Genomic DNA, 115,343 nt, shown 5'->3' with positions numbered 1-115,343 from the left:
CACGCACCGCCAGGGCGCCGGCCTCATCAACCTTCCTGCGGCCTTGACCGCCGTCACGGAGCCGGGCGCGAATGCCGGCGGAGTTCCCACCGCTATCACTCCCGCGAAGATTTCTCTGGGCGATTCTGACGTGCAGGAAACGACGACGCTCACCGTGCACAACGCCTCCGCAGCGCCTGTCACCTATACCTTCACGGCGGATACCCACGTGCGTGCCACCAGCGGGCCGCATGATCGTTTCACCAGCTACAACGGGACCGATGCCCAGGTGGCGATTAGCCCAGCGCAGGTAACGGTGCAGCCCGGGGCAGAAGCCCAGGTACAGGTTTCCGTGACCGATCCGACGAACGTGCCCGAGGGTGCGATCTACGGCGGCTATGTGGTGGTGCACGGCGATGATAATTCCACCTACCAGGTCCCCTTTGCGGGTCTCAAGGGCGATTACGAAAACGCCTTACAATTCCTGCACACCACGTGGAAGGTCAAGGACATCCGCCCAGATATCGCCCAAAAGCGCCCGGATCTGGCGAATCTGCTCGCCTACGATCCGCCTTCGCTGACGAAGCTCATTGCGTGCCCCAACCCCGCCACCATCTACAAGGGTGAGTGCCTGGATAAGGGTGCGCAGTACTCCAATGCTCCCAATTCCGAACTGTTCGCCTACGCCATGGACTACGCCAACGGCGCGGTTCCGGTAGTGGAATACCATATTGATTCCCCGGTGCAGAAGCTGGAGATCCGGGTCTTCCACGCGAACGAGGATGGCTCGAAGGGCGCCCCGGTTTCGGATAATAACGTGGTGCATAGTGAGGACGGTGTGGGCCGTACCGATCTGGGGCGCTTTGCCTGGGATGGCACCTACCTCGAATCTGCTTCGGCGACGACGCGCACCGCGGCCGCCCCGGGGCGCTATGTCTTCGAGTTGCGGGTCGTCAAAGGTACCGGCGGCGGAACGACTGAGCCGACCGGTGACACCCTTCCCGGCTTCACCCGCAGTGCCAGCGAAGAAACCTTCGTGACGGCGCCCTTCTGCGTCAAGGAATGCACGACGCCGCAGCCGACTCCCACGCCGGACCCGACTCCGAGCGAGAAGCCGGAACCTACCGCGCCCGCGCCGAGCCCGAGCGTCGAGCCGACAACTCCGGCTCCTGCACCGACTCCGAGCGTGGAACCTACGGTCGATCCGACCACGCCAGGCCCGGTGCCGACACCCTCGGAGGAGCCGACTGCGCCGGCACCGAGCCCGAGCGACAAGCCGGAACCCACGCCTGTTCCAGAACCGACCCCGGTTCCTACTCCGAGCACGGAGCCGACGGACGAACCCCCGGCACCCGAGCCGAGCGAAGATCCGGAACCAAGCGTGGAGCCGAGCGAACAGCCGAGCAAACCGGCCACTCCCCCGGCCTCGCACGGCAATACCTTCTTCGTCTCCAATAACTGGACGGCGACCGTTGCTTCCGTAGTGTTCTCTTACGGACGGGCTGGCGACGAAGTCTACGTGGGTGATTTCGACGGGGATGGCAAGGATACTTTCGCGGTGCGCCGCGGAAACACCTTCTACGTCCAGAACTCGCTCGTCGGTGGGAATGCTGAGCAGGTATTCTCCTACGGACGGGCTGGCGACGAAGTCCTCGTGGGTGATTTCGACGGGGATGGTAAGGATACTTTCGCGGTGCGCCGCGGAAATACCTTCCACATTAGCAACCAGCTCACCGGAGGAGATGCTGAAGCAACTCTTGCCTATGGGCGCCACGCTGATGCGGTCTTCCTCGGGGATTGGGACGGCAACGGAACGGATACCCCGGCTGTGCGCCGATAGAAAGAGTGAGATCCCCCTGTATTTTCACCTTTAAAGATTAAATGGACCCCGATGTGTCGCTACTTACGGTGACGACACATCGGGGTCCTTTGTTGCATCGCTTAAAGATAAAGCTGAGAAACATTTTCTTGGTTAGTAGCTCGAAGATCACTAAAATGAAACAACCTCGCATTTGCCAAGGTCAGAGGGATGTTTATTCCGCAAGGGCAGCGTTGAGTGCTCTCGTATTCCTCGAAATCAAATGACTCTAAACAAATACAGTAAGAACTTTGGTATTGTCATCTTGTCACTATAGCTGGTGCAAAATATCAAGTCACAGTGTCAAGAATGTGCGCGTCGAAGTGTGCCCTCGGTGGCGCTGTTGAAAGGATTGCAGATGAAACTACGGGAAGAAAAAATTGGACAGGGGGTGAATCGGCTTCGCACCATCGCCGCGGGCTTGGTTTCCGGAATTATGGTTACCGGCGCTACGCTCGGCACGGCTTGGGCTGCGCCGGATAACACCGCTCCGACCCTGGAAATACAAAACGTCACAATCGCGAGCACATATCCCTTCGATCTGAAACGCATGATCGTGAAAGCCGGGGACGCAGAAGATTCTCAGCTCGGAAGTGATGACGTTGTCGTTACGAATAAGAGTGGGTTCACGGAAGGTAAAGATAAACCTAAGTATTCCGTGTATAACGAGGTTCGGGATTACACCGTCGAATTCTCCCTCACTGATAGTGGAGGGAAGACCACCAAAGCTACAGGAACGGTAACAGTCGTTCCGAAGCGCCACCTGGAGCGCTCCCATTCGTCAGCGAATGTCCTCGGTCGGGATACTAAGTACGGGAATACCCCGACCGAATCAAATGTGGCATTCCCCGCTGATCAGCGTACGCCGTATGAATTCAAGCTGAAATACGTCGATGATGAGACGAAAGAACCCGTTTCCGGGTTGAATCTCTGGTTCGAACGCAATAGCGAGATTATCGACGGAAATAAAGGGAAATTCTTCACCACTGATGCTAATGGTGAAATCGGTTTCTCAATGACTCGTGAGGAACTTGCAGCCTATTCCGTAGCGGACCAGCCCAACAAGCATTATCTGACCGGTTATGATGCCGCGACGCATATGAGGTACCTCCAGATTTTCGAGAAGTTCAATTATTCTCCGCATCTGGTGGCCATTTATGATTCGACACCAGGCCTTCCCATCGAGAAAGCGCACTATATCTATCCGGATGGCTCCACGCAGAATTTCAATATTGGTCTGTGGGGAGAAAAGCAAAATCTGGTCAAGTTCAATGCTATCGATACCGTATACGAGATTGAGGAGGGTAGTGACTTCTATACGGGACCTCAACGGAAACAGGAAGAGGTCGATAAAGCCCAGACTAACCTAAAGAAACTCGTTGATTCGTATAGCTATTTGAAGAATTCGGGTACTAAAGAGAACCCTGATTATCAGTGGACCATCATTCTTAGCGGAAACGATGCGCCTATGTATCGCGTAGCTTCCGGTAGTGTGGATACGTCCACCCCAGGCGAGTACCAGCTCACGTTACAAGCAGGTCCTTTTGCTGATTGGATTTGGCAGGACAATGAGATGGGCCTTCGTTCCTATGCGGAAGATACCGTAAAGGTTCGGGTTGTTCCGAAGCCTGTTGTGAATTTCAAGCAGCTCCTTCCCGATGGTTCTACCAAGGCCGAATCTTCAGTTAAGGTAAGTCGTAATACTGTGGTTTCCCAGCCGGGTTTCCCGACCGTTAACACGGAAGAAAAGGGTCACGTTTTCAAGGGATGGTTCAAAGATGAAAGCTTCACACAGCCTTTCGATTTCACCACCCCGATTACGGCTGACACAACTGTGTATGGACAGTGGGCTGCCGTCGCTAAGTACACGGTTGCTTTCGATACTCGTGGCGGAAACGTCATTCCTTCCCAGCAGGTTAAAGCTGGATCTCCCGCACAAGAACCTGAGAATCCGATTAAGGAAGGTCATGCCTTCATCGCGTGGTATCTCAATGGTCATCAATATGATTTCGCTACCCCGGTTAAATCTGATATTACTTTGACTGCGGAGTGGGATCAGATTCTATACAACGTTACTTACCGTTATGACGATGGGGTAACACCGGATGGTAACCGGCAGGTACTTCATGGCAAACAGGCCGAAAATATCGCACCTCCTGTTCGGGATGGATACAAGTTCATTGGCTGGTTTAAGGACGGTCAGCCTTATGATTTCTCCACTTCAGTTACGGGTGACATTACTCTCACTGGTCAATGGGAGAAAATAACAACCAAGCCTGGTGGTGATCCGGGGGCCAAGCCTGGTGGTGATCCGGGGGCCAAGCCTGGTGGTGATCCGGGAACGAAGCCTGATGACGACCCGGGAACGAAACCGGGGACTCCCAGTCCTAATCCCACAAATTCGGGTACCGACAATGCAATCAGTTCCACTTCCGCCAAAAAGCTCGCGCATACAGGAACGGCAGCAGCTGGTGGTATTGCAGGAGTTGTACTGCTTCTTGCCACCGGCCTTGCCTTCGTTCGGTTGCGCCATTGGGATAGAAAATAACTACGGAAATTAGCCACTACGATTACGGGAAAACAGTAATGTAAACGAAGCCTCTGGAAACGAAGCTATAAAAGCTTCCTCCAGAGGTTTCGTTTACGTGGTAACGGTGCCGGGTTTCTATACTGCTGAGTGACGTTGCTCGCCAGGGTAGGAAATGAGCAAGAGCTACCTGGAGCCTTGATAATAAACGAAACAGGTCCGCTGCACTTCGGCAACGGACCTGGATGGTAAAAGAATTGTGAGTTATGCACCGCGGCGGCGCTTGGCGGCCCGCCGCTGCGCCAATTCATCCACCACTTCTTCTTCAGCGCGTTCGGTGGGAAGCTCGGAAAGCGAACCCTGGATTTCACGCCAAACCCGGCCAACCGCGATGCCGAAAACAGCCTGGCCGCCCTTGACCAGGTCGATCACTTCATCATCGGAGGTGCATTCGTAGACCGAAGCACCGTCAGACATGAGGGTGATACCGGCCAGATCTTCCACCCCGCGATCCTTGAGCTGCGCGATAGCAACCCGAATCTGCTGGAGCGATACCCCGGTATCCAAGAGGCGCTTGACCACCTTGAGCACCAGAATGTCCTTAAAAGAGTAGAGACGCTGGCTGCCGGAACCCGACGCATTCTGCACGGTAGGCGAAACAAGACCGGTGCGATCCCAGTAATCGAGTTGGCGGTAGGTGATGCCTGCTGCCTTGCAGGCAATCGGACCGCGGTAGCCGGTTTCGGCGTCAAGCTCGGGAAGAGGATCGCCGAAGAGCATCGGTTGGGTACGCCGATACGTCGCGTCCTTGGCAGTCGCGTCGCTCATAGTCTCTCCGTTTCGCAGCGTGGATTCTGGCCGGTTGCCAGTGTTAGCTACCACGATATAGCAGCCCGGCCAGCGGGTCAGCGCCCGGCGCGGCGTGTCTAAAGCTCAACTTGAGGTTTAGGGTAAGGCGCCGCGAGAAAGCACTGTTTACTACTCCCCTAGCCTACCGCATCTCCAGCCAAGATTGGCTAGTTCCCGCCACTTAAAGCCCGCGGCGCCGGCACGCTCCCACACGAGAAGCGGCCGGCGCCGTCGTTCCCACCGCGATGTGATAAACGATACACGCGATGTTATTGTGAAAATTGAGGCGATTGGGACTGCCGTCCGCGGTGCCCCGCGCCAGCCCCCAGTGCCAACCTCACCTAGCCTTCATAGGCGGCAATCTCCGCGGCGATGCGTTCCTTGAGGGAGGCCGGCGCCCAGGAAATATCCACCGCATTGCGCGCGAAACGCTTGAGGGTCTCCTTATCGACCCCGGCTTCGTCCGCCACGCGCTGGTAATTCTCCGCGATATAGCCGCCGAAATAGGCCGGGTCATCCGAATTGACGGTGACCTTGACCCCGCGCTTATCCAGCTCGGTGAGCAGCCCCACCTTGGAGCCGTCGGAAACCCAGGTATTGGAAATCGGGCAGGAGGTTAGGCCGATACCGCGGCTGGCCATGTAGTCCACCAGCTCGGGCTTTTCCAGCACATTGGTGCCGTGGTCTACGCGGTCCACCCGCACATCCTCGAGGACCTGGCGGATATGCTCGGCCGAATCGGCAATATCAACATCGCAGTGCATAGTGAGCTGATAGCCCAGCTCGCGGGCCTTGGCGAAGACGGCTGCGAACTTGGCGGGCGGGTTGCCGGTTTCATCCGAATCGAGCCCCACGCCGATAATCCACGGGCGGTACGGCAGCGATTCCAGCAGGGTCGCCATGGCGTATTCCGCCTGGAAATCCCGCAGGAAACACATGATAAGAGCGCTGTCCACCCCCAGCTGCTCGCGCGCCTCAATCTGGGCGCGCCGCAGCCCGGAGATCACGGTATGGAACTCCACCCCGCGCGAGGTATGCGCCTGCGGATCGAAGAACATCTCCACGTAGCGCACGTTCTGGCGCGCCACCTTGCGGAAATACTCCATCGCGAGGTCGTAAAAATCCTCCGCGGTGAGCAGCACACTCATACCTTCGTAATACGCGTCCAGGAAGGAAGCGAGGTCATCGAATTGGTAGGAAGCCCGCACCTCCTCCTCGCTGGCGTAGGGCAGCTCCACGCCATTGCGCGCGGCGAGCTTGAATTTGAGATCGGGTTCCAGGGTTCCTTCAATATGCAGGTGCAGCTCAACTTTGGGCAGGCCCTGCACGAAGGGCGAAATCGCGGTCATATTATTCCTTTCTGCGTGGTAACGTTCGCGCGGTCGCGCACGTTTACCGCGCTGCAATAACGGGGTCGACGACGTTGAATGTGACGCAGTCAATGAGGCCAAGATCGGTGATCGCCCAATCGGGAATCGCGGTGATGGACAGGAAGATGAGCTGGCCGAAGGGCGAATCGAGCTCCGCGCCCAGCACCTCGCGGGCGGCCCGGTCCATTTCCGCTTCGGCGGTGGCCATATCCTCGGCAACCAGGTCGGCAACAATACCGCCCACCGGGAGGGGCAGCGAGGCAATAACCTCACCGTCGCATACCGCAACCTGTCCCCCGCCCAGCCGGGTCACTTCGTTGATTGCCAGGGCGATATCCTCCGGGTTCACCCCCGCGCACACCACATTGTTATCGTCCGGGGCCGCCGAGGTGGCAATCGCCCCGCGCTTGAGGCCGAAGCCCTGAATAAAAGCAACGGGCAGGTTCGTGGTTTTGCCGTAGCGTTCGGCCACGCATACATAAATGGCATCCTGGGCGATATCGGGTTGCACCTTGCCATCCACCACCGGGAGTTCGACCTCCGCGCCGGGGCGCTTGAAAGCAACGTCCTTGGAGAGCACGATGGTGCGCACTCGCGCAGAAGTAGCCGAATCGGCAACCGGAACCGCAATGCGATCCGCGCTCACCGGGGCGAGCTTGAAAGTATCGAGCACCGTGGCGGTGCGCTGCGGGGCCTGCGGGGCCTGCACGGCGGCGCCGTTGTGCGCCACGATCCGCCCACCCTTGAGGACGGTGCGGGGCCGGAAATCTTCGAGAGAATCAACGAAGAGAACATCGGCGAAACGCCCCGGGGCGATGGCGCCAATGCGGTCATCGAGCTGGAACATCCGGGCGGTGTTAATGGTGGCCATCTGGATCGCGGTCACCGGGTCAATCCCCTTCTCAATGGCCAGGCGCACCACGTAATCGAGGTGGCCGCGGCCCAGAATATCGGTGGCGGTCACATCGTCGGTGCAGAAACCAACCCGGTGGGCCGGGGCGCCCATCTCGGTGATGAGCTTAATATTTTCCGCGAGCATGGGGGCGGCGGTGGATTCTCGGATGAGGATATTGATGCCGTTACGCATCTTCTCCAGTTCTTCTTCCGGGGAATACGATTCGTGACACAGCGTCACGCCGGAGGCCGCGTAGCCGGCAACCCGCCGCGCATCCACGAGCGGTGCGCAGCCGAAGGCGTGCAGGCGGTTTTCTTCGGCCAGGTCCATGGCGGTGAGGACTTCTTCATCGCCGTATTCCACCATTTCCTGCACGGTTTCCCACAGGCCCACGCATTCGGGCATGCGCTGCACTTTCCGGTGGTCTTCCACGGCGAAACGGTGCCCCACGGTGGATTCGGGCACCGTGTAGGGCGCCTTGGCGGGCGCGCCCCACCATACCCGCATGGAGGATTCCTCGGCTTCGGCCAGGAATTCCTGCACGCCTTCCAGGCCGGCGGATACCAGGATCTGGTCCAGGCCGGAAATCACGGAGGTGGTTCCGTAGCGGGATACCAGATCCGCGAACATGGTTACGGAAAGTTTGGAGCACTCGATGTGCTGGTGCCCGTCAATGAGTCCGGGAGTCAGGTAGGCGCCGTCGGCATCAATAACGGTGGTATTCGGGCCGCGCTGCGCGTCCACGTTCCCCACCGCGGCCACCCGCCCGTAGGCGATGGCGACGGAGGCCGGGTACGTTTCCCCGGTGAGCACGTTCACCAGGATTCCGTTATCAATAATGGTATCGGCGTGGGCGCGCCCGTAGGCGACGTCGAGAAGCTGACGATGAGGCATGGGTTCTCCTAAAAACTATGAGGGTCGGGGCGGATGTGGCTGTTGCGCGGCCCTTAGGCAGCGGTAATAAAGGCGCGGCGGGCTGCGCGTTCACGTTCACGCACCGGCCGCAGGGCCAGGTAGATGAGGGTGGAGGCGATCACGCCGGCGGGAATAGACAGATCGGGGGCCGCGGCGGGCACGTCCACGAGGAGCCGAGTAAGCGGACCCACCAGGTAACCCGAGTTCGTGAACAGCGCCGAGCAGAGCATCCCGCCCAGCAGCGCGGCCATCCCGGACCAGCGCACCCCACCGCTGCCCCAGTACGGACCGTGGGATTCAATGGCCAGGCCGGACAGGTGGTAGGTACCGCGCCGTGCCACCCAATCGAGCAGATACACGGTCACCCAGGGCGCCAGCCAGATACTCAGCGAGGCCGCGAAAGCGTTGAGGAGGCTGTAAAAAGCTTCTTGCTGGATCGCGAAAATGCAGATGGCCACGCAGATGAGGCTGTCGATGCACACAATCACCATGCGCGGCACGTGGATACCGGCCGTCTGCAAATTCAGGCCCGAGGAATAGAGGTTGGTGCCGTTTTGAAGCAGCAAACCGACCATCACCAGGATGAGGAAGGGCACCGCGAAGGCCGGGCTGAGGATGGCCGGGACGGCCAGCGGATTGGACAGCTCCACCTCCGCGGGAACCGCCACGGTTGCCATCGCTGCTCCGAGAGTCTGGAGTAGTACGTAGGGAATGAACCCGCCCAGCGCCGCCCAGGTTCCCACCGCGAGGGGCGAAGAATCAGCGGGCAGGTAGCGGGAGAAATTCGCACCGCTCGGCGCCCAAGACAGCCCACCCGAGACAATAACGAGCGAGGTTGCGGAAATTAGGGTGAAAAGCGAATCGGTGCCCGCCGAGGCACCCGGTGCAGCTTGCGGAATAATGAGGGCCGCCAGCACGAGAAAAGCCACCGTGAAAATCATGGTTGCGTATTTTTGCGCTGCCATGAGAATCCGGTGGCCAAGAAGGGGAAGAAGAAGCTGAATCCCTGCAAGAAGAACGACGACGGCAATCTGCCCGCCGCCCTCTAGGGCAATGCCCGCGCGGGCGAGGAGTGCCTCACAGGCGTAGTAGACGAGAATGAGTCCCCCGGCTTCGAAGCCGATGAGCATAAGCCAGGACAGCACCCCATTAATACGAGCCCCGCGGGTACCGAGTGATGCCCGCGAAATGGTCATCGTGGTGGTACCGGTGAGCGGCCCTTGAATGGAGGTTAGCGCGAGAAGCGGATAGGCAATAACGTTGCCGATCACAATAACGGCGAGTGCCTGGGTGAATGAAAGTCCGTACAGTAGCACCAGCATGGCGCCGTAGGACACGGTAAAAATATTAGTGGTTGTGCCCGCCCACAGGAAGAAAAGATCGCGGGGGCGACCGTACCTTTCCCGGGGAGAAACAAGGTCAATACCTTGGGTTTCCACAGAACCTGACATTAATTGTCTCCTGCTAGTTGAGGTGCCCAGCATGACCTGGGTTCGGTTCAATCGATATGAAGTTGTACTACCACCCTACTCCTGGGTGGGCGGTGCTGTCTGCCCGGCGTGGCTCACTTTTGCGCAAATAGCGCCGTGAACTGCATTTTCAGGGGAGCGAAGTGGAAGGTTTTACCGGGGATGACCGGCGGCGCGCGATGCGATTTAGCGCAGTTCCACTTCGACGTTTTCCGTGAGGAGAGCGCCGTAAAGCCGGGCGATGGTGGCGCCATCCTCGGCGGCCTGGTTGAGGGCGCGTTCGGAGGCAACCGGGGTTTTCTTTGCCAGCTCGGTAGCCAACTGGGTGGTAATCATCACGGCCTGGGCGTGCGCGGAATTCTTGACGCTGCGGATTTGGCGCAGGTCATAGCCGCCTTCCAGCAGCATCACGCAGTAGCGCACAATATCCGCCGATTGCGCGGATAGGCGCCCGCGCGCATCGGTGGCGAGGATTCCCGCGGTGACCAGCTCTTCAATCGTGCCCAGCGCCGCTCCGGTCATATCGGCCAATTCGGCTTGGGTGATACGTTCGCCCGGTTTCGGGCGGCGCACTTCCGGTGCGGCGACGGCGCGCATCCCCCCGGGGCGGCCCGGTGCCTCAATAATGCCTTCATCGAGCTGGCGCAGCTCTTCCCGGATTTGGTCGAGGGGCAGGAAGCGGTCACGCTGTTCCCTCAGGATGAAACGCAAACGCTCGGTATCCGAGGTGGAAAAAAGCCGCTGATTGGTTGCGGTGCGATAGGGAGAAATAAGGTCGATGGATTCGTAATGCCGGATTTTCGAAACCGAGAGCATGGGGAATTCATCGGTGAGGGCACGGCGAACTTCCCCGATGCGCAGGGTTGGTTCGTGGCTGAGGTCATGAGGCCAGGTGCTCGGGCTGCCATCTGCCCGCATGCGGCGCGGAGCGGAAGCGGGCGAGAAGGAAGAATCCGGGGTGGCCGTAGAAGCGCGAGATATCACCGGTGTATCACGCACCGGCTCGCGAAGCGTAGAAGGTCAAACGGAATTTTCCGATTTGGATTTCATCGCCGGTGCGGAGCACAGCATCATCCACCCGTTCCCGGTTAACGTAAGTGCCGTTGAGGGAGCCGGAATCACGCACGTGGAACGTATCGCCACGGCGGAAGAACTGCACGTGTTTGCGGGAAACCGTAACGTCGTCAAGGAAAATATCAGCGCGTGGGGAACGCCCCGCATTCGTCACTTCCCCATCGAGGAGGAACCGGGCCCCCGAATTCGGGCCGGATAGCGCAATAAGGAGCGCGGAACCTGCGGGGAGGGCATCGATGGCGGTGCATTCTTGAGGGCTGAGATGGCGTTCGGCCACCGGCTGATCGGGCTGCGCGCCAATAGCGGTGAAGCGAGATGTTTCCGTAGGCGCGGGTGCGGCCGACCTCGGATCAAATTGTTCAGCCATATGCCTCTCCTTCACTGCCCTGGAGAACTCCCTCCGGCGCCTCTTTATCGGTAACAATCCTATAACGATTTGGGGCTATAACTCTAGTGAGATCATCCGGCGCGAGGCGTATTGCGGCGCTGTGCCGTACATGTCGCGATGCTGCGCTCTACTTATCGCCACACGGCCCAGGGCATATCGCAGCACCGCGCGAAGAGCGGGCTATGTCACCTTCTGGGATTTGTCTTTTTCTGTTCGTATGAGGTAATCTCATGTGGTCCACGTGGCGATGACCTGATGTTGAAATCCGGTTATTGGGGCGGGGATAGCGCTAAGTTTTCTTATCGCTTCGGGCTATGGCGCAGTTTGGTAGCGCACTTGACTGGGGGTCAAGGGGTCGTGGGTTCAAATCCCGCTAGCCCGACGTTGTGATGTCCCGCGTCATAGGTCCGCCTGTGACGCGGGAATTTTCTTATACCGGGTTGCTGTACTGGCGTGCTGCTGAGTCCATTCCGGGTGGTGAGACACGCAGCGTCGTCGTACTACAACTAAAATTTCGCAAAAATGGCGCGTTTTCAGCGATTTGCGTCACACGGGACTATTGTCCGAAGAAATGCTCCACGCAAGCTGATAAAAGTCTGGGCGATTTAAGTTATGCTTGACACATGGAAAATCATCAAGATTTCAGTGGCATCCCCACTGACCTAGAGGAGCACAAGGTTGCCAGGTGGGCGTCGCTCCTCGCTAAAGCCACCTGGGTTGTCCTCGCGCTTGGACTCGTTATCGGGCTGGTCTTCTGGGCCACGGCAAGCGGAAGTACCGGGCAGGATCTTGGCGTCCTGAGCTGGTGCATCACTTTTGCCGCTTCCATCGCCTTGATGTCCATCCGCCAATTCCTGCTTTCGGAAAGGAGGTAACGGGCCATGCTCATGCAAGGTATTACGTATAACACCACCATGGCGCTCGTTGCCGGTGCGATTATGGTGCTCGTGGTTCTTTTCGCCCGCGTGGCTGCGAACCCGAATCACCGCACCCTGGCCGGGTGGGGCTGGACTTTCGTTGCTACCGGTGCCTTCCTGGGGATTACCGGCATTCATATGACCCTGACCTGGCCGCTGGCCCAGATCGACGGCGCTTTCTGCTGCTCCGTTGATAACATCACCTTCGGTGAGCCGGCCGCTTTCTACGGGATTTTGACCTTCATCGCCGGTATTGCGATTCTGCGTGCTGAAAAGCTTGCGGATAAGGGCGTGCGCCCCCTCGATCTGGTGGCCACGCTGCGTCCGCTTCTCTACGTTGCCGCTATCGGTGGCTTCGGGCTGGTGCTTTTCGGCATCGCGGGTATGCACTTCGGTATGTGGCGTCCTCCGGAAATCGAGCCGGTTGCGCGCCTCATGGCCGGATCGCTCATCGAGCCGCTGCTGGTCATGTTCCTGTACGTGGGTACCGGGGTTTCGGCGATCCTCTCCCCCTTCGTTCCGGATAGCAAGTGGGTGGCGCGTATCGCTGCCATCCTGACCTGGGGCGTGGGCATGCTGTGGATCTTCCTGTCCTTCACGGTGTTCTACAGCCACGTGGGCTTCTTCCCGCAGCCGGACGGTTCCTATATCTAATAACAGTTCCTATATTTCACATTTCATGATGACGCGGTAGCGGAAACGCTAGTGCACATCACGCGATCCGCGGGGTTTGGCGGTGTTCCTGGTGAGCATCTCGGGCCCCGCGGATTGCTATTGAACGGTACTGCACGGAGAATGCGGCGAGGGTGGATAGAGCACAACACCGTTCGTGATGTCGATAATCTTCTGCGGAAAATCCCGATAATCGAGCGAAAGGTATTGGTTGAGACGTCTGGGACCATCGTGAACAATACTCACAATCTCAATCGCAACGACGAAGAATTCATCGTATTGAGGATCATCCATTTCAATCCCAAGCTCGCCGGCATTATCACTTTCGAATGCCGCGAAAAAAATACCTATATATTCCTCACCATCGGCGAAAACGATGCGATACTGGGCATCTGGATGATCCCAGTAGTACGCCTCAAGAACATCTACTTGCTCTCGTTCCTCTGAATGGGTGATGCCGGTCACTTTTTGTCCCTCTTTCTCGGTGTGGCGGGGGCGATGGGGCCTCAGTTTTGGATAGTAGGTATCGTTGCCTGAGTCAGCGAATTTAGCGGATAAACCACGGTGTTGGTCGTGATGTCGATAATCTTCTCCGGAAAATCCCGGTAATCGACCGCGAGGAAGTTGCTATACCGGCGCGGGCCGTCATGGACAATTTCCAAAATCTCGAAAACGATTACAAAGAACTCGTCGTAGAGGGGATCGTCCATTTCGATGTCGAGTTCACCGGCGTTATCACTTTCGAACGAGGTGAAGTAGACCGCCCGGTAACATTCCCCATTAGAAAAGCTGATCTCGTAAAGCGCATCAGGATGCCGGTTGTCGTAATCCCATACGTGGTCAAATTGATATTTTTCTTCGGGATGAAAAACCCAGCCTTGCTCCATTGTTTCCCCTCACGGACGGCTCGGTACGGTATGCGGCATTGTTCTTATTGGCACTATAGCGGAGCAGCGGCCAGGAAGCTCCCGAAAGAGCCTCTGGCCGCCACTTTCTACGCGCCTCTCACCGCGCGGGGATATAACAGAGTACAGATCCTATCCTTTACCGCCGTTTAGCTGTGCAGGAGAGCGAATTCCTCCTTACTGGCGTAGGAGGTTTGGGTGCCGCGTTTCGTTACCGAATCAGCAGCGTAGCGATTAGCCATCCGCAAGGAGTACTCAATATCGCCAGTGGCCACCACATAATGGGAGAAACACCCGATAAAGGCATCGCCCGCACCGGTGGTATCCACCGCTTCCACCGGCGTTGCCGGCAACAGCATATCCACGCCATCGGCCACCCAGAGCACTCCCCTACCGCCGAGCGTCACAATAACGTTGCGCATCCCCGCCTCCAGCAAAGTATGCGCGGCATTGCGAACATCCGGGATAGTTTCTACCGGCATTCCGGTGAGCAGCGATAGCTCACTTTCATTAGGTGTGAAATAGGTGCAGGCTCGTACCCGAGAGAGCAGCAGATCCGGCTGGGCCGGCGCCGGGTTGAGAAGCACATCAATACCGTGTTTCACCCCGAACTCGATAGCGTAATAGACCGTTTCCAGGGGAATTTCCAACTGCAAAACAATCAGTTTGCACCTGGAAATCTCCGCCGCTGCGGCATCAATATCGGCCGGAGTTAGCAAGGAATTAGCGCCCTGCACAATAATGATGGAATTCTGGGAATCCGGATTGACGAAAATAGGAGCCACCCCAGATGTTGCCGCGGTACGCAGCACGTAGGTGGTATCAATCCCGTTTCGCTCGAAATTCGCAACTGTATTATCGGCAAAGAGGTCATTACCCACCCGGGTCACCATCCGCACCGCCGAACCCAGGCGTGCGGCGGCCACCGCTTGATTAGCTCCCTTCCCACCGCAGCCGAGCGCAAAATCGGGCGCCTCCACGGTTTCGCCGTCTCCCGGCATGCGGTTGATATAGGAAATAAGATCGACCATATTCGAGCCGATTACTGCGATATCCATTAGTGTGCCTCTTCTGCTGTATCGTTCTTCGCGCTGCGGGAATGAGAAAGCTCCGCGGCCTGCCCTTCCGGTACCAGGCCAGTATGGACCCGGAAACTCCGGGTTCCGCCAGGTTCCACCCAGATGAGGGTGCCAGCCTCCTTAGCGGCCAGGAAACCTTCAGGCCGGCTGGTTCCCGGAAGAACAAAAGCAGCCACCTGCTGGTCTAAAGTCCAGAGGATCCACCGGGTCGCCACGGGGAATTGCGCCGTCGAAAATTCTGTGAAGAAAGCGTGCCCCTCCGGGGCCGCAAGCTCAAAACGCGCGCTCTGCCCGTAACGGGGCAGATCATCGGCGAAGTACACGATCTCCGGATTGAAGCTCTCCGCACCTTCCAAGGAATCCGCATCAATGTCACCGGCGATAATCCGGTTATTCAACTCAGTCCATTCCGGCGTGGGCGTGACGTGCGCGGGAATGGAGCGGCGCAATTGGAAACTGCCCGCCGGGAGCGACTGGCGCATGGTGCCGCCGGGCACGAAAGCATAATTCATATGGCACATGTACTGGAGCGGCATCGGCTGGCAGGGAGAAAGATTCTCCACGTCCATACCGATGGTGAAATCGGTGGCCCCGGCACCTAGGGAAACCGTGGGCGTGGCACGGTAATGATCGCCAAAACCACGTGCGTATTCGTAGGTGGACGCAAGCCGAATAGCGCCGTCGTTCCCACAACCATCGATCTCAATCCACGCGCGATCCATCGTGGCGCAAGAAAACTCCCCGTGTAGCACGTGAGTATCGTCCGGGCTCGGGCAGCCGGCCGCAAGCAATCCGGAATGGAAAGCGAAACAGCCGTAGGTATCCGAAATCTCGCGGGCGGGGCGCGGCTGGCTGAACATATTTTTCATGCGCAGCGAGATACCGTCAAAATTGGCATCCCAGATGATGCCGCCCATAAACGGAAGAACTTCAATATATCCGCGGGAATTATGCACGGTGAGCGCCGCAACGCCCGAAGGATAGCGCTGCGCAATCACCCGAAACTCTGGGGATTCGGCCAGGCAGCGCGGCGCCTCGGTGAACTGATCCTCACGCAGATTAATAGTGAACGTCATAATGATCTCCTTTGTTCATAACAGTGACGTCTCAAAAACACGATGGTGCGGGGTCAGGCCGCAACGCCAGCGCGATCTTTACGATAAATAGAGAAGAAGTAGATGAGCACCGCCACGAAGCAGCACAGTGACACGATGAAGGATGTTTGCATCGACCCGGTCTTATCCGAGACCAAGCCTTGAATAACGGGGATCACCGCGCCACCGATAATGGACATAACAATAACCGCGCCACCGGTTTCCGTATGCCGCTTGTCCTCGATGGCGTCGAGGGTACGCGAATAAATGGTGGCCCAGCACGGCCCGAAAAGCCCGGAGGTCACGATGGCGGCGTAGACCGCCGTCATATTCGGCACCAGCACCACGTAGCTGAGGGCCGCCACCCCGGCCAGGGAATAGAGCACGAGCACCAGGTTTTCGTTCAGCTTCGTCATGAGAATATTCGCGATGAATTTCCCGGTAAAGAACGCCGCGAAAGCCCACACCATGTAGTTACTGGCGGTGCGTTCATTAATGGAAGTATCGAGGGTGAGGGCGAGGCGAATCGTGAAAGACCACACCGCCGTCTGCATACCCACGTAGAGGAATTGGGTGAGAATCCCGGTGCCGAAGCGCTTATTGTGGAGAAGATAGCGCAGCGTTTCGCCGATAGACGCCCGGGACTGGTGGTGCGCGGCGTTGAGCGGTTTACACGACGGCAATTGCGTGAGCGCCACCAAAATAAGTACGACGGCGAGCACCAGAATAATGAACCTATAAGGCTGCAAAGTGCGCTGGAGCATCTCCTGTGCAAATTGGGTTTTCTCCAGGCCGCTCAGGTCATCAAGCTGCTTGTGCAGTGCCTCCCCTTCCGTGAAAATCAGGTATTTACCGAGCAGAATTCCGAAAATTGAGCCCAGTGGGTAGAAGGTTTGGGAAATATTGAGGCGCAGGGTGGCGGTGCGCCGTGGGCCAATCATCGTGGAGTAGGTATTGCAGGAGGTCTCCAGGAAGGAAAGCCCGGTAGCAATAGCGAAGAGCGCCGCCAGGAACACGGAATAGGTTGCCATATGGGAGGCCGGGAAGAACATCGTGCAGCCGATGATATAGCAGCTCAGGCCCACCAGGATCCCGGTTTTATACGACCACTTCCGGATCACCCGCGAGGCCGGGATGGCCAGCAGGAAATACCCGCCGTAAAAAGCCGATTGCACGAAGGCGGAAGCGAAATCCGAGAGTTCGAAAATTGATTTGAATTGGGTAATGAGCACGTCATTGAGGGATGCCGCGGCTCCCCACAGGGGGAAACAAATAGAAATAAGAATGTATTGGAGCAGCGGGGTGCGGTTGAGATAACCGTCGCGGAGCTGGAGGGAGGGATCTTTAATGAGGCCGAAGGTGGTATTGGGAACTCCGGATTCTTCTTGCAGCGTTATTGCGGGCCGCATAGGGGCTTCATTGCCCGATTGTTGTGACATGAGTAGTCCTTCTTTTTGTCAATATCCGCCCGCGGGTGGTGGGCCGCGGCGTCGCTGCCACCCCACCTCCCGGGAGGAAATATTCGGTTGTTATTGTGTTTGCGCTTAGCGCTGTAGTTCAGCGAGGATCTGGACTCCCGCGGAAGCGCCGATGCGAGTGGCTCCGGCTTCAACCATCGCTCGGAAATCAGCGGCGCTGCGGATCCCGCCCGCGGCTTTCACGCCCATCTGCTCCCCCACTGTTGCGCGCATAAGGGCGACGGCGTGTTCCGTTGCCCCGCCGGAGGAAAAGCCTGTCGAAGTTTTCACGAAATCAGCGCCGGCCCGCTGGGCGGCCTGGCAGGCCCGCACGATCTCATCGTCGCCCAGCAGGCAGATCTCAATAATGACCTTGACTAGCGCGGCCGGCTTCGCTGCCCCCACCACCGCGGCAATATCAGCTTCCACGTCTTCCCAGCGGCCATCGCGCGCGGCCCCAAGATCGATAACCATATCGACTTCGGTAGCGCCGTGCGTGATGGCGTCCTGGGTTTCGAAGGCTTTGGTTGCCGAGCTACTGGCTCCCAAAGGGAAGCCAATAACCGTACATACTTTGACACCGCTACCGGAAAGCAGCTTCGCGCAGGTCTCCACCCACACCGGATTGACGCATACCGAGGCGGTTCCCAGGGTGCGAGCCTGGGCGCACAGTTCTTCAATCTCGGCGCGGCGGGCATCGGCACGCAAAAGAGTGTGGTCGATGAGCTGTGCGGGACGTGAATAATGATCGAGAGCGGGCATCATGACTCCTTTGTATGTTTCCCACCGTGACTCACGCTGATAGCCGGAAACTCCATAACCGTAGTCTCCCCTACCAGCCTCACGCTACTAATACGACACCGTTTTACGGTGTTCACGAGTGAATCTAGGTGAGAGCGCCGCCGAGTGCCACGCGCTGCCCCTTCACCGCCCCACGCACCGGAAGCGTCCATAAGCGCGCCAGCTCGCGGAAAAGTCGCCGCTGCGCGAATGCGCCGTGCCCATATTACCACCGATGTTCGCGAAAGGAACATATGTTCCGCGGGCGCGGGGAGCGCGTTAAACGCCTGCCCCGCGCGCCTTAAACGCCCGCCCCGCATGCCTGAAACCTCAGCCCCACGCGCCTAGCTCATCATCGTCAAAGCCCGCGCGGTTCCCACATCGGTGACCAGGCGTGACACATAATCATTAGCCAGCGCCGCATAAATAGCCTGGAGTTTATCCGGCCCGCCGGCCACCAGGATTTTTTGTTCCTTCTCGCGTAATTCGGGCAGGCTAATCCCGGTGGAACGATTATTGAGATCCGGAAGGCATACCCGGCCCTGCGCGGTAATGAAATGGGTGCAAATATCACCAACCGACGTGGTGAGCAGCCGCGTCATATCCGTATCCTCCAGGCGGAAGCCCGCCAGATAAGCCAGATTCGAGCGGGCATCCCCCACCGTATAGAGAACCACCCGGGTGCTGGCCCGCTGGGTGCGGGTCGCCCGCAAACGTGCCTTAATATCCGGATCTTCACGTTGCTGGGCGCTAAGAAAAGCGGGAAGCTGGAAATATACGGCCTGCCCGCCGCAGGAGGCGGCGATGCGCTCCATCACCATCGTTTCATCAATGGTGCGCACGCACGCCCCAATACAGCACGTGAGCTGAATAATCGCCACGCCTTTGCGCGGAATACGGGGCATATGGCGGGAGACCGCTTCGGTGGTGCGCGAGAGGCAGATGCCAATAGCGTCGCCGTCGCGAATCTGTTCACTGAGCACCTGCGCGCCCACCCGCCCGAGGGCCTCGCGCACATCTTCCGGCGCGGAACTGGGCGGGCTGACCAGGCGCACATCCAATAAATTGAAGCGCTCACTCAACCGCGCGCACAGGAACGCGTCATCTTCGCGCGGATCGTTCACGGTAATCCGCACAAAGCCGCGCTTGCGGGCGTGGCTGAGCAACTTGGAGATCGTGGAACGGGCCAGGTGCATGCGCTGGGCTACCTCGTCCTGGCTGAGTCCGGAGTAATACAGTTTTGCGGCGTCGAGCGCATCAATATCCCGCGCAGAAAGCCCATCCCGCGTCACAACACCAGAGTCCACCAGCACCACCTCGTCGTCGTACCTCATCATCGCAAGTGTAAGCGAGCCTCCGCGCGCACGTAACAACGCAGGTGCTGCGGCGTCGTTCCACCCGGGACCTGTGATTACACCCGGGCGCGGCCTTAGCGTTAGGATGGAAAGCGGCATCGGCATCAGCACGCGCCACAGCTGTGCACCGGCCGATACCGCAACGGTGAGATCCCCAAGGAGAGGCGAGTAGATCTAGTGAGCCACGACCAAGATATTCAGCTCCACGACTCCGTTGACCGCACCACGGCCCGCTCCCCCGAAGATTTCGATGCGCCGCTGCGCGCGGTTGTGCGGCGCCTGAGCACGATGCTCGGTCAGGAAATTGCCCAGCAGCACGGGGAAGAAACCCTCGATCTCATTGAGAAAGTCCGGGCGGCGGCGCGTGATCTCGATTCGGAGACGGCCGCCTCAGAAGTGCAGCGCTCCTTGGATAATATGTCCACGGATACCGCTATTATTCTCACGCGTGCGTTCGCGGAATACTTCCTGCTCGCCAACGCGGCGGAACAAACGTTCCGTATCAAGGTTATTGGCGATAAGGATCCGGCTGAATCCTGGGTTCCGCGCGCGATTGCGCGTATTTATGACGCGGTCGGGCTGGAGGGCCTGCAAAAAACCGTCGATTCGCTGGATATTCGCCTTGTTTTTACCGCTCACCCCACCGAAGCGCAGCGGCGCGCCGTGCTTACCAAGTTGCGCCGCGTCTCCGAAATTGTGGAGACGGAAACGGAAGAAGGCAGCGAGGAACGCGCCCGCCAGGATCGCGAACTCGCCTCGGTGATGGAGAGCATCTGGCTCACCGACGAATTGCGCCGCGTGCAGCCCACTCCCCTGGATGAGGCCCGCAATGTGATGTGGTACCTGCGCAGCCTCTACACGGATACCCTTCCCGATGTCATCACAGATTTCCGCGACGAATTGGAACGTTACGGCGCCCACCTGCCCGAAGACGCCGTCCCGATCCGTTTCGGTTCCTGGATCGGTGGGGATCGCGACGGCAACCCGTACGTCACCGCGGAGGTCACGGCCGATGTGTTGCGGCTCCAGTCCAGCACCGCTATCGATATTGCCGTGTGGTTCGTCAACCGCGCGATGCTCAGCTTGTCGATTTCCTCGCGTCTTTCGGGCGACGACGCCGCACTGCTGGCCTCCCTAGAAGAGGACTTCCGCTTCCCGGACCTCGTGGATGAAGATTCGCGGGCCCTTTACGCGGAAGAACCCTACCGGCTCAAGCTGGGTGCCATTCGCTCCAAACTCAATAATACGAAGGCCCGCATCACCACGGGTGCGGAGCATATTCCCGGCCATGACTACGCCACCGGAACGGAAATTCAAGAAGAATTCCAGTTGCTGCGCGATGCCCTGCGCCGCCACGGCGCGGAACGGGTGGCCGACGGGCTGCTCGCCACCGCCCAGCAGATTATTCACGGGATGGGCCTGGGGCTGGTCATTTTGGATGTGCGCGAGCACTCCGAGAAGCATTTTGAGCTGCTCAGCGAATTATTCAATCGCTTCGGGGGTCTGGAGGCGGATTACGCCACGCTGAGCCGCGAAGAACGCACCGCGCTGCTGGGGCGGGAACTGGCCTCCGCGCGCCCGCTGGCACCCGCACTGATCAACACCGATGATTCGCCGCTGACGGAGAGTTCGCAAAAGACTTTCGAGGTATTCCGGGCGATTCGCCAGGCCCATAAGATTTACGGGACCGATGCCATTACCACGTATCTGGTGTCCATGACCCACGGCCCTGACGACATCCTCTCCGTGGCGCTGCTGGCCCGTGAAGCTGGGATTATTGATCTGGAAAGCTCGGAGAAGCGCGCCGATCTGGGATTTGCGCCGCTGCTGGAAGAAGTGCCGGAGCTGCGCCGGGCCGGGGAGATCCTCGATACCCTGCTCTCCGATCCTTCCTATCGGGAAATTGTGCGGCTGCGGGGTAACCGCCAGGAAGTCATGCTCGGCTACTCGGATTCCAATAAGGATGCGGGTGTGGTGACGTCCCAGTGGGAAATCCACCAGGCGCAGCGCCAGCTGCGCGACGTCGCCGCTCGGCACGGCGTGACCCTGCGGCTCTTCCACGGCCGTGGCGGTTCGGTGGGGCGCGGGGGCGGGCCCACCTACGATGCGATTTTGTCCCAGCCGTACGGCGTTTTGGACGGCGAAATTAAGTTCACCGAACAGGGCGAGGTTATTTCCGATAAGTACACGCTGCCGGCCCTGGCCCGGGAGAACCTCTCCCTCACCCTGGCCGCGGTCATGGAAGCTTCCGCCCTGCATCGCGAACCGCGTAATAGCAATGTGTCGCTCAGCCGCTACGACGAAGTCATGGACTTCCTCAGCGGGGCGGCCTACCAGCGCTATCGCGTGCTTGCCGATGATCCGGATCTGCCCGAATATTTCGTGACCTCCACCCCGGTGGAATTGCTCGGTGATCTCAATATCGGTTCGCGCCCCTCCAAGCGCACCACCTCCGAGAAGGGTCTGGATGGCCTGCGGGCTATTCCCTGGGTCTTCGGCTGGACCCAGTCCCGCCAGATTGTACCCGGCTGGTTCGGTGCCGGTTCCGGGCTGCGGGCCGCGCGCCAAGCCGGGTACGGGGAGGACCTCAAGAAAATGGTGCGCAGCTGGCAGTTCTTCCGCACCACGATGTCCAATATTGAAATGACCCTGGCGAAAACAGATATGGATATTGCCGGGCATTATGTGCGCACCCTGGTGCCCGAGCGGCTCCACCATATCTACGCGGAGATTCGCGAAGAATACGAACTGACGGTACGCGAGCTTGAGGCATTGCTGGCCGAGGATGATCTTCTGGATACCCAGCCGGTTTTGCAGCGGACCTTGCGTATTCGTGACCAATATCTCAAACCGATTCATTACCTCCAGGTGGCGCTGCTGGCGCGGGTGCGAGCGGATGCGGGCAGCGCCGATGGGCTTTCCGGCAAGGCGCAATCGGCCGATGAGCAGCGCGCCCTGCTTACCACGATTAACGGCATTTCCGCTGGAATGAAGAATACGGGATAAACGTTATGGAAACCGTATGAAGCGTGCGGCGATCTCACCGCGCGGACGAGGCTCGGGACCGGCAAAGGCGCCGGTGCTGAGCCTCATTTTTACTTTCTGCGGCTTTTATTAAGAAAAAACCTGTGTTTCGGGCGACACCGGACTTATTTTTACACTAAACTGAAACCGTGGAACGAACATATAGAAGAAGAGTGGGTAGGAAGCAACGCTTCAACGCTGACGATGTTATTCGGGCAGCGAAGGAGGTTGGCGTCTTTACCTTCACTATGAGTGATATTGCAGGCAAGATCGGCGTTGCGACCCCCGCGGTGTACCGCCTTTACGATGGCCGTCAGGATATCGTTGAGGCAGTCATTCGGCGCGCTGCCGATGAAACACCAATTGTGCACGCGGGCACTGATTGGCACGATGCCATCGAGCAGGCAGATGCGAATCTGCGGCGCACCCTGGATGATTACAACGGGCTAGGCGAGGTGCTCCTATGCAACCCGAAGCTGACGGTGCATTTCGCGCGACAGCTCCAGGGGCTCTCCCGGGCACTCGAAGATGGCGGTTTCTCGCATCAGAAGTCGGTGGCTTTCGCTTATGTGGCAATCGGGCAGACGATTCTCCGCCATATTATGGAAAAGGCTTTCCGTTACATGAATCCGGACCGTCTGAACGTCATGGAGAAAACCGGGCCGGATCTGATCCCCTTCCTTGAGAAGGCGGCGGAGGATCCCGAGGGCGCGCTGGACGGATACGAAGCAGTGCTGCTTCGATATCTGGAGGACCGGGAGCGCTAGGCGCGGCTTTCTGCGCGGTAGCGCGATGCCGGAACGACGACGCAGCTTCCGCGCACCAACCCAATCTGTACACGGGCGGGTACCGAGAAACGGTACCCGCCCCTTAGTTTGCTTTCATCAGGAAACTCAGCTAATTTTCCGTAAAATAACGGGCCGGGCCACGTACCTGAATTTCGGTACCTGACCCGGCCCCATGCTTAGCTCTCTTCGGCCGTTAGCCGGCTATAAAACCGAGCTACTACTTCCTGCGTGTAGCATCCGCATCGCGGCGCACCGCACCGGCATCATTGCGGCCAACCACCGCGCGCGAGCCCCATACACCCGCAAAAGCGGTGAGAATCGCGGAGAGCAACAGACCCACGAAAGCCCAGATAGCAACGGTGGAGCCGGTATCGGTGACGTCCTGAGCAACCTCGCGGCCTTCCGCAACCAGATCCTTGGCCTGAGCCTGCACATCTTGGAGAGTCTTTTCCGCGTTATTAAGAGCCTGCTCAGCCTTGACCTGTGCCTGGTTGTACGCTTCCACCGCGTTGTCCACGGCCTTGCGAGCTTCATCCTCATTCAGGTCCGTATTTGCGGCAACGGACTTCGCCACCGCATCACGGTCAATATCCTTCGTCACGGAATCAACCCGCTGCTGGAGTGAATCGCCCAGATCGGAAAGGATCGTTTCGTAATTTTCCGGATTGACCACCAGGTCCTTGGCCGCAGCACTGATATCATCCGTGGCGCCGTCCACCTGGCCGCGCAGGTAATCAGGCTGGAGTGTTTCCTCACCTGTATCCGCAAGAATCTTCTCCGTTTGAGCTTCCACGCTATCCCACTGAACGTCGAGGTTATCGGAAATAGCGCTGGCCGCCTCCGAAACGGCGTTCCCGGAGGCCTGCGCCACCCCACCTACCGCGCTACCCGCGGCGTTGCCCACCGAGCCGATGGCTGAACCAACCGCGCCCAGCGCGGCGGAAATACCCAGCCACACCGCTACGGTGGCCACAATAATCGTGGTGGCCCAGGTGGTCAGGCCGTGCAGCAGCCCGCCTTTAACGGCCAGCGCGCCCGTCACGTAACCGCCCAAACCTAGGGCGATCACAATGGAGCACACCGCCCACAGCCCCATGCCGAAGCCGAAACCTTCACCGGGATTGCTCGAGGCCGGATCGAAAGTGCCCAGGCCGATCGCCGCGCCGAGGAAGCTGAAGACCACCAGGGTGGCAATAGCAACGGCAACACCGGCGAAAACGGAGCCCCAGGACATATTGGTGGCCCGGCCCGGGGTATCAGCGCCTAGGAAAGTGGAGCGCCATCCCGGCTTCGCATCCTCGGCCGAGTACTGCCCGGCCGAAGCCGTCCGGGCATCTACCGGACGTGCGGTAACTCGTTCGCGATCCGCGCGGGTATGCGCCGTCGTTACTTCAGGGTAATCGCGCTCGGGAGTTGCCCCTCCGGGCGTAGTTGTATGTTCTGTCATGAGTTGATCCTTAAAACTTGGCGGAAAGCGCCATGGGTGCCGGCCTGGTGGTGTCAGCCGTGGTGGCAGAGCCGTCGAAGGCGCAGCACAGCACTCTCTAGGCACCACACTAGCCACGCCACCCTTAAGTGATCAAAGCGACAGGACATGTAATGTCATTCACTTCTCAATCAGAATAACTTATAATCTTTGTCTTTATTTCTCTCCACATATCGGCTAATCTTCCACAACCAAGCCGCAAGATCGGCGTGATTCCATAACAGATTCGTGACGAACGGATCCGCAAGGATGACTCGCGTTTCCGCAGCCGCACCTCAGGCCGCACCTCAGCCCAGTATCCTGCACCTACTGCTTAATGCTCTGCTGTACCACCGCGTACCCGTGCAGGGTCACATCCAGGCCTCGGTTCTTAGGCTGATCCGCGGTGTTATGCGGAGCGCGTTCCCGGGCCGCGGCCCAGGCATCGTAAGAATCCTGCGCATCCCAGCCGGTCACCACGTAGTAGTCCTCCACCCCGTTTACCGGGCGCCACAGTTCGAAGAAGGAGAATCCGGGTGCCGCATCCACGGCCGCCTTGCGCGCCGCGAAACGCTGCTCAATAACCTTCTCCATTCCGGGGAGGAAAGATAGGGCCACAATAGAAACAAAGCCCGCTTGCGGGGTCTGCCCGTGCTCGACTTCAGGAAGATTGACCACCTCAAATTCGAGCAGCTGCGCACCCAAGTGTGCATTATCGGGTGCCTGGCGGGCAGCATCCATTTTGCGCGGATGCGCGGCCGGATCGGTACGCCACGCGGTGAAATCCTCTTCGGATTCCCATTCGGTGACCACCAGGTAGCGCTCCCCTTCGTTCAGCGGGCGCAGCAACCGGAAGGACAGAAAACCGGGCCGCTGATCCACGGCACCTTCGCGCGCCGCAAAACGCGCCTCGAAGTGCTCGCCAGCACCTTCCGGAACAGAAATAGCATTGATTTTCACGACGGTCATGGAGGCTCCTTCACCTAGAACAATGGGACGTGCACCATAGTAACTCTCTTGGCACCCGATGCTCCGCATGGTGGAAACTTCACCCTCCGCTCCCCCGCCGGTGCCACAATAGGGCGCATGCCTTCCCACGTCTCAGATGTCCGCTTCGGAGCACAGATGGCCGCGGGCGCCGGCCTGGGGATGATCCCCCTGGGCATGGCCTTCGGACTTCTTGTTATCCAGTACGGCCAACCGTGGTGGCTCGCTCCCGCGCTATCCTTCTTTATTTATTCCGGTTCGGCCGAGCTGCTCGCCGTCGCCCTTATTAGTGCGCACGCACCCGTCCTCACGATTCTCCTCACCATCTTTTTCGTGAACGTGCGTCACGTTTTTTACGCGTTTTCGTACCCCATTGCGCAACTCACCCACCCGCTCGCCCGCATGTATTGCGTCTACTCCCTCACCGACGAAACCTACGCCATCACCACCTCACATCCCGGCGTCTGGAACCAACGCCGGCTGGTCTCCCTCCAAGCCGTGCTCCAAGCGTGCTGGGTCGGCGGCGGGCTCCTGGGAGTGGCGATTGGTGGGTTCCTCCCCGGCCAGATTCGCGGCGTCAATTTCGCGCTCGTCGCCCTTTTCGTCGTCCTCGCCCTGGACGCTTTCCACGCGCGCCGCGATATTCCCGGCGTGCTCGGCGCGGGCCTCGCGTTTTTGCTGGCGCAGCTATGCGCGCCGAGCGCCCTGCTGCCGGTCGCGATGAGTCTTTTTGCGCTGTTCTTAGTGGTGCGTTTCGTGGTGCGCACCCGTTTTAAGAAGAACGACGACGCCGCTCCCTCCCCACGCGGCGCATCAGGCGAGGAAGGTGAGCTGCGATGACCGGCTATCTCCTTGCTGTGCTGCTGGGTTCTCTGGCCCTCATGCTGTGCCTGCGCGGGGTGCCGTTCCTTATTTTGCATCCGCTGCGCCGCTCGCGTTTGGTGCGAGCATTATCGGCCTGGCTCCCGGTGGGGGTACTGGTCATTTTGGCGCTGGCGATGGTTCGCAACGAAGTGCTTCCAATATCTGCGGAATCCGTGCTGCGCGTGGGCGTGGCCAGCGCGGTCACGATTCTGGCCCACGAACTTTCCGGGCGCCGCATGCTCGTTTCCCTGGCCGCCGGCACCCTCACCTATATCGGCCTGCTCGCGATCTAGAATCTGGGGTGACGCTTGCGCCACCGAAGGCGAGCGAAAACTGCTGAGGAGGATCCACATGCCTGAGGCGCGCAAACGAAGTTTCGTGATCCGGCACCCCTACCTCACGCAGATTTTTCTTGCCTATGTGATTGTCTACGCCTGGTTCATTTTACGTGTTATCCACGCTGTGTTCACCAGTTCACGATATTCATCTAGCCCAGAGGAATTCATTTTTTCATTGATCGTCCTCGCTATTTTCCCCTGGGTCACCACCTACCCGATTATCCTCACGTGTTACCAGGTCATCGCGCTGATCATCGCAATACGGGGGAAGTTGCTGCCGGTTCTGGAGGCTGCGCATGATGTCTGGACTATCTTCCTGGCGCTCAGTTTCCATGTAAGCAGCGGTCGAAAAGTAGCCCAATACCTACTACGACGAGCACTATTTATGCACCGTGGCAGCCGGCGGTCACCCGGCGATAGTCAAACCGATCCGGGACGGGGTGCGCGGCGGGCATCGCATTACCGTGAACCGCCAGCTTCTTATCGCGAATGCATTTGAACAGGTCCTGGAAGAAAAGACCCCGAGAGCGCATCGGGCAATCCGAAGCTTCTATAACCGTTATGGCTTCCCACTCTCGCGGCTCATCCGCACCCGCCTCGCGGCGGACGTCGTCTGGATCGCCATGAAACCCCTGGAATGGCTATTCCTGGCAGTTATTTACCTGGTTGATGCCCGCCCGGAGGACCGCATCGCAATCCAGTACACCGGCCGCCGCCGCCAGGACTTCACTGCCGGGTAATATCGGGCGCAAGTTAAAACTGCACGAATAGCGCAAGGGCTCACGAAGTTCAATAGTCACACCAGCCCCTGGGGAGGGGGTATCTGTTTTCAGAGCTGTACTGTGCTTGTCGTACACGAGAAGTACATCCCGGAAAAACATACCTTCCTCGCCAGCGCATTCGTTTCCGGGCATGCTTCATGCGGCTCCTCGAATGCAGTGGGGGAGCAGATCCGGGCATCCGGATCTGCTCCCCCACTAATTGCGCTGTGCGCGGTGAGCGCCCTGCGCCAGCTCACCCGAAGGTAAGCCGCGCGATAGGCGCGTGGCGCACGCTGCGGTTATGCGGCTTTAGCGCTTGACGCGCGCCGAACCGCCGCGGGCCAGGTTCTCCACCTCGGCGCGGGTGGCCATGGTGGTGTCCCCCGGCGTGGTCATGGCGAGAGCGCCGTGGGCGGCCCCGAGTTCCACTGCCTTCTGGACATCACCGTATTCCATGAGCCCGAAGATAAGGCCGGAGGCGAAGGAGTCGCCGCCGCCCACGCGGTCAAAGATCTCCAGGCCATCACGCTGGGTAGCCTGCACGAAGCCCTGATCGCGCTTCCATGCCACCGCACCCCAGTCATTGATGGTTGCCGAACGCACCTGGCGCATCGTGGTACCGATGGCCTTGAAGTTCGGGAAGGTTTCCGCCGCCTTCTCAATCATCTTGTGGAAGGATTCCACCTGGAGGTTATCGAGGTTTTCATTTGCACCTTCGATTTCCAGGCCGAGGCAGGCGGTGAAGTCCTCTTCGTTACCGATCATGACATCCACGAAGGGCGCCAGGGACTTATTCACTTCCTGCGCGCGGGCCTTGCCCCCGTGCAGATTCCACAGCGAAGGACGGTAGTTGAGGTCATAGGATACAACGGTGCCGTATTCCTTAGCCTTCTTAATAACCGCCAGCGCTGTTTCCGAAGCCTGTTCCGAGAGAGCCGCGTAAATTCCACCGGTGTGCAGCCAGCGCACCCCGAGCTCGCCAAAGAGGTAATCGAGATCGATATCCTCCGGGGTGAGCTGCGAAATCGCGGTGTGAGCCCGGTCGGAACACCCGACAGCCCCGCGCACCCCGAAACCGCGTTCGGTGAAATTGAGGCCGTTACGAGCCGACTGGCCGATGCCGTCGTCGTCGACCCAATGAATGAAACGGGTATCCAGGCCGCCGGTGAGGATCAGATCCTCGAGCAGCAGCCCCACTTCATTACGCACCAGGGAGGTGAGGATCGCGCCGCGCTTCTGGAAGGCGCGTCGCAGGCCGCGGGCCACGTTGTACTCCCCGCCGCCTTCAGAGGCGGCGAACTGCCGGGTGGTGCGGATACGGCCGGCACCCGGATCCAGGCGAAGCATCACTTCACCCAGGGAGACAATATCGTAGGTGGTTTCCTCGGCGGATTTAATCGTCAGGGCGTCGCTCACTTGCGAATCTCCTTAGCTAGATCGGATGCTTCTTGGGACAGGCGGGTGATCTCCGCGAAGTTCCCGGAGGAAATCAGATCGCGCTTGATCATCCACGAACCCGAAACGGACAGGATGGCCGGATCGGAGAGCCATTCGGCCATATTCGCGAGCTTCACTCCGCCGGACGGCACGAAGTAGGTATTCGGGAAGGGACCGCGCAGGGCCTTGACCATGGGCAGCCCGCCAGCTTCCCCACCGGGGAAGAACTTCACCGCGGTGGCACCGTATTCCAGAGCCATCATGATTTCCGTGGCGGTCTGCACGCCCGGAAGGTAGGGAATCTGGCGTTCGGCGGCCACATCGGCCACGCCGGCGCTCCAGCCCGGGGAAACAAAGAACTTCGCACCCAGGTCCGCGGCGGTTTCCGCCTGGGCCCGGGTAAGAACCGTTCCAGCACCCACCGTCATACCCTCAACGTCCCGCATGGCCTTAATGGCTTCCCCGCCGGCAGCGGTACGGAAGGTCACTTCGGCGCAGTGGATACCGCCGGCCACCAGGGCGCGGGCAGCCTCGGGCGCCTGCGCGGCGTCGTCGATCACCACAACGGGAACAATGGGGTGGGTTTCCAGGAACGGACGAACGTCTGGAAGTTGCTGAGACACTACTTTGCCGCCTTCTTCATCTTGTCGATGCCGTCCCACAGCCCGAGGAGGTACTGGGTGCCCAGTGCCCGGTCATACAGCGGGTAGCCGGGGCGGCCTTCTTCGCCCCAAATCATGCGGCCGTGATCGGGACGCACGTAAATATCGGGGCAGGTATCGTAAATGGCTTCCACCGCGGCCTGCATATCGAGGTCGCCGTCCGCGGACCAGTGGGCCGCTTCCTTGAAGGTCTTCTCCCCCAGGTACTTGACGTTACGCAGGTGGGAAGCGGCAATACGGCCGCGTTCGCCCACGTAGCGCAGGATCTCCGCGACGTTATTGGACGGGTTGGAGCCAAGCGAGCCAATGCACACGCACAGGGAGTGCATCGGGGAATCATTGAGGGCCAGGATTTCCTTGATGTCATCCAGGCTCTTGTAGGCGCGCGGAATACCGAAGAGATCCCAAGCCGGATCGTCCGGATGGCAGGCCATCTTAATGCCGACCTTTTCACAGGTGGGGATAATGCCGTCCAGGAAGTACTTCCAGTTTTCGCGCAGCTTCTCCACCGTCATGTTCTGGTAGAGCGCCATGACTTCGTCCAGCTTGGCCAGGCGTTCGGGTTCCCAGCCGGGCAGGGTGAGACCACCGGATTCTTCGGCCGTCTTATTGACGATATCCTGCGGGGTCATGCCTTCGATTTCGGAGTGATCGTAGTACAGGCAGGTGGAGCCATCCTCGTTTACGTGGGCGAGTTCGGTACGCAGCCAGTCGAAAACGGGCATGAAGTTGTAGACAACTACCTTGACGCCGAATTCCGCGAGGTTTTCCAGCGTGGTGCAGTAGTTCTTGATGTATTCGTCACGGCTGGGAAGGCCGAGCTTGATATCCTCGTGGACGTTCACGGATTCGATGATCTCGCATTCGAGTCCGGCTTCGTGAACCTGGTCGATGAGGACCTTGATTTCGTCCTTTTCCCAGTTCTCCCCGGCGGCCTTGTAGGACAGGGTGCCCATAATTCCGGACACGCCCGGAATCTGCTTGATGTACTGCAGCGGAATGGGGTCGTGACCTTCGCCGTACCAGCGGAATGTCATTTTCATTAGTTGATCTCCTCGTGAATAGTGGCACGCACAGCGCCGGGACCGGCAATGAGCTTCGTGAACAGGGCTTCGACCTTCTCCGCCAGCGGAGTGGTATACAGGTCGAGGCCGAAAATATTGGCATTGGACAGGATGGGCTTGAGCGCGGCGTGAGCATCAACGCTCTCACCGAGCTTAATTCCCTTGAGGTGCCCCTGGAGTTCTTCCAGCAGCGGATCGGAAGACGGCGTGAATTCTTCGCCGTCGTCCGCGATACCGAGCAGGTACCGTGCCCACACCGCGAAAACGAGCGGGATCACGCGCAGCTTGTCCATATCCAGACCGCGGCGCTGGTATTCCTGCAGCGTGACGCCGAAACGGATCGGAATCTTCTGCGAGGTATCCATAGCGATACGGGCCGGATTGTCCGGCAGCGCGCTATTGGGGAAACGCTCCTCGAGAACTTCGCGCACGAAGTCCTTCGGATCGATAATCCCCGGATCGGTTACTACCGGCATCGCTTCATCATAGGCGAGGATATTGACCATCTTCGCCAAATCGGGATCGCGCATTTCCGAATCAATGGTCGGGAAGCGCATCACCGTACCGGACACTGCCAGTGCGGTGTGGAGCGGGTTGAGGCAGGTGGTGACCTTCATCCGCTCGAACTTATCGCAGGTTTCGCGATCGGTGATGTATACGCCGTAATCCTCGAAAGGCGGGCGTTCGGCCGCGAACTTATCTTCGATAATGAGGTATTCGGTGGGTTCGGCATTGACGAAGCCGGCAATCGGGGTGCGGCCAAGGTGGTCAATACCCATATCGGTGAAGCCGAGCCCGGTGAGGTACTCCGATACTTCTTCCGAGGGGCGCGGGGTGATCTTATCGATCACGGAAATCGGGAAGGCAACCTTGGTGTCATCACTGGCCCAGTCCAGGAATTCCTGGCTGAGCGCGCCGCGCTCCACCCACCCGCGGGCGATCTGCAGCACAGAATCGCGCAGCTTATCGCCGTTGTGGGAGAAGTTATCGGCGGAGATGAAGTTAATGGGTGCCCCGCCCGCCTGGTAGCGATGCGCGAGCAGCCCGGCCAGCAGCGCCATGGTGTTCTCATGGTTGGCGAAGGGATCCGAGGCGATATCCGCGCGGGTAGCTTCGGAAAGCTCACCCTGGGAATCCTGAATCACGTAGCCCTTTTCGGTAATGGTGAGGGTAACCGTGGTCATCTCCGGGTTGGTGAAGATGGAGACGAGCCGATCAAAATCGCCCTCGCGGCGAGTTGCCAGGCCATCGGCCAGGCCGGCAATAACGCGGGTATCGCGCTTATCCCCGGAAAGAATAACGCCCAGGGTCAGCAGGTCAAAAGCTTCGAGCTGCTTTTCCATTTCAGCCGGGTTCATCGGCACCACGCCGGTGATCGGCCAGTACTTGCCGTCCGCCAGCATGTCATCCGCGATGCGCGCCAGGAAGATCCGGAAAATATTACCCGGGCCGATATGCACCCAGCGCGGGTTGGTGCGCACGCGCTCCTGAGTTGCGGCCACATCAAAAGCCGGAACTTGAATACCGGCTGCTTCGTAATCACTCGCTTGGGAGAGCGAGCTGAGATTGAGTTTCATATACATCACCTTTGATAGTTGGATCGGGACGGCTCCACGTGCGATCCACCGGCGGCCGCCCCGCAGGAGCGCCGGCGTGCGCCGTGTTCCTGCCGTGAGGTCACCCGGTGAGTGAACACCGCTCCCGATGCCACCACCCAGTATTCCTTTATACGACGACGAACCGGCCGGGCACCCCCGCACCCGAATGTTTCCTTACGTGAAACGCCCGTTCGTACGTATGAAATGATTGTACCTCATTTTCGTGCCCGGCGGCACCCGGGAGCGGGGTGTGAAGTATTCGGATTCCGGGCCTTTTCTTATTCAACACTGACCGTCCCGCGCCCCCGTTTTTATGTTTCACATATTGAAATCGCGCGGTATAATTTTCCCGGCCTGCAGTTATACCCTCGTAGAGTAAAGGAGCTTGAGGTGTCCGGTACTTCCCCTGAGGAGCGCGCTCCGCTCTCCTCCATCGATCGCGCGTTGCTCGTTGTGGAGTTTTTAGCACGCCGCGGACCGGAAGGTGCCCCGCTCTCCGATATTGCAGCCGCGGTGGATTCCAATAAGGCCACGGTCCACCACACGCTGCGTTCCCTGCGCTACCGGGATTGGGTGGACCAGGATGCCGATACCGGCTACTACTTCCTCGGGGACGGCGTAGACCCCATTATTCGCTACACCACCCGCACCCAATTCGTGGTAGACCAACTCCACCCCGCCCTCGTGGCCATTTGCCACCGCTATAACGAACTCGTGCACCTGGGCAAGCTCTCCGGCCAGGTGGTCACCTACCTCGATAAAGTGGAACCGGATCGCCCCATCCGGGTGGTGTCCTTTATCGGGCGTAATGCCCCGGCGGTCACCACCGCACTCGGGCGCGCTTTGCTGGGCGCCAATAACGTAACCGGTGCGGAAATTGACTGGTACCTGAGTGTTCCCACCGATAATCCCCCCACCCGCGCCACCATCGAGGAGTGCATCGAGCACGTGCACCGCCACGGCTGGGGTATGGAAGTGGAAGAAAACGAAGCGGGTATTGCCTGCGTTGCGGTCCCGGTCGATCTGAAAAACGGCGAGCGGGTGGCCGTGTCCGTCACCGCACCCGCCGAACGTCTGGGAGCGGCAACCCGCGAAGCGGTGGCCTACGGTATTGCCGAAGAAATCAACGCTATTTCCGGTTCCACCGGCGTGAGCGTTCCGGAGGTCCTGCTGCCCCGTTCCGTGCGCTAAGCGAACCGCGGGTAGCCGGCGCCCGGTGGCGGGCTTCCTGCATAGTTCCTGCCACCGATACAAGTACGACGACGCAGGCTAGCTGCGCCGTCGTACCACTTCCGCTACTTCTTACGCCGTTCGCGTACCCGAACCGAAATCTGGAGCGGGGAACCTTCGAAACCAAAGGTGGCCCGCAAGCGGTTTTCCAAGAAACGCCGATAGCCTGCCTCGATGAAACCGGTGGCGAAAAGCACGAAACGCGGCGGGCGCGTCGACGCCTGGGTGCCGTAGAGGATACGCGGCTGTTTGCCCCCGCGCACCGGATGCGGGTGCGCGGCCGCCAATTCGCTGAGGAAAGCATTGAGTTTCCCGGTGGGAATACGCTGATCCCAGGATCGCAGCGCGGTGGTCATGGCATTGGAGAGCCGGTTGGTATGCCAGCCGGTTTTCGCCGAAAGATTGACGCGCGCCGCCCACTGGATCTGCACCAGTTCGCGCTCGAATTCGCGGTCGAGTTCGAAACGGCGTTCCTCATCAACCTCGTCCCATTTATTGCAGACGATAACGAGGGCGCGCCCGGCATCAATAACCTGCTGGATCACCCTAATATCCTGTTCGGTGAGCGGCTCGGAGGCGTCGATAAGGGCGAGGGCCAGTTCCGCTTCCGCCAGCGCGCGCTGGGTGCGCAGATTCGCGTAATAATCCGCCCCGCGGGTTTGGTGCACCCGCCGGCGAATCCCCGCGGTATCCACAAAAGTCCACGGGGTGCCGTCCAGCTCGATAACTTCATCAACCGGGTCGCGGGTGGTTCCGGCAATATCGCTGACCACCGCGCGGGTTTCCCCGGCCAGCTGGTTGAGCAGGGAGGACTTACCCACATTCGGGCGCCCCACAATGGCGACCCGGCGCGGCCCGCGCCGCTTGGGGCGGGCCGGCACCTCGCGTTCTTCCGGGAGCGCACGGATCACCACGTCCAGAAGATCACCCGAGCCGCGCCCGTGCAGAGCCGAAACCGGGTAGGGCTCCCCCAGCCCCAAAGACCACAGGTAGGCGGCATCCGGTTCCTGCTGCGGGGAATCCACCTTATTGGCCGCCACGATCACGGGTTTGCGCGAGCGGCGCAGCACCCGCACCAGGGCTTCATCGGTATCCGTCATCCCGACAGTGGCATCCACCACGAAAATAACGGCATCGGCCTGCTCGATAGCAATTTCGGCCTGCAGGGCCACATCGCGATCCAGGCCCGCCACATCGCGTTCCCAGCCGCCGGTATCCATGAGGAGGAAGCGGCGATCCGCCCATTCTGCCTCGTAGGAGACCCGGTCGCGGGTCACGCCCGGGACGTCCTGCACCACGGCCACCCGCTTGCCAACAATACGATTCACCAGGGAGGATTTGCCAACATTCGGCCGCCCGATAACCGCCACCACGGGCAGCGCGCGGGCGGCGGCTTCCGCATCCTCGGGTTCTTCCCCGGCCAGGAGCGCCAGATCGGCCTCGTCCAGATCGTAGGCTTCCAGACCGGCGCGGAGCACGCGTTCAGCGTCGTCCGGGGTGGTCCCCTCCGCGCTCATATCGCGGTATTCCTCAGTCATTCCTGTTCCTTTCCGAAGCCCTGTGCCAGCGTGCGCACCGCGGCCACCACGTCCGCAATACTCATCTGAGAAGAATCAATTGTAACGACTCCTGCGCGATCTTCCAGGAAAGAAGCGACCGTGGAGTCCTGAGCATCGCGCTCGGTTACTTCCGCGCGGGTGGCGGCCAGGGCATCGGGTGCCGCGCTGCCGCGCACTTCCCGGGCGCGCCGCGCCAAACGTGTTTCTTCCGATGCGGTGAGGAGAATTTTTGTGGGAGCTTCCGGGGCGACGACGCTGGTAATATCGCGCCCCTCCACCACGATGCGCGGGTGCGCCGCGATAATGGCCCGCTGCCGGGCAATGAGTTCAGCGCGCACCTCAAGATTGACGGCTACCTGGGAAACCACCCGGGAGAGCTCCGGAGCGCGGATAGCGGCGGTAATATCCTCCCCTTCGCAGCTAATCTTCTGGTTATCAGGATCGAGGGGCATGTCAAGGTTCATGGCCCGCACCACCGCGGTCACGGCCGGCTGGTCGGTGAGTTCCACGCCGGCATGCTGGGCGGCCCAGGCCGCGGCCCGGTACATGGCACCGGTATCGAGGTAGCTGAGCCCGAGCTCGCGGGCAACCTGGCGGGAGACGGTGGATTTGCCCGAACCGGAGGGCCCGTCAATAGCAATGGGATAGCCCGATGTTTTGAGGCACGGGGTGTCCATGGCTTCGGCGTGCGGGGTGCCGGCTGCCTCGGGGCCTTGCGTGCCCGCCGTGTTCATCTCACTCATGCTCTCCTCCTTCAATAAAAGCCTGCCACTGGCGCGCGGCCAGCGCCGCGCTGAGATCCCGGGCCGCGGCCGGCGCTACCGAGAGCCGTGCCCGCCCCACTTTTTGGGCCACGGAATGCTCGAGCGAAAAATCTTCAATATTCACGCCGATCTCACCCACTTCGGTGAAGAGGCGGCCCAATTCGCCCGGGCGGTCGGGAACCAGAACGGTGACCTCGGTATAGCGCTGGGGTGCTCCCCCGTGTTTGCCGGGAATGCGCGCCACCCCGCGCCCGCCTTCGGCCACCACCGCGGCAACAGCCCGGGCCAGCCCGGGCGCCTGCGCCGCACCCGCGGCCGCTTCGAGGGCGCTCGCCAAGTTCGCGGTACGCTCGGCAACATCGCGAAGCACGGGAGCAACCGCCGCGCAATTGCAGGCAATAATCGCGGTCCATAGCTGCGGATCCGAATGCGCCAGCCGCGTCATATCGCGTAATCCCTGGCCGGCAAGGCTCAGCTCGGTAGCTGCGGCGTCGTTCAACGTACCCGCCAGCAGGGACGACACCAGCTGCGGGACGTGACTAACGAGGGCGACGGCGCGGTCGTGCGCGCTGGCCTCCACGAGGATCGGCATGGCGCCGCAATCCAGGGCGAGGCTGCGCAAACGCGCAATATCTTCCTCGCGGGTTTCCGGACGTGGGCAGATGACCCACGGGCGGCCCTCAAAAAGATCAGCGTCCGCGGCAATCGCCCCGGAACGTTCCCGGCCGGCCATGGGATGGCACCCGAGGTAGCGCTCCCGTTGTGGATGGGTAGCCAGGCGCTCTGCTACTACCGCCTTGACGGATGCCACATCGGTCACGAGCGCGGTGGAGAAACGATCCAGGGCCGCGCTCACCACCTGCGCTGTGACGTCCGGGGGCACCGCAACCACCACGAGGCTCGGCTCCCAGGCGCTTTCCGGGGGTTCCTCCCCCGCACCCAGATCGCGGGCCAGGGCCGCGGCCAGCGGGGAGGAATCCTCCAGGTACACCGGAATATCGCGCAGCCGCAGGCGCAGCCCGAGGGACGCGCCCAGCAGCCCCGAGCCAATAATAAGGACCGGACCTGCGTGCATCACATCCCTACCGAATGCATGAGGGCCGAGAGCTCGCTACCAGCGATCACCCGGCTTTTTCCGGGGCGCAGCCGCCCGGCATCGATCGTGGCGAAACGGGTGCGCACCAGTTCCATAACCGGGTGCCCCACTTCCTCCATAATGCGGCGCACAATGCGATTGCGGCCCGAATGCAAGGTGAGTTCCACAATGGAATTGCGCGGCTGGGATTCCCGCAGCACGAATTTATCCACCCGAATGGGGCCGTCCTCCAGGGTGATGCCCTTTTCCAGCACCCGCGCGAGGCCCCGGGTGACCTGGCCTTCCACCCGCGCCACGTAGGTTTTCGGCACCTCGTAGGAGGGGTGGGTGAGTCGGTGGGTGAGTTCGCCGTCGTTCGACAGCAAAATCAAGCCTTCGGTATCTTCGTCCAGGCGCCCCACGTGGTAGAGGCGCTGCTCGTATTTCTCCACGTACTGGGCGAGGCTCGGGCGGCCCATATCATCATCCATCGTGGACACAACCCCCGGCGGCTTGTAGAGCGCCACCGTGAGCAGATCGGGTTTGACCGCGATTGGCATTCCGTCCACGTGGATGGTGTCACGTTCGGCATCCGCCCGCGTTCCCATTTCGGTTACGACGGCGCCATTGACGGCCACCCGTCCCTCGGCAATGAGCGCTTCGCAGGCGCGCCGCGAGCCCACCCCCGCGTGGGCCAGGATCTTTTGCAAGCGTTCTCTCATCTTATTTCTCTTTCCACATCGTCAAGTTCGGTTGCGTCGGGCAGGTAGGGCGCCAGGGGCGGCAGTTCATCCAGGGAATTCATCCCCATGGCTTCGAGGAAATACGGGGTGGTCGCATACAGCACCGCACCGGTGGACGGCGTGGTGCCCGCTTCTGCAATAAGACCGCGGGTGGCGAGGGTACGCACAACTCCATCAACATTCACGCCGCGAATCGCCGCGATCTGGGCGCGGGTCACCGGTTGCCGGTAGGCGATCACCGCCAGCGTTTCCAAAGCCGGCGTGGATAGTTTACCCGATTGCCCGCGGGTTACGTGGGCCAGCACAATATCGGATACCAGCGGATTTGTGTAGAAACGCCAGCCTCCACCGGCTTCGCGCAATTCGAATCCGCGCGGGCGGCCGCTGCGGTACTCCCGGGCCAGGTTCTCCAGTTCGGTGCGGGTGTCCGCTTCGCTCAAGCCCACTGCTTCGGCAAGAGTGGCGAGGGGAACCGGGGTGGCCGCCACGAAAAGCACCGCCTCGAGGGCGGTGGCGGGGCAAAGATCGGCCACGAATTCTCCTTGTAATGTTGCGGACCAGGCAGGGTGCGCGGGCTGCGCACGCCTTGTGGCCCAGTCTAGTCGCTGCCCGGCGCGCTGGTTGCTGATACCTCGCCGTATTCCGCGGCGACGTCGCCCGCCCCGGCCGCCCCGCGATCATCTGCCGGGGTGGGGCGCAGCACCAGCGCGCCCAGCGGTTCATCCTGCTCCGCGGCAATCGCGCCGCGGCGTAACAATTCCAGCACCGCCAAAAAGCGGGCCACCACCACCTGCACCGACCCGGCATCCGCGCACAGCTGCGTGAACGTGAAAGACTCCCCCGCCCGGAAACGTTCCTCTAGGTAGGCCACCTGGCTAGCCACCGGAACCACCGGGGAATGCAGGTGCTCCAGCTGGACCACCGGTTCGGAGGTATCGCGGGTAAAAGCGCGGGCGGCCAGCAGGGCCAGATCCATGACCCCGAGCGGGAGGCGCACCTCCGGCAGTGCTTTCGCGTACATTTCTTCGAGGGGGACATCGCGGCCCACCCGCCGCCCGGTTTCTTCCAGGCGCGCCCCAAAATCGCGGGCGACCTCTTTGAACGCCCGGTATTGGAGAAGCTTGGCGAAGAGGAGATCGCGCTGCTCAAGGAGCTCCCAATCTTCGTCTTCGCTTTCGTGGCGGGGCAGCAGGCGTGCCAATTTCATATCGAGGAGGGTGGCGGCCACCACCAAGAATTCCGAGGTGGTGGAGAGATCCACTTCCGGCCTGGAGCGTATCCAGGCGATGAACTCATCGGTGACTTCCGCCAGCGCCACCTCGGTAATATCCAAGTTTTTCTTGGAAATCATGGTGAGCAGCACCGAGAAGGGCCCCGAATACACATCGAGGTCAACATCGAAATCGGATGAGGCGTCAAAAAGAGTGGTCACGCCCACTCCCGCTTAGGCACTTTGGCCGCGGGCAATCACTTCGCGCGCCAGCTTCCGGTAGGCCACCGCCCCCGGGTGCGAGGGCGCGTACTGGGTGATGGGTTCCCCGGCCACCGAAGCATCCGGGAACTTCACGGTGCGGGCAATATATGTGTGGTACACCTTTTCCCCGAAGCCTTCATGCACCGAACGCATCACATCACGCGAATGGAGGGTGCGCATATCCACCATGGTGAGAAGCACCCCGTCAATGGTGAGCCGCGGATTAAGGCGATCCTGCACCCGCCCGATTTGTTCGGTGAGCAGCGCCACCCCGCGCATGGCGAAGTACTCCGCCTCCAGCGGGATAATAACCCCGTGCGCGGCCGTCAGCGCATTAACGGTGAGCAGGCCCAGGGAGGGTTGGCAGTCAATAATGATGACGTCATAATCATCGAGGACCGGCCGCAGCACCCGGCTGAGAGCCTGTTCGCGCGCCACTTCATTAATGAGCACAATTTCGGCCGCGGAGAGGTCAATATTGGCCGGGACCACATCCAGGCCCTCCACCTTCGAATGCTGGATAATGCCCCGCACATCCGGTTTCGCGGCAATCAGTTCGTTATAAATGGTGCGATCCAGCGCGCGGGCATTAATCCCCAGACCGGCCGAGGCGGCGCCCTGCGGATCGAAATCCACAATGAGAACGCGCCGGCCGTATCCGGCCAGCGCCGCGGCGAGGTTAATCGACGTCGTTGTTTTCCCCACCCCGCCCTTCTGGTTGGACATCGCAATAATGCGCGCCGGGCCGTGTTCCTGCAAAGGCTCCGGTTCGGGAAAATCCACGTTCTCAGTTTCAAAAAGCGCGTTCTGTTCGGTCACATCTCTAGGGTACCTAAACTCGGAGGACTTGCGGTGCCATTTCTGGCGAAGAGCGTAGAACGACGACGCCGCGCCTGCCCCGCTTCCTACTCGCTGCGCAGCGCCCGCGGGTGCGAGGTGGCATACACCGCCTTGAGTACCTCGCGGGAAACCTGGGTATAAATCTGGGTGGTGGTCACCGAGGAATGCCCGAGCAGCTCCTGGACCACCCGCACATCCGCGCCGCCCTGGAGCAGGTGGGTGGCAAAAGAATGCCGCAGCGAATGCGGGGAAACATGGGCGGTTATACCAGCGTGTTCGGCAGCCTGGCGAATAATGAGCCAGGCGCTCTGGCGGGAAAGGGCCCGCCCGCGGGTATTGAGGAAGAGTTTTGTTACTCCTTCCCCGCGCGCGGCCAGTTCCGGGCGGGCCCGGGTGGTGTAGGCATCCAGTGCTTCCAGGGCGTAGCGCCCCAGCGGCACCACTCGTTCTTTGCGGCCCTTGCCGAAAAGCCGAATCGTGGCCGTCTCCGTATCAATATCATCAGCGGTGAGCCCGAGGGCTTCGGAGATGCGCGCGCCCGTCCCGTACAGGACTTCCAGGAGTGCGCGATCACGCAGGCCCAGGGGCGGCGGGGTGGCCCCGGCCGCCTCAATCATGGCGGTGACCTCCGCGATTGTCAGAGCTTCGGGCAGGCGCGCGGGGAGTTTCGGGGGGCGCACCCGGCTGGCCGGATTGGCCGGGCTGGCGCCGTCGTCGTATAAAAACGTATGAAAAGCCCGCACCGCGGTCACGGCCCGTGCAATAGAAGCCGGTGCCATTCCGGTGAGCGTTTCGGAAAAGGACGCGACGTCCTCTTCGCGCACCTCGGCGGGGCTGGTGACGCCGCGGGAATCGAGGTGCGCAAGATATTTACGCAAATCACGCCGGTAAGCGGCCACGGTATTGCGCGATAACGCGCGTTCGACGCTGATATGGGCGAGGAATTGCGCAACCGCGCGCTGTAGGGGCGGGGTGCCGGGTTCGGCCATATATTCTCCTTCGCGGATGCGCGGTAGCGTGCGGGAGGCGCGCCGCATTGCTCGCGCGGTACTCGGGCGTTCGTGCCCTCGCGCCGGGCGCGAACGAAGGTGGGCCCCGGGCGCGCGAAACCCGCTCGACCAGTAGACTAGTGCGTGGCACATCTCATGTAACCACAACCTTATGTTAGGAGAATTCAATGGCGAAGCTCGAATGGTCGCAGCTTGATCAGCGGGCCGTGGATACCACCCGGCTGCTGGCCGCGGATGCGGTGCAAAAAACCGGGAATGGGCACCCGGGAACGGCTATGTCCCTGGCGCCGGCGGCCTACCTGCTCTACCAGCGGGTCATGAACCACGATCCGGCGGATTCTGCGTGGGTGGGCCGTGACCGTTTCATTCTCTCGGCCGGGCATTCCTCCCTCACGCAATACAATCAGCTGCTGCTGGCCGGCTACGGTCTGGAACTTGATGATATTAAGGCGCTGCGCACCCTCCACTCCAAGACTCCCGGGCATCCGGAATACGGCTACACCAACGGCGTGGAAATGACCACCGGGCCGCTGGGTCAGGGCCTGGCCTCCGCGGTGGGATTCGCGATGGCATCCCGGCGCGCCCACGGGCTTTTTGACCGGGATACCCCGCTCGGCCAGTCCGTTTTCGATCATTTTGTGTACGTGATTGCCGGGGATGGCTGCCTCCAGGAAGGCGTGACCAGTGAGGCTTGCTCGCTGGCGGGCACCCAGGAGCTGGGGAATCTTATTCTCATTTACGATGACAACCGCATTTCCATTGAGGACAATACCTCCATTGCTTTCAGTGAGGATGTGCTGGCGCGTTACGAAGCCTACGGCTGGCACACCCAGCACGTGAATTGGATTAAGGAGGATGGCTCCTACCAGGAGGACGTCCAGGCTCTCTACGATGCGATTCTGGCTGCCCAGCAGGTTACCGATAAGCCCTCCATTATTAAGCTCTCTACCATCATTGCTTGGCCGGCGCCCACCAAGCAGAACACCGGTGCCTCGCACGGGTCGGCCCTGGGCGTGGAGGAAATTCGCGCCACCAAGGAAATTCTGGGCTTCGACCCGGATATTGATTTCCCGCTGGACGATGAGGTGCTGGCCCACACCCGCACACATACGGCGGAGCGGGCAGCCGCGGCCCGTAAGGATTGGGATGCGCGCTTCGAAGCGTGGCGGGCTTCCCATCCGGAAGAAGCCGCTCTCTACGATCGCATCCGGGCCAAGAAGTTCCCCGAGGGCTGGGAAAAGAAGCTGCCGAGCTGGGAGCCGGATCCCAAGGGGATCGCGACCCGCGCGGCTTCCGGCGCGGTGCTCAATGCCCTGGCCCCGGTACTCCCCGAGCTGTGGGGCGGTTCGGCCGATCTGGCCGGTTCGAATAACACCACGATGAAGGGCGAACCTTCCTTCCTGCCCGCGCATCGCTCCTCGGAGATGTTCTCGGGTGATATATACGGGCGTACCCTCCACTTCGGTATCCGCGAATTCGCCATGGGCGCGATCATTAACGGAATTACCCTCGATGGGCTCACCCGCGCCTACGGCGGCACCTTCTTTGTGTTCTCCGATTACATGCGCGGCGCGGCCCGCCTGGCGGCCATTATGAATATCCCCTCGATTTTCGTGTGGACGCATGATTCGGTGGGCGTGGGCGAGGACGGCCCCACCCACCAGCCCATCGAACACCTGTGGGCTTACCGCGCCATCCCGCGCCTCAACATTGTGCGGCCGGCCGATGCGAATGAAACCGCGGCCGCGTGGCGCGGTGCATTGGAGAAGGTCGACGGCGGGCCTACCGGGCTCATCCTCACCCGGCAGGGCGTGCCGGTTCTGGAAGGGACCTCCACCGAAGGCGTGCTCAAGGGCGGCTACGTGCTGGCGGACTCCCCCACCGGGACGGTCGATGTGCAGCTGCTGGCCACCGGTTCGGAAGTGCAGCTCGCGGTAGCGGCGCAGAAGAGCCTCGCGGAACAGGGCGTGGGTGCCCGCGTTATCTCGCTGCCCTGCCTGGAATGGTTCGAAGCTCAGGACCGGGCCTACCGCGATGCGGTGATCCTCCCCGATGTGAAGGCGCGAGTATCGGTGGAAGCCGGCGCCACCTTCGGCTGGGCTGGCTACGTTGGCGATGCCGGGCGCAGCGTGGGTATCAATACCTACGGGGAATCCGGCCCCGGCGGTGAGCTCATGAAGGAATACGGGATGACCGCCGAGCACGTGGTGTCCGCAGCCCTCGAATCCATCGAAGCAGCGCGGGCGTAGCTGGCACTCAGCTGCCGTAACCGATAGCTGGCGGCTAGCAGACAGTTAGCAAACACCTAGCTGGCGGGAACCGCACTCGTTTCACGCTAGTCGCGTAACATCATCAAGGTCGCGTGGCCGCTGTGCCGGTCACGCGACCTTGATTAGTTGCGACAGTTTCGGCTTCGGAGGTTATTCGTTGGCCTATAAGCGGTTTACGCGAACTGGGTGCACCAGCGGCTCCCGGAGCCGGCTGCACACCGTGATGGACACAGCCGTGCCCCTTTTCGGCTCAAGCGTCTACCATAAGACAGGCGCATATTCTCGCCCTCTTTTTCATGACAGGAATTTTATGGTTGCTCCTACCTCAGGTAATCCGCTCCGTGCCGTCGCTGACCGCCGCCTCCAGCGGGTGGCCGGCCCCTGCGGAATTGTTCTTTTTGGCATCACCGGTGACTTGGCGAACCGCAAAATTCTTCCTGCTCTCTACGATCTGGCGAATCGGGGGCTGTTGCCGCCGTCGTTCTCCATTATCGGAGTGGCGCGCCGTCCCGTGGACGCGGCCCGCAGTGTCGAAGCGGCCATCCGCAACGGCGCCCAAACTCCGGTTATCTCCACCACCCTGGCCCAAATCCTCGACGGTTTACGGATGGTCGAAGGCCAGTACAACGATCCGGAACTCTACCGCGCTCTCGGCGCCACCATGGCGGATGTGGATGCCACCCGCGGTACCGGCGGTAATTTCGCTTTTTATCTTTCCATTCCGCCCAGCCTTTTCCCGGTGGTGACCGAAGGGCTCGCCAACGCCGGGCTCAACCGCGGGGCACCGGGCAGCTGGCGGCGCGTGGTTATCGAGAAGCCCTTCGGGCACGATATGGCTTCCGCGCGTGAGCTCAATGCTTCGGTGAGCGGGGTCTTCCCCCACGATTCGGTTTTCCGCATCGACCACTACCTCGGTAAAGAAACGGTGCAGAATATCCTCGCGCTGCGTTTCGCTAACGAGCTTTACGAACCGCTGTGGAATTCTTCGCATGTGGACCACGTGCAAATCACCATGGCGGAGGATATCGGGATTGGTTCGCGCGCCGGGTATTACGACGGTATCGGGGCCACCCGCGATGTTATCCAAAACCACCTGCTTCAGCTGCTTGCCCTCACCGCGATGGAGGAGCCGACCTCTTTCCACGCCGATGCGCTGCGGGCCGAAAAGGAGAAAGTCCTCGAGGCTACCCACCTGTTCGGGAGCCCGGCGCAGGCTTCGGTGCGGGCGCAGTATTCGAGCGGGTGGCAGGGCGGCCAGTGGGTGCGCGGCTACCGGGAAGAAGACGGTATCCCCGCCGAATCCGTGACCGATACGTACGGGGCCATTGCCCTGGGGATTGAGACGCGGCGCTGGTCCGGAGTGCCGTTCTACCTGCGCACCGGTAAGCGGCTCGGGCGGCGCGTTTCCGAAATTGCGGTGGTCTTCCGCAACCCACCCTTCCTGCCCTTCCCGGACGTGGCCGGCCTGGGCCAAAACACCCTGGTTATCCGGGTGCAACCCAATGAAGGTATCACCTTCAAATTCGGTTCCAAGGTGCCCGGCTCGGAAATGCGCCTGCGTGATGTCACCATGGACTTCGCCTACGGCCACGCTTTTACCGAGTACACCCCGGAAGCTTACGAGCGCCTTATTCTTGACGTGCTACTGGGCGATCCGCCGCTTTTCCCGCAAACCCGCGAGGTGGAAGAATCCTGGCGGATTATTGACCAGGTGGAAAACTATTGGGATGCTCATCCGGAGTCCCTGGAAACCTACGCGCCCGGGTCCTGGGGCCCGGCCGGTGCCGATGCTATGCTCGCCGCCCACGGCCACGCCTGGCGCCGCCCCTAGGCCGGCACTCTACGCGGTTCGTATCCGGGCACCCTCAGCGGCCCCTATCCCGTACCTGAAAGATCCGAGGAAGCTTCATGATTAACCATATTGCCGATACCACGTCCGCCCAGGTGGGCCAGCAGCTTGATCAATTGCGCGGAACTTCCGGGGTGGGAGCCCTCGGAAGGGTCCTCACGCTCATTATTGTGGCGCATACCGAGGGCGGGGTGCGCGATGCCCTCGAGGCGGCGGCCGGGGCCTCCCGCGCCCATCCTTCGCGGATTATCGCGGTGCTTCCCGTGGCTGGGGAAACCGCGCGCCTCGATGCGGAAATCCGCACCGGATCCGAGGCCGGTGCTTCCGAGATCGTTATTTTGCGCGCCCACGCGGGTGCCGCGGAGAACGTGGATACCCTGGTGACCCCGCTGCTGCTCCCCGATACTCCCGTGGTGACGTGGTGGATTCAGAATATGCCGGAAAACCCTGCGGCAACCGCGGCCGGCCGCATCGCGCAGCGCCGCATCACCACCACCCGCACCGCCGATCACCCAGCCCTGGCGCTCCAGCATCTTTCCGCCAATTACGTTCCCGGGGATACCGACCTGGGCTGGGCGGGCACCACCCTGTGGCGCAATTACATCGCTTCCATGGTCGATGAATTCCCGGGCCGCACCATTACCGGCGCGAAGGTATGGGGGCGCCCGCACCGCTCCTCGCTTTTCTTGCTCGCCGCGTGGCTACGGTTGCGCCTGGATGTTCCGGTGGAGATTGAACCGCAGGAGGGCGCTCCGATTACCGGCGTGGAGATTTTCTTGAACGACGGCGCAGCTCTCAGTCTGCATCGCACCCCGGGCAATGATCACGGCATGATGCTGCGCCCAGGCCGGGCTCCCCAGGAAGTATCTTTGCCGGTGCGCAGCCTTGAAGCGATGCTCATCGAGGATCTGCGCGACCTCAATCCCGATACCGCCTACGGCGAGGTCCTCACCAAGGGACTCCCTCTGCTCGACTACTCCCCCGCGGATGTGGATGTGAAAGCTCCCGCGAACGCAGAGACTGTAGCCACGGGTAGCACTGCGGCACACGGCGCGTAGCATCTAGGGCAGGAAACAGGGCCGGTACGTCATCATTTACGTACCGGCCCCGCTGCTTAAGGCTTATATTCCCGCCTCGGGAAAACTCTGAGGGCTTAGATGCCGACCTTGACGATGAGGCCGATGAGGATAATGGAAATCCCCCAGATGAGAGCCAGCACCACGGTGATGCGGTTGAGGTTGCGTTCGGCTACACCGGAGGAACGCATGGACGTGGAAATGCCGCCACCGAACATATCGGAGATTCCGCCGCCCTTGCCTTTGTGCAGCAAGATGGAGAGCGTGAGGAAGATGCTGGTGATGAGCATAAGCACTTCGCAGGTAATGAGCAAAGCTTTCATTTCCAGTCCTTTCGAGTGCTTCGTGCACCCGGAGAGTAATAGAGTCCTTGGTTAGTGTACCTGGTGGAACCGGGCTGCGGGAAATAAAACGTGCGGGGTGGGAAGAATCCCACCCCCCCCCCCCCCCCCCCCCCCCCCCCCCCCCGGAGCTAGCCGGTATCAACCGATCAGGCCGGAGTTTTCACGCCCCGCCCTTTAGCTATAGCTCTGAGCCGGTATGGCCTTAGCCGCGGAACATCACGATCTTCGCGAATTCTTCCGCCTTGAGGCTGGCGCCGCCCACGAGGGCACCGTCAACATCAGGCTGGGCCATGATTTCCTGGACGTTAGCAGCCTTGACCGACCCGCCGTACTGGATACGAACCGCGGCAGCCGCATCCGCACCGAAGGTTTCTTCGATGCGGGCCCGAATGGCGCCGCAGACTTCCTGGGCGTCTTCCGGGGTGGCTACTTCGCCGGTGCCAATAGCCCAGATGGGCTCGTAGGCGATCACGAGCTTGGCAATATCCGCGGCCTGGAAACCGGCGAAGAGTTCGTCAATCTGGGAGACGACGTACTCCACGTGCCGGCCTTCCTTGCGCACCTCAAGTTCTTCACCGCAGCAGACGATAGGAGTCATGCCAGCGCCAAGAACCTTCTGTGCCTTCTGGCCGATGAGTTCATTGCTTTCGCCGTGGTAGGCGCGCCGTTCCGAATGGCCCACGATGACGTAGCTGCACCCGAGCTTGGAAAGCATCGAGGTAGAGATTTCGCCGGTGTAGGCGCCTTCGTCATGCACGGAGACATCCTGGGCACCGTAGGCGATGCGCAGCTCATCCGATTCGCACAGGGTCTGGATGGAACGCAGATCAGTGTAGGGGGCGAAAACCGCCACATCCACATCACCGTAGGTGAAACCGGCGTCGTCCAGGGTCCACGCGACTTTTTGGACAAGGTGGGTAGCCTCAAGATGATCCATATTCATCTTCCAGTTACCCGCCATCAGGGGGGTGCGTGCCATTAATCCTCCAGAACAGCGATACCGGGCAGGGTCTTACCCTCGAGGAATTCGAGGGAAGCGCCACCGCCGGTGGAAATGTGGTTGAACTTCTCTTCGTCGAAGCCGAGGATGCGCACGGCCGCCGCGGAGTCACCGCCACCAACGATGGTGAAGCCTTCGGCATCCTGCATGGCCTGGGCAACACCCTTCGTGCCCTCGGCGAAGGCCGGGAACTCGAAGACGCCCATGGGGCCGTTCCAGACGATCGTCTTCGAGGAAGCGATCTTCTCCGCGTATTCGGCGACGGTTTCCGGCCCGATGTCCAGGCCCATGCCGTTGGCGGGCATATCGGAAGCGGAAACGATTTCGGACTCAGCGTCCTTATCGAACTTATCGGCGACGACGACGTCAACCGGCAGGAGCAGCTCCACGCCCTTATTGGACGCGGTCTCCAGGTACTCGCGGGCCTTCTCGATCTGGTCATCTTCGCACAGCGAAGAGCCAATCTCATAGCCCTTGGCGCGCAGGAAGGTGAAGGCCATGCCGCCACCGATGAGGAGAACATCAGCCTTGTCCAGGAGGTTCTCAATCACGCCGATCTTATCGGACACCTTGGAGCCACCCAGCACCACGGTGTAGGGGCGCTCCGGATCCGCGGTGGCCTTGGACAGTGAATTAATTTCCTTGGCAACAAGCTCACCGGCGGCCGAAGGCAGCAGCTTCGCAATATCGTAAACCGAGGCCTGCTTGCGGTGCACCACACCGAAACCGTCGGAAACGAACACATCGGCCAGCGCGGCGTATTCCTTGGCGAGAGCTTCGCGGTCAGCATCGACCTTCGAGTCTTCGCGCTTGTCATAACGCACGTTCTGGAGCAGCACGATGTCGCCGTCGTTCAGGGCCTCGATCTTAGCCTTGGCGTCCGGGCCCACGGTATCCTCCGCGAGGGGGACCTCACGGCCGAGCAGTTCGCCCAGGCGCTTGGCTACCGGAGCGAGGGAGAATTCCGGCTTCGGCTCGCCCTTGGGGCGGCCCAGGTGTGCGGAAACGATGACCTTCGCCTTGGCGTCGAGGAGACGCTTAATGGTGGGCAGCGCGGCGCGGATACGGCCGTCATCGGTGATGCGATCCCCGTCCAGCGGAACGTTGAAATCGGAACGAACAAAAACCTTCTTGCCGGTGAGGTCACCGAGCGATTCAATAGTCCTCATATTTTTCCTTTCGCGTAGGGAAGCCCGTGCGCGCTAGCGCACGCACGGGCTTCACATCAGCTCATCGCTTGATCTTTAGAGCTTGCTCGCAACGAGGTTGGCAAGCTTCACGAGGGAAGCGGCGTAGCCGTATTCGTTGTCGTACCAAGCGCCGATCTTGACCTGGCCGTCCATCACCTTGGTGAGGCCGGCATCGAAGATGGACTGGTGGTGATCACCGATGATGTCCGAAGAAACGATGGGATCCTCGGTGTAAGCGAGGGTGCCCTTGAGAGCGCCTTCGGAGGCTTCCTTCATCGCGGCGTTGATTTCTTCCACGGTGACATCGGACTTCTCAGCTTCGAAGGTGAGGTCCGTGAGGGAGCCGGTGATGGTGGGGACGCGCACGGCGTAACCATCGAGCTTGCCCTTGAGTTCGGGGAGAACCAGAGCCACGGCCTTGGCCGCACCGGTGGTGGTGGGGACCATGTTCTGCGCGGCCGCGCGAGCGCGACGCAGATCCTTGTGGGGGCCGTCCTGCAGGTTCTGATCCGCGGTGTAAGCGTGGATCGTGGTCATGAGACCCTTCTTGACGCCGAACTTGTCCACGAGGACCTTCGCCACCGGGGCGAGGCAGTTCGTGGTGCAGGAAGCGTTGGAAATAATATTGTGCTTGGCCGGATCGTACTGATCGGAGTTCACGCCGATAACGAAGGTGGCATCTTCACCCTTCGCCGGGGCGGAAATAAGAACCTTCTTGGCGCCGGCTTCGATATGAGCCTGGCAGGCTTCACCGGTGCGGAAGCGGCCGGTGCACTCGAGAACGATATCAACCTCGAGTTCCTTCCACGGGAGGTTGGCCGGATCCTTTTCGGCAAGAACCTTGATCTTCTTGCCGTCGAGCACGAATCCATCTTCGGTTGCTTCAATCTCCACGGGGAGGCGGCCGCCGGCGGTGTCATACTTCAGCAGGTGGGCGAGAGTCTTGATATCGGTCAGGTCATTGACCGCGACGATCTCGAAATCCGCACCCTCGGCGAGGGCTGCGCGGACAGCGGCACGACCAATACGGCCGAAGCCGTTAATAGCAACGCGTACAGTCACTCTTTATCCTCCTCACGCGCCAGCTAGCGCGTTTCCAACTCGACTTCTTGTCTTTGAGAAGTCCGTCCGAGAACTTCTCTCGGAACCACTCACTATTCTACCGGTCACGTTCGGCTGGGGCTAATGCCAGCTAGGAGGAGCTTGCGAGCTTTGGCACAGAGCGAAACTTGAGAACGGCATAACACGCCCTTAGTCCCATTTTTGACTGTTCTATTTTTCGACGACGGCGAACGCGCTACCGCGCGTTAGGACATCGCCGTGTGCCCTGCCGCCCGCACTGCGGCCATCGTGTCCGGAATGCCCAGCTCCTTGGCCCGTTTATCCGCCATGGAATTCAGCCGACGCAAGCGCCCGGCCACCGCATCTTTCGTGGCGCGCGGGGTGAGTTGCTCCCCGAGCAGGTTGAGGGAATCTTCCGGGTGGGCGATACGCGCTTCGCCGGCTGCCCGCAAATTCTCCGGCACATCCGTGCCGAGAATTTCAAAAGCTCGCTTGACCCGGATCACCGCGATAACAGCGGCATCGGCACTGCGGCGCATATTTGCGTCGTCGAAATTAGCAAGACGGTTAACCGTGCCGTGGACTTCCCGTTCCACACGTAATTCTTCCCAGCGTAGCACGGCGTCATTGGCGCCCATGCGGGTGAGCATATCGGAGATCGCTTCTCCCCCGCGGATATCGATTCGGTGGGCCCCGCGCGATTCGCGTACCCGGTAGGGAATATCGAGGCGGCGGGCCAGCCCGCCCAGTGCGTAGGCCGCCTCGAGGCGCGGGCAAATGATCTCCAGGGAAGCATTGCGTCCGGGTTCCATGAGGGTGCCCCGCGCTAGGAAAGCTCCGCGCCAGGCAGCTCCCGCATCGGCTTTCGAGCCTCCCACCACCGCGGGCGGAAGCCCCCGCACCGGCCGGCCGTGCGCATCCAGGAGCCCAAGTTTCACCGCGATGCGTTCGGTGTTTTCCGAGGAGCGCACCAGGAAACGCTGGCCCTGGCGCATCTGCGAGGAGACGGAAAGAAGTTCCGGTTCCACGGAGAAAAGCTGGCGCACCAGTTCCCACAGGCGCTGCGCGGTGGGGCGGTGGCCCACTTCGGCCACCAGTTCCAGGGTGCGCGAACGCACGGCCAATCCCCCGCCGTACCGGAACATCGCGGTGAGTTCAGCCAGAGCCGCGGAAAGCGAGGCCGGCGTAACGGTGGCTAGCTCATCTTTCACCGTACGTGTTAACGCGGACACGACTCCCCTTCCTTCGATGGTGGGACCGTTGCTGACCGGGGAATATCCCGGTTGTGGATTCTTCCCCGTGCGGGAGCTTCCGATTTAGAAATCTCCTATGACGCCTTCGAAGGCATCCCGATAGGCAGCGGCCAAACGTAGCGCATCGTGACGTGCGCGATTATCGCCCATTCTAACCTGTCGCAGCATGAGAGTGGCCCCGATGCCTTCGGCTTCCGCGGCTACTTCACCGATATCGTCCACGCTGCGCGGATCGGCCACCACCACGTCAATGCGCAGATCAGGGGCGTGGCGAGCGAAAGAACGGATATGATCCGCGGCGCTCATCCCCCAGGTTTCGCGCTCGGTACGCAGATTGAGGGCGAGGACCCGGCGGGCCGGGGAGCGCACCAGGGCCGCGTGCAGATCGGGAACCATGAGGTGGGGAATAACCGAGGTGTACCAGGAGCCCGGCCCGAATACGATCCAATCGGCTTCGTCAATAGCGGCGATTGCTTCGGGCTGGGCGGGAGGATTCTCCGGAATGAGGCTGACGTGCTCCACTTTGCCGCGGGCCGTTGCCACCGCCACCTGCCCGCGATAGAGCTGGGGGCCGTCTTCCTCATCAATGACCCGCGCTTCAATTTCCAGCGGGATGGGTGACATGGGCAGCACCCGCCCGTCAATGCGCAGCAGCTGGCCCACCCAGTCCAAACCGGAAACTGTGCTCCCCAATTGTTCCCACATGGACACAATAAGGAGGTTCCCCATGGCGTGCCCGTTGAGGGGGCCTTCGGAGGAGAAACGGTATTGCAGGACGTCGCGCCAGGTCTGGCCCCATTCGCCGTCGTCACATAAGGCAGACAGCGCCATGCGCAAATCTCCGGGCGGAATCACGTTGAATTCATCGCGTAGGCGCCCCGAGGAGCCGCCGTCGTCCGCAACGGTGACCACGGCGGTGATGTTTTGGGTGATGAGTCGCAGGGCCGAAAGTGAGGCGTACAGGCCGTGACCGCCCCCGAGGGCGACGACGCGCGGGCCGCGACTACCGCGCCCGCCCATTATTCGCGCCCCAAATCACGGTGGATGGTGCGCACCGAGTGCCCGGCCGCCCGCAGCGCTTCGGATACCGCTTCCGCGATGGCCACCGAGCGGTGCTTCCCGCCGGTGCAGCCAATGGCGATGGTGGTGAAGGGTTTGAGCTCGCGGGCGTAGCCGGCCAGGATGGTGTGGATGAGGTGGGAGTACTCCCGCACAAAAGCTTCCGCGCCATCCTGCTCCAGCACGAAATGAGCCACCGGCTCATCGTGGCCGCTCAGGTGGCGCAGCTCGGAAATCCAGTAAGGATTGGGCAGGAAGCGCACATCGGCCACATTATCCGCGTCCAGCGGCAGGCCGTATTTGAAGCCGAAGGACATAACCGTGACGCGGGTGGCTTCTGTTCCGGAGGTTTCGCCCACGAGGTGGCGGATTTTCCGGGAAAGATCGTGGACGGAAAGGCGGGACGTATCGATCACGGAATCGGCGCGGCTGCGCAGATCCGTGAGGAGTTTACGTTCCGCGGTAATGCCGTCGTAAAGCCGGCCGTGGCCTTGGAGCGGGTGGGGCCGGCGCACGCTTTCGTAGCGGCGTACCAGCGAGGCATCATCGGCATCCAGGAAGATAATGCGGTAATTGATACCGCTATTCGTGAGATCGGTGAGGACTTCCAGGAGTTCGGCGAAGAATTCCCGGGAGCGCACATCCACCACCGCGGCCATCCGGGTCACTTTCCCGTTTCCGGAGAGCAGCCCGGCCAGGGCGCTGAGCAGGCGCGGCGGCAGATTATCTACCACGTACCAGCCGAGGTCCTCCAGGGTGGCGGCCGCTCGGGAGCGCCCCGCGCCGGACATCCCCGTCACAATAATGATTTCCGGGACGTTGGCCGGCGGTAATTCCGTGCTGCAATCCGCGGCTGGAACGATGGCGGGGATACGGGAAGTATCGTTGATGTCACGCGTGTCACTCATATCTCCATCATGCCACACGGAGCGGTCCGCGTTACTCCTCCGGCAATGCTTCCTTAGCGGCCAGCCGTGCCCAGTTTGCGCGAGGCCAACCCATTATTCTTCACCCAGTGCTTCCTTAATGGCTGCCGCGAGCACCGGGCCGATACCCGATACTTCGGTGAGTTCCTCAACGCTGGCCTCCCGGATCCGTTTGACCGAGCCGAGCGCGCTCAGCAATTTCTTCTGCTTGGCCGGCCCGAGCCCCGGGATGGCGTCGAGCGCGGAACGGGTCATCGCCTGGCCGCGTTTCTTGCGGTGGAAGGTAATGGCGAAGCGATGCGATTCATCGCGCAGCTGCTGGAGCAGGCGCAGCGCGGGCGAGGTACGCGGGAAAATAACCGGGAACTCCTCCCCCGGAATCCACACTTCTTCCAGGCGTTTGGCCAGGCCCACCACCCGCACATCGGCGCCGAGCTCATCAACCACCCGCTGGGCGGCATTGACTTGCGGGAGCCCACCGTCCACCACGAGGAGGTCGGGGCGGTAGGCGAAACGGCGCGGGGCAGCGGTGGGTGCGCCTTCGTCTTCCACGCCGCCGGCATCGGCGGCGTGCGCGGCGTCGTCGTTCAAACGGCGCAGCCGGCGGCGCAGCACTTCGTCCATTGCGGCGGTATCGTCACGGGCCCCCTGGCCTTCCGGCCCGCGCACAATGAAATGCCGGTAATCGGAGGTTTTCTTCAGTCCGTCTTCGAAAACCACCATGGAGCCAACTTGCTGATGGCCCTGGGTATGGGAAATATCGTAGCCTTCGATGCGCAGCGGGGCGCGATCCAAATCCAGGCCGATGCGCAGTTCTTCCAACGCCTGGGAACGCACCGTTATATCGGCGGCCCGCGCCAGCTTGTTACGGTCAAAAGCCTGCTTGGCATTCGCGTGCACGGTATCTGCGAGCTGGGCTTTCGGCCCGCGCTGGGGGCGCTTGAGGTGGACCGGCCCACCGCGCCGCTCGGAAAGCCAGCGTTCCAGCCCGGCCCGATCCGAGGGGAAAACCGGTACCCAAATCTCCCCCGGGATGGCCCCGGGCGGTACGTGGTCCCGATCATCAACGGAGGTTCCGGCCCGCACGGTACGGTCCCCCTGGGTCCCCACCCCGCGGTAGGAGTCATATTCGGGATTGCCGTAAATATGGAGGAGCAGCGCGTTGATAATATCGGCCGGTTCGGTACCTTCGGTTTCTGTTACCCAGCCGCGCTGCCCGCGGATTCGCCCGCCGCGCACATAAAAAATCTGGACCGAGGCATCAATTTCATCGGATTCCAGCCCGATAATATCGGCGTTGAGATTGGAATCGAAGACCACAACATTGCGTTCGGTTGCGGTTTTCATCGCGGTGATTTCATCGCGTAGTTTCGCGGCGCGTTCGAAATCTTCCACGGCAGCTGCTTTTTTCATCTCCGCGGTGCGGGCGCGAATAAAATCGCTGCCGTCCGATTCCATGAATTTTACAAATTCTTCGGCAACGGCGCGATTCTCCGCCGCGCTCACCAGCCCGGCGCAGGCCCCGTTGCACAGCCCGATATGGGTATTGAAGCAGGGCTTGCCGGTACGCTGGCCCCGCCGAAATTCCGCATCGGAACACGAGCGCATAGTGAAGACGGGAAGCAGGGCGTCCAGCACTTTCCGGATCGCCCACACCTTGGTGTACGGCCCGAAGTACAGGGTGCCTTTGCGGTGCTTTTCTCGGGTGATATAGGCGCACGGAAACTCCTCCCCCAGGGAAACCGCCAGGTAGGGATAGGACTTATTATCCCGAAACATCACGTTGAAGGGCGGTTCGAATTCCTTAATCCAGGAGTATTCCAGGGTGAGGGCCTCGATTTCACTGCCCACCACCACCCACACCACATTGGTGGCGGTATGCACCATGGTGCGGATGCGCGGGATGAGGCGTTCGGGCGGCTGGAAATAATTCTGGAGCCGGTTGCGTAGATTCTTCGCTTTCCCGACGTAAAGAATGCGCCCTTCACCGTCCACGAAACGGTAGACGCCCGGGTCGGTGGGAATGGACGACGGCGCCGGGCGGTAGCTGCGTGGATCAGCCACGGCCGGTCACCTCCGCGTCTCCTCCAGGAGGGGGCGGAGGAATTGCCCGGTATAGGATTCGGGCACCGCGGCGATCTGTTCCGGGGTTCCGGTGGCGACGACGGTGCCCCCGCCGGCGCCACCTTCCGGCCCCATGTCAATAACCCAATCCGCGCATTTAATGACATCGAGATTGTGCTCGATAACAATAACGGTATTGCCTTTATCCACGAGGGATTGCAGCACCAGGAGAAGCTTGCGAATATCCTCAAAATGCAGGCCCGTGGTGGGCTCATCCAGGATGTAGACAGTGCGGCCACTGGAGCGGCGGTGCAATTCCGAAGCGAGCTTGACGCGCTGAGCTTCCCCGCCGGAAAGCGTGGTGGCCGATTGCCCCAAACGCACGTAGCCCAGGCCCACCCGTTCCAGGGTGGTGAGATAGCGGGTGATATTCGTGATGGGATCGAAGAATTCCGCGGCCTCGTGAATGGTCATATTAAGAACTTCAGAGACGTTCTTCCCGCGGTACTTCACTTCCAGGGTTTCCCGGTTGTAACGGGTGCCGTGGCAGACCTCGCAGGGCACATACACATCGGGAAGGAAGTTCATCTCAATTTTCACGGTGCCATCGCCCTTGCAGGCTTCGCAGCGACCGCCCTTAACGTTAAAGGAGAAGCGCCCCGGGCCGTAGCCGCGCACCTTCGCCTCCTGGGTTTGGGCGAAGAGCTGACGCACTTTATCCCATACCCCGGTGTAAGTGGCCGGATTCGAGCGCGGGGTGCGCCCGATGGGTGACTGATCCACGTGCACGACCTTATCGAGCTCCGCGGCCCCGGTGACCTCCCGGTGGCGCCCCGGCACCGTGTGGGCACCGTTGAGCTGGTTCGCTAGGGAACGATAGAGGATCTGATTGACGAGGGTGGATTTCCCGGAGCCGGACACCCCGGTTACCGCGATAAAGGTAGAGAGCGGGAAAGACACCTCCACATTTTTGAGGTTATTTTCCCGGGCGCCCCGCACCGTGATTTTCCGCTGCGGATCAGCAGTGCGCCGCTGCTGCGGCGTCGTTATGGCACGTTTCCCGGATAGATAGGCACCGGTCACGGATTCTTCGCAAGTACTCAAGCCCGCAACGTCTCCGGCGTAGACAACGTGCCCCCCGAATTCTCCCGCACCCGGACCGATATCAATAACGTAATCGGCGGTGCGAATCGTTTCTTCATCGTGCTCGACGACGATAAGGGTATTCCCCAGGTCGCGGAGCTTGACGAGGGTGCCAATGAGTTTTTCGTTATCGCGCTGGTGGAGGCCGATAGAAGGTTCGTCAAGCACATAAAGCACGCCCACCAGGCCGGAGCCGATCTGGGTGGCCAGGCGAATACGCTGGGCTTCCCCGCCCGAAAGCGTGGAGGCGCCCCGCGCCAGGGTGAGGTAGGACAGCCCCACATCCACGAGGAATCCCATTCGTACCTGGATTTCGCGCAGTACCTGCGCGGCGATCTGGGCTTGGCGCGCATCGAGTTCCACGGAGTCGAGGAAGGCTTTGGCATCGTCGATGGCGAGGGAGCACAGCTCGAAAATATTGAGGTTTCCGATGCGCACCGCCAGCACATCCGGCTTGAGGCGGGCGCCGTGGCAGCCCGAGCAGGCAATTTCCCGCATATAGCCTTCGTAGCGTTCCTTCGACCAGCTGGATTCGGTTTCCCCGTGCTTGCGTTTGACGTAGCCGAGGACTCCCTCGAAGCCGGTGGCATAGGTTTTTTCCCGGCCCCAGCGATTGCGGTATTTGACGGTCACCTTGTAGTTATTGCCTTCCAGCAGGGCCTTCCGCGCTTTCTTGGGCAGGTCCTGCCAGGGGGTATCCACATCGAAACCGAGCTCCTCCCCCAGGGCTTCCATCTGGCGGGTGAAGAAATCCTGGTGGCTCGTCCACGGAGCAATGGCGCCCTCCCGGAGAGTTTTCTCCGGATGCGGGACCACGAGGTCCGGATCCACTTCCAGGGTGGAGCCCAGGCCATCGCAAGCCGGGCAGGCCCCGTAGGGGGCGTTAAAAGAGAAGGTGCGCGGTTCGATTTCTTCCAGGGCGAGGGCGTGCCCGTTCGGGCAGGAGCGGTGCTCGGAAAAACGCCGGGAGCGTTCTTCGCCTTCGGCCGCGTCCACGAATTCCACCACCATGAGCCCGGAGGAGAGCCCGAGGGCCTGTTCTACCGAATCGGTGAGGCGACTGGTGATGCCTTCGCGCACCACTAGGCGATCAACAACGACGTCAATATTGTGGCGCAGTTTCTTATCGAGGCTGGGCGGGTTATCCAGGCGGATATCTTCGCTATCGACCCGGGCGCGGGTGTAGCCGGCCTGGGCGAGATCCGTAAACACATCCGCGTATTCGCCCTTGCGGTCACGCACCACCGGGGCGAGAATCTGGAAACGGGTACCTTCCGGGTAGGTGAGGAGGGTATCCACGATTTGCTGGGCGCTTTGGGCGGTGATTTTCGCGCCGCATTCCGGGCAGTACTGCACCCCGGCCCGCGCGTAGAGCAAACGCAGGTAGTCATAGACTTCCGTAACCGTGCCCACCGTGGAGCGCGGGTTACGGTTGGTGGATTTCTGATCGATGGATACCGCCGGGGAGAGCCCCTCGATAAGGTCCACATCCGGTTTATCCATCTGGCCGAGGAACATGCGAGCGTAGGAGCTCAGCGATTCCACGTAGCGGCGCTGCCCTTCGGCAAAAATGGTGTCAAAAGCCAGGGAGGATTTACCGGAGCCCGAAAGCCCGGTAAAGACAACAAGTTGATCGCGGGGAATATCCACCGTGATATTACGGAGGTTATTTTCCCGCGCGCCCTGGACATGGATAACATCACTCACCCGGCCAAGCTTACACGGTTGAACACAGGTTCGATAACCGGATGGTGCAATGTTCACGCTAGGCTGGTTCCCATGGCACGTAACCGAGCACGTCTTCTCCGCTACCGGCCCGATCCCCTGGTGGCCGGCATTATCCTCGCGATGATCGCCGGGCTTCTTATTCCGGCGCCCACTGCGGTCCGGGCGCACCTGGGTACGGTTTCCGACCTGGCGGTGGCCTGCGTTTTCCTGGTGTACGGGATGCGGCTGCGCACCCGGGATGTGCTCGCTGGGCTGCGCAATATTAAACTCCAGGGCCTGGTATTCCTGTGCACCTACGTCGTTTTCCCACTTCTCGGTTTCGCCCTCGGGCACCTGGTGGCACCTTTCCTGGGCCCGGCATTCGCCCTCGGTTTCCTCTACCTGGCGCTACTGCCTTCTACCATCCAATCTTCGGTCACGATGGTGTCCATTGCCCGTGGGAATGTGGCCGCTGCCGTCACTTCCGCTACCGTGTCCAATATTGCCGGGATTTTCCTCACCCCGCTGCTCGTGCTGCTTTTCCTACACGTGGAGGGAGCTTCGGCCGGATCTATTAATTCGGTGCTCCTCAAGCTGCTCCTGCCCTTTATTATCGGGCAGTGCCTCCAGCCCTGGGTTGGCACCTGGTTCCGGGCTCACCCGCGGCTAGTGCGCACGGTGGATAACACCTCGATTATCCTTATCGTGCTCTCTTCCGTGCTCAATGCCACCGCGGAAGGTGCCTGGGCGGGGGTGACGCTCTGGACGATCCTCGGCCTGCTCGCCCTGTGCTGCGTACTGCTAGCCGCCATGCTTTCGATTACCTGGTGGCTCGGGGGTCTGGCGCGGATGACCGTGGAGGATCGCATCGTGGTGCTCATGTGCGGTTCGAAGAAATCATTGGCAACGGGGCTCCCGATGGCCAAGGCACTATTCTCCCCGGCCACGGTCGCCCCGCTGTCAGTTCCGGTGGTTATTTTCCACCAGTTACAAATTTTTGTGTGCGCGATTCTGGCTCGCCGCCTGGCGCGGCGCAGCGCCGATTAGTGCGGCGCCACAGCAATGAGCCCGGTTCCACGCCGATGACCCCGCTAGTCTGGCTGGTGCCTGACGCGCCTCGTGCTACCGGCACGCACCACCTTAGTTAGCGCCGCCGCCAGCTGCGCCGTCGTCGTCGTTCTTCTCCTTACGCGCGAGAGAACGCGAGCGAAGCAGGGACGCCACCACCGTCACCACAATAATGACCACGATGACGAGCAGCGAGCTCAGCGGCGTGAACTCGAAGAAACCGGTGGCAATATCGTAATGGTGCAGGGCTTCGAAAATGAGTTTGAAGCCGATGAAGGCGAGGATTGCGGCCAGGCCGAAGTGCAGGTAAACGAGGCGTTCGAGCAGGCCGTCGACCAGGAAGAACATCTGGCGCAGGCCCATGAGCGCGAAGGCGTTTGCCGCGAAAATAATGAAGGGTTCGGTGGTGAAACCGAAGGAGGCCGGGATGGAATCGAGGGCGAACATGAGGTCGATCCCGCCGATGGCGATAATGCACAGCAGTAGCGGGGTGATATAACGCTTGCCGCCGCGCTTCACGATGTAGTGGTCGCCGTGGTAATCCTCGGCCACCGGGAGGGTGCGGCGCGCCAGGCGCACGAAGAAGTTATCGGCTTCTTCGCCCGTCGGTTCGCTTTCCGAGAGCCCCTCTTTGACCTGCGAGAATGCGGTCCACAGCAGGAAGGCACCGAAGAGGAAGAAGGACCAGGCCAGGGATTCCACAATAACTTTGCCCAGCACGATGAAAATAAAGCGCAGGCACAGCGCAATAACAATGCCCCAGAACAGCACTTTTTGCTGGAGGGCACGGGGAACCGCGAAGGAGCCCATAATAATAATGAAGACGAAGATATTATCGACGGAAAGTGAATATTCCACGCCCCAGACGCTGAAGAATTGCAATCCGAAGGTATCTCCGTGGCGCCACCACAGGTATCCGCCCAGGCAGACGGCCAAGAAAATATAGAACAGCAGGAAACCGGCCGATTCTTTCATGCTGGGTTCGTGCGGTTTGCGCACATGGGACAGCAGATCAAAGGCGAAAATACCGATAACGACGACGAAAAGCAGAATCCACTCGGCCACATGGACCGACATCTGCTCGGGCGTGCTCGTGAACGGCAGCACACCCGTGGCGTATGAAAGCATAAATACCCTCCGGATGGAATGACCGGAGGTCTCTCCCCACCCGCCGGGCGCACGGCCGCGGCAGGTCTCCGATCCGGACGACCCGGGTGGGTCTCGTGCTGACGAATCGGTGGTTGATGGGAATACTCCCCTCCACGAGTGCACACTTTACACGATGGGGAGCGGCGCCGAGCCGCGTTTCATATGTGGTTTGCGTACCGTGCGTGGTGCGCGCTTGCGGGCGCACGGCTCGCGTGTGCCTCCGGTGCCGCTCCCGTGCAGCCGTTTTATTTTTGGGCCTGCTGGGAATGCCACAGCTCGCTTTTCAGATCCTTGATTTCATCGCGGTAGCGCGCCGCGAGCTCAAATTGGAGCTGTTCGGCGGCCGCGTGCATCTGCGCGGTGAGCTCGGTAATGAGTTCGCGCAGCTCTTTCCCGCCCTGCGCGCGGGCGATTTCCGCTTCCGAAGCGCGGGCCCGGGCATGCGCGGGTTCCTGGCGATACCCGCCGGCGAGCAGCTGTTCGGTATCCACATCCTCGCGGGCCAGCATATCGGTCACATCCGCGATGCGTTTGCGCAGCGGCTGCGGATCAATACCGTGTTCCCGGTTGTAGGCGAGCTGCTTCTCCCGGCGCCGATTCGTTTCATCAATAGCCTGCTGCATATTCGGAGTGATGCTATCCCCGTACATATGCACTTCCCCGGAAACATTACGGGCCGCACGCCCGATGGTCTGAATAAGCGAGGTGGTGGAACGCAAAAAGCCCTGCTTATCGGCGTCGAGAATCGCCACGAGCGATACTTCCGGAAGATCCAGGCCCTCGCGCAGCAGGTTAATACCCACGAGCACATCGAATTTCCCGAGCCGCAGCTCCCGCAGCAGCTCCACGCGGCGCAGGGTATCCACATCCGAATGCAGGTACTCGACCCGCACCCCGCGATCCGCCAGGTACGCGGTGAGATCCTCAGCCATTTTCTTCGTCAGCGTGGTGACGAGGACCCGCTCATCGCGTTCGGCCCGCAGCCGCACTTCTTCGAGCAGATCATCGATCTGCCCTTCGGTGGGCTTGACTTTAATAAGGGGATCCACCAAACCGGTGGGTCGAATAATTTGTTCGACGACGCCGTCCGCTTGGCCAAGTTCATATTTGCCAGGCGTCGCGGATAGGTACACGGTTTGGCCGATGCGGTCGAGGAATTCCTCCCATTTGAGGGGGCGGTTATCCATGGCGGAGGGCAGCCGGAAGCCGTATTCCACCAGGGTGCGCTTACGGGACATATCCCCTTCGTACATGGCCCCAATCTGGGGAACAGTCACGTGGGATTCATCGAGGATAAGGAGGAAATCGTCGGGGAAATAATCGAGGAGGGTATTCGGGGCGGTACCCGGGCCACGCCCGTCAATATGCCGCGAATAGTTTTCAATACCGGAAGTTGTTCCAATATTGCGCATCATCTCAATATCGTAGCTGGTGCGCATTTCCAGGCGTTGCGCCTCGAGAAGCTTATTATGGGCGCGCAGATACTCCAGGCGTTCGGCAAGTTCTTCCTCAATGGAGCGGATAGCGCGTTCCATGCGTTCGGGGCCGGCCACATAGTGGGAGGCCGGGAACACATGCGCGGTATCGGTGCGTTGGATAACATTCCCGGTGAGCGGGTGGAGGAGGGAAATTCCATCAATCTCATCACCGAAGAATTCAATGCGGATAGCCAGCTCTTCGTACACCGGGATAATCTCCACGGTATCGCCCCGCACTCGGAAGGTGCCGCGGGTGAAAGCAATATCGTTACGGGTGTATTGCATGGACACGAAGGTGCGGAGCAGCTCATCGCGGTCCAGTTGCTGGCCCACGTGGAGTTGCACCATGCGATCAACATATTCCTGCGGGGTGCCCAGGCCGTAAATGCAGGAAACGGATGCCACCACCACGGTGTCCCGCCGGGTAAGGAGCGAATTGGTAGCCGAATGGCGCAGGCGCTCTACCTCATCGTTAATGGAGGAATCTTTTTCGATAAAGGTATCGGTTTGGGGAACGTAGGCTTCCGGCTGGTAGTAATCGTAATAGGAAACAAAGTATTCCACCGCGTTATTGGGCATGAGTTCGCGGAATTCTGCCGCCATTTGCGCGGCCAGGGTTTTATTTGGCTCCATAATGAGGGTGGGGCGCTGCACCTGTTCGATAAGCCAGGCGGTGGTGGCGGATTTTCCGGTACCGGTGGCTCCCAGTAGCACCACGTCCTTTTCGCCGTCGTTAATGCGGCGGGTGAGTTCGGCAATCGCGGCGGGCTGATCACCCGAGGGGCGGTACTCGGAAATCACTTCAAAAGGCTTATCGCTGCGCACAATCTCAGAATCAAGAGCCATAGTGGCGAGCTTACTAGCCCGGTCCCGGATTGGGGTATGAAATACGCCAGTGGCCGGATAACGGCCCGAAGAATTCGGGACGGTATCCGGCCACTGGGCGCCGTCGTCGTAACAAACGACTATCGGTTGCGTTCAACTACGTTTTCTCGCTGCTGGGCGAACGTAGCAACCGAGAAAACTGAGCCGCCGGGACAACTTAGCCGAGCTGCTCAACCGTGGCGTGCAGGGTGAGCGTGGCGCTCTCCCCCGGCGCGAGCTGCGGGGCGCCTTCGCGCACCCGGGTCGCTTCCACGCACACAAAATGCTTCCAGGCATCATCGGGCATATCCGCATTCGCGGCCGAGCCCTTCGTGCCCGGGTTCCACACCACGGACTTATCGGATTCTTCCGAGCTCAGGGTGATCTTACGGTTCCCGCCCGCGTCCACGAGCACAATATCGCCCGCGAAGGGGTAGAAACGATCCACGGTCTGGCCTTCGAGTGCCTCAAAGGGCCCGGCCGGCAGCTGCGCATTATCGGCGAGGCGATCAATACCGCCCTCTTCGATACCTTCGATGCGAAGCGCCTGGGCATCCACCGCCCAGTAGGCGTGGAGAGCCAGCTCCGGGGCAATGTTTTCCGTGCCGGTATTGGTCGCGCTCAGCCGTACCCAGAAATCGCTGCCCAGGTGCACGGTGTAGGCGAGCTGGAGGGAATCGCCCAGCTCTCCGCCCAGGGCGCTGCCCGCGAGGGTGAAGGTCGCTTCCACCGCGGTGGAATCCCCACTCACGGATTCGAGGGTCCAATCCTGGATGCGGGCCCAGCCGTGCAGGCCGTTATCCGACGGGCCGAACCACGGGGCTACCACCGGGATACCACCCCGGATAGGAGTGCCCTGCGTGAGGCCGGATAGTTCGCTCATGTAGAGGACGTCCTCGAAGCCAGCCGGTTTCCAGGAGGCAACGTGGGCGCCGTAGGGGAAAACGGTACCAGATACGGTATCGGTGTTAATCTCCAGCGCGCTCAGGTCCCCACGGGTGACGAGGCTGACGCCGGCGATATTCTGCTCGGCAAAGGGAATGCTCTGCGTCATGTGTACTCCTTGTTTTTCTTTATGTGTGCGATGCGGGCGACCATACCGGCCGCCCGCATCTTCTTGCTCATGCCTTAGCCGAAGAACGGCGAGAGGCACATTACGTACGCCAGTGAGACCAGCGAACCGGAGGCGAGCAGGCCGCCCCACGTCTTCAGGGTGTCCTTGATGGACAGATCGAAGTATTCCTTGAAGAGCCAGAAGGACGCGTCATTAATATGCGTCATGAAGTTGGAGCCCGCGGCGGTGGCGAGCACGAGGAGCGTGGGATCCACGCCCGCCTGCATCACGCCGGTCGCCGGGTCCATAACAGCCGCACCAATAATGGAGGCGGCGGTCATCGCGGACACCACGCCCTGGCCGGTGGCCAGGCGGATAAGAACGGTAATGAACCACGCCATGATGTAGGGCGAAACCGCGCCCGCGCTCATGAAGCCGCCGATGTAATCGCCGATACCGGAGTCGATAACAACCTGCTTGAAGGCGCCACCGGCACCGATAATCATGACAACGCCGGCAATAATGGAGACGGCCTTATTGAACTTGTCCATAACCCATTCGCCCTTGTGCCCGCGCTGAATACCGAAGAGCAGCATGGCGAGCACCAGCGCCACGGACATGGCCACCGGGGAGGAGCCGAAGAAGTTGAGCCACTGGCCCAGCGTCGATTCCTTATCCACCCAAATATTAGCGATGGTCACCGAGATCATAATGATGGCCGGGCTGAGCGGCACGATGAGGGAAACGAAGAACGAGGGCGGATTGACCGCGGCTTCCTTATCGTTTTCATCACCGGACATGAACTTCGGCACCGGGCGCTCGAGGTTGCCGAGCACCTTGGGCAGCAGCACGCCACCCACGATGACCCAGAGGATAGCCATGGGAATACCGAGGAGGTACACCATGCCGGCATCCGCGTGGTACTGGTCAATGAGCGCAACCGGACCGGGCTGCGGCGGGAAGATGGAGTGAGCAACCGTGGTGGCGCAGACGGCCGGAATGGCCAGGCGCAGCCACGGCACCTTTGCTTCCTGAGCAATAGAAATAACGAGCGGAGCAATCATGAGGAAGGCAACTTCGTAGAACATCGCCAGGCCGAAAATAAGACCGATGATAATGACGGCGATGCGCACGAAGCGCAGTCCGAAGCGGCGGATGAGCCCCGATGCCAGCACGTGAGACGCACCGGAGTCCACCATGAGGCGGCCGATAACTGCACCGAAAACAACGATAATGGCGAGCGAACCCAGCGTAGAACCAAAACCGGTGGTGACGGTCTTGAGAGTTTCCATCGGGCCCATGCCGTTACAGAGCGCCACCACCACGGCGGCGAGCAACAGCGCGAGCATCGAATTCACCTTGAACACGATGTTGAGCACGAGCATCAACGCAATGCCCACGAGCAGCCAAACAATTGGCATAGCTTTTTAACCTCTCAAATTTTAGGCCCCATCGCCGCGCATCGTTGCTTCGTGGCGACGAGACGTACCATATAGCGAAACGGTCATTTCACTATCTGTAAATGGTACTCCCTCTTACGCTGAGAGTAAACACGGTGCCGGTCACCTTTTTACTTGCGTTTCTCTTGATTCTTTTACGACGACGCCGGCGCCTGCGGCGCCGCCAGCCAGCTCTCCGCACACTGGGTAACAAGGTTCTCCAGCTCCGCGCGGCTTCCCGCATTCCAGATCCAAATATGGGCCAGGGCGCGGCGGGCCTCATCATCTACCTGGTTGCGCATCCGGGCTTGGGCATCGGCCCGGGTCATCCCCCGGCCCCGCAGGTGCTCAATTCGTTGTTCTTCCGGGGCCGCCACAATAATGACGCAATCGACTTCGCGATCAGCGCGGGTTTCTACCAGGAGCGGCACATCGTAGACCGCCAGTTGGCCAGGGGCGGCACTGGCGAGGATATCCCGGGCCCGCGCGATGATGGCGGGATGGGTGAGGGCTTCGAGCCGGTGGCGGGCGACCGGGTTAGTGAAGATATGTGCGGCGAGGGCCGCCCGGTTGAGGGCGCCGTCGTCGTTTAAAATATCGGGACCGAATGCGGCAGCGAGTTGCGCGAGAACAGGACTACCCGGGGCGGTGATTTCCCGAGCGAGGGCGTCGGCGTCGGCGATGATCGCGCCGCGTTTGCGCAGGACCTGGGTGACAGTGGATTTGCCGGCGCCGATGCCGCCGGATACCGCGACCCGCAGGGCGCGGCCGCGCGGGTGGGTGAAGGGGCGCAGCAGTTGTGCGCTGGCTCCCCCGATTGTTAGTGCGTTCACCGTTTCAGCTTAACAATGCGCCCGGGAGAAAGAAAACGCCGCCGGCGCTCCCCCGAAGAGGTACGCCGGCGGCGGTACAAGGTGTTGACTCGCGGTAGCGTGCTGCTATGGGCTATAGCCTGGACGTTCCCCTGCTACGCGCGGCAGTCTAGCTGCTACCCGCGGAAACGCGAACCTTAGTTGTTGGTCAGCTTCTCACGCAGAGCGGCGAGAGCTTCATCAGCATCCGAGTCAAGCGAGCCGCTCGGTTCGGAGGTGGAGCTGTAGCTGGCCGGGATATCCGCGGCCGGTTCGGCAGCGGCAGCAGCCTGGGCACCGGCGGCAGCATCGGCTTCGAGCGCGGCAGCAACCTGGGCCTTGTGCGCTTCCCAACGGGCCTGGGCCTGGGCGTATTCATTCTCCCATGCCTCGCGCTGAGCTTCGTAGCCCTCGAGCCATTCGTTCGATTCGGGATCGAAGCCTTCGGGGTACTTGTAATTGCCGTTTTCGTCGTAATCAGCGGCCATGCCGTAGAGCGAGGGATCGAAGTCCTGGGAGTTCGGATCCACGCCTTCGTTCGCCTGCTTGAGGGAGAGCGAGATGCGGCGGCGGTCCAGATCGATATCGATGACCTTGACGAAGACGTCGTCGCCCACCTTGACAACCTCTTCCGGGGTGTCGATGTGGCGGGAAGCCAGCTCGGAAATGTGGACGAGACCTTCGATGCCGTCCTCCACGCGCACGAAAGCGCCGAAGGGAACGAGCTTGGTCACGCGACCCGGAACGATCTGGCCGATCGCGTGGGTGCGGGCGAAGGACTGCCAGGGATCTTCCTGGGTGGCCTTGAGGGAGAGCGAGACACGCTCGCGGTCCATATCAACATCGAGAACTTCGACGGTGACGGGCTGGCCAACTTCGACAACCTCGGACGGGTGGTCGATGTGCTTCCAGGACAGTTCGGAAACGTGAACGAGGCCGTCCACACCGCCGAGGTCCACGAAGGCACCGAAGTTGACGATGGAGGAGACGAAACCTTCGCGCACCTGGCCCTTCTGGAGCTGGTGCAGGAATTCGCCACGGGCCTGGGACTGGGATGCTTCCAGCCAAGCGCGGCGGGAAAGAACCACGTTATTGCGGTTCTTATCAAGTTCGATGATCTTCGCTTCGAGTTCGCGGCCAATGTAGGGCTGCAGATCGCGCACGCGGCGCATTTCAACGAGCGAAGCGGGCAGGAAGCCACGCAGCCCGATATCAACAATCAGGCCGCCCTTGACGACTTCGATGACGGTACCGGTCACGACACCATCAGCTTCCTTGATCTTCTCAATTTCAGCCCAGGCGCGTTCGTACTGCGCACGCTTCTTCGAGAGGAGGAGACGACCTTCCTTGTCTTCCTTCTGGAGGACGAGGGCTTCTACCTGGTCGCCAATTTCCACGACGTCATCGGGATTGACATCGTGCTTGATCGAAAGTTCCTTGGAGGGAATAACACCCTCGGTTTTGTAGCCAATGTCGAGCAACACTTCGTCATGGTCGACCTTGACAACGGTTCCTTCGACGAGGTCACCATCGTTAAAGTACTTGATCGTCTTATCGACGGCGGCAATAAGTTCTTCCTCGGAGCCGATATCGTTGACGGCAATCTCGGGGAGAGTCGAAGACTCGGGGGTGGTATTAGTCATTAACTGATAACTTCCGGACACTATTGTGAATATTTGCTTGGGACCGATGGATATCGGCCAGTGTGGCGGGTGCTCACACCAGTTCTCCATACTACGCGGAAAAGCTTGGCTAGTGCAAGGTATCCGGGCTGGAATCGGAGTGGCGTGAGCCCCGTTTTAGTGGGCTGTTGCGGGCGGTTCTCGTGAGTCCGTTGCGGGCTGCTCGTGTGAACCGATGTGGAGCGTTTTAGTGTGCTGCCTCACGCCAATTGGGGCCGTATCCCACCCCGACGGAGAGCGGGACCCGTAACTGGGCTGCCCCGGCCATTTCCCGGCGCACAATTTCCTCCGCGGCCTCGTGCTCGCCGGGTGCTACTTCCAGCACCAGTTCGTCATGAACCTGGAGGAGAACCCGGCTGCGCAACCCGGCTTCCCGCAGGGCTTCCACCACGGCAACCATGGCGATCTTGATAATATCCGCGGCGCTGCCCTGGATAGGCGCGTTGAGGGCCATCCGCTCGGATGCTTCGCGCAGCTGGCGGTTCGTGGAGCGCAGTTCCGGCAGGTAGCGCCGCCGCCCCAGCAGGGTCTGGGTATAGCCATCCTCGCGGGCTCTCACCACGAGGGAATCGAGGTAATCACGCACTTTCCCGAAGCGCGCAAAATAGCTGTCCATGAGCTCTTGGGCGTCGTGGGCGGAAATATGGAGCTGGCGGGAAAGCCCGTAGGCAGAGAGCCCGTAGGCCAGCCCGTAGCTCATCGCTTTAATGCGAGAGCGCTGCTGGCTGCTCACCTCGCTTTCGGGAATCCCGAACACGAGGGACGCCACCGAGGAATGCAGGTCTTCGCCTTCATTAAAGGCGGTGATAAGCGCTTCATCACCGGAAAGCGAGGCCATAATCCGCATTTCAATCTGGGAATAATCCGCGGTCATGAGCGCCGCATAGCCCTCCGAGGGGATAAAGGCGGAGCGGATTTGGAGTCCTTCGGCGGTGCGTGCGTGAATATTTTGGAGATTCGGATCCGTGGAGGAGAGCCGCCCGGTTGCGGCCACCGCCTGTTGGTAGGTGGTGTGGATTTTTCCATCCGCTCGGGTATTGCGCTGCAAGCCTTCTACGGATTGCCGCAATTTAATGGCGTCACGATGCTCGAGAAGCGCCCCGAGGAATTGGGTTCCGGCCACCGCCTTATCATCTTCCCGGGGTGCGATGCGCACGGCAAGATCAGCCAGCGCCTCCGCATTCGTGGTGTACCCGGATCTGGTTTTCCGGGTGGTGGGCAAGCCCAATTCGTCGAACAGCACCCCCTGGAGCTGCTTGGGGCTGGAGAGATTCACCTTGTGGCCAATGGCATCATAGGCGAGCCGCGCCGCGGCTTCCACCCGCCCGTCGAAATCCTTCCGGAGTTTTTCGAGGTAGGGAGCATCCACCGCAATCCCGGTGTCCTCCATGCGCGCGAGGGTGCGCGCCACATCCATTTCCAGATCAAGTAGAGCGCCGTCTTCCCCGCGCTGCGTCAATTCCCCGAGCAATTTCTCGGAAAGCGGGCCGAGGAGGGCAGCGCGTGCCGCCAGGGGATCAGCCTGCCCATCCAACCCGGGCAGCACTCCCCCGTCCCCCAGATCAACGCCGAGGTGGCGCAGCGCCAGGTCACCGAGGTCATAGCTGCGCTGATCGGGATAGAGAAGGTAGGCACACAGCACGGTATCCCGTACGACGCCGCGCAATTCGGCACCCTGCCCGCGTACCCGATGCCAGGCTTCTTTGGCGCCGTGCACCACTTTCGGGGCATCCGATTCCAGCCAGGCCCGCACCTGGGCGGTATCCTCCTCGTTCATGGTGTGCGTATCGAGAAGCAGGGCCGCGTGGGGCGTGCCAATCGCCATTGCCTCCACGCGCCCCGCACCCGGGCTGGCCGGCCCGGCAATGTCGAGGCCAAAGAACGGGGCGTCAGCGTGCTCGTCAAGCCACGCACGTACCCCGGAGGTGGTGATCTCCAGGCCGGCGAGGGTGAATCCGGCCGGCGCATCGGATTCAGGTGCGCCGTCGCGCGACGGTAATTCGCTGAGGACACGCCCGCGTAAGGTATCGAAATCGAGGGTGTCGAAGAGTTCGTGCAGTGCTTCCCGCTCCACTCCGCGCGGGCGGAATTCCTCGAGGTTCTCCCCGATGGGAAGGTCACGCACGAGGGTGTTGAGGGAGCGATTTTGGCGGACCTGGTCCAGGTGCTCGCGCAGGGAGGCCCCCACTTTTCCGCCGATGTCGTCAGCGTGGGCGAGGATGGAGTCGAGGTCACCGTAGTTCGCGAGCCATTTCGCCGCGGTTTTCGGGCCGACCCCGGGCACGCCGGGAATATTATCGGCACCCTCCCCCACGAGTGCTGCCAGGTCAGCGTAGCGCTCCGGGCGCACTCCGGTTTTCTTTTCGATACCTGCCGGGTCGAGGACCTGCATGGTCGAGCGCGGCATGGGATACAGCACGGTGGTGTGCTCATCAACGAGCTGGTAGGAGTCTTTATCACCGGAAGCGATATACACATCCGCGCCGTGTTCTACCGCCCGGCGTGAGAGGGTGGCGATAATATCGTCGGCTTCGTAATCTTCGTAGGTGAGCCAGCTGATTCCGCAAACATCAAGGACGCTTTTAATAACATCGATTTGCCCGGCGAATTCCACCGGGGTGGGGGCCCGGCCCGCTTTGTAATCGGGATAGACGCGGGTGCGGAAAGTTCCTCCCGGCAGGTCAAAGGCCACGGCAATGTAATCGGGGTGGTAGTCGCCAATGATTTTCAAGAGGGTGGAAAGGAACCCGTAAACGGCGTTGGTGTACTGCCCGCGATCGGTGAGGAAGTTCTCCGCCCGCAGGGCGTAGAAGGCACGGAACGCCATAGAATGGCCATCAACAAGAAGGAATTTTTCGTCACTCACCCCTCTAGCCTACGCGAGATAGCAAACAGGCGCCCACCGGTTTTCCGGTGAGCGCCTGCTGGCTGAAAGCGTGTTCGGGTTCCTCAACGCGTATTCGCGGTTCGTACTGCGGGTTCCGCAGCGCGTGTGCGCCGCTTCCGCTACGAGTTCGGCGGGTGCACGCTGCGGGGGCGCAAGCTTAGTGCTTCCCGCCTACCTGTTCGATAACGGCATCGGCCACTTCGCGCATGGTCAGGCGCCGATCCATGGACGTCTTTTGAATCCAGCGGAAAGCTTCCGGTTCGGTCAGGCCCATCTGCGATTCCAGCAGCCCCTTGGCCCGATCCACCCGCTTACGGGTTTCAAATTGTTCGGCCATGGTGGACACTTCGTTTTCCAGAGCTTCGATTTCCTGGTTCCGCGAAACCGCGATTTCCACCGCCGGGATGAGATCAGCGGGCGTGAAGGGCTTGACCACATAGGCCATCGCCCCGGCATCGCGGGCACGTTCCACCAGGTCACGCTGGGAATAAGCGGTGAGCATCACAATAGCGACGCGGTGTTCTTCCAGGATGCGGTCCGCGGCGGTGATGCCGTCCATGCCGGGCATCTTCACGTCCATGACAATAAGATCCGGTTCGAGTTCGCCGGCCAGTTCGATAGCGGATTCGCCATCGCCAGCTTCCCCGACAACCTCATACCCGGCATCTTCCAGTGTTTCAACGATATCGAGGCGAATGAGAGTTTCGTCTTCAACGACAAGAACCCGAATGGCTTCTTTGTTCTCCGCGGATTGCCCCGCTGTGCCCTTGGCCATCATGACCCCTTCGACCGGCATGCCGGATAGATTGAACCAAATTTACTGCGTGCGATGTTGCACCTGCATCCACACCGAAGTGTTCTCTGACCCTTGAGAGATTGATGACCGGCAACGGGAATTCACGCGCCCCTTACCATGCTGTCAGACCACGCGGTGCAGAGCAAACACCAGGCCAGAGATTCCCAGCTAACTTCAAGGTTATTGCCTTCAAGCTTATCGCCGCGGTGCTCCCGGAGGGACTCGAACCCTCACGCCTTGCGGCGCTGCATTTTGAGTGCAGTGTGTCTACCAATTCCACCACAGGAGCTTGTGCATCTGCCGATACTACCAGCGGGAGAGCCCGGATCGCCCGGATCACCGCGGGTTATTGTGCAAACGCAGAGAATATTTCACCATACCCGCCACCAAATTTCAAATGGGGCGACGCGGAGGCGATTGGAACGGCGGTGGGTGCCCACCCGGATTATTCCGAGCGGGCACCCACCCGCCTATCCACTGTTCAATGATGTACCGCTGTGTCCGTGGACACGGCAGCACCTAGGAGAACACGAGCCTGCCGGATTTAGGCAACGCCCGTTTCTTCACCGATCTTGTGAACCCGCAGGGTGTTGGTGGAACCAGCCACGCCCGAGGGCATACCGGCCACGATCACCACGCGGTCACCAACCTGGGCGCGGCCCAGTTCGAGGAGGCGATCCTCCACCTGCTGCACCATTTCGTCAGTGGTGGCGGCGGAGTGATCCACCGTGTAGGTTTCGCTACCCCACAGAACGGCGAGCTGGTTGCGTACCTTCTCCGAAGGAGTGAAGTTGATGATCGGCAGGCGCGAGCGGTTGCGAGCCACGCGGCGGGCGGTGTGCCCGGTTTCCGTGAAGACCACAACTGCCTTGACACCCAGGGCCTCACCGATATCCAGAGCGGAGCGGGTAAGAACACCGTTGCGGGTGCGATGCAGGGAGGAGAGCTGCGGGATCTGCTCCAGGCCGTGTTCCTCCGTGTAAGAAACGATGGAGGCCATGGTCTTCACGCACTCAATCGGGTAGAGACCCACCGAGGTTTCCCCGGAAAGCATCACGGCATCCGCACCGTCCAGGATGGCGTTAGCGCAGTCAGAGGCCTCAGCGCGGGTGGGCCGCGGGTTCTGGATCATGGATTCGAGAACCTGGGTGGCCAGAATAACCGGCTTGGCACGCTTGCGGGCCAGGGAAATGGCTTCCTTCTGCACCAGCGGAACCTGCTCGAGGGGCAGTTCCACGCCGAGGTCGCCGCGGGCGACCATAATGCCGTCGAAGGCCTGGACGATGTCGTCCAGGTTGGCCACGGCCTGCGGCTTTTCGATCTTGGCAATAACGGGGAGGTGAATACCCTCTTCGTCCATAATGCGGTGGACGTCATCAATATCCTTGGCGTCACGCACAAAGGACAGCGCGATGAGATCCGCACCGTAGTTGAGGCCCCAGCGCAGGTCCTCTTCGTCCTTTTCGGACATGGCGGGAACGGACACCGCCACGCCGGGGAGGTTAATACCCTTGTTATTGGAAACGGGGCCGGGGACTTCTACGCGGGTGACCACGTCAGTGCCGTCCACAACTTCCACGACGCGCACGGAGACCTTACCGTCGTCAATCAACAGCACATCGCCGGGATTGCAATCGCCAGCCAGGCCCTTGAAGGTGGTGGAGCAGATTTCCTTCGTGCCGGGGATATCGCGGGTGGTAATGGTGAAGGTATCGCCCACGTTCAGCTGGACCGGGCCTTCGGCGAAACGGCCGAGGCGGATCTTGGGGCCCTGCAAATCAACGAGCACCGCGACCGGGGTACCCAGTTCCTTCGCGGCGGCACGCACATTATCAATGCGCTTTTCGTGTTCTTCATGCGAACCGTGGGAAGCGTTAATACGCGCCACGTTCATGCCGGCTTTAACAAGTTCAAGGATTTGATCGTAGGTATCCGTAGCCGGACCCAACGTACACACAATTCTAGCTCTACGCATGTTTCCTATCTTACCCGAGGGCCCTGTTTCCCCATCGGGACTCATGGCACTCGTCCTGGTAAATATGCACCGTTATAAGCCCCGCTCGCGGAGCTCATCTTTACGCTAGCGCACGGCTCGCCCAGCGGCTTCACCCGTTCACTGAGCGGTTACCCACCTCCGGTTCGGATTCGCTTGACGCGGCGGAATCGCCTGTGCTTGCGGCCCCGGAAGTTTCCGTTTTTTCGGGTACGACGGCGGCCTGGCCGGCTGCGGCGTCGTCGTTCTGTGACACATCAGTTCCTTCAGTTTCCGGTTCCGGGCGGGCCCGCAACCACACGTGATCGCGAGAAGAATCACGCAGGTAGGCGCGCCGCAAGATAACGAGAGCGATGATTCCGCCGAGCAACACGAGCAGCGACGTCCATACATTGAGACGCAAACCGGCCACGAGGTGCGCCGGGTCGATCCGCAAGTTTTCGATCCAGACTCTGCCGAGGGTGTACACGATCACATACGTGGCGAAAAGCTGCCCGGCGACCAGGTGGAAGCGTTTTTCGAGGAGAAGAAGTACGACGGCGCCACCCAGGCACCACAGCGATTCGTAGAGGAAGGTGGGGTGGAAGAGCTGCTCGGGTGGGAAGCCCGCGGGGCGGTACGCCGCATCAACCTGCAAGCCCCAGGGCAGTGAAGTGGGCCCGCCGAAGAGTTCTTGGTTGAAGTAGTTACCCAGGCGGCCGATGGCCTGGGCGATGAGGAGACCCGGGGCGAGGGCGTCGGCGAAGGGAAGCAGGCGCACCCCGTTGCGGCGGCACCCGATCCAGGCACCCACGCCACCCAGAGCCACCGCACCCCAGATTCCCAGGCCACCGCCGCGCAGGTCGAAGACGCGCCACGGGTCACGGCCCGGGCCGAAATAAAGCTGGTAGTCGGTGATGACGTGGTAGAGCCGCCCGCCGATAATCCCGAAAATCACCGCCCACAGCGCGATGGAGAGCGTGACATCGCGGGTGGCACCTTTGGCCACGTAGCGCCGTTCCGTGAGGGCGTAGGCAACGATAATGCCGATGACGATGGCGATCGCGTAGAACTTAATGGAGAGGGAAAATGCGGAGGTCTCAAAAAGCACCCATTCGGAATGCTCGGGAGCTGGAATAGCTGTTGGAATCATCGTGTCTCTTCCTGTCCGGGGGCGTGGGGCGGGTGCCCGAGCCCGGGTGCCTGAGCGGTACCTTCGATTGCGTTAGCTGAGAGTTCGGCCGTGCTAGTAGCCGTGTGCTGGGCCGTGCTAGCCGTGCCTTCAGCCACGTGTGCGGTCCGTTTTGCCATAAGTAGCGCGGCCGGGTGCCGGCCCGCGGTAGCCATGCTAGCCAGCAAACCGGCCGGGTCTGCTGTTTCAAGCAGGGCCCGCCCTACAATAACGCAGCCGGCGCCGTGGCGCGCCGCGGTGAAAACATCGCAGGGATTGCGCACCCCGCGCCGCACCACCCGCACGCAGGTGTAGGGCAGCGCCTCGAAAAGCTGCGGATAATCGGTGGCGGAGCGCGAATCTGCGATAACGACGCGCGCCGCGCAGGCCATTGCGCGCGCTACGTCACTTTCGGATTCCACTTCCAGGCAGGGTTCCATCCCGAGGGACCGCGCGCGTTCCACTAGGGCCTCAAGTTCCACATCTGTGAGAATTCGCGGGGTGAGCGAGACGGCATCCGCTCCCGCCGCGCGGGCCCGCAGGAGTTGCACCGCGGAAACGGTGACATCGCGGTAGAGCAGCGGCCCTACCCCGAGGGCGCGGGCCAGGCGCAACGCGGGCAAACCGAGCCCACCGGGAATCACCGGGGCGGTTACCGAGATGGCGGCTGCTCCCCCACTGCTCAACGCCTGCGCGAAGGCCTCCAGCTGCGCGGGAGCCGGTACGGGACTGCCGCCGAGGCTGCGGATTTCCCCGATCACCCCGATGGGGCGTTGCGGGCTGGGCGCGAGGGCGCGGTAGAACTCGCGCGGTGCCGGGGCCGCCTGGGCGGCATGCCGCAGCGCATCACGTTCCCGGTCCGGGACCTGCCTGGCGGCGGCCCGCACCCGCTGTGCTACCTCATCAATAAACCACGCCACTGTGCCTCCCGGTGTCGGTGAGCTTCGCTCCGCGTGCTGGTTATGACATAGAGTACCCGCACGGTGTGACAAAAAATGACGCAGGAACGGGTGGCACCCATGAAAGAGAGTAAAGAGGGCCTGGACCTCCTCGCGGGCCTGGTATTTCGCGGGAAAGGCCGGCGAGTTTACGGCATCGATGGGCGGAGCGGATCCGGGAAAACCCAGCTATCGTGGGCCCTTGCGGCGCGGTTGCGCGAGGGCGGGCTGGCGGTTGAGATTCTCGAGGTGGAGCGTTTCGTACCCGGCTGGGATGGCTTGGCCCGGGGCACGGAGCGGGTAGCCCACGATATTCTGGAACCGTTTCTGCGGGGCGAGGGAGCACGGGTGGCTCCGTGGAATTGGTATCTGAGCTGCTACGATGCACCGGTCGCGGTGCCGGGGGATGCGCGCTGCGAGGTGCTGCTGCTGGAGGGGTGCGGAGCGGCTTCCGCGGCCTGCGCGCCGCTGTGCACGGCCACGATCTGGATGGAATGTGAGGATTCTCTCCGGCGGGAGCGGGTGCGGGAGCGCGAGGGTGACCCGAGTGGCTGGTGGGATAGGTGGGCTTCCCAGGAGGCTGCGCTCGTGAGCGAAAGAGATGCCCCGGCCCTAGCAGACGCGGTAGCGCGCTGGGATGCGGGGCAGCTGCACGTGGAGATGCGCGGTTTTTAGGCCGCGCCGGCACGAATCTGGGTGAGGGCCCGACCCGTTGCCAAAATATCAACGATGGCGACGAGGTCGCTATCCCCGCGAGCTTGGCTGGCCGGAATAAGAATCATGACGCGCGAACCTACCCGCTGATCAACCAGGCCCTTGCGCATCCCGTCCATCAGATCGCCCATGGCGGCGCGCACCGGCCCGGAGGTCCAGCTGGAATCGACCGTTTGGCCGTTCGGATCCACGAGGAAGTAGTTGAGCACAAGCTCATCCGAGGCGGCTACCTGCTCCCCGCGCCCGAGCACGAGGGGCACCACAGCGAATTCCGGGATGGGCCCGCCGCCCCCGGTAAGCACGGGTGCTACGCCTTCTCCGCTTGCCAGGCCCGGCATTCCGACCGGTGGCGTAGCGGGTGGCGGCGCTGCGTCCCCGCGCGCATTTGTGTAGAGAATATCGACGACGACGATTTCTACCGCTCCGGGGTCTCCGGCCACCAATTCTTCCCGCTGAATAAGCAAGCGGCTTCCTTCCCGCTGCCCGACCAGGTAAGGAGCCAGCTCCCCCACCCCTGCCTTGCTCACGGTAGCCAGGGTGATCCCGCCGGTGGCGAAACCTTCCACAGGGGCTTCGGTACGCGAATCGAAGGAGGTGATACGGGCGAGTACCGGGCTTCCTTCTGCCAGTTCTACCCCGTCCCCCGGGCTGAGGACCTCCTGGCGGACCCCGTCTACGTGGAGGTTCCCTTCCACGGAGATGGTCACGGGTGCGCCGAATGCGCCTGTGACATCTACGCTTCCAGGGTTGCCGGGCTCGCGGTGGCCGCTACAGCCCGCTAGCGCGGTAGCGGCCACCGCCAATCCGGCCAGCAGCACTCGGTATCTCGGGTGGGATGTCACGCGGTGATCTCCTCGATAAGCGCCTCGACCTCGGGGTTCTCGGTGGCGAGCGGGTCGTTGAGGACCACACTGGAATTGCCATTGGCCTCCATGAGGCGCAGGGTAGACCAGTCCACCGCCACATCGCGCCGAGCTTGCCGCGCCGCACTCAGGAAACGCCCGCGCAGCACGGCCCGGGTGCTGCGCGGCGGGGTCGTAGTAGCCGCGATAGCACGTTCGGGCGTGATAACCCGGCGCAGGAGCCCGGATTCTTCCATCCGGTCACGCAACCCCCCTTCGGTGATATCGTGATACGCCAAATCGAGGCGTGCCACCCGGGCATCGCAGAGTTTCGCCCCGGTGCGTTCCCGGTACCGGGTGAGGAGGGCGAGTTTAGCGGCCCAGTCAATTTCGGTTGCAATCGAGCTCGGATCGCGGCGTTCCACCGCCGTAATGGCGCGCTCCCACAGCTCGAGGAGGTAGCGCCGGGTGGGGTCAAGTTCCGCCAGGTAGCCTTTCCGATCCAGGTGGTTCATCGCGGCGTCATACATCCGCTGCTGAACCGAAATCGGGTCGGTGAGTCCGCCGCTGGCAAGTTCCAGATTGGCGCGCCCGGATAGGTCCGCGCCGGTAATCCGAATGGCGTGCATGGGATCGGCGAGTTCCAGATCGGGAAGGATCGCGCCTTCTTCCACGAGGGTGAGGAGGGCTTCGGTGGCCGCAACTTTGAGGCCGGTTGTTGCCTGGGAAATATTGGAATCCCCCACGATAACGTGCATGCGCCGGTAGAGTTCCGCATCGGCGTGGGGTTCATCGCGGGTATTGATCATGGGCCGCGACCGCGTGGATGCCGAGGAGATCGCCTCCCACATCTGGTGGGAGCGCTGGGAGAATTCGTAGCGGACCTGCCCGTCTTCCCCGCGGTGCAGGCTTCCGGCTCCCGCCACGATCTGCCGGGTCACAAAGAAGGGGATGAGCCGGGCGATGCGCTGGCGGTAGTCCGGGCGCCGGTGCACCATGTAGTTTTCGTGACACCCGAAGGAATGCCCCTCGGAATCAACATTGTTTTTCAGGAGGTGGATGGCCCCGGGGACGCCGTCGTCGTTTAATTTCTCATTGGCGCGCTTGGCGAGCCGCGCGAAAATGAGTTCGCCGGCGCGGTCGTGGGCGAGGAGATCGTCGATATTATCGCATTCGGCGGTGGCGTATTCCGGGTGGGCGCCCACGTCCAGATAGAGGCGCGAGCCGTTTTCTAGGAACGTGTTTGTGGACCGATGCGCGGCGAGTACCGGCGCGAAAAGCCGCTGGGCGGATTCTTCGGCGTCCAGCGGTGGGCGTGTTCCGCGCCGGGCCGCGCAGGTGATTCCGTATTCGGTCTCGATGCCCATAACGCGACGGGGTATCACTGTCCGCCTTTCTGCACGAAGCCCTGCACGAAGGAGGACGCATTGCTTTCCAGCACGGCGTCGATATCGTCGAGCAGCGCGTCAATACCAAAATCTTGGTTTTGGGCCTGCGGGGCTTCAACTTCGGTGTTTTCTTCCTGGCGGCGCTGGGGCTGCAGGAATTCTTGACTGGACATTTCTTCCTTCCTCTTTTCTGGTACTGGTGCGGATGGGTGCCGGCTTGCGGGTGCGTGCCGGCTGCGTGACCCGCCCAAACGCGGGACCGGCCCGGGCCCGCCTACGAACCCGCCGCGGTGAGCGCGGCAATAACTTCGTCAATCGTGTGAGCGCCAGCCAGGGTGGCCCCCAGGGCCGCCTCGTTCGCACCGGCTGGATCGGGCAGGCTGAGGCGGTGGAGCTGGCCGGCACTATCGCGCAGCACCGCGCTCGACCAACTTGCCGCGGCCACGTGTTCGGAGAAGCGGGAGATGAGCTGGCCGCGCAGATACGCGCGCGTCGAACCCGGTGCGTGCAAAGCGGCTCTAGCGATCTCCGCTTCGGAGAAGAGTTCCTCCACCCGCCCGGCAGCCCGCAGTTTCGCCACGATGGAGCGCTCCGGGCGCAGATCATGCCATTGGACATCGAGGGCGCGCAGCTTATCCGAATCCCAGCTGCCCCCACCGCGTTCGCGTAATTCGCTCAAGATCTGGTATTTCGCCACCCATTCCACCTGGGATGCTGCGGAGAAAATATCGCGCGAGAGCAAGTCCAGCACGCCTTGCCACCGCTCGAGAATTTCTGCGGTATCGCCGTCCACCTCACCGCGTTCGGCCAGCGCATCACGGACCGCGTCGAGGTAGATCTGCTGAATTTCCAGGGCGGTACGCGGTTCACCTTCATGCACCTCAAGTTTGGTGCTGAGGCTCGGGTCCTGGGAGACCGTCCACGTGAGGGGCACGGGACTATCCATAATCACGGATTCCAGCCCGAGAGGAACCGCGTCCTGTTCCAGCATCCACAGCACCAGCGACGTAGTTCCCACTTTGAGCAGGATCGACACATCGAATTGGTTGGCGTCTCCCCCGATGACGTGCAGGCGCCGGAAGCGCTCCGCGGCCGCATGCGGTTCATCGCGGGTATTGATAATGGGCCGGTTGAAGGTAGTTTCCAGCCCGACGTCGTTTTCCACGTAGTCGGCGCGTTGCGAAATCTGGAAGCCGGGTTGTTCCGAGCGCGGGCCGAGCCCCACACGCCCGGTACCGCACAGGATCGGCCGGGTCACGAAGAAAGGCGTGAGGTAGCGGATGATTTCCGTGAAGGGCAGCGCCCGATCAACCAGGTAGTTTTCGTGCGAGCCGTAGGCCGCGCCTTTTCCGTCCACGTTGTTTTTGTAGATCGCGAATTCGCGCCCGCCTTCGCGCAGCAGTTCTATTCCGCGCCGCGCGATGAGTTCACCGGCGCGGTCCCACAGCACGGCTTCCCGCGGGGTGGCGGTTTCCGGCGAGGAATATTCCGGGTGGGCATGATCAACGTAGAGGCGCCCGCCGTTGGCGAGAACCGCGTTCGCGGCGCGCGGGCGGCGCAGCTCTGCGTCGTCTTCCGTTATAGGTGCGACGACGACGCCAGCTGGCGGGGCGGGATTCTCCGGATCATCGGTGAGCTGAGAAGGGTCCGCCTCCTCCCGGCTCATCCGGAAACCGCGGGCATCATTGAGGGGATCTTCCCCGGTGTAATCCCAGGCCACCGGGCCGTGCGTGCCGGCCCCTGCCCCGGCATGCCCGTAGGTTTCTACAAAATCGGCCGAGAGCACCACGGGATTGGCCCGCAGGTCGGCGGGTTCCATAATCCCGAACTCTGTTTCCAGGCCGATGACTCGACGTACTGTCATCGTGGCTCCTCTCCCCCTGTGTTCTGCGCGCTCGAATCACTCTGGCGCGGGCGCACCGCCACGATCCGCTCCCCGCGGTTTTTACCATTGACTTTGGCCCATTCATCCGGGTTGGAGATCTGGTCCAATTCCGAGCTATCGCGGGCTTCGGCATGCACGGCGGCGATAGCGTGCTCCGCGGTAATCCCGCGCGCCCCGGTGGTCAAATACGTCTTGATAGCTGCTTTTTTCGCGCGATCAACGATGCCAGCCAGGAGAGCCCCGGACACAAAATCGGCAAGATAGAGAGTTTCTTTCCGCCCCGACGCGTAGGTGACATCAACAAAGCGGTTCTCCGGGGATGCCTCGAAAACCTTATCCGCGATGAGCCGTGCCAGGTGAGCGGCGGCTCCGGCCCCGCCACCGTAGGCCTCGATATCAGCTGGTGCATAGGGCAGATCAGGGGTGAGGTACTTGGAGAGAATATCCACGCTCCCCGCATAATCGGGGCGTTCGACCCGGATTTTCACGTCAAGCCGGCCGGGCCGCAAAATAGCCGGGTCGATCATATCTTCCCGGTTGGAAGCACCAATAACGATGACATTGGAGAGTTGTTCCACCCCGTCAATTTCGGCAAGGAGCTGAGGCACCACGGTTGTTTCCACATCGGAGGACACACCGGAGCCGCGGGTGCGGAAGAGGGCTTCCATTTCATCGAAGAAAATAACAACGGGAATACCTGAGGAGGCCCGGTCCCGGGCCCGGGAAAAGATTTCACGGATCTGGCGTTCGGTTTCTCCCACGTATTTATCGAGAAGCTGCGGGCCCTTGATATTGAGGAAGTACGAGGATGCCTTCGCTACCCCTTGAGCACGCGCGGCATTCTCCGCGAGGGAGGTGGCCACCGCTTTCGCGATCATGGTTTTCCCTGTTCCCGGCGGCCCGTACAGCAAAATGCCCTTGGGCGGGCGCAGGCCGTGCTCCCGATAGAGGTCCGGTTGCTGGAAGGGTAATTCGATACTGTCGCGGATTTCCTCAATCTGAGCATCCAAGCCGCCAATATCCGCGTAGGAAACATCCGGGACTTCTTCGAGCAGCAGATGCTCAACATCCGGGCGCTCTACCTTTTCTACCAGGAACCCGGTTTTCAGGTCAGCCATGCAGGTATCCCCGACCCGCAGTTTCGCGGCCGAGAGTTTCCCGCCGATGCGCAGCACCTTTGTTTCATCAGCGTGCACCCGCACGAGCACCCGCTGGGGATCCAGCACGAGTTCGACAGCGACGAGCTGCCCGGTATTTTCGTAGCCGCCAATGCCCACCACCACGAGTTCTTCATTGAGGCGTACTTCTTGGCCGGGGCGCAATTGTTCCAAAGCAACATACGGGGAAACGGCCACGTTCATTTTCCGGCCGCCCACGAGGGCATCAATGGAATGATCGGAAGAATGCCCGCGAATAAAGGTGGCGAAAGTAGCCGGAGGCCGGGAGAGGGAATCGAGTTTCTCCCCCAATTCCTGGATGCGTTTCCGGGCGGCGACCAGCGAGGTGGAGAGCCGTTCATTTTTCTCACGCAAGGACGCGATTTCGGCAAGAGCCGCGCTCGACTCCGATGTGCTCATGGCTTCCTTTCTGATCGTCCCCTTATTCTAGGACAGGCCTACCTTACCGCCCACTCCGGGATATAGCATCCCCGGCGCCCTCACGGTTAGGCCACTAGTCCTCGAAGCGCTGTGTTTGCTCCACGGCCCGCTGCTCTTCCACGTATCCCGCGTCCGCTCCTTGCCGCTGTTTTTCGACGTACCGAGATTCTTCGCCCTGCCGCCGCTTTTCCGCTTCACGTTCGGCGATTTCCGCTGCGATTTTCTCAGCTACCTGGCGGGAATGTTCTCCCGGGGTGGATACCCCGCTTTCTTCCACATCGGCCCGGTGCGCTAGATCACGGCGGACTTTACGAAGTTTCTTTTCCGCAATCGGGCGTTCCTGGAGCGGTTCAGCGTCCGGGTTTTCCCAGGGCATGGGTTCGGCGTAGGCGCCCTTGGCCGGGCGGGATGCCGGAGTTAGCTGGGTGGGTCCGGCTAGGCGGCGCGCCACAATAAGGAAGCCGGTATGCGCGACCATCCGGTGATCGGGGCGCACCGCGAGCCCTTCTAAATGCCAGGTGCGCACCAGTGTCTCACTGGCTTCAGGGCCGGTGAAAAGTCCCGTTGCTTTGAGATCTTCGGCGCAGCGGGAGAGCTGCGTCGTCGTTGCAACGTAAGCGAGGAAAACTCCGCCGGGTACCAAAGCCTGCGCGGCCGCCGGAATGATTTCCCAGGGAGCGAGCATATCGAGGATAACGCGATCAAAACCAGCCGGGTGCGCAGCCAAAATATCAGCTGCTTCCCCGCATTCCACCTGCCAGTTTTCCGGGTTGCTCCCCCACCAGGACACCAGATTGGCCTGCGCGATCTCCGCGAATTCCGGGCGGCGTTCCGCGCTGAGAAGAAAACCTTGAGGGCCTACCGCTTGGAGCAGGGAAATGGAGAGAGCACCGGAACCGACCCCCGCCTCAAAAACCCGTGCCCCCGGATAAATATCCGCCATGTGGGTGATTTGCGCCGCATCTTTCGGGTAGACAATGGTGGCGCCGCGCGGCATCGAGAGCACATAATCGCTCAGAAGTGGGCGCAGCGCGAGGAATTCGCGGCCTTCTTCCGTGGTGATGAGGCTGCCTTCCTCTTTCCCAATGAGTTCGCTGTGGCGGAAAGAGCCGCGCGTGGACTGGAAGTAGCCATCAACCGTGAGATTGATGGTGTAATGCCGCCCTTTGGGATCGGTGAGTTGAACGCGTTCACCGGGGCGGAAGGGGCCTCGTCGTAGTGTCATTCCTCCAGTGTAGTTTGTCCTTACCGCAGATTTTTCTGTCGTAGCGAGTTGTTAAAGTGGAAGCATGACTCGTCACGCCGCACTATCACCATCACGTGCCAAAGATTTCAAGCAGTGCCCGCTGCTCTTCCGTTTCCGGAGCGTGGATCGCCTCCCGGAAGCGCCCTCCCTCGCCGCGCTGCGCGGCACCCCGGTGCATTCGGTTCTGGAATACCTGTACGCCGCACCACAGCAAGCCCGCACCGAAGAATACGCCCAGTCCCTTCTGCTGCCGCGTTGGGATGCGCACCTGGAAAAGTCCCCGCAGGATGCGGATCTTTTTGAGTCCGCGGATGCGCTCTCGGAATGGCTGGAACAGGCCCGCGCGCTTATTAGCAACTATTTCCATATGGAGAATCCGCGGTTCTTGGCGCCGCGGGATCGGGAAAAATTCATCAATGCTCGCCTGCCCTCAGGTTTGGCCCTGCGCGGAATCGTGGATCGTATCGATGCGGCTCCCGATGGGGCCTTGCGGGTGGTGGATTATAAAACCGGGAAGTCCCCGCATCCGCGCTACCAGAACGAAGCGCTCTACCAAATGCGTTTTTATGCGCTGCTGTTGGAATTGACGGAAGGGCAGCGCCCGGCCCGCACCCAGCTTGTTTACCTCAAGGATGGGCGCACTCTCACCTATGATCCCCTCCCGGAAGATACCCGGCGTATCGCCATGGATCTGGAGGAAACCTGGCGGGATATTGCCGCGCGCCTGGATTCCGGGGAATTCGAACCGCGCACCTCCCGCCTGTGCGATTGGTGCTATTTCCAGCAGATCTGCCCGGCCTACGGCGGAACTCCCCCGCCGCTCAGCACGGAGGGGGTGGAGCAGATGCGCACGGCACATAGTTAGCGCACGCGCCCGGTCGCGTTGGCACAACGAACGCGCACCGGCCGTTGCCCGCGCCTGCCTCAGGCACCTACCTCAGGGCTCTGAACCCCGGATTATTCGGCAAGTAACTGAATACCCATGAGGGCATCCACCGCGCGCACCACCTGCCCGGCATCGGGTGCTCCGGATGCCGCCCACTCATCCACAATGCGTAGGGCTTGCGGTGTGTCCAGATCATCCGAAATCGCCTCGATGAGCGCCCGGCAGGTGGGAACCAGCCCAGACTCCGCGGCCGAACTATCGCCCAGCCCTGCGGCTGCGAACGGCTTTCCGAGCGCGCTGCGGGCTGCCTGCTGCCAGGCTTCCAAGCGGGCTTCGGCCCGCTCAAGCGCACTCGCCTCGTATTCCCAATCGGAACGGTAATGATTGGCCAGGAGCACCAGGCGAATCGCGCTCGGATGCGCACCAGCAGCGGTCAGCTCCGAAACCCGGACCAAATTCCCCAAGGATTTGGACATCTTTTCGCCCTGGTAAGCCACCATCCCCACGTGGAAGTGAATATCCACCCGGCCGCGGTCACCCGTCATCTCCCGCAGGTGGCTCTCGCTCATCTCGTGGTGTGGGAAGAGCAGATCACGCCCGCCGGCTTGCACGGTGATATGTTCGCCCAGGTAGGTGCGGGCTATCAGCGCACATTCCACGTGCCAGCCCGGCCGCCAGAACCCGGGTTTCTCCCCCGCGGGCCGGAAATCATTGCCACGCACGCCCTTCCACACCAGCGGGTCAAGGGTGCGGCGCTTACCCGGACGGGTGGAATCCCCACCGTGTTCATCGAACATCCGCTCCAGGTCCAAGTACTCGAAAACAGGCGCGGCGGCGAAACTCGGATCGCGGGTGAGATCAACATAGATATCTTCCGAGCCGTCCCCATTGGGCAAGCGGTACGCGAGGCCACGCGCCTCAAAATCGCGAACCACCGCCTCCGCCTCATCCAAAATCTCAGAGACCGCAATCCAGTTCCCGGGCGGAACAACCCGCAAAGCATCCATATCGGAACGGAAAAGCGCTACTTGAGAATCAGCCAGTTCACGCCAATCCACCCGGGTTTGCTCCGCACGTTCAAAAAGCGGATCGTCAATATCCGTGATGTTTTGGGCGTAGCGAACCGGAAGGCCCGCGGCCATCCAGTACCGCACCAGGGTATCGGCACTCACGTACGTAAAAGCATGCCCCAGGTGAGTGGCATCGTAGGGGGTGATACCGCAGGTGTAGAGGGTAGGTTGCCGCGTTTCCACCCGGCAAATTTCCTCATTGTCGGAATCGTACAGGTTGAGGTCCGGGGTAAACCCCAGCGGTGGTACCTCCGGGCGTGTCCAAGTCTCCATCTGGTTATCCGTTAGTCTCCTACTTCGCGGGTCCTCCACGCGAGGAACCCACGCACAGTCTACCCAGTACGCCGCTCGCCCTCCGGGAACAGCAGCAGCGGGGCGAGCCGTCGCGGCGTCGTCGTTAAAAAACAGAGAGCACGCCGGTGCCGAGCAACACCACCACGAGCGCCGCCAGCCCCAAGCGATAGATCACGAAAGGCAGGTACGAACGCGTGGACACCAAACGCAAGAACCACACGATCACCGCGTACCCCAAAACGAAAGAAATCGCCGTGGCAAGAATCGTCGGCCCGGCCGGAATCGAGGCGTCACCGGCGTATTTGACCAGCTGGTAGAAGCCCGAGAGCAGCACCGCCGGCACCGCCATGAGGAAGGATACCCGCGCCGCCGCCTCGCGGGTATAGCCGAGGAGCAGACCGGTGGTAATCGTGCCGCCCGAACGCGATACCCCCGGAATCAGCGCGAGAGCCTGCCCGAAACCGAGGAGCAAACCGTCGCGGTAGCTCATATCGCGCAGGTCTTTGCGCTGGCTCGCCCACCGATCCGCTAGCCCTAAGAAAATCGCGAAGAGCGCCAGCACGGCCGCGGTGATATAGAGATTACGCAGCGACGTTTCGATGGTGTCCGCGAAAAGCAGGCCGAGGAGGCCGATCGGCAGCGTGCCGATAATAACGACCCAGCCCATGCGCACATCCGCGTCCGTGCGCGCCACCCGCCCGGTCCACGAGCACAACCACTTGCGGATAATGCGCACGATGTCTTTCCAGAAGTAGCACAGCACCGCGGCTTCGGTGCCCAGTTGAATAATCGCGGTGAAAGCCGCGCCCGGATCGCCCCAGCCGAAAAGATCACCGACAATGCGGATATGCGCCGAAGAAGAAATCGGCAAGAATTCCGTTAGTGCTTGCACGAGCCCAAGAATGGCTGCTTCTAGATAACCCACGGGGACTAAGCATAGCGGGCGCGGCGCGACGGCGCGGTGAGGTGTCCGGGCGGAACTGGCAGCGCACCCCGGCGAAGTGCGGCGGCACTGGTTCGGTTCTGGTCCGGCTCTAGCCCGGCTCTGGTCAGGCTCTAGCCCGGCTCTGGTCAGGCTCTAGCCCGGCTCTGGTCCGGCGCGGTGGTTTAGAGTGGAGTCATGGATTATCGTGCGGTTGGTGCCAGCGGGCTTCTTGTCTCCACGCTCGGCTTGGGAACGCTCACGTGGGGTCGCGATACCGATGAGGAGGAGGCCCGCGGGCAGTTGCGCGCCTTTCTGGACGCCGGCGGCACCCTCGTGGACACCTCACCGGCTTTCGGTGACGGTGCGGCAGAAGCGCTGCTCGGCTCCTTGCTCAGCACCTTTTTTGGCGACGACGCCGCCCGCTCGCAGCTCACCATCTGCACCCGCGTAGGTTTCCTTGATAATCCGAGCGGTCCCAGCTATAGCGTGTCGCGAGCCGGGATTGCACGTTCCCTCGATGCGTCCCTCGCTCGGCTCGGTATCGCCACCGTGGATATTGCGGTGGCCGGTGGCCCCGATGGCATCACCCCGGATGAGGAAACTGCGCTTGCCCTGGCCGGCCTGGTGATGCGCGGCAAGGCACGCTATATCGGGGTATCGGGATATGCGCCCTGGCGGGTGGCCGCTATGCAAACCCTGCTGCGCGAACGCCACCTGCCTGCGCTCACCGTGGTGGAAGAAGAATATTCCCTGGTGGAGCGGAGTGTTGAAACAGCTATGCTGCCGATGTGCGAGGCCATGGGTATCGGGCTGCTTGCCGCCTCGGCTCTCGGGCGGGGGGTACTCACCGGGAAATACCGGCATGCGATCCCGGCGACCTCGCGGGCGGCTTCCGATCATTTGGCTGCTTTTGTGGCTCCCTATTTAGACGAGGGGCCACGCCGGATTGTGGAGGCGGTGGCGAAAGCCGCCGAGGGCCTGAACTGGAATCCCGCTGAGGTTGCCCTGGGCTGGCTCCTGGCCACCCCGGTGAGCGCGGCCCTGGTGGGCGCGCGCACCGCCAGCCAATTAACCAGCTTGCTCGGGGGAAACCTGGCGGGTGGTGAGGAACTGCCCGATCTGGTGATCGAGGCGCTCAACGATATTTCTTAGGAGCGGGAAGCGGCGGCGCCGGCCTCATCCGCGTCGTCGTCTTCGTCGTCACCGTCTTCGTCATCGAGGCCGGGGTAATCGTCCACATCATCCTCATCGTCATCGTAATCATCGTCTGAATCGTCATCATCGTCGTCCAGATCGTCATAATCATCGGTGTCGTAGAGGTAGTCCTCAGAATCGTCATCATCGTCGTAGAAATCGTCACTATCGCTATCGAAGACATCCAGCGGCGTTTCGACATCGAAATTCGTGAAGATGACGTCATCGTAAATGGTGTAAGCATCCGCCAGCTTATCGGCGGCTTCCAGCACCGCCGGAGCTTCCGGGTCATCAGCGGTAGTAGCCGCCTGGTGGAAATCCTCGAAAGCACCGATGAGACGGTCAAGCGCAGCGCGCGGATTCGTAGCCATGGCCCTAGAATACCCCGAAAGGCAGGTGATTCGCTAACCTCCGCGGCGCAGTCATTCCCGCGATCGGGCTGGATGCCGGCCGCGCATGCACCCGGGCATGCAGCTAGGCGCGCACCCGGGCATGCGAAAAGCCCCGGAATCTGTATTTTCCAGGGCTTTCTCACCGTGCGCGGAGGGGGACTTGAACCCCCACCCTCTATACGAGGACTAGCACCTCAAGCTAGCGCGTCTGCCTATTCCGCCACCCGCGCGGTGATTGTTATCCAGCACGCCGTGCTGAGCAACAGAGAAGAATCTACCAGGCCCGCGCCCACTTTTTCAAATCGTGCGGCCGGGAGCAGGTGTGATTCCACTTACGCACGGCTGGCGCGGGTCCTAGCGCGGGTACCTATCGCGCGGGCCACGCCGGCACCTATAGGGCAGGCCACGCCGGCATCTTGATTGCGGGCCGTGCTGGTACTTGTTCGCCCCGGCCCGCTACCGTTAAGCCTATGAGTACTCTCTTACCTGATTTTTCGCATGTGAGCCCGGCATCCCAGCTTGCCAGGGTCCTTGATTTGATGGAGCACCAGCGCGGCGTCGTCGCCTCTCTTCTCGAGGTGACCGAGGCGCCCACCGTTGAAAATTTCTTGCGCCCCTTTGAACTCTCCGGCGCAGAGCTTGAGGTGGAATCCTCGATTTTCTACACCTATTGTTCCTCGATTGGCGGGGTGGAGTGGGATCGCGTTGAGGCCGAGCTCAGCCCGAAGATGACCGCGCACGAGGACGCGCTGTACATGGATCCGCGGTTGTACCGGCGTTTTGAGCAGCTGTGCCAGGCGGATCTGGATCCGGAAACCGCGTATACCGCCCGTGAGCACCTCAAGCGCTGCCAGCAATCCGGTGCCGGGCTCGACGAGGCCGCGCGCGGCGAACTGGCCGCTATCAATAACCGCATGGCCGAGCTTTCCACCGAGATCGGCCAGCGTATTGTGCAGGCCGGCCTGGATGACGCGGTGGAGTTCACCGAAGCGGAACTGAGCGGGCTTTCGGCTTCGCAGCGCGAAGGCCTGGCCGGGGAGGCCGCAGCCGCGGATAGCTCGGCCGCTTATCTCGCCACGCTGCGCCTGCCCACCCAGCAGCCCTTGCTGGATAATTTGGACGACGCCGCAGCCCGCGCCCGCCTCCTGGATGCGTCCCTGCGGCGTTGCGATGGTCATGACGCGGCCACCGATACCCGCGAGTCGATTCTGGAACTGGTACGGCTGCGGGCCCGGGCCGCCAAGCTGCTCGGCTACCCGAACCATGCCGCCTACGTGGCCGCGAATTCTTCGGCCGGGACGCTGGAGAATATCGATGCGCTCCTCTCCCCCATGATGGCGCCCATTGCCCGCAATGTTGCTGCCGAAGCTGAAGAGCTGGCCGCTTTCGTCAAGGAACGCTGGGGGAAGGAGAACTTCACCGCCAGCGATTGGGTGCGGGCCCAGAATCAGGCGCGCGCTGAAAAGTTCAGCATTGATGATGAGGCCCTCACCCCGTACCTCGAACTCGACAACGTGTTGGAGAAGGGTGTTTTCTACGCGGCGAATAAGCTTTACGGCCTGACTTTCACCCGCACCGAAGAACACGGGTACACCGATGACGTGATCGTGTGGAAGGTTGCCGAAGAGGACGGAACTTTCCTCGGCTACTTCCTGGGTGATTACTACGCGCGGCCCGGTAAGCGCGGGGGCGCGTGGATGCACGCTATCGTACAGAAATCCGCGGAAGGCTCCCCCGCTTCGGTTATCTGCAATAACCTCAATATCACCAAGCCGGCTCCCGGCGAACCTACCTTGCTGAGCTGGGACGAAGTGGAAACTGCTTTCCATGAATTCGGGCATGCACTGCACGGTTTCCTTTCCGATGTGCGCTGGCCCTCGGTGGCGGGAACGAATGTTCCGCGTGATTTTGTGGAGTACCCCTCCCAGGTCAATGAGATTTGGGCCCGACACCCGGAGGTGCTCTCGCGTTACGCTCGCCACTACCAGACCGGTGAGGTGCTGCCCGCCGCCCAAACCGAGGCACTCGTTGCTTCGCGCGGCTACGGCGCTGGCTTCCGCATGTGCGAAATTGAGCAGGCGGTGCTTCTGGATCAGGCCTGGCATCGCCTCAGTGAAGCCGACGTGCCGGCCAGCCCCGCGGACTTTGAAGCCTTCGAGGAGAAAGCTTTGCGAGCCACGGGCGTGCAGCATGATCTGGTGCCCCCGCGTTACCGCAGCGCTTACTTCAATCACGTTTTCTCCGGTGGGTATTCTGCCGGGTACTACTCCTACACCTGGTGCGAGGCCCTGGACGCGGATACGGTGGCGTGGTTCCAGAACGACGCCGCCCGCGAGGGCGATCTTGGCTTGAATCGCCAGGCTGGCGAGAAGTTGCGCCGCGAGGTGCTCGCGCGGGGTAATTCGCGTGATCCGAAGGAGTCCTTCGCGGCGCTGCTCGGGCGGGATGTGGATGCCACCGCGCTGCTCAAGCGGCACGGACTGCTGGAGAGCTAAGCGTCTAAGCGTACTGCGTGAGCTCTGAGCTCTGAGCTCGGCGGCCTTTGCGGCACCACGGTGATGCCCGAGAGGAAGCACCAAGGTCGCCTGGAAAGGCGCCCGGGAGCTGGCGCGAGGCCCGAACCATGATGCGGTTCGGGCCTCGCGTTTTTGTAGGCTTGCTGGCCTGCGTACACTAAAGCCATGCAGGAGTTCACACTAACCACGCCGTCGTACTTTCTTAGCGCTCCGCGCCCCGCGGATGAAACCGCGCTGGCCACCATCTGCGCGGACCCGGATATTCAACGCTGGACCACGATCCCGGCCGGCTATTCACGCTCGGATGCCCACGCTTTTATCACGGAGTTCGCGCCGCAGAAGTGGGCTGATGGTTCGCCGGTGTGGTTGATCCGCCGCGGGCCTGAATCCGCCCCGCTGGGCTGCGTGCAGGTGGATATGACCGGGGAAGGGCGCATCGGCCGGCTCGGTTTTTGGGCTGCCAAGGAGGCTCGTAATACCGGGATGGTAACGGAGGCAGTTCGCACCGTCCTGGAGTATTTCTTCGATAAGACAGAGCTGGCGGCGATGCACTGGGATTGCGAGGTGCAGGGTTCGGATATCAATTGGGCTTCGGCGAAGGTCGCCTGGAAGCTCGGGTTTTCTTTTATCAGTATCCGACCGGCCGTCACGGTGAATAAGGGCGAGGTTTACGGCCTGTTCCAGGCAACTCTCCAGCGCGGGGACGCCATGGAACCCGCGCACGCCTGGTTTGGCCCCGGTGAGAAGCATCCGGCTTTTCCCGATCCGCGCCGCCCGGAGGATTTGGTGCGCCAATTCCACGAAACGTACGCGCTTCCTATTGTCACCGACGGGCCGAATGCGGATCGGCCGCGCCTGCCCATGCGTATGTCCCTTATCGCGGAGGAATTTACCGAATTGGTGACGGCCGCCTATGGCAAAGCGGCCGGTGAACAGATCAGCGCGGCTTTCGCGCGGGCTGTGGATCTTGATGACGAAACCCGGGATATCGTTGAGATTTCTGATGCGCTCGCGGATTTGGTGTACGTGATTTACGGGATGGCCCTGGAACTGGGCATTCCTATGGCCGATGTGCTTGCCGAGGTGCAGGCCTCGAATTTATCGAAGCTCGGGGCGGACGGGCGGCCGATTTACCGGGAAGACGGCAAGGTCCTCAAGGGCCCGAATTTCTTCAATCCGGATATTCCGCGGGCTTTGGGGCTCTCCCCGCGCGATTAGCTCGCACTCCCGTCGTCGTCAATAATGGCGTCTTCAATGTAATCACTGAGGCTGGCGGAGAGAATCTGTTGGGATAGCACGTCGATCCGATTGGAGAGCTTGCGCCGTTCGGTGAGCCGCTGCGCGCGGGCCATGGCGTCGAGGACGGGGATGGCCCGTTCGATGGAGTCGAGTTCGGCGCGCCACGCCGCGGCTTTTTCGGCAATATCAGCGGTGTTGGCCGAGGCGTAGAGATAGGTGACGTGTTCTTTGAGGATCTCGATGCGGCCGCTGAGGCTGTGCGCGTCCCGCTCATTCGGCTTTTTCCCGGCAAGTTGATGCATGCGGTCCTGGAGTTTGGAAGCAATCTGCGGATTCTCGCGGATGAGGGCGCGCAGTTGCGGTCCGTAACGCGTGATCACGAAAACGATGGCGGGGCCGATCCGACGCGCAAGCCGCAACAGTGCCCGATATTTACCCATAACCTTGTGCCTCCAGATTCTGTGCGGGTGATGCTCCAGGTCGAGAGCAACTTCCGTTATCGTATCGATTGTTCGCGGCCGGTTGCGTTCTTTTCGCTAAGAGGTTTTAAGCGACGACGCCGCTGCTCCCGAGCCACCAACCCTGCCGCGCGGCTATCGAAAATCCCGGGAGGGCAGGTTGATTCCGAGCGGGATAGTTTCGATTCCATCCGCGTGGAAAACAGCGGCTCCGCCATCGCGTTCGACCATCCCGCGGATCACCAGGGCGTTCGAGGTGCGCGCAATTTCCCGATAGCGTTCCCATAGCTGCGGGGTGATGAGGACGTTGAGCATCCCGGTTTCGTCCTCAAGGTTGAGGAAGGTGATTCCTTTCGCGGTGTGGGGACGCTGGCGGTGGGTAACCAGTCCGGCCACTTTGCACCGTCTTTTTTCAGGGTGCATGGATGCTGCGGCAACCGTGAGAATTCCGCGCGCGGTGAGGGCCGGGCGAATGAATTGCGTCGGGTAGGAATCGGGAGAAATTCCGGTGGCGCGCAGGTCCGCATGGGCTTGTTCCACTGCGGTGAGGTCCGGGAGCTCGGGCACCGCACCGAAAGGTTCGGTTCCGGGGATCGCGGGCTGATATGTGGTGCCGTGTGCTACCTCAGCATTGCTCACCGCTTGGGCTATCCAGACGCCTTCCCGCCGGCTCACCCCCAAACTGTCTGTGGCTCCGGCGCGGGAAAGAATCTCGATATCTGCTGTTTTCAGCCGGGCGCGCTGCGCTAGGTCAGCGAGGTCACGGAAGGGTGCCCGGGCGCGGGTCGTGAGGATTCGCTGTGTGGCCGCATTCCCGAGGCCTTTGATACTGCTGAGCCCGAGCTGGAGGTAGCGGTGGCTATCCACGTGGATACGCGGGTGTTCCCGTTTCGGACGATCTTGCGTATCGGGTAGTTCTTCCACGCTGGCGTGTTCGTGCGAACGCGTGACATCGGCCCTCCGTACCACGAGGTGATGCCGCCTCGCATCGGCAACGAGGGATTGCGGGGAGTAAAAGCCCATCGGTTGCGCATTGAGCAAACCCATATAGAACTCTTCCGGGTGGTGAACTTTCAGCCAGGCGGAAGCATAAACGAGGTAGGCGAAGGAAAAGGCGTGGGATTCAGGGAAACCGAATTCGGCGAAGGCGGCGAGTTTCTCATAGATCTCTGCACGCACCTCCGGATCAGTTATCCCCTGTTTTTCCATGCCTTCCATGAGTTGGCCGCGCAGGCGTTCCATGCGGGCGGCGGAGCGTTTCGAGCCCATGGCCTTGCGGAGTTGGTCGGCCTGTGCGGGGGTGAATCCTGCGGCGTCGATGGCAATATGCATGAGTTGTTCTTGGAAGAGCGGCACCCCCAGGGTTTTTTCCAGCGCGTTTTTCAGGAGCGGGTGCGGATAGCTCACTTTTTCTTTCCCCTGTTTGCGCCGCAGATAGGGATTGACGGATCCGCCTTGGATGGGCCCGGGGCGGATGAGAGCCACCTCGATAACCAGATCGTAGAAGCATTCGGGTTTCAGGCGCGGCAGGGTAGCGATTTGCGCGCGGGATTCCACCTGGAAGACTCCGACGGTATCGGCTGCTTGGAGGAGGGTATATACCTCCGGATCCTCCGCGGGCACATTATGCAAACTGAGGGGCTGGCCGTTGGGCGCAAGAATCCCGCGGCGGGTGAGTTCGGTGAAGCTGATACGCAAGGCGGTGAGCATTCCGAGCCCGAGAAGATCGAATTTCACGAGTCCAGCGGTCGCGCAATCGTCTTTATCCCATTGCAATACTGTTCTTCCCGGTTTGGAGGCCCATCCCACCGGGCATACGTCAATAACCGGGCGGTCACAAAGCACCATTCCGGAGGAATGGATTCCGAGATGCCGCGGGAGCTTCTGTATCCGGGTAGCCAGCGCAGCGACGCGTTCGGGTAGCCCGGCGGGCTGGGGCTGGGCGCCGCCGCCCGGGCTGATACTGCGATGGTGGAATGCTGATGCCCATTGGTCGATATGACCTTCCGGGTATCCGAAGGCCCGCGCCACATCTCTGATAGCTGAGCGGGGCCGATAGGAGATGACATTGGCGACCTGGGCAGCGCAGGAACGCCCGTACCGTTCGTATACATGCTGGATGACTTCTTCGCGGCGTGAGGATTCGATGTCGATATCGATATCGGGTGGCCCCGAGCGCCCCGGGGATAAAAACCGCTCGAAAAGCATGGCGTGTTTCACGGCATCGACCGCGGTGATTCCCAGGGCGAAGCATACGGCGGAGTTCGCGGCCGATCCGCGCCCCTGGCACCAAATATTGCGCGAGTGGCAAAAGTCCACTATTTCTTCCACGATGAGGAAATATCCGGGGAAACCCAGCTGGGTAATGACCTCGAGTTCATGCTCGATTACTTCCCAGGCACGCGGGTAGTCCGCCGGTGTTCCGTAGCGTTCGCGGGCTTTGCGCATCACCAGTTCCCTCAGCCAGGTGGCTTCGGTATAGCCTTCCGGGACCGGGAACGGGGGAAGATTCGGCTTGACGAGGGAGAGGTCAAAGGCGCATTCTTCGGCGATGCGGGCCGCGGCTTCTAGGTAGCGTTCGCGCCCGCGGTGCAGGATGCGCCAGTCGTGGCCGGAACGCAGATAGGCTCCGGCGGCGGGAAGGTAGGGGTCTATCTCATCGAGGGTACGGCGGGCCCGGGTGGCGGCGAATATATCGGCAATCGGGCGGTCGGCGGGATGCGCGTAGTGGACGTTTCCGGTTACCGCCGCGCGAACTCCGGTTTCCCGGGCCAGTTCTTCGAGAAGATCACATCGTTGTGCGTCAAGCGGCCCGGCGTGGGAGGTGAGTTCCACGACGACGTTATCTTTCCCGAAGGTGCTGATAAGGAGGTCGAGTTCCTGCCGGGCGGCGCGGCGGGCCTCGCTGCCGCGCTGGGTGTCAAGAATTCGGCGAAGTGTGCCTTTGCGGCAGCCGCCGGTGAGGACGAGAATATCGCCATTATTGCGGGCAAGCTGAGCCAGCGTATGGTGCGCGATTCCTTTTGCACCGCTGGCGAGCATGGCTGTTCCGATAGCGCGGGAGAGGTGCTGGTATCCGGCCGGAGTGCGGGCAAGGAACACAAGATGCTCACCTTCCGGATCCGGGCCTTCGCGCGGCTGGGTGCTATCCAGCGTTATTTCGGTGCCGGTGATGGTGGGGAGGCCGGTATCTCGCCCGGCTTGTGCGAGCTGCATAACACCAGGAAAACCATTGTGATCGGTGAGGGCTAGGGCTTCGATACGCAGATCCAGGCAGCCTTGCACGAGGTCTTCGGGCAGGCTGGCTCCGTCAAGAAAACTGAAAGCCGAGTGGGCATGCAGTTCCGCATACGGGACATAAGGAGAACTAGTGATAAGAGTGGTCATGGCTAGATGTAGCTGGCAGCAAGGTACCAGCGCTCCTGTTCTCTATAGAGAAGTACAGCCCCGGTGGTGGTGACCGCTTGGATATAGGCGCGCCGGGTAGGGCGCGCCCACCAGCGCTGTTCGCTCACCCAGGGACCGGCGTAGTCGACTACCGTGAGGGAGCCTTCCGCTCCGAAAAGCGCGCGGAGTGATGCAGTAGGAGGCCCGGCGCTGTCCGCGGGTGAGGCAGGGCCCGCGGGTGAGGCATGGCCCGCGAGTGAGGCAGCATGGCCCGCTGATGAGGCAGCGTGCCTTGCGGGCAAAGCCGCGCCGGTGCGGGAAGTTGCGCGGATAGTAGCCGGATATGGCCGCGGGCACTCCCCCGGGCAGTGCAATGCGGTGGTTGCGACAATAGCAAGTGGTTGCCCGCAGGTACACAGCACCGCCACCGGATAGGGGGTGCGCAGGAACTGTACCGGGGCGGGTTCGGGCAACCGGCCCGGCCAGGGAAGCCCAGCCCGGGAGGTATCTACCGCCTGGCCCCAGGGGATTTCTTGTATATCTTCTTCGGGGAGGCGCCCACCCACCCGGCGGGGTACCCGCACGTATTCTTCACCGAGAAGGCTTTGGAGGCGGTGAGCCCCGCGCGCTGCTGCCGCATCGCTGGTGGTGCGCGCACCCCAGAGGGGCGCCGGATGGTTGCCCGTGGGGGTAATATCCCGGGCGATCAGCTCTAATTGGGTAATACCCCCGCGGGTTTCCGCTGACATTTCGCTGGCCTCACGGGGCTGTGCTATCCAGGCGGAGATTTGCCACCGCACCCGATCCACCACATCTTCTTGGGTGAGGAGTTCGAGGTACCAGCTGCGTGTCATTACTTCTCCGGAGGCGGAACTCGCCCGAATATCCAGGCGGGCTGAGCCAGCCGCACCGGCACGCATTTTTGTTTCGAGTTGCCCGGCGAGATTACGCGCGGCAAAAGCCGCGTGTTCCGCGTGGCTCAGGGGCGGATCAAAAGTGGCTACCACGGATATATCACGGGTATCCGGGGTTGCTTCGTGCGCGGGCAGGGTGCGCGCTGTGGCCAGATCCCACATATATTGCCCGATATTCCCGAAACGCGTGACGAGGGAACGCTGCCCCAGCCCGATAACATCCGAGATGGTGGTGATCCCCAGGTCGTGAAGTAGTTCCACGCAATCGCGGAGCGCGGGGCGGGTTGCTGACGTTGCCGCAAGGAGGAAAAGCGAGATCAGTTGGCTGGCCAATACTTGTTCGGAGGCGCCCGGAGCGATAACGCGCGAGGTGCGCGCCGCCCATAGGCTAGGAAGGGTTCCTTCCGCGATTCCAACCCGGGCCTCGCACCCGGCGGCATCAACGATATCCCCCACGATGCTTTCGCATAGGCGTTCTTCTCCGCCTGCGGTGCGCGCCGGGCCCGCGGCTGAAAAGATAACTACTCCCGGTTCCAGCATCGAGAAGCGCGCTACTCGATTGGAGATAGCGCGGAGCACCGGGTCGAAGAAACGTAGCTCACGCGCCCCATCCCGTTGAATAACGGTGCATTGCGGGACGAGAGATTGCAGTTGCCGGGTGGGCATATCCACCCGGGCGCCTTTCTGCCAGGCCCAAATATTGAGGCTGGCCACCCGGTGGTGTTCCACGACCGCGACGGGATTTTCTCTGCTCACAATCCCCGCCATTTCCGCCGCGATAATGGGCCAGTGAGGAACCCATACTGTTGCTTGGCGCATTATTCCCCGCACCTCCCCCGCGCATCGGTAACCGGTACCAAACGGAGCCCGGCTCCGGGAGCCTGGTCACCCGGGATCCGGCGCGCGGGCGCCGCGCGGCGCGAAGCGACGCCGTGCATACCCGGAGCAACCTCATTCAAAGCCGGAGCGACCTCATTCAAAGTTGGAGTAGCTTCGCGTGCAGATGGCACCGCCCGCAGACCCACGGCCGGATGCCAGCCGGTAGCATCCCACGCAATACGCAGGCGCGCACCACGCGCGGAGCGGAGTTCCACGGTGATATGTGCGATATGCCCGCTTCCGCTGGCCAGGCCCGTCACCGATTCATAGCGCGCATTCACCCGATCCCGCACCTGCCAGTTTTCCGCAATAAGCAGAGTTTCCCGGTTACGGGCCCGCTGCGCGAGCCGGCGCTGTTCCCGCGTATCTAGGCGCAGCGCGCTTCCCACAATCACCACGTCAAAAAGATCGATAGCGGCCGAGAGCGCCGCCCCGCTCCGGGCCGGCGGGAGGTAGGGAATAGTAACAATCCGATGGAGATCACTGCCTAAACCAGCGCAGGCTTCCCAGCCCATATCAGGCACGCCCAGGTAGATGCACCACGCGCCTTGCGCGCTTACCAGGGAAGCCACCAAGGCCAGCGCAATGCGCGAACCGCTAACTCCGAGCGTCATCCCCGGGGCTAGACCCCGCGGGAAAAGTGGAGAAAGCTCCGGTGGGAGATCCCAGCCGCTCCCGCCCGACTGCGGTTGTATCTGCGGTTGTGAGCCGGCTAATCCCACCGCGGATTCCGCACAGGCAAGCGCGGCCCGCGCGGCAGCTAATTTCTGCGCACCCATAGCACCCCCACACAACATATTAGAACGCATGTTCGATTTTACGGTACGGCTTTACTCTACCGAAGGGATACGACACAAAAATCGCGCGCGAAATTCTTGGGCGAGTACCCTGGATAGGTGCTTCATATTGTTTTCTTTGAGCCGCGCATTCCCGGTAATACCGGCGCGGCCATTCGCCTAGCGGCGTGTACCGGCGCTACTTTGCACCTGATTGAGCCCCTTGGTTTTGATTTTTCTGATGCCCATCTCAAACGCGCCGGCTTGGACTACCACGACCTTGCCGACCTCGTCATCCACTCGAATTTTGAGGAGTTTCTCACCAGCGCGCCCGATGCTCGCATCTTTGCTTTTACCGGTCATACCCAAAATAACTTCGCCGAAGTCTCCTACCAGCCCGAGGACTATCTCCTTTTCGGGCCCGAACCAACCGGCTTGCCGGCGCGCGTCGTCGCCCACGAACGTATCACCGCGGCGGTGCGCATACCGATGCTCCCCCACCTGCGGTCTCTCAATCTTGCTAATGCGGCATCCATTGCCGTGTACGAAGCCTGGCGCCAGCTCGGATACCCCGGTGCCGCCCAATTTTCCTAAGAATTTTCCGGGCACGCCTCAACCCGCTACCCACGCGCACATTAAGCGCGCGCCGCACACGGCCCCAAGCTAGCGGCTGCCCGCATCCGGGCGATACCCCTCCCGCCGCGCTACAGCACCATAGGACTAGCTATAAGCCTTCTTCGCGAAGCGCCTGATCGTAGAGGCGCTCGGCTTCGCCGAGGAGTTCCCCGGCGGACATTTCCAACGCCCGCGCCAATTGGAGCAGCGTGCGTAGCTGCGGATTCGACGGCTTTCCGGTTTTATGATCGGAACGCCCGCTTTCTAGCGATTGCAACGTGGTGCGATTGAGATTGGCGCGCAAAGCGAGATCTTCTTGCGACATTCCCAGGCTTTCACGCCGGTCACGTACTGTTTTCGCTAAGCGCCACGCGACGAGCGAATCAATTTGGGAACTGTCCTGCACCCTTCCACTTTCGTCGTGCGTAGCACCTTCTTTCCACCGGGTATACCCGGCATTAACAGTAATTATTTTCTCAAGGGCCTGCTCTACCTACCGTTTTGTTGCGCTCGGCTTCCCTTAGTTTCGCGACAATCCCGACGCACTATCACCGCAGTCCCGCTTCACTTCCGCTCCACTCCCGCTTCGCTTTCACCTCAGTCGCGGGTGCGCAGCGCCCAGCAGGCCACCGCGCTCGCGGCGGCCACATTGAGAGAATCGACGTGCCCGGCCATAGGAATAATGACCCGGGTATCCGCGCTCGCGACGGTGCGCGCGCTCAGGCCGTCCCCTTCCGTTCCGAGAATAAGCGCGACCCGCGAATCCGGGGCCAGCACATCAGCGCGGTTCGCGAAATCATCCAGAGTTTCGGCGTCGTCCTCCAACGCTAAAGCGGCCGTGAGGAAACCGAGACCGTGCAATTTTTCGATACTGCGCGGCCACTCGTGGATCCGCGTCCACGGCACCTGAAACACGGTCCCCATAGACACCCGCACCGAACGGCGATACAGCGGATCGGCGCACGTATCGGTCACCAGCACCGCATCGACCCCGAGCCCGGCGCAGGAACGGAAAATAGCGCCCACATTTGTGTGGTCCACCAGTCCTTCTAGAACGACGACGCGCCGCGCGCCCCGCCCCTCGCGTGCCTGCGCTAGCAGGGTGGCCACATCGGCCAATTCCGGGCGGTGCATCGCGGCCAGGGCGCCCCGATGGACTTTGAAGCCGGTTACTGCCTGGAGCATCTCATCGGTACCCACGTAGATGGGTGCCGCCGCTCCGTCCACTTCCCAGCCGCAGCGCTCCAAGCAGGCTTGCAAATCCGGGAGCCAGCGCGGGGAGGTGAGGAAGGAACGCGGCTGGTGGCCGGCCTGCAAAGCCCGCTCAATAACTTTCGTCGATTCGGCCATATACACCCCGCGCTCGGGTTCGAGTAAGCGGCGCAGATGCACATCGGTGAGCCGGAAATAATCATCAAGTTCGGGAGCCGCAACGTTATCGAGGTAAATCAACACATAGCAAGCGTGCCACCACGCCGGTATTGGATACAAATGGCCGGGGCCGCCCCGCGCGTTGTGCGCAGCGGGCGGCCCCGGTCAATTATCGATATCAAGCTCGGTGATTCCACACGCCGGTGAGCTTGTTTTTTCGCTTAGTTCTTCGGGATCTGGTTGGGATCGGAAACGGAACCGCGCGCATCATCAACAGCGCGATTGGCTTCTCCGCGTGCATCGGCCAGCGCCGAATCAATATCGGGGAGGGTGGTTTCCTTGAGAACATCAGCCACATCGGCCGCGTTCTCAAAATCGACCCCGGTGGGTCCGGCCGGGCTGGGCTCATCTCCCCCGCCGCTGCGGCCCCCACCGAAGCCCTTCTGCACCGCGTCGAGCGCGGCGGTGAGCTCGGTAGGAACAATCCACAGCTTCGAGGACTGCGAATTGGCGATCTGCGGCAGCGTCTTAATGTATTCGTAGGAGAGCAGCTTCGGATCGGCATTGCCCTTGTGGATCGCGTCGAAGACCTGAAGAATAGCGCGGGATTCACCCTGGGCCTTGAGGACGGTGGCCTGAGCTTGACCTTCAGCCTTGAGAATAGCCGATTGCTTTTCACCTTCAGCGGTCAAAATCTGGGACTGCTTAATACCTTCCGCGGTGAGAATCGCGGCGCGGCGGTCACGTTCGGCCTTCATCTGCTGTTCCATCGCGCCCTGAACGGTAGCCGGCGGGTCAATCGCCTTGAGTTCCACGCGGGACACGCGAATACCCCAACGCCCGGTGGCATCGTCCAGCACGCTGCGAAGCTGGTCGTTAATACGGTCACGGCCGGTCAGGGCCTGTTCCATATCCATGGTGCCGATGATGTTACGCAAGGTGGTGACGGCCAGCTGCTCAATACCGGTCATCGGGTCGGCAATTTCGTAGGTTGCGGAATACGCGTTTGTCACCTGGTAGTAGATAACCGTGTCAATGGAGACGTTGATGTTATCGGAGGTAATAACCGGCTGGGGCGGGAAAGGAACCACTTGCTCACGCATATCGATGCGCTGGCGTACCGCGTCGAAGAACGGCACCAGGAAATGCAGTCCCGGTTGCAGCACGGAGTGGTAGCGACCCAGGCGTTCCACAACCACCTGGTAGCCTTGCTGCACCTTGATGACGGAACGGAACACCGCCACCACCACAAGGAGAAGGAGTAAGAGGAGGAGCACGCCAATAACCGTGCTCGCGTTGATATCAGCATCCATGATTTTTCCTTTGTGCCGCTAGGCGGCCTCGGTGACTTTTCGGTGGTACGTGAAGCAGATAAAACTTATGATTCCGGGGTCACGATTGCGGTGGCACCGTCAATTGCTTGCACAAGTACGACGCCGCCCTCCGGGATGCGCCCCTCGGTAGTGCGTGCGCTCCATTCATCTCCGCCAATTTTCACGCGCCCGCCGCGCTCGGTAATCTCCGTAAGTGCGTAAGCACGCCGGCCCACCTGCGCCTCCACATTGCCGACGGCAGCGCCGCGCGGGTTGATGTGACGGCGCGCCCAGGGACGGGCGAAAAACAAGAGGATCAGAGCGAAAATTCCGTAGGCGATGATTTGGATCCACAGGATATCTGTTCCCAGGGCCACTCCCGCGGTGGCCAGGGCAGCTAGCCCCAGCATAAGGAAAGTGAAATCGAGGGTAAACATCTCAACAATTGCGAGTGCTAACCCGGCGATGACCCAAATTTGCCACGTCATTGTTCTCCCTTTCCTGAGAGTTCCACCCAGCCGGTTTTCCGGCTCCGGGCCTCTTCGTCCTCTGGTGCCATGCTACCGGACACCCTGCGCCTCGGATATACCGAGCGGAAAATCTACTGAGCGCGGAATATCGGGATATTCCGCCCGCGAAATAGCGCGAAATAGCCCGGGCTACGGATATACCGAGCACCAGATTCCCCTAGCGGGCAGCGCGCGCGGTATACCGGCCCGCGTTTTCTTCCACCCGGAGTGGATAATCAAATGCCTGTGAAAGCTGCGCAGAGGTTAGCACCTCCGCTAGCGGCCCGGCCGCCACAACACTGCCTGCTTTGAGGAGCAGCATATGGGTAAAGCCAACGGGGATTTCCTCAACGTGATGGGTCACCAGCAGCATCGCCGGGGCGTACGCTGCCCCAGCCAGCCGCGAGAGGGTAGCCAGCAGGCGTTCGCGCCCACCCAGATCCAGGCCCGAGGTCGGTTCATCCAGAATAAGGACTTCCGGATTGGGCATGAGGGCCCGCGCGATCCCTAAGCGTTTACGTTCCCCGGACGATAGGTGCGCAACTTTACGATCCTCGAGGTCCAGTAAACCGAGCCTGCGCAACATGGCGCGGGCGCGGGCGTCATCTGCGGCGTCGTACTCCTCATTCCAGGCGGCCAGGTGCCCGTAGGCGGCGGTGCGCACCGCTTGGAAAACGGTTTCACCACCGGGGATGCGAGCATCAATCCCGGCTGAGGTTACACCCACGGCACTGCGCAGCTCCCGCACATCCACCGTGCCGAGGCGTTCGCCCATGAGCTCCACACTTCCCGAACTGGGGAAGAGCCGCGCGGCGGCCACCTGTATGAGCGTGGTTTTCCCGGCGCCGTTAGGCCCGAAAATCACCCAGCGTTCCCCGGAATTAACCTCCCAGGATACCGAGCGGAGGATTTCCGTAGCCCCGCGGCGCAGCGATACATCTTTCAAAGACAGCACGTCACCCATGGTTCTAGAATAGCGTGCCGCTACGACATAACCGGTTAGCGCCGCGGATAGTTATCCACGAGTTCGCGGTAGAACTCCATGGTTTTTTCGCCGATAGCTTCCCAGGAGAAATGGTCCTCTACCCGGCGCCGGCCAGCCGTGCCCATCTGCGCGGCCCGCTCCTGATCGGAGCACACCTCGTTGAGAGCCGCGGCCAAATCTGCCTCAAATTGCTCGGGGTTGAGCGGGGTGCCGGTACCGTCCTGAGCCTGTTCGATAGGAACGAGCAGCCCGGTGGTTCCGTGCACGATGCAATCGGGAATTCCCCCGGTTTCGGTGCCGACCACCGGAAGCCCCACCGCCATCGCCTCCAGATTAACAATGCCGAGCGGCTCATAAATGGAGGGAGTAACAAAGGTAGTGCAGCACGATTCCAGGGCGACAATACGATCCTGGCTGAGCATATCGTCAATCCAGACCACGCCTTCGCGTTCGGCCTGCAGCTTCGCCACCAGCGCCTTTGTTTCCTCCAAGATTTCGGGAGTATCGGGAGCCCCGGCGCACAGCACTACCTGCACGCCCTTATCTACTTGGCGCAGCGCGCGCAGCAGCCCCGGCACGCCCTTCTGGCGGGTAATACGCCCAACGAACATAATGGCGGGCCGATCCGGATCCAGGCCGTAGCTGGCGAAATACCGGCGGGCATCTTCCTTCTCCGCGCTGGTTTCCGGAGCCTTCCAGGTAGTCAAATCAATACCGTTATGAATCACCCGCACCCGCTCGGGCGCAATATTCGGGTAGCAGCGCAAAATATCGGAGCGCATCGCGTGCGATACCGCCACGATTCCGGCCGCGGATTCGTAGGCAGTTTTTTCCACCCAGGAGCTCAGCTGGTAGCCGCCCCCGAGCTGTTCACGTTTCCACGGGCGCAGCGGTTCCAGGGAATGCGCGGAAATCACATGCGGAATACCGTAAAGAATCGAAGCGATATGCCCGGCGAAATTCGCGTACCAGGTGTGGGAGTGCACCAGATCCGCACCTTCCACATCCGTGACCATATTGAGATCAACACCCATGGTGCGCACGGCAGCGTTCGCGCCCTCAAGTTCCTTGAGGTAGTCATAGCCTTCCAGCGATACGCCCGCGGGAACGTCTTTGTTCTCCGAGGGTGCGCGCGGACCATCAAAAGCACGCACGTGAATATCAGCATGCTGGGCGAGCACACGAGAAAGCTCGGTCACGTGAACTCCCGCCCCTCCGTACACATGCGGGGGGTATTCGCGAGTAAGTAAATCAATGCGCATGGTTGCCTCCGGCTTCTTCGCCGCCGTCCGCTTCCCCACGAAGCGGATCATGCGAGCGTACTACCTCAAGGGTAACCCACCACCCCCGGAAACACAGCCGCGGGCCCCATTTATCCACAGCGTGGACCGCCGCCCGACTTGTCCACCTACCTTCCGGAAGCGGGTGTTCAACTTCACGTTTTACGGTACGCTGTAGTCATGAGGAGAGATTTACGCGTTCTGGCCATCGTCCTTGCGGGAGGCGAAGGCAAGCGTTTAATGCCGCTCACTGAAGATCGAGCGAAACCCGCGGTTCCTTTCGGGGGCATTTACCGGCTGATTGACTTCGCGCTGAGTAACATCGTGAATTCTGGATATCTCCAGATCATCGTGCTTACCCAGTACAAGTCGCATTCGCTGGACCGCCATATTACGAGAACATGGCGTATGTCCAACCTCTTGGGCAATTATGTGGCCCCGGTTCCCGCCCAGCAGCGGCGCGGCAAGGGGTGGTTCTCCGGTAGCGCGGATGCCATTTACCAGTCCATGAACGTCATCGATGATGAACGGCCCGATGTTGTGCTCGTAACCGGAGCGGACAATATCTACCGCATGGACTTCTCCCAGATGATGGACCAGCATGTGGAATCCGGTTTTGACCTGACCATTGCCGGTATTCGCCAGCCGCTGGAACTGGCCCCCTCTTTCGGTGTTATTGATGTGGATGCGGAAAACCACCAAAAGGTTTCCCGCTTCCTGGAAAAGCCGCAGGATACAAGCGGTTTGGGCCTGGAAGAAGCCCCGGATCAGTTCCTGGCCTCCATGGGCAACTACATTTTCAATACTGACGCGCTGGTTGAGGCCCTCCAGAATGACGCCGCAGATCCCAGTTCCGCCCACGATATGGGTGGCAGCATTGTTCCGCGGTTCGTGGAAGCCGGTAATTGCGGCGTCTACGATTTCACCTATAACCGTATCCCCGGTGAAGGTGAACGGGATAAGGACTACTGGCGTGACGTAGGTACTATTGATGCCTACTACGCGGCGAATATGGATCTTATTTCCGTTACCCCGGATTTCAACCTGTACAACGAGCGCTGGCCGATCCTGACCGGCTACACCGGGCTGCCGCCCGCGAAGTTCGTGTACGGGCATCACGAACGCCTCGGGCACGCCCTGGATTCCATTGTTTCCCCCGGTGTTATCGTCTCCGGTGGCGAAGTGATCGGATCGGTGCTCTCCCCCGGGGTGCGGGTGAATTCCTGGTCCTCGGTGCGTGAATCGGTGCTGCTGGACGGCGTCAACGTAGGCCGCAATGCCACCGTTATTCGTGCCATCGTGGATAAGAATGTCCAGATTGAAGAAGGCGCGCAGCTGGGTGTCAACCACGATTATGACCGCGAACGCGGTTTCTACGTCTCGGAAGGCGGCGTGGTTGTGGTTCCCAAGAATGCGGTGGTGCGCCGCTAAGCGGTTGCGCGCCTGAGTTATTCAGTGGTTGCGCTGCCTGCCTAGCTTCAGGCTAGTGTGTGCCCGGTAGCGGTTTTCCGGTACCGGGCACAGCCGTGCTAGGCGAGGGAAACCAGCTCCAGATAGTCGTCGCTCCACAAATCTTCGTCCCCGTCCGGGAGGAGAAGGACGCGCTCGGGATTGAGCGCGGTCACGGCACCTTCGTCGTGCGTGACCAGGACGACGGCGCCTTCGTACTTGCCCAGGGCGCCAAGGATTTTCTCCCGGGAGGCCGGGTCAAGATTATTGGTTGGCTCGTCCAGCAACAGCACATTGGCGCGCGAAACCACCAGCATGGCCAAAGCCAGGCGGGTCTTTTCACCGCCGGAGAGGACGCGGGCGGGCTTATCGGCGTCGTCGCCCGAAAACAAAAAGGAACCGAGCACGGTACGTAAGCCTGTTTCGTCGAACTCCGGGGCGACGTAACGCAAATTATCAACCACAGTTTTATCCGTATCGATAAAATCGTGTTCCTGCGCGTAATAGCCCAGCTTGAGGCCGTGCCCGGGGAGCACTTCACCGGTATCCGGGGTTTCCGTTCCGTACAGTAAACGCAACAGCGTAGTTTTGCCCGCGCCGTTGAGACCTAGCACGACGACGCGCGAACCGCGGTCAATCGCCAGGTCAACGCCGGTGAAAACCTCCAGCGAACCGTAGGATTTCGACAGGCCCTGGGCCCGCAGCGGTGTTTTCCCGCAGGGGGCCGGCTCCGGGAACCGCAGCGCTGCCACTTTATCGTCCGCGCGTTCTTCTTCCAGTCCCTCAAGAAGCTTCTCCGCGCGTTTCGCCATATTCTGGGCCGCCACCGCCTTCGTGGCCTTCGCGCGCATCTTATTAGCCTGCGCCAGCAAATGATCCGCTTTCTTTTCGGCATTGGCGCGCATCTGCCGGCGCCGGCGCTCATCAGTTTCGCGCTGCTTGAGGTAGGCTGACCAGCCCATCGCGTATTGGTCGAGGGCGGCCCGGTTGGCATCCAAATGCCATACCGCCGTGACCGTTTCTTCCAGCAGATCCACCGAGTGGGAAATCACCACGAAACCGCCCGAATAATTGGCGAGGTAATCGCGCAGCCACAGGAGAGAATCGTGGTCGAGATGGTTGGTCGGTTCGTCCAGGAGCAGCGTATCTGCCTGGGAAAAAAGTACCCGCGCCAGATCGACGCGGCGGCGCTGCCCACCCGAAAGAGTGCCCAGCGGCTGGTTGAGGATGCGTTCGTCCAGGCCCAGAGCCGCGGCCATTTGGGAAGCCTGGGCATTGGCGGCCCAGCCCCCGGCCGCGGTGAACTCCTGATCCAGGCGCACGTAGCGTTCCATGGCTTTTTGCTGGCGGGTACCGGTGCATTCGGCCATATCCTTTTCCGCCTTGCGGATGCGGCGGATCGTGGCGTCGATTCCGCGGGCCTCCAAGATGCGATCCCGGGCGATCTGGTTCGGATCCCCATCGTGGGTATCTTGCGGGAGGTAGGCGATGGTGCCGCTGCGGTGCAGGGTTCCTTCGTAATCAACGGCATCCGAGGTGGTGCCTTCGCCCGCCAGCAGGCGGGTCATCGTGGTTTTGCCCGCGCCGTTGCGCCCCACCAGGCCCACGCGCATACCCTTGTGGACCTGGAAACTGGCGTGCTGGACAAGTTCACGCGTGCCGATGCGAATCGTGAGATCAGAAGCCGTAATCACAAGGGCCTACTTTACCGAGAAAATCGCGCGCGGGCCGCATTGGCCGTCACGGTAGTGTGCCGCTGGCGTGCGCTGGTCAGGTCGCCTGTGCCGCCGATGGGCCTCGGCTTGGAGGTGGTGTCACGGCAGCGCGCCACTGGTGCACGTGGCTCGCACGCGGGACAATGGAGAGGTGTCAACACCATCTTCCGCACCCGAACCGGATCCCGGCGAGCATCCGGAAACCCACGGCGCTTATGTGCTGCCCGTGGTGATATCCGTGTGCGCGGCGGCCTGCGTATTCCTCGGGCACGGCCGGCTGCTCGTGCAACTCCTTGCTTGGCTGGGCGCGGTGGCGGGCCTAGTCCTCACCGCCGTCACGCTCTCGCGCGAACAGCGTGCCACTCCCGGGCAGCTGCGCTTCCGCAAGGTGGCCGGATGGAGCTTCCTCGCCTGCCTCATCTGCGTGATCGTGGCGGCGCTTCCCCTCGGGTACGCTATCGCGCGGTATTAACGGAAAAGGGCCGCGGGGTCCGGGCCGGGAGGGTAGGCTCGAAGCCATGAGTGTTAACGACGGCGTGCGCCTCGACGGGGCGAGAGTACACAATCGCGGACGCGGGCGCGGTGCCATGATTGGCGGCGGCATGGGGCTCACCGGAATTATTATCGCCCTGGTTTGGTACATGGTAACGGGCACTCCCCCGCCGGCCGCCATCACTCAGGGCGCCTCCCCTCAGGGCAGCTCCGCGCAGCAATCCGCCACGTCCGATTTCGCGGAGAAGTGCCGTACCGGTGCGGATGCCAATGCTTCCACCGAATGTTTTATGGTGGCGGTGGCCCAATCCCTCGATGCATTTTGGGAAAAGGAACTGCCCCGCGCGGCGCGCACCCGCTATGAGCTTCCCGGTTTTGCGCTCTTTTCCGAAGGGGTGAGCACCGGATGCGGGAATGCCTCCAGTCAGGTGGGTCCCTTCTACTGTCCCGCCGATGGAACCGTCTACCTCGACACCACCTTCTTTGACGAACTGGAAGCTAATTTCGGGGCGGAGAACACCACCCTGGTCCAGGCCTATGTGGTCGCCCACGAATTCGGGCATCATATCCAGAATCTCACCGGGGTATTCGAGCGCGTCAATCCGCGCGATACCGGCCCGGATTCTTCGCAGGTGCGCTCGGAATTACAGGCTGATTGCTACGCTGGCCTCTGGTTGCATCACGCCGCCAACACGGTTGATCCGGCCAGCGGGATCCCGATTCTCAAAGCTCCTACCCGTGATCAGCTCGCCAGCGCGATTGACGCCGCTGCCGCGATTGGCGATGACCATATCCAAGAAAGCGCCGGCATGGATGTCAATCCGGAAAAGTTCTCCCACGGGTCATCCGCCCAGCGTATGGATGCACTAACAACTGGCTACGAAACAGGCGATTTCAAGGCCTGCAATACCTGGCGCTAAAGGCGCGCTGGCGGAAGTGCGGCGTGCGCCCAGAATTTTCTGGGCGCACGGGCGTCGTCGTACTAAATATTGAAACCGAGGGCGCGCAGGTCATCGCGGCCGTCTTCGGTAATGCGTTCCGGGCCCCACGGCGGTAGCCACACCCAGTTGATATCCACGTCGTCAACAAGATCTTCCGTGGCGATAATAATGCCATCGGTGATCGCGTCCGTGAGCGGGCAGGCCGGCGAGGTGAGGGTCATATCGAGGTGGAGGTGGCGGCCGTTCGTGGTCACGCCGTAGACGAGGCCAAGATCGACAATATTGACGCCGAGCTCCGGATCGATAACGTCCTTCATCGCCTCGAGGACGAGGTAGGGATCCACATCGTCTATCGGACTATCACCATCGGTGTAAACCACTTCGCCAATGCGTTCATCTGCGGCGGGCGAGATTGTTTCGTTCTTCTCCGTCATTGTTCCGGGGTCTCCTTCATCTGAGGCGGCGTGCCGCCCACGGGATTCGCAGCTTCTGCGGGATTGCTAGCGGGCGTGCCGGGTGTGTTGAGGCGGTGGAGGGCTTCGTCGGTTGCTTCGCGGACCGCCATCCAGCCGAGTAGCGCGCATTTAATGCGCATGGGGAAGCGGGCTACCCCGTGGAAAGCGGCGGCGTCTTCCAGGGCATCCGCGGCGGTATCTGAAAGCTCCGCCCCGCGGCTGTCCATCATCTCGCGGAAATAACCGTAGAGGGTGGTGAGGTTCTCGATGGAGTGCCCGGCCACCAGGTCATTCATAATGGAAATCGAGGCCTGGGAAATGGAACAGCCCTGCCCCTGCCAGGCGAGCTCGGCGATCTTCTCTCCATCCGGGGAGAGGCGCACCTCGAGGGTCACCTCATCCCCGCACATGGGATTGACCTGGGTGGACTCGCCTTGCGGCACGACGGCGCCACCGGCCACCGGCGCCAACTCACCTTCACCGTGGCGTTCGCGCGCCGCATCGAGAATAATCTGCTGGTAGAGCTCATCAAGTTCGCTCAACTTTTTATCCTTCCACCCGGAAATAGCCGCGGACCTGGCTCAACGCATCAAGGAATGCGTCAATATCCGAGCTTGTTGTGTAAATTCCCACGGAGGCGCGCACCGAGGCCGACACCCCGAAGAAATCGTGAATTGGCTGGGCGCAATGGTGGCCCACCCGCACCGCAATACCGCGCGCATCCAAGAATTGCCCCACGTCATGCGGGTGCACGCCGTCCACGGTAAAAGCCGCGATTCCGGTACGGCCAGCTCCCTCGCGCGGGCCGAGCACCCGGATCCCCGGGATCTGCCCGAGTCCGGCAAGCAGCTGGGCGGTCAGCGCATCTTCGTAGCGCGCCACGTTCTCCATACCGATGGCGCTGAGGTAATCCACCGCCCGCGCGAGCCCGACGATCTGGGTAACCGGCTGGCTTCCCGCCTCGAAACGGGCCGGCGGGCGCGCGTAGCGCGTTTTTTCCATCGTGACCCGTTCGATCATCGAGCCGCCGAATTGGTAGGGCGGCAGGTCCGCGAGGAGTTCTTCGCGCCCGTACAGCGCCCCCACCCCGGTGGGCCCGTACATTTTATGGCCCGAAAAAGCCGCGAAATCTACGTCGAGTTCCCGCACATTCACGGGCAGATGCGGCACGGATTGGCAGGCATCGAGCACCGTAAAGGCACCTACCGCGCGGGCCGCCTCCACGATCTGCGCCACCGGGGAGACCGCCCCGGTCACATTCGAGACGTGGGTAAAAGCCACAATGCGGGTACGCCGCCCGATGACCGCGAGGGTGGCCGGGTCAATCCGGCCCTCGCTATCCAGATCAAGCCACGTGAGGCGGGCCCCGGTGCGGTCACACAATTCCTGCCAGGGCAGCAGATTCGCGTGATGCTCGGCGCGGGTGACCACAATATCGTCACCGGCGCGCAGCAGGAAACGATCCGCATTCCCCCAGCCGCGCCCCGCCGTGGCATTCGAGATTGCGTAAGCGAGGAGGTTGAGGGACTGGGTGCTCCCGCTGGTCCATACGATTTCCTGGGGCGCCGCCCCGATGAAAGCCGCCACTTTCGCGCGGGCCTCTTCATAGGCCACGGTGGATTCCTCCGCGAGGAGGTGGCTGCCGCGTTTGACCGCCCCATTGGAGCGCGTATCAAAATCCACCATCGCGTCTAGAACGGCGCGCGGACGCTGCGCCGTCGCCCCGGAATCTAGGTACACGAGGGCCTGATCCCCGCGCATCGGCCGGGCCAGAATCGGGAAATCATCCCGCGCCACCAGCGGGCGCACAGCATTCACCTACTTCGCCTCCGCTTCGATGTAGCTGTCGTACCCGGAGGCTTCCAGTTCGCTGGCCAGATCCGGCCCGCCGGTGCGCACAATCTTGCCGCCGGCGAAAACGTGGACGTAATCGGGTTTGACGTACTGCAAAATCCGGTTGTAGTGGGTGATGAGCAGCAGCGAATTACCGGTGCGTTCATGCACGTCCACGATGCCTTCGGAGACCACGCGCAGCGCGTCCACGTCCAGCCCGGAATCCGTTTCGTCCAGCACGGCGATCTTGGGTTCCAGCAGTTCCATCTGGAGCACTTCGGTGCGTTTCTTTTCGCCACCGGAGAAGCCCACATTGAGATCACGCTTAATAAAATCGGCGTCCACCCGCAGTTTTTCCGTGACTTTGCGCAGTGCCTGGGACCATTCGCGCAGCTTGGGAGCTTCCCCGTCAATCGCGGTTTTCGCGGTCCGCAAGAAATTCGAGACGGAAACGCCGGGCACTTCCACCGGGTACTGCATGGCGAGGAAAAGCCCCTCGCGGGCGCGTTCATCGGCGGTCATATCGGTAATATCCACACCGTCGAGCAGCACCTGCCCGGAGGTGATCTCATAGGAGGGATGCCCGGCCAGCGCGTAGGCCGTGGTCGATTTACCCGAGCCGTTCGGACCCATAATCGCGTGGATTTCATTATCGCCAATATGCAGATTGACGCCGTGCAGAATCGGCTTGGGGCCTTCGGGGGTGATGACCGAGGCGTGCAGATCAATAATATCGAGAGTAGCCATTACTTCTCCTCAGGTGTTGTGTCCACGTCAATAAAAACGCGGCCGTCATTATCGCAGGTCAGGGGGTAGACGGGCACGGGTGTGACCGCCGGGAGCGTGAGGGCACGCCCGGAACACAGGTCGAATTCCGCCCCGTGTTTGGGGCATTCGATTGTGGTATCAAAAACTTCGCCGTCGCTGAGGTTAACGTCTTCATGGGTGCAGATATCGCCCACGGCGTGCCAGGTTCCATGGCAGTCGCGTGCGATACATACGGGTACGACGGCGCCGCTAGCAGCGCGGACTTCCACACTCAGAGCGCTTTCCGGCTCAAGATCCGCGGTGGTACACACCTGCTGCCAGCTCATGCCTCCTCCCCGCTTCCGGCATCGGCCAAATCGAGTTCGCGTTCGATAGCGTCCATGAGCTTGGTGCGCACCGAATCCACTTCGATCTGCTCCACCAATTCCGCGAAGAAACCGCGCACCACCAGGCGGCGCGCCACATCCGCCGGGATACCGCGAGCCATGAGGTAGAAGAGCTGCTCATCATCAAAACGCCCGGTGGCTGAGGCGTGCCCGGCTCCGGCAATATCCCCCGTGAGAATCTCCAGATTAGGCACCGAATCGGCCTTCGCTCCCTCGGTGAGCACCAGGTTGCGATTGAGTTCATACGTATCGGTCTGGGCGGCCTGGGCTCGGATAAGAACGTCCCCGATCCACACCGAATGCGCCTCATCGCCCTGGAGCGCGCCCTTGTAGGTGGCCCGGGATTTGCAATGCGGAGCCACGTGATCCACGAAAATTCGGTGTTCGTGATGCTGGTGGCTTTCGGTGATATAAGCGCCCAGCAGTTCGGTATCAGAACGCTCCCCTTCCAGCTCGCACGCGGTGGTCATGCGGATGAGATCCCCGCCGATGGTCACCACGATATGCCGGAATTTGGCGCCTTCACCTACCCGGATGCGCTGGGCGGAATGCTGGGACGCGCAGCGTTCTTGTTCCTGCACGGACACAACGGTGAGATCCGCGTGCGCCCCCACCTCAATTTCCACAGTTTCCGTGAGGTTGCCGCTGCCGGTGTGCTCGAGCACCACGGTGCCACTGGCCTCCGGGGCCGCGGTGATGAGGGTATGGGCAACGCTCAGTTTCCCTTCCCCGTTAATAATGGCGACGACGTCCGCGTGCTCGCTTCCATCGAGAGTCACGATATGCGCATGCTGGAAAGCCGACCAGGCGAGGGCAGCCGCGCGGTCATCGGGTTTCCCCACCGTGCCCAGGCGCGGATCGCTGCGGTCCACTTCTTCCACGCGCGCCCCACCTACCACGGTGGCGGTCACGGTGGCATCGCGCACGCCCTCGGCGTCGTGAATGAACGGGGCAACCCGGTCCATCGGCGTGAAACGCCAGTCTTCTTCCTCCCCGGTTCCGCGCGGAATCGGGAACTCCTCCGGGTTGAAGGAGGCGAAACGGTCCGAGCGGTCGGCGTGCGCGGTATGGAATCCTTCGTCTGCCAGCACCGCCTGGGAATGATCAGTACTGACCATTAGCCCACACTCCCTTCCATTTGCAGATCAATAAGACGATTGAGTTCAAGTGCGTATTCCATGGGCAGTTCGCGGGCGATGGGCTCCACGAAGCCACGCACGATCATCCCCATGGCTTCTTGTTCGGACAGGCCGCGTTGCATGAGGTAGAAGAGCTGTTCTTCGCTCACCTTCGTCACGGTGGCTTCGTGTCCCATTTCAACATCGTCCGTGCGCACATCCACGTAGGGGTAGGTATCGGTGCGGGAAATATCATCAACGAGCAGGGCGTCGCAGACCACATTGGACTTCGAGCCGCGGGCATCTTCCGAGACCTGCACGAGGCCGCGGTAGGAGGAGCGCCCACCCCCGCGCGAAATTGACTTCGAAACAATCGAGGAGGTGGTATTCGGGGCCAGGTGCTGCATTTTCGCGCCGGTATCCTGATGCTGGCCCGGGCCGGAAAAAGCGGCGGAGAGCGCTTCCCCGTGGGCGTGTTCGCCCAGGAGCACGCAGGCCGGGTACTTCATATTGAGGCGCGAGCCGATATTGCCATCCACCCATTCCATCGTGGCGCCTTCGGCCACGGTGGCGCGCTGGGTCACGAGGTTGAGCACATTATTCGACCAGTTCTGGATGGTGGTGTAGCGGCAGTGGGCATTCTTCTTCACGATGATTTCCACGATGGCGGCGTGGAGGGAATCCTCGGAGTAGATCGGGGCGGTGCAGCCTTCCACGTAATGCACGTAGGAGCCCTCGTCACAAATAATGAGGGTGCGTTCGAACTGGCCCATCGCCTGGGTATTGATACGGAAGTACGCCTGCAAGGGAATATCCACGTGCACGTTCTTCGGCACGTAAATAAAGGAACCACCCGACCACACCGCGGTATTGAGGGAGGCGAATTTATTATCCCCGGCCGGGATTACAGTGCCGAAGTATTCGCGTACCAGGTCCTCATGCTCGCGCAGGGCGGTATCGGTATCTACGAAAATAACGCCCTGTTCTTCCAGGTCCGCACGAATGGAGTTGTACACCACCTCGGATTCGTACTGGGCGGCCACCCCGGCCACCAGGCGTTCTTTTTCCGCTTCGGGGATGCCGAGCCGGTCGTAGGTGTTTTTGATTTCCGGGGGGAGGTCATTCCAATCGGTGACCTGGCGGTCGGTGGCCCGTACGAAGTATTTGAAGTCATCGAAGTTGATCCCGGAAAGATCGGCTCCCCAGGTGGGCATGGGGCGTTTCTCGAAGAGCCGCAGGGCACGTAGGCGCCGCTTGAGCATCCATTCCGGTTCTTTTTTCGCCGCGCTAATCGCGCGCACCACGCCCTCATCCAGACCGCGGCGCGCGTGCGCCCCGGCGGTATCGGTATCGTGCCACCCAAATTCATAGGCGCCGGACAGGTTCGCGATCACGTGTTCCTGCTGCGCCACGGCCTCCGCAATTGCTGCCTCGTGCCGTGTTTGTGCCATGTGTTTCCTCCCGATTTAAACGCTGTCAGCGTGCAGCGTCACCGTGCACACGTGGCTCCCGGATGCAATGGTTGCCAGGCGTTGCACGGGAACCCCGAGTAGTTCGTGAAAAGCGCGGGTTTCCGCCGCGCATAAAAAGTGATGGTGTGTGGCGACGTCGCGCAGGGGGCAGCGCCCCTGGCACAACTGAATCATCTGGCGCGGCCCATCCTGCGTGCCCGGAACATCGCGCACCGAAGCAGCGTAGCCATCTTGGGTGAGGGCACGCGCTAGGCGGCGCAGCCGCTCCGCGGGATTTTCGCTATCCCCGAGCGCATCGCGGTAACGCGCCACCAGGGAACGTTCCCGCCGGCGCGCAAATTCCTCCACCCCGGCCTCCCCCAGATTTTCGCGCAGAAAATCAAGGGCGGCATTCGCCATGGTGTGATACGAGGTTGCCCCGGCGTTCTGCCCGGTATCGGTCGCCACGTAATAGCGGGCCGGGCGCCCGGCCCGCTATTA

98 protein-coding genes, 3 tRNA genes and 1 pseudogene (1 of these 102 running past the window's edge) are annotated in these 115,343 nt (G+C 61.2%); 25 read left to right on the top strand and 77 right to left on the bottom strand.

Annotated elements, in window-relative coordinates; translation table 11 throughout:
• Positions 1 to 1,819: the 3' end of a S8 family serine peptidase gene (locus tag ACRQDJ_RS03035; RefSeq protein WP_435717773.1), read on the top strand. Its footprint begins 1,820 nt before the window's first position; the window shows 1,819 of its 3,639 coding nt (coding positions 1,821-3,639); its start codon lies off the left edge, out of view; it ends in the stop codon at positions 1,817 to 1,819.
• Between the two features lie 376 nt (positions 1,820 to 2,195).
• On the top strand, positions 2,196 to 4,385 hold the full coding sequence (locus tag ACRQDJ_RS03030; RefSeq protein WP_320753548.1) for an InlB B-repeat-containing protein: 2,190 nt from the start codon (positions 2,196 to 2,198) through the stop codon (positions 4,383 to 4,385).
• A gap of 243 nt (positions 4,386 to 4,628) precedes the next feature.
• Here ACRQDJ_RS03030 and ACRQDJ_RS03025 read toward each other — a convergent pair whose 3' ends face one another.
• The 6 genes from ACRQDJ_RS03025 to ACRQDJ_RS03000 form a co-directional block, all read right to left on the bottom strand.
• Positions 4,629 to 5,192 carry a MerR family transcriptional regulator gene (locus ACRQDJ_RS03025; RefSeq protein WP_016442803.1) on the bottom strand — a complete coding sequence of 188 codons (564 nt, stop codon included), beginning with the start codon at positions 5,190 to 5,192 and terminating at the stop codon, positions 4,629 to 4,631.
• A 362-nt stretch (positions 5,193 to 5,554) separates the two neighbouring features.
• Positions 5,555 to 6,562: an adenosine deaminase gene (gene add / locus ACRQDJ_RS03020; RefSeq protein ID WP_284890210.1), complete on the bottom strand. Its 1,008-nt coding sequence runs from the start codon at positions 6,560 to 6,562 to the stop codon at positions 5,555 to 5,557.
• A gap of 43 nt (positions 6,563 to 6,605) precedes the next feature.
• Positions 6,606 to 8,372 carry an adenine deaminase C-terminal domain-containing protein gene (locus ACRQDJ_RS03015; RefSeq protein ID WP_435717772.1) on the bottom strand — a complete coding sequence of 589 codons (1,767 nt, stop codon included), beginning with the start codon at positions 8,370 to 8,372 and terminating at the stop codon, positions 6,606 to 6,608.
• Positions 8,373 to 8,425: 53 nt separating this feature from the next.
• Positions 8,426 to 9,844: a purine-cytosine permease family protein gene (locus ACRQDJ_RS03010; protein WP_101594742.1), complete on the bottom strand. Its 1,419-nt coding sequence runs from the start codon at positions 9,842 to 9,844 to the stop codon at positions 8,426 to 8,428.
• Between the two features lie 204 nt (positions 9,845 to 10,048).
• A complete protein-coding gene (ftsR, locus tag ACRQDJ_RS03005; RefSeq protein ID WP_284903277.1) occupies positions 10,049 to 10,861 on the bottom strand; it encodes a transcriptional regulator FtsR in 813 nt (270 codons plus the stop codon).
• Positions 10,854 to 11,303 carry an FHA domain-containing protein gene (locus ACRQDJ_RS03000; protein ID WP_016442798.1) on the bottom strand — a complete coding sequence of 150 codons (450 nt, stop codon included), beginning with the start codon at positions 11,301 to 11,303 and terminating at the stop codon, positions 10,854 to 10,856. Before ACRQDJ_RS03000 ends, ftsR begins: the two co-directional genes overlap by 8 nt.
• Before the next feature lie 329 nt (positions 11,304 to 11,632).
• On the opposite strand from ACRQDJ_RS03000, the gene ACRQDJ_RS02995 reads away from it, so the two are divergent.
• From ACRQDJ_RS02995 to ACRQDJ_RS02985, 3 genes are all read left to right on the top strand, one after another.
• A tRNA-Pro gene (locus tag ACRQDJ_RS02995) sits at positions 11,633 to 11,706 on the top strand.
• A gap of 241 nt (positions 11,707 to 11,947) precedes the next feature.
• Positions 11,948 to 12,199 (top strand): hypothetical protein, encoded by a 252-nt coding sequence (locus ACRQDJ_RS02990; protein WP_016442796.1) that lies wholly within the window; start codon positions 11,948 to 11,950, stop codon positions 12,197 to 12,199.
• A gap of 6 nt (positions 12,200 to 12,205) precedes the next feature.
• Positions 12,206 to 12,895, top strand: a complete 690-nt coding sequence (locus tag ACRQDJ_RS02985; protein ID WP_026429366.1) for a DUF981 family protein — start codon at positions 12,206 to 12,208, stop codon at positions 12,893 to 12,895.
• A gap of 117 nt (positions 12,896 to 13,012) precedes the next feature.
• Here ACRQDJ_RS02985 and ACRQDJ_RS02980 read toward each other — a convergent pair whose 3' ends face one another.
• The 7 genes from ACRQDJ_RS02980 to ACRQDJ_RS02950 all read right to left on the bottom strand — a co-directional run bounded on the left by ACRQDJ_RS02980 (position 13,013) and on the right by ACRQDJ_RS02950 (position 19,565).
• A complete protein-coding gene (locus ACRQDJ_RS02980; RefSeq protein WP_284903274.1) occupies positions 13,013 to 13,378 on the bottom strand; it encodes a hypothetical protein in 366 nt (121 codons plus the stop codon).
• A 41-nt stretch (positions 13,379 to 13,419) separates the two neighbouring features.
• Positions 13,420 to 13,800 carry a hypothetical protein gene (locus ACRQDJ_RS02975; protein ID WP_284903272.1) on the bottom strand — a complete coding sequence of 127 codons (381 nt, stop codon included), beginning with the start codon at positions 13,798 to 13,800 and terminating at the stop codon, positions 13,420 to 13,422.
• Between the two features lie 167 nt (positions 13,801 to 13,967).
• The gene (gene rbsK, locus ACRQDJ_RS02970) at positions 13,968 to 14,876 is read right to left on the bottom strand and encodes a ribokinase (protein WP_087070794.1); all 909 of its coding nucleotides are present in this window, start codon (positions 14,874 to 14,876) and stop codon (positions 13,968 to 13,970) included.
• On the bottom strand, positions 14,876 to 15,973 hold the full coding sequence (locus ACRQDJ_RS02965; RefSeq protein ID WP_284903270.1) for an aldose 1-epimerase family protein: 1,098 nt from the start codon (positions 15,971 to 15,973) through the stop codon (positions 14,876 to 14,878). The genes rbsK and ACRQDJ_RS02965 overlap by 1 nt, the downstream gene beginning before the upstream one ends.
• Positions 15,974 to 16,026: 53 nt before the next feature.
• Positions 16,027 to 17,430, bottom strand: coding sequence for an L-fucose:H+ symporter permease (gene fucP / locus ACRQDJ_RS02960; protein ID WP_350309588.1), 1,404 nt, complete (start codon positions 17,428 to 17,430; stop codon positions 16,027 to 16,029).
• A gap of 105 nt (positions 17,431 to 17,535) precedes the next feature.
• Complete coding sequence (gene deoC, locus ACRQDJ_RS02955) at positions 17,536 to 18,210, bottom strand: deoxyribose-phosphate aldolase (RefSeq protein ID WP_284903567.1); 675 nt, start codon at positions 18,208 to 18,210, stop codon at positions 17,536 to 17,538.
• 362 nt (positions 18,211 to 18,572) lie between these two features.
• Positions 18,573 to 19,565: a sugar-binding transcriptional regulator gene (locus tag ACRQDJ_RS02950; protein ID WP_435717771.1), complete on the bottom strand. Its 993-nt coding sequence runs from the start codon at positions 19,563 to 19,565 to the stop codon at positions 18,573 to 18,575.
• A gap of 195 nt (positions 19,566 to 19,760) precedes the next feature.
• On the opposite strand from ACRQDJ_RS02950, the gene ppc reads away from it, so the two are divergent.
• Together ppc and ACRQDJ_RS02940 are read left to right on the top strand one after the other, a co-directional pair.
• Entirely contained in the window at positions 19,761 to 22,589 is a 2,829-nt protein-coding gene (gene ppc / locus ACRQDJ_RS02945; protein ID WP_284903269.1) for a phosphoenolpyruvate carboxylase, read from the top strand.
• Positions 22,590 to 22,780: 191 nt separating this feature from the next.
• Positions 22,781 to 23,374 (top strand): TetR/AcrR family transcriptional regulator, encoded by a 594-nt coding sequence (locus ACRQDJ_RS02940; RefSeq protein ID WP_101594725.1) that lies wholly within the window; start codon positions 22,781 to 22,783, stop codon positions 23,372 to 23,374.
• Positions 23,375 to 23,612: 238 nt separating this feature from the next.
• On the opposite strand, the gene ACRQDJ_RS02935 is transcribed toward ACRQDJ_RS02940, so the two are convergent.
• Positions 23,613 to 24,842 (bottom strand): hypothetical protein, encoded by a 1,230-nt coding sequence (locus tag ACRQDJ_RS02935; protein WP_284903266.1) that lies wholly within the window; start codon positions 24,840 to 24,842, stop codon positions 23,613 to 23,615.
• A gap of 345 nt (positions 24,843 to 25,187) precedes the next feature.
• Positions 25,188 to 25,829 (bottom strand): antibiotic biosynthesis monooxygenase family protein, encoded by a 642-nt coding sequence (locus tag ACRQDJ_RS02930; protein WP_284903265.1) that lies wholly within the window; start codon positions 25,827 to 25,829, stop codon positions 25,188 to 25,190.
• 117 nt (positions 25,830 to 25,946) lie between these two features.
• Between ACRQDJ_RS02930 and ACRQDJ_RS02925 the strand changes: the two genes are divergently transcribed.
• The 4 genes and pseudogenes from ACRQDJ_RS02925 (at position 25,947) to ACRQDJ_RS02910 (ending at position 28,077) form a co-directional block, all read left to right on the top strand.
• The gene (locus ACRQDJ_RS02925) at positions 25,947 to 26,687 is read left to right on the top strand and encodes an AzlC family ABC transporter permease (RefSeq protein ID WP_284903264.1); all 741 of its coding nucleotides are present in this window, start codon (positions 25,947 to 25,949) and stop codon (positions 26,685 to 26,687) included.
• Positions 26,684 to 27,004, top strand: a complete 321-nt coding sequence (locus tag ACRQDJ_RS02920) for an AzlD domain-containing protein (protein WP_284890202.1) — start codon at positions 26,684 to 26,686, stop codon at positions 27,002 to 27,004. Before ACRQDJ_RS02925 ends, ACRQDJ_RS02920 begins: the two co-directional genes overlap by 4 nt.
• A gap of 428 nt (positions 27,005 to 27,432) precedes the next feature.
• A pseudogene (locus ACRQDJ_RS02915) lies at positions 27,433 to 27,789 on the top strand (DUF6688 family protein); the annotation flags it as partial.
• A 102-nt stretch (positions 27,790 to 27,891) separates the two neighbouring features.
• Complete coding sequence (locus ACRQDJ_RS02910; RefSeq protein WP_435717770.1) at positions 27,892 to 28,077, top strand: hypothetical protein; 186 nt, start codon at positions 27,892 to 27,894, stop codon at positions 28,075 to 28,077.
• Between the two features lie 42 nt (positions 28,078 to 28,119).
• Here ACRQDJ_RS02910 and ACRQDJ_RS02905 read toward each other — a convergent pair whose 3' ends face one another.
• The 4 genes from ACRQDJ_RS02905 to ACRQDJ_RS02890 are packed head-to-tail and all read right to left on the bottom strand — an operon-like array spanning position 28,120 to position 32,550.
• On the bottom strand, positions 28,120 to 29,226 hold the full coding sequence (locus tag ACRQDJ_RS02905; RefSeq protein WP_016442776.1) for a sugar kinase: 1,107 nt from the start codon (positions 29,224 to 29,226) through the stop codon (positions 28,120 to 28,122).
• Positions 29,223 to 29,870 (bottom strand): bifunctional 4-hydroxy-2-oxoglutarate aldolase/2-dehydro-3-deoxy-phosphogluconate aldolase, encoded by a 648-nt coding sequence (locus tag ACRQDJ_RS02900; RefSeq protein ID WP_087070782.1) that lies wholly within the window; start codon positions 29,868 to 29,870, stop codon positions 29,223 to 29,225. The genes ACRQDJ_RS02905 and ACRQDJ_RS02900 overlap by 4 nt, the downstream gene beginning before the upstream one ends.
• Positions 29,870 to 30,952 (bottom strand): mannonate dehydratase, encoded by a 1,083-nt coding sequence (uxuA, locus tag ACRQDJ_RS02895; RefSeq protein ID WP_016442774.1) that lies wholly within the window; start codon positions 30,950 to 30,952, stop codon positions 29,870 to 29,872. The genes ACRQDJ_RS02900 and uxuA overlap by 1 nt, the downstream gene beginning before the upstream one ends.
• Positions 30,952 to 32,550: a mannitol dehydrogenase family protein gene (locus ACRQDJ_RS02890; RefSeq protein WP_087070781.1), complete on the bottom strand. Its 1,599-nt coding sequence runs from the start codon at positions 32,548 to 32,550 to the stop codon at positions 30,952 to 30,954. The genes uxuA and ACRQDJ_RS02890 overlap by 1 nt, the downstream gene beginning before the upstream one ends.
• A gap of 411 nt (positions 32,551 to 32,961) precedes the next feature.
• Between ACRQDJ_RS02890 and ACRQDJ_RS02885 the strand changes: the two genes are divergently transcribed.
• Entirely contained in the window at positions 32,962 to 33,762 is an 801-nt protein-coding gene (locus ACRQDJ_RS02885) for an IclR family transcriptional regulator (RefSeq protein WP_284903261.1), read from the top strand.
• Positions 33,763 to 33,866: 104 nt separating this feature from the next.
• Here ACRQDJ_RS02885 and der read toward each other — a convergent pair whose 3' ends face one another.
• The 8 genes from der to xerD all read right to left on the bottom strand — a co-directional run bounded on the left by der (position 33,867) and on the right by xerD (position 41,245).
• Entirely contained in the window at positions 33,867 to 35,339 is a 1,473-nt protein-coding gene (der, locus tag ACRQDJ_RS02880) for a ribosome biogenesis GTPase Der (protein ID WP_087070779.1), read from the bottom strand.
• Positions 35,336 to 36,103 carry a (d)CMP kinase gene (gene cmk / locus ACRQDJ_RS02875; protein ID WP_284903259.1) on the bottom strand — a complete coding sequence of 256 codons (768 nt, stop codon included), beginning with the start codon at positions 36,101 to 36,103 and terminating at the stop codon, positions 35,336 to 35,338. Before cmk ends, der begins: the two co-directional genes overlap by 4 nt.
• A complete protein-coding gene (locus ACRQDJ_RS02870; protein WP_284903566.1) occupies positions 36,096 to 37,199 on the bottom strand; it encodes a prephenate dehydrogenase in 1,104 nt (367 codons plus the stop codon). Before ACRQDJ_RS02870 ends, cmk begins: the two co-directional genes overlap by 8 nt.
• Positions 37,199 to 37,921, bottom strand: a complete 723-nt coding sequence (locus ACRQDJ_RS02865) for a pseudouridine synthase (protein ID WP_016442768.1) — start codon at positions 37,919 to 37,921, stop codon at positions 37,199 to 37,201. The genes ACRQDJ_RS02870 and ACRQDJ_RS02865 overlap by 1 nt, the downstream gene beginning before the upstream one ends.
• Complete coding sequence (scpB, locus tag ACRQDJ_RS02860) at positions 37,918 to 38,475, bottom strand: SMC-Scp complex subunit ScpB (RefSeq protein WP_087070776.1); 558 nt, start codon at positions 38,473 to 38,475, stop codon at positions 37,918 to 37,920. The genes ACRQDJ_RS02865 and scpB overlap by 4 nt, the downstream gene beginning before the upstream one ends.
• 65 nt (positions 38,476 to 38,540) lie before the next feature.
• Positions 38,541 to 39,374: a segregation and condensation protein A gene (locus ACRQDJ_RS02855; RefSeq protein ID WP_284903258.1), complete on the bottom strand. Its 834-nt coding sequence runs from the start codon at positions 39,372 to 39,374 to the stop codon at positions 38,541 to 38,543.
• A gap of 12 nt (positions 39,375 to 39,386) precedes the next feature.
• Positions 39,387 to 40,235: a ParA family protein gene (locus tag ACRQDJ_RS02850; RefSeq protein ID WP_026429342.1), complete on the bottom strand. Its 849-nt coding sequence runs from the start codon at positions 40,233 to 40,235 to the stop codon at positions 39,387 to 39,389.
• Positions 40,236 to 40,321: 86 nt separating this feature from the next.
• The gene (gene xerD, locus ACRQDJ_RS02845; RefSeq protein ID WP_284903257.1) at positions 40,322 to 41,245 is read right to left on the bottom strand and encodes a site-specific tyrosine recombinase XerD; all 924 of its coding nucleotides are present in this window, start codon (positions 41,243 to 41,245) and stop codon (positions 40,322 to 40,324) included.
• A gap of 188 nt (positions 41,246 to 41,433) precedes the next feature.
• Between xerD and tkt the strand changes: the two genes are divergently transcribed.
• From tkt to ACRQDJ_RS02830, 3 genes are all read left to right on the top strand, one after another.
• Positions 41,434 to 43,515: a transketolase gene (tkt, locus tag ACRQDJ_RS02840; RefSeq protein WP_284903256.1), complete on the top strand. Its 2,082-nt coding sequence runs from the start codon at positions 41,434 to 41,436 to the stop codon at positions 43,513 to 43,515.
• Positions 43,516 to 43,846: 331 nt separating this feature from the next.
• Positions 43,847 to 45,367: a glucose-6-phosphate dehydrogenase gene (gene zwf, locus ACRQDJ_RS02835; RefSeq protein WP_087070771.1), complete on the top strand. Its 1,521-nt coding sequence runs from the start codon at positions 43,847 to 43,849 to the stop codon at positions 45,365 to 45,367.
• A 77-nt stretch (positions 45,368 to 45,444) separates the two neighbouring features.
• On the top strand, positions 45,445 to 46,443 hold the full coding sequence (locus tag ACRQDJ_RS02830) for a glucose-6-phosphate dehydrogenase assembly protein OpcA (RefSeq protein WP_284903255.1): 999 nt from the start codon (positions 45,445 to 45,447) through the stop codon (positions 46,441 to 46,443).
• 95 nt (positions 46,444 to 46,538) lie between these two features.
• Here the strand turns inward: ACRQDJ_RS02830 and secG are convergent, their stop codons facing one another.
• The 9 genes from secG to uvrA all read right to left on the bottom strand — a co-directional run bounded on the left by secG (position 46,539) and on the right by uvrA (position 58,209).
• Positions 46,539 to 46,784 carry a preprotein translocase subunit SecG gene (gene secG, locus ACRQDJ_RS02825; protein ID WP_016442760.1) on the bottom strand — a complete coding sequence of 82 codons (246 nt, stop codon included), beginning with the start codon at positions 46,782 to 46,784 and terminating at the stop codon, positions 46,539 to 46,541.
• A 223-nt stretch (positions 46,785 to 47,007) separates the two neighbouring features.
• Positions 47,008 to 47,784 (bottom strand): triose-phosphate isomerase, encoded by a 777-nt coding sequence (gene tpiA, locus ACRQDJ_RS02820; protein WP_026429336.1) that lies wholly within the window; start codon positions 47,782 to 47,784, stop codon positions 47,008 to 47,010.
• Entirely contained in the window at positions 47,784 to 48,974 is a 1,191-nt protein-coding gene (locus ACRQDJ_RS02815; protein WP_026429335.1) for a phosphoglycerate kinase, read from the bottom strand. The genes tpiA and ACRQDJ_RS02815 overlap by 1 nt, the downstream gene beginning before the upstream one ends.
• A gap of 75 nt (positions 48,975 to 49,049) precedes the next feature.
• Entirely contained in the window at positions 49,050 to 50,057 is a 1,008-nt protein-coding gene (gap, locus tag ACRQDJ_RS02810) for a type I glyceraldehyde-3-phosphate dehydrogenase (protein ID WP_026429334.1), read from the bottom strand.
• Positions 50,058 to 50,302: 245 nt separating this feature from the next.
• Positions 50,303 to 51,289 carry a DNA-binding protein WhiA gene (gene whiA, locus ACRQDJ_RS02805; protein WP_087070770.1) on the bottom strand — a complete coding sequence of 329 codons (987 nt, stop codon included), beginning with the start codon at positions 51,287 to 51,289 and terminating at the stop codon, positions 50,303 to 50,305.
• An 84-nt stretch (positions 51,290 to 51,373) separates the two neighbouring features.
• Positions 51,374 to 52,330 carry a gluconeogenesis factor YvcK family protein gene (locus ACRQDJ_RS02800; RefSeq protein ID WP_435717769.1) on the bottom strand — a complete coding sequence of 319 codons (957 nt, stop codon included), beginning with the start codon at positions 52,328 to 52,330 and terminating at the stop codon, positions 51,374 to 51,376.
• The gene (gene rapZ, locus ACRQDJ_RS02795) at positions 52,330 to 53,277 is read right to left on the bottom strand and encodes an RNase adapter RapZ (RefSeq protein ID WP_284896912.1); all 948 of its coding nucleotides are present in this window, start codon (positions 53,275 to 53,277) and stop codon (positions 52,330 to 52,332) included. Before rapZ ends, ACRQDJ_RS02800 begins: the two co-directional genes overlap by 1 nt.
• Positions 53,278 to 53,370: 93 nt before the next feature.
• Positions 53,371 to 55,359 (bottom strand): excinuclease ABC subunit UvrC, encoded by a 1,989-nt coding sequence (gene uvrC / locus ACRQDJ_RS02790; RefSeq protein WP_284896913.1) that lies wholly within the window; start codon positions 55,357 to 55,359, stop codon positions 53,371 to 53,373.
• A gap of 6 nt (positions 55,360 to 55,365) precedes the next feature.
• Positions 55,366 to 58,209: an excinuclease ABC subunit UvrA gene (gene uvrA, locus ACRQDJ_RS02785; protein WP_284896914.1), complete on the bottom strand. Its 2,844-nt coding sequence runs from the start codon at positions 58,207 to 58,209 to the stop codon at positions 55,366 to 55,368.
• Between the two features lie 72 nt (positions 58,210 to 58,281).
• Here uvrA and ACRQDJ_RS02780 point away from each other — a divergent pair, with 72 nt between their 5' ends.
• Positions 58,282 to 59,256, top strand: coding sequence for a bile acid:sodium symporter family protein (locus ACRQDJ_RS02780; RefSeq protein WP_284896915.1), 975 nt, complete (start codon positions 58,282 to 58,284; stop codon positions 59,254 to 59,256).
• A gap of 93 nt (positions 59,257 to 59,349) precedes the next feature.
• On the opposite strand, the gene ACRQDJ_RS02775 is transcribed toward ACRQDJ_RS02780, so the two are convergent.
• From ACRQDJ_RS02775 to ACRQDJ_RS02720, 12 genes are all read right to left on the bottom strand, one after another.
• The gene (locus ACRQDJ_RS02775; RefSeq protein ID WP_284890184.1) at positions 59,350 to 60,405 is read right to left on the bottom strand and encodes a TerC/Alx family metal homeostasis membrane protein; all 1,056 of its coding nucleotides are present in this window, start codon (positions 60,403 to 60,405) and stop codon (positions 59,350 to 59,352) included.
• A 266-nt stretch (positions 60,406 to 60,671) separates the two neighbouring features.
• A complete protein-coding gene (uvrB, locus tag ACRQDJ_RS02770) occupies positions 60,672 to 62,750 on the bottom strand; it encodes an excinuclease ABC subunit UvrB (protein WP_284890183.1) in 2,079 nt (692 codons plus the stop codon).
• A 196-nt stretch (positions 62,751 to 62,946) separates the two neighbouring features.
• Positions 62,947 to 63,822: a D-hexose-6-phosphate mutarotase gene (locus ACRQDJ_RS02765; RefSeq protein ID WP_284890182.1), complete on the bottom strand. Its 876-nt coding sequence runs from the start codon at positions 63,820 to 63,822 to the stop codon at positions 62,947 to 62,949.
• 74 nt (positions 63,823 to 63,896) lie between these two features.
• Positions 63,897 to 65,243 carry a gluconate:H+ symporter gene (locus ACRQDJ_RS02760; protein WP_284890181.1) on the bottom strand — a complete coding sequence of 449 codons (1,347 nt, stop codon included), beginning with the start codon at positions 65,241 to 65,243 and terminating at the stop codon, positions 63,897 to 63,899.
• Between the two features lie 173 nt (positions 65,244 to 65,416).
• Positions 65,417 to 66,094: a dephospho-CoA kinase gene (gene coaE / locus ACRQDJ_RS02755; RefSeq protein WP_284890180.1), complete on the bottom strand. Its 678-nt coding sequence runs from the start codon at positions 66,092 to 66,094 to the stop codon at positions 65,417 to 65,419.
• Positions 66,095 to 66,270: 176 nt separating this feature from the next.
• A complete protein-coding gene (gene rpsA, locus ACRQDJ_RS02750) occupies positions 66,271 to 67,755 on the bottom strand; it encodes a 30S ribosomal protein S1 (RefSeq protein ID WP_284890179.1) in 1,485 nt (494 codons plus the stop codon).
• Between the two features lie 226 nt (positions 67,756 to 67,981).
• Positions 67,982 to 70,660, bottom strand: a complete 2,679-nt coding sequence (gene polA / locus ACRQDJ_RS02745) for a DNA polymerase I (RefSeq protein ID WP_087070759.1) — start codon at positions 70,658 to 70,660, stop codon at positions 67,982 to 67,984.
• Between the two features lie 178 nt (positions 70,661 to 70,838).
• Complete coding sequence (locus ACRQDJ_RS02740) at positions 70,839 to 71,456, bottom strand: ANTAR domain-containing response regulator (RefSeq protein WP_284890213.1); 618 nt, start codon at positions 71,454 to 71,456, stop codon at positions 70,839 to 70,841.
• 228 nt (positions 71,457 to 71,684) lie between these two features.
• Positions 71,685 to 71,766: transfer RNA gene (locus ACRQDJ_RS02735), tRNA-Leu, on the bottom strand.
• A gap of 255 nt (positions 71,767 to 72,021) precedes the next feature.
• A complete protein-coding gene (pyk, locus tag ACRQDJ_RS02730) occupies positions 72,022 to 73,452 on the bottom strand; it encodes a pyruvate kinase (protein WP_284890177.1) in 1,431 nt (476 codons plus the stop codon).
• A gap of 130 nt (positions 73,453 to 73,582) precedes the next feature.
• Complete coding sequence (gene lgt, locus ACRQDJ_RS02725) at positions 73,583 to 74,602, bottom strand: prolipoprotein diacylglyceryl transferase (RefSeq protein WP_284890176.1); 1,020 nt, start codon at positions 74,600 to 74,602, stop codon at positions 73,583 to 73,585.
• The gene (locus ACRQDJ_RS02720; RefSeq protein ID WP_284890175.1) at positions 74,599 to 75,540 is read right to left on the bottom strand and encodes a hypothetical protein; all 942 of its coding nucleotides are present in this window, start codon (positions 75,538 to 75,540) and stop codon (positions 74,599 to 74,601) included. Before ACRQDJ_RS02720 ends, lgt begins: the two co-directional genes overlap by 4 nt.
• Before the next feature lie 99 nt (positions 75,541 to 75,639).
• Between ACRQDJ_RS02720 and ACRQDJ_RS02715 the strand changes: the two genes are divergently transcribed.
• On the top strand, positions 75,640 to 76,233 hold the full coding sequence (locus ACRQDJ_RS02715; protein ID WP_284890174.1) for a nucleoside/nucleotide kinase family protein: 594 nt from the start codon (positions 75,640 to 75,642) through the stop codon (positions 76,231 to 76,233).
• Here ACRQDJ_RS02715 and ACRQDJ_RS02710 read toward each other — a convergent pair.
• The 6 genes from ACRQDJ_RS02710 to ACRQDJ_RS02685 form a co-directional block, all read right to left on the bottom strand.
• Positions 76,230 to 77,114, bottom strand: coding sequence for an FKBP-type peptidyl-prolyl cis-trans isomerase (locus ACRQDJ_RS02710; protein WP_284890173.1), 885 nt, complete (start codon positions 77,112 to 77,114; stop codon positions 76,230 to 76,232). The genes ACRQDJ_RS02715 and ACRQDJ_RS02710 overlap by 4 nt on opposite strands.
• The gene (gene pafA / locus ACRQDJ_RS02705) at positions 77,111 to 78,481 is read right to left on the bottom strand and encodes a Pup--protein ligase (RefSeq protein WP_284890212.1); all 1,371 of its coding nucleotides are present in this window, start codon (positions 78,479 to 78,481) and stop codon (positions 77,111 to 77,113) included. The genes ACRQDJ_RS02710 and pafA overlap by 4 nt, the downstream gene beginning before the upstream one ends.
• 14 nt (positions 78,482 to 78,495) lie before the next feature.
• Positions 78,496 to 78,675 (bottom strand): ubiquitin-like protein Pup, encoded by a 180-nt coding sequence (locus tag ACRQDJ_RS02700; RefSeq protein ID WP_026429315.1) that lies wholly within the window; start codon positions 78,673 to 78,675, stop codon positions 78,496 to 78,498.
• A 101-nt stretch (positions 78,676 to 78,776) separates the two neighbouring features.
• Positions 78,777 to 80,366: a depupylase/deamidase Dop gene (dop, locus tag ACRQDJ_RS02695; RefSeq protein WP_284890172.1), complete on the bottom strand. Its 1,590-nt coding sequence runs from the start codon at positions 80,364 to 80,366 to the stop codon at positions 78,777 to 78,779.
• On the bottom strand, positions 80,363 to 81,964 hold the full coding sequence (gene arc, locus ACRQDJ_RS02690; RefSeq protein WP_284890171.1) for a proteasome ATPase: 1,602 nt from the start codon (positions 81,962 to 81,964) through the stop codon (positions 80,363 to 80,365). Before arc ends, dop begins: the two co-directional genes overlap by 4 nt.
• A gap of 94 nt (positions 81,965 to 82,058) precedes the next feature.
• The gene (locus ACRQDJ_RS02685) at positions 82,059 to 83,210 is read right to left on the bottom strand and encodes a tRNA (adenine-N1)-methyltransferase (protein ID WP_284890170.1); all 1,152 of its coding nucleotides are present in this window, start codon (positions 83,208 to 83,210) and stop codon (positions 82,059 to 82,061) included.
• Between the two features lie 64 nt (positions 83,211 to 83,274).
• Here ACRQDJ_RS02685 and ACRQDJ_RS02680 point away from each other — a divergent pair, with 64 nt between their 5' ends.
• Positions 83,275 to 84,096 (top strand): RecB family exonuclease, encoded by an 822-nt coding sequence (locus ACRQDJ_RS02680; RefSeq protein WP_435717768.1) that lies wholly within the window; start codon positions 83,275 to 83,277, stop codon positions 84,094 to 84,096.
• Between the two features lie 92 nt (positions 84,097 to 84,188).
• Here ACRQDJ_RS02680 and ACRQDJ_RS02675 read toward each other — a convergent pair whose 3' ends face one another.
• Positions 84,189 to 85,460, bottom strand: coding sequence for a hypothetical protein (locus ACRQDJ_RS02675; protein WP_284890168.1), 1,272 nt, complete (start codon positions 85,458 to 85,460; stop codon positions 84,189 to 84,191).
• A gap of 124 nt (positions 85,461 to 85,584) precedes the next feature.
• Complete coding sequence (locus ACRQDJ_RS02670) at positions 85,585 to 86,406, bottom strand: undecaprenyl-diphosphate phosphatase (protein ID WP_301575202.1); 822 nt, start codon at positions 86,404 to 86,406, stop codon at positions 85,585 to 85,587.
• A gap of 195 nt (positions 86,407 to 86,601) precedes the next feature.
• Here ACRQDJ_RS02670 and ACRQDJ_RS02665 point away from each other — a divergent pair, with 195 nt between their 5' ends.
• Positions 86,602 to 87,558, top strand: coding sequence for an aldo/keto reductase (locus tag ACRQDJ_RS02665; RefSeq protein ID WP_284890166.1), 957 nt, complete (start codon positions 86,602 to 86,604; stop codon positions 87,556 to 87,558).
• On the opposite strand, the gene ACRQDJ_RS02660 is transcribed toward ACRQDJ_RS02665, so the two are convergent.
• Both ACRQDJ_RS02660 and ACRQDJ_RS02655 read right to left on the bottom strand, forming a co-directional pair.
• Positions 87,555 to 87,971, bottom strand: a complete 417-nt coding sequence (locus ACRQDJ_RS02660; RefSeq protein ID WP_284890165.1) for a hypothetical protein — start codon at positions 87,969 to 87,971, stop codon at positions 87,555 to 87,557. The genes ACRQDJ_RS02665 and ACRQDJ_RS02660 overlap by 4 nt on opposite strands.
• A 166-nt stretch (positions 87,972 to 88,137) precedes the next feature.
• Positions 88,138 to 88,222 (bottom strand) — tRNA-Leu (locus ACRQDJ_RS02655).
• Between the two features lie 240 nt (positions 88,223 to 88,462).
• Between ACRQDJ_RS02655 and ACRQDJ_RS02650 the strand changes: the two genes are divergently transcribed.
• Together ACRQDJ_RS02650 and ACRQDJ_RS02645 are read left to right on the top strand one after the other, a co-directional pair.
• Positions 88,463 to 90,487 (top strand): M3 family metallopeptidase, encoded by a 2,025-nt coding sequence (locus ACRQDJ_RS02650; RefSeq protein ID WP_284890164.1) that lies wholly within the window; start codon positions 88,463 to 88,465, stop codon positions 90,485 to 90,487.
• 186 nt (positions 90,488 to 90,673) lie between these two features.
• A complete protein-coding gene (locus ACRQDJ_RS02645) occupies positions 90,674 to 91,726 on the top strand; it encodes a GNAT family N-acetyltransferase (RefSeq protein WP_284890163.1) in 1,053 nt (350 codons plus the stop codon).
• Here the strand turns inward: ACRQDJ_RS02645 and ACRQDJ_RS02640 are convergent.
• From ACRQDJ_RS02640 to imuA', 4 genes are all read right to left on the bottom strand, one after another.
• Positions 91,723 to 92,187, bottom strand: a complete 465-nt coding sequence (locus ACRQDJ_RS02640; protein ID WP_284890162.1) for a hypothetical protein — start codon at positions 92,185 to 92,187, stop codon at positions 91,723 to 91,725. The two genes, ACRQDJ_RS02645 and ACRQDJ_RS02640, sit on opposite strands and share 4 nt — an antisense overlap.
• Positions 92,188 to 92,340: 153 nt before the next feature.
• Positions 92,341 to 95,592, bottom strand: a complete 3,252-nt coding sequence (locus ACRQDJ_RS02635) for an error-prone DNA polymerase (protein WP_301575200.1) — start codon at positions 95,590 to 95,592, stop codon at positions 92,341 to 92,343.
• A 2-nt stretch (positions 95,593 to 95,594) separates the two neighbouring features.
• Entirely contained in the window at positions 95,595 to 97,325 is a 1,731-nt protein-coding gene (locus ACRQDJ_RS02630) for a Y-family DNA polymerase (protein ID WP_284890159.1), read from the bottom strand.
• Positions 97,325 to 98,164 carry a DnaE2-dependent mutagenesis accessory factor ImuA' gene (gene imuA' / locus ACRQDJ_RS02625; protein ID WP_435729914.1) on the bottom strand — a complete coding sequence of 280 codons (840 nt, stop codon included), beginning with the start codon at positions 98,162 to 98,164 and terminating at the stop codon, positions 97,325 to 97,327. The genes ACRQDJ_RS02630 and imuA' overlap by 1 nt, the downstream gene beginning before the upstream one ends.
• Before the next feature lie 117 nt (positions 98,165 to 98,281).
• Between imuA' and ACRQDJ_RS02620 the strand changes: the two genes are divergently transcribed.
• On the top strand, positions 98,282 to 98,755 hold the full coding sequence (locus ACRQDJ_RS02620) for a tRNA (cytidine(34)-2'-O)-methyltransferase (protein WP_284890157.1): 474 nt from the start codon (positions 98,282 to 98,284) through the stop codon (positions 98,753 to 98,755).
• 130 nt (positions 98,756 to 98,885) lie between these two features.
• On the opposite strand, the gene ACRQDJ_RS02615 is transcribed toward ACRQDJ_RS02620, so the two are convergent.
• The 6 genes from ACRQDJ_RS02615 to glgA form a co-directional block, all read right to left on the bottom strand.
• Positions 98,886 to 99,182, bottom strand: coding sequence for a helix-turn-helix transcriptional regulator (locus tag ACRQDJ_RS02615; RefSeq protein ID WP_051278575.1), 297 nt, complete (start codon positions 99,180 to 99,182; stop codon positions 98,886 to 98,888).
• Between the two features lie 191 nt (positions 99,183 to 99,373).
• Positions 99,374 to 100,231: a TrmH family RNA methyltransferase gene (locus tag ACRQDJ_RS02610; RefSeq protein WP_284890156.1), complete on the bottom strand. Its 858-nt coding sequence runs from the start codon at positions 100,229 to 100,231 to the stop codon at positions 99,374 to 99,376.
• A gap of 137 nt (positions 100,232 to 100,368) precedes the next feature.
• Positions 100,369 to 101,460 carry an SPFH domain-containing protein gene (locus ACRQDJ_RS02605; protein WP_284890155.1) on the bottom strand — a complete coding sequence of 364 codons (1,092 nt, stop codon included), beginning with the start codon at positions 101,458 to 101,460 and terminating at the stop codon, positions 100,369 to 100,371.
• A 65-nt stretch (positions 101,461 to 101,525) separates the two neighbouring features.
• Positions 101,526 to 101,948: an NfeD family protein gene (locus ACRQDJ_RS02600; RefSeq protein WP_284890154.1), complete on the bottom strand. Its 423-nt coding sequence runs from the start codon at positions 101,946 to 101,948 to the stop codon at positions 101,526 to 101,528.
• A gap of 199 nt (positions 101,949 to 102,147) precedes the next feature.
• Complete coding sequence (locus ACRQDJ_RS02595; RefSeq protein WP_284890153.1) at positions 102,148 to 102,933, bottom strand: ABC transporter ATP-binding protein; 786 nt, start codon at positions 102,931 to 102,933, stop codon at positions 102,148 to 102,150.
• A gap of 35 nt (positions 102,934 to 102,968) precedes the next feature.
• A complete protein-coding gene (gene glgA / locus ACRQDJ_RS02590) occupies positions 102,969 to 104,216 on the bottom strand; it encodes a glycogen synthase (RefSeq protein ID WP_284890211.1) in 1,248 nt (415 codons plus the stop codon).
• Positions 104,217 to 104,414: 198 nt separating this feature from the next.
• Here glgA and glgC point away from each other — a divergent pair, with 198 nt between their 5' ends.
• The gene (gene glgC / locus ACRQDJ_RS02585) at positions 104,415 to 105,665 is read left to right on the top strand and encodes a glucose-1-phosphate adenylyltransferase (protein WP_035277237.1); all 1,251 of its coding nucleotides are present in this window, start codon (positions 104,415 to 104,417) and stop codon (positions 105,663 to 105,665) included.
• Between the two features lie 98 nt (positions 105,666 to 105,763).
• Here the strand turns inward: glgC and ACRQDJ_RS02580 are convergent, their stop codons facing one another.
• Positions 105,764 to 107,377: an ABC-F family ATP-binding cassette domain-containing protein gene (locus tag ACRQDJ_RS02580; protein ID WP_284890152.1), complete on the bottom strand. Its 1,614-nt coding sequence runs from the start codon at positions 107,375 to 107,377 to the stop codon at positions 105,764 to 105,766.
• A gap of 172 nt (positions 107,378 to 107,549) precedes the next feature.
• On the opposite strand from ACRQDJ_RS02580, the gene ACRQDJ_RS02575 reads away from it, so the two are divergent.
• Together ACRQDJ_RS02575 and ypfJ are read left to right on the top strand one after the other, a co-directional pair.
• Positions 107,550 to 107,870, top strand: coding sequence for a hypothetical protein (locus tag ACRQDJ_RS02575; protein ID WP_284890151.1), 321 nt, complete (start codon positions 107,550 to 107,552; stop codon positions 107,868 to 107,870).
• Between the two features lie 46 nt (positions 107,871 to 107,916).
• Positions 107,917 to 108,810 (top strand): KPN_02809 family neutral zinc metallopeptidase, encoded by an 894-nt coding sequence (ypfJ, locus tag ACRQDJ_RS02570; RefSeq protein WP_284890150.1) that lies wholly within the window; start codon positions 107,917 to 107,919, stop codon positions 108,808 to 108,810.
• Between the two features lie 62 nt (positions 108,811 to 108,872).
• On the opposite strand, the gene ACRQDJ_RS02565 is transcribed toward ypfJ, so the two are convergent.
• The 8 genes from ACRQDJ_RS02565 to ACRQDJ_RS02530 are packed head-to-tail and all read right to left on the bottom strand — an operon-like array spanning position 108,873 to position 115,310.
• A complete protein-coding gene (locus ACRQDJ_RS02565) occupies positions 108,873 to 109,265 on the bottom strand; it encodes a metal-sulfur cluster assembly factor (RefSeq protein ID WP_284890148.1) in 393 nt (130 codons plus the stop codon).
• Positions 109,262 to 109,828 carry a Fe-S cluster assembly sulfur transfer protein SufU gene (sufU, locus tag ACRQDJ_RS02560; RefSeq protein WP_301575196.1) on the bottom strand — a complete coding sequence of 189 codons (567 nt, stop codon included), beginning with the start codon at positions 109,826 to 109,828 and terminating at the stop codon, positions 109,262 to 109,264. The genes ACRQDJ_RS02565 and sufU overlap by 4 nt, the downstream gene beginning before the upstream one ends.
• Before the next feature lie 4 nt (positions 109,829 to 109,832).
• Complete coding sequence (locus ACRQDJ_RS02555; protein WP_435717767.1) at positions 109,833 to 111,104, bottom strand: SufS family cysteine desulfurase; 1,272 nt, start codon at positions 111,102 to 111,104, stop codon at positions 109,833 to 109,835.
• Complete coding sequence (sufC, locus tag ACRQDJ_RS02550; RefSeq protein WP_016442707.1) at positions 111,105 to 111,866, bottom strand: Fe-S cluster assembly ATPase SufC; 762 nt, start codon at positions 111,864 to 111,866, stop codon at positions 111,105 to 111,107.
• A complete protein-coding gene (locus ACRQDJ_RS02545) occupies positions 111,866 to 112,213 on the bottom strand; it encodes a Rieske (2Fe-2S) protein (RefSeq protein WP_026429292.1) in 348 nt (115 codons plus the stop codon). Before ACRQDJ_RS02545 ends, sufC begins: the two co-directional genes overlap by 1 nt.
• The gene (gene sufD / locus ACRQDJ_RS02540; protein ID WP_284890145.1) at positions 112,210 to 113,391 is read right to left on the bottom strand and encodes a Fe-S cluster assembly protein SufD; all 1,182 of its coding nucleotides are present in this window, start codon (positions 113,389 to 113,391) and stop codon (positions 112,210 to 112,212) included. The genes ACRQDJ_RS02545 and sufD overlap by 4 nt, the downstream gene beginning before the upstream one ends.
• Entirely contained in the window at positions 113,391 to 114,842 is a 1,452-nt protein-coding gene (gene sufB / locus ACRQDJ_RS02535; protein ID WP_200807184.1) for a Fe-S cluster assembly protein SufB, read from the bottom strand. Before sufB ends, sufD begins: the two co-directional genes overlap by 1 nt.
• 15 nt (positions 114,843 to 114,857) lie before the next feature.
• On the bottom strand, positions 114,858 to 115,310 hold the full coding sequence (locus tag ACRQDJ_RS02530; RefSeq protein WP_435717766.1) for a helix-turn-helix transcriptional regulator: 453 nt from the start codon (positions 115,308 to 115,310) through the stop codon (positions 114,858 to 114,860).
• Positions 115,311 to 115,343 lie beyond the last annotated feature (33 nt).

This window comes from Actinotignum urematis, from assembly GCF_051264595.1.
Taxonomy (GTDB): domain Bacteria; phylum Actinomycetota; class Actinomycetes; order Actinomycetales; family Actinomycetaceae; genus Actinotignum; species Actinotignum timonense_A.
This window is presented reverse-complemented; position numbering and strand designations above follow the sequence as displayed.

Bases quoted from the DNA above. Each gene is read 5' to 3' on its own strand.
- rapZ (WP_284896912.1), bottom strand. From the start codon at position 53,277: ATGAGTGACACGCGTGACATCAACGATACTTCCCGTATCCCCGCCATC.
- ACRQDJ_RS02740 (WP_284890213.1), bottom strand. From the start codon at position 71,456: ATGGCCAAGGGCACAGCGGGGCAATCCGCGGAGAACAAAGAAGCCATT.
- ACRQDJ_RS02890 (WP_087070781.1), bottom strand. From the start codon at position 32,550: ATGAAACTCAATCTCAGCTCGCTCTCCCAAGCGAGTGATTACGAAGCA.
- ACRQDJ_RS02800 (WP_435717769.1), bottom strand. From the start codon at position 52,330: ATGGGCGGGCGCGGTAGTCGCGGCCCGCGCGTCGTCGCCCTCGGGGGC.
- ACRQDJ_RS02950 (WP_435717771.1), bottom strand. From the start codon at position 19,565: ATGATGAGGTACGACGACGAGGTGGTGCTGGTGGACTCTGGTGTTGTG.
- lgt (WP_284890176.1), bottom strand. From the start codon at position 74,602: ATGATTCCAACAGCTATTCCAGCTCCCGAGCATTCCGAATGGGTGCTT.
- ACRQDJ_RS02545 (WP_026429292.1), bottom strand. From the start codon at position 112,213: ATGAGCTGGCAGCAGGTGTGTACCACCGCGGATCTTGAGCCGGAAAGC.
- ACRQDJ_RS02920 (WP_284890202.1), top strand. From the start codon at position 26,684: ATGACCGGCTATCTCCTTGCTGTGCTGCTGGGTTCTCTGGCCCTCATG.
- xerD (WP_284903257.1), bottom strand. From the start codon at position 41,245: ATGGCCGAACCCGGCACCCCGCCCCTACAGCGCGCGGTTGCGCAATTC.
- pyk (WP_284890177.1), bottom strand. From the start codon at position 73,452: ATGCGTAGAGCTAGAATTGTGTGTACGTTGGGTCCGGCTACGGATACC.
- ACRQDJ_RS03025 (WP_016442803.1), bottom strand. From the start codon at position 5,192: ATGAGCGACGCGACTGCCAAGGACGCGACGTATCGGCGTACCCAACCG.
- ACRQDJ_RS02765 (WP_284890182.1), bottom strand. From the start codon at position 63,822: ATGACGCAGAGCATTCCCTTTGCCGAGCAGAATATCGCCGGCGTCAGC.
- ACRQDJ_RS02965 (WP_284903270.1), bottom strand. From the start codon at position 15,973: ATGACGTTCACTATTAATCTGCGTGAGGATCAGTTCACCGAGGCGCCG.
- ACRQDJ_RS02780 (WP_284896915.1), top strand. From the start codon at position 58,282: ATGGCACGTAACCGAGCACGTCTTCTCCGCTACCGGCCCGATCCCCTG.
- pafA (WP_284890212.1), bottom strand. From the start codon at position 78,481: ATGGGCATCGAGACCGAATACGGAATCACCTGCGCGGCCCGGCGCGGA.
- ACRQDJ_RS02760 (WP_284890181.1), bottom strand. From the start codon at position 65,243: ATGCCAATTGTTTGGCTGCTCGTGGGCATTGCGTTGATGCTCGTGCTC.
- ACRQDJ_RS02600 (WP_284890154.1), bottom strand. From the start codon at position 101,948: ATGACGTGGCAAATTTGGGTCATCGCCGGGTTAGCACTCGCAATTGTT.
- add (WP_284890210.1), bottom strand. From the start codon at position 6,562: ATGACCGCGATTTCGCCCTTCGTGCAGGGCCTGCCCAAAGTTGAGCTG.
- ypfJ (WP_284890150.1), top strand. From the start codon at position 107,917: ATGAGTGTTAACGACGGCGTGCGCCTCGACGGGGCGAGAGTACACAAT.
- ACRQDJ_RS02605 (WP_284890155.1), bottom strand. From the start codon at position 101,460: ATGGATGCTGATATCAACGCGAGCACGGTTATTGGCGTGCTCCTCCTC.
- ACRQDJ_RS03030 (WP_320753548.1), top strand. From the start codon at position 2,196: ATGAAACTACGGGAAGAAAAAATTGGACAGGGGGTGAATCGGCTTCGC.
- glgC (WP_035277237.1), top strand. From the start codon at position 104,415: ATGAGGAGAGATTTACGCGTTCTGGCCATCGTCCTTGCGGGAGGCGAA.
- glgA (WP_284890211.1), bottom strand. From the start codon at position 104,216: ATGCGCATTGATTTACTTACTCGCGAATACCCCCCGCATGTGTACGGA.
- tkt (WP_284903256.1), top strand. From the start codon at position 41,434: ATGGCGAAGCTCGAATGGTCGCAGCTTGATCAGCGGGCCGTGGATACC.
- sufC (WP_016442707.1), bottom strand. From the start codon at position 111,866: ATGGCTACTCTCGATATTATTGATCTGCACGCCTCGGTCATCACCCCC.
- ACRQDJ_RS02815 (WP_026429335.1), bottom strand. From the start codon at position 48,974: ATGAGGACTATTGAATCGCTCGGTGACCTCACCGGCAAGAAGGTTTTT.
- ACRQDJ_RS03000 (WP_016442798.1), bottom strand. From the start codon at position 11,303: ATGGCTGAACAATTTGATCCGAGGTCGGCCGCACCCGCGCCTACGGAA.
- imuA' (WP_435729914.1), bottom strand. From the start codon at position 98,164: ATGGGTGCGCAGAAATTAGCTGCCGCGCGGGCCGCGCTTGCCTGTGCG.
- ACRQDJ_RS02930 (WP_284903265.1), bottom strand. From the start codon at position 25,829: ATGACCGTCGTGAAAATCAATGCTATTTCTGTTCCGGAAGGTGCTGGC.
- ACRQDJ_RS02925 (WP_284903264.1), top strand. From the start codon at position 25,947: ATGCCTTCCCACGTCTCAGATGTCCGCTTCGGAGCACAGATGGCCGCG.
- cmk (WP_284903259.1), bottom strand. From the start codon at position 36,103: ATGAGTGAGATGAACACGGCGGGCACGCAAGGCCCCGAGGCAGCCGGC.
- secG (WP_016442760.1), bottom strand. From the start codon at position 46,784: ATGAAAGCTTTGCTCATTACCTGCGAAGTGCTTATGCTCATCACCAGC.
- ACRQDJ_RS02595 (WP_284890153.1), bottom strand. From the start codon at position 102,933: ATGGGTGACGTGCTGTCTTTGAAAGATGTATCGCTGCGCCGCGGGGCT.
- ACRQDJ_RS02975 (WP_284903272.1), bottom strand. From the start codon at position 13,800: ATGGAGCAAGGCTGGGTTTTTCATCCCGAAGAAAAATATCAATTTGAC.
- ACRQDJ_RS03015 (WP_435717772.1), bottom strand. From the start codon at position 8,372: ATGCCTCATCGTCAGCTTCTCGACGTCGCCTACGGGCGCGCCCACGCC.
- zwf (WP_087070771.1), top strand. From the start codon at position 43,847: ATGGTTGCTCCTACCTCAGGTAATCCGCTCCGTGCCGTCGCTGACCGC.
- ACRQDJ_RS02990 (WP_016442796.1), top strand. From the start codon at position 11,948: ATGGAAAATCATCAAGATTTCAGTGGCATCCCCACTGACCTAGAGGAG.
- ACRQDJ_RS02630 (WP_284890159.1), bottom strand. From the start codon at position 97,325: ATGCGCCAAGCAACAGTATGGGTTCCTCACTGGCCCATTATCGCGGCG.
- tpiA (WP_026429336.1), bottom strand. From the start codon at position 47,784: ATGGCACGCACCCCCCTGATGGCGGGTAACTGGAAGATGAATATGGAT.
- arc (WP_284890171.1), bottom strand. From the start codon at position 81,964: ATGAGCACATCGGAGTCGAGCGCGGCTCTTGCCGAAATCGCGTCCTTG.
- ACRQDJ_RS02830 (WP_284903255.1), top strand. From the start codon at position 45,445: ATGATTAACCATATTGCCGATACCACGTCCGCCCAGGTGGGCCAGCAG.
- ACRQDJ_RS02645 (WP_284890163.1), top strand. From the start codon at position 90,674: ATGCAGGAGTTCACACTAACCACGCCGTCGTACTTTCTTAGCGCTCCG.
- ACRQDJ_RS02565 (WP_284890148.1), bottom strand. From the start codon at position 109,265: ATGACGGAGAAGAACGAAACAATCTCGCCCGCCGCAGATGAACGCATT.
- ACRQDJ_RS02700 (WP_026429315.1), bottom strand. From the start codon at position 78,675: ATGTCCAGTCAAGAATTCCTGCAGCCCCAGCGCCGCCAGGAAGAAAAC.
- ACRQDJ_RS02650 (WP_284890164.1), top strand. From the start codon at position 88,463: ATGAGTACTCTCTTACCTGATTTTTCGCATGTGAGCCCGGCATCCCAG.
- ACRQDJ_RS02685 (WP_284890170.1), bottom strand. From the start codon at position 83,210: ATGACACTACGACGAGGCCCCTTCCGCCCCGGTGAACGCGTTCAACTC.
- ACRQDJ_RS02665 (WP_284890166.1), top strand. From the start codon at position 86,602: ATGGATTATCGTGCGGTTGGTGCCAGCGGGCTTCTTGTCTCCACGCTC.
- ACRQDJ_RS02715 (WP_284890174.1), top strand. From the start codon at position 75,640: ATGAAAGAGAGTAAAGAGGGCCTGGACCTCCTCGCGGGCCTGGTATTT.
- sufB (WP_200807184.1), bottom strand. From the start codon at position 114,842: ATGGCACAAACACGGCACGAGGCAGCAATTGCGGAGGCCGTGGCGCAG.
- ACRQDJ_RS02985 (WP_026429366.1), top strand. From the start codon at position 12,206: ATGCTCATGCAAGGTATTACGTATAACACCACCATGGCGCTCGTTGCC.
- uvrB (WP_284890183.1), bottom strand. From the start codon at position 62,750: ATGGCTCTTGATTCTGAGATTGTGCGCAGCGATAAGCCTTTTGAAGTG.
- ACRQDJ_RS02775 (WP_284890184.1), bottom strand. From the start codon at position 60,405: ATGCTTTCATACGCCACGGGTGTGCTGCCGTTCACGAGCACGCCCGAG.
- ACRQDJ_RS02675 (WP_284890168.1), bottom strand. From the start codon at position 85,460: ATGGAGACTTGGACACGCCCGGAGGTACCACCGCTGGGGTTTACCCCG.
- ACRQDJ_RS02870 (WP_284903566.1), bottom strand. From the start codon at position 37,199: ATGCACGCAGGTCCGGTCCTTATTATTGGCTCGGGGCTGCTGGGCGCG.
- ACRQDJ_RS03010 (WP_101594742.1), bottom strand. From the start codon at position 9,844: ATGTCAGGTTCTGTGGAAACCCAAGGTATTGACCTTGTTTCTCCCCGG.
- rpsA (WP_284890179.1), bottom strand. From the start codon at position 67,755: ATGACTAATACCACCCCCGAGTCTTCGACTCTCCCCGAGATTGCCGTC.
- rbsK (WP_087070794.1), bottom strand. From the start codon at position 14,876: ATGGATATCGCAGTAATCGGCTCGAATATGGTCGATCTTATTTCCTAT.
- der (WP_087070779.1), bottom strand. From the start codon at position 35,339: ATGACTGAGGAATACCGCGATATGAGCGCGGAGGGGACCACCCCGGAC.
- ACRQDJ_RS02865 (WP_016442768.1), bottom strand. From the start codon at position 37,921: ATGAGAGAACGCTTGCAAAAGATCCTGGCCCACGCGGGGGTGGGCTCG.
- fucP (WP_350309588.1), bottom strand. From the start codon at position 17,430: ATGTCACAACAATCGGGCAATGAAGCCCCTATGCGGCCCGCAATAACG.
- dop (WP_284890172.1), bottom strand. From the start codon at position 80,366: ATGACAGTACGTCGAGTCATCGGCCTGGAAACAGAGTTCGGGATTATG.
- deoC (WP_284903567.1), bottom strand. From the start codon at position 18,210: ATGCCCGCTCTCGATCATTATTCACGTCCCGCACAGCTCATCGACCAC.
- ACRQDJ_RS02660 (WP_284890165.1), bottom strand. From the start codon at position 87,971: ATGGCTACGAATCCGCGCGCTGCGCTTGACCGTCTCATCGGTGCTTTC.
- sufD (WP_284890145.1), bottom strand. From the start codon at position 113,391: ATGGTCAGTACTGATCATTCCCAGGCGGTGCTGGCAGACGAAGGATTC.
- ACRQDJ_RS02680 (WP_435717768.1), top strand. From the start codon at position 83,275: ATGACTCGTCACGCCGCACTATCACCATCACGTGCCAAAGATTTCAAG.
- ACRQDJ_RS02935 (WP_284903266.1), bottom strand. From the start codon at position 24,842: ATGACAGAACATACAACTACGCCCGGAGGGGCAACTCCCGAGCGCGAT.
- uxuA (WP_016442774.1), bottom strand. From the start codon at position 30,952: ATGAAAATGACATTCCGCTGGTACGGCGAAGGTCACGACCCCATTCCG.
- ACRQDJ_RS02640 (WP_284890162.1), bottom strand. From the start codon at position 92,187: ATGGGTAAATATCGGGCACTGTTGCGGCTTGCGCGTCGGATCGGCCCC.
- ACRQDJ_RS02635 (WP_301575200.1), bottom strand. From the start codon at position 95,592: ATGACCACTCTTATCACTAGTTCTCCTTATGTCCCGTATGCGGAACTG.